A 115,343-nucleotide genomic window follows, 5' to 3' on the forward strand; every position below is an offset into this window, starting at 1 on the left:
CCGCTGGCCGATGCCTACAACCTGGCCAACACCACGCCCAACATGATCTACGACCTGGTGCTCGGCGGGGTGCTCTCCGCCACCCTGGTGCCGGCCTTCGTCGCCAAGCTGCAGGGCGGCCGGTTCCAGCAGGGCGACGACGACGGCTGGGCCGGGATCTCCGCCGTGCTGTCGGTCTGCCTGGTCGTGCTACTGGTGATCACCGCGCTGGTGGTGGCCGCCGCCGAACCGCTGATGCACGGGTACACGCTGGCCGCGCCGCGCGGTACGGCCGGGGCCGAGAACGCCGTCGCGGTGCGGCTGCTGCGGCTGTTCGCCCCCCAGGTGCTGCTCTACGGTCTCATCGCGCTGGTCACCGCGGTGCTCAACAGCATCCGCCGGTTCGCGCTGGCCACCTTCGCCCCGATCGCCAACAACCTGGCGCTGATCGCCCTGCTGCTCGGGCTCTCCGGCCCGCTGCGCCACGCCGCCCAGTCCGTGGCCTCGCCCACCGAGCCGCGACTGCTCCTGCTGCTGGGCCTGGGCACCACCGCCGGGGTCGCCGCCCAGGCGGTGGTGCTGCTCGCCGGGGTGAGCCGCTCCGAGGCCCGGCTGCGCTGGCGCTGGGCGCCGCGTGACGCTGCCGTGCGGCAGGTGGCGGGGCTGTCCGGGTGGACCTTCGCGATGGTCGCGGCCAACCAGGCGGCGCTCTTCGCGGTGCTGCTGCTCGCCAACAGCCGCCCCGGCGGGGTGAGCGCCTACACGTACGCGTACACCTTCTTCCAGGTGCCGTTCGGGGTGGTCGCGGTCTCCATCACCGGCGCCCGGCAGCCGGCCTGGGCCGCCGACTGGGCGGCCGGGCGGATCCGGGAACTGCGCTCCGAGGTGGCCGGCGGGCTGCGGCTGCTGATCCTGCTGATGGTGCCGATCGCCGCCGTGCTGGCCGCGCTGGCGGACCCGATCGTGCGGCTGCTGCTCGGCCACGGCGCGACCGGTGCGGCGGGCGCGGCGCTGACCGGGCAGGTGCTGGCCGTGCTGGCGCTGGGACTGCCGGGCTTCTCGGCGTACCTTTACTACGTCCGGGTCTTCCAGGCGCTGCGGGACCTGCGCTCGGCGTTCGGGCTCTACGTGCTGAACAACGGGCTCACGGTGCTGCTGGCGTTCGGCCTCTACCGCTCGTTCGGGGTGCAGGGCGTGGCTGCCGCGGTGTCGGTCGGCTACACCGCCGCCGCGCTCGCCTCGGCGGCGGTGCTGCGGCGGCGGATCGGCGAGGCGGCGGCGGAGCCGCCGGTGCTGGGGGCGCTGACCCGAGCGGTGGCGACCAGCCTGCCGGCCGGCGCACTGGCCTGGCTCAAGGTCCGCTCGATGGAACCGGGGCTCGGGGCGGGCGCGATGCTGCCGCTGCTCGCGGGCCTGACCGTGGCGCTCGCGGCGCTGCCGCTCTGCCTGAGTCTGGCGAGCGCGGGGCCGGCGCAGCTGCTGGGTCTGGGGCGACGGGCCGAGTTGCCGGCGGGTCCGCTCGAGCTGCCGGCGGCCCCCTCCGCGGTGACCGCGCCCGGGCCGGACGATGCGCCCGGCCCGGTGCGGTCGGCTCAACCGCGGCGCAGGCGCCGGGCCACCCGTCCGCCGAGGAAGGGCAGCAGGTAGCCGACCGCCGCGCCGGGCACGTGCCGGGCCAGGCCGGTGAGCCGGACCTCGCGCAGCACCCCGCGGCAGAGCGCGGGCTTGCCGGCCAGCAGGAAGGCCAGGGCGAAGCGCAGGTGATGCCAGGTCAGCACCCGGGCGAAGGCGGCGGCGGTCAGCGCGGTGCCGGCGCGCTCGCGGTCCAGCATCCGCAGCATCCGCCCGTACAGCCGGGGCAGGTCCTTGCTGTAGCCGGTCGGCTCGTCGCGGTAGACCACCAGCGGCTGGTCGAGCTTGACCGACATCCCCCGCTTGGCGCAGCGCAGCCACAGATCCCAGTCCTCGGCGCCGTCCAGCGCGGGGTCGAAGCCGCCGCAGTCGGTCAGTACCTCGGTGCGGACCAGCACGGTGGAGGTCTGGAACCGGTTGAGCACCAGCAGGTCGCGGTAGCTCAGCAGGCTCTCCGCCCCGGGGCCGGTCGGGACCTGGTACTCGGCTTCGTCCCGCACCCAGTCGCCGGCCAGCAGCACCGCCCCCGGGTGGCGGTGCGCGGCGGCCAGCTGGCGGGCCAGCTTGCCGGGCAGCCAGAGGTCGTCGGCGTCCAGGAACGCCACCCAGGGCTGGTCGGCGGCCTCGATGCCGGTGTTCCGGGCCGCCGAGGGCCCCTGGTTCCGCTGCCGGATCACCAGCACCTCGGGGAAGGAGGCGGCGACGGCCGCCGTACCGTCGGACGATCCGTCGTCGACGACGATCACCTGGGCCGGTGGTGGGTCCTGGCGCAGCGCCGAGGCGAGCGCCGGGCCCAGGGTGCGCTCGGCGTTGTACGCGGCGATCACCACGCTGACGGGGGCCGGCTGCTCCGGCATGGCACACCTCCTGAGGTCTCGCTGCCATGCTCGGACGCTCGGCGGTCGGCGCCGGGGAGGCGCGGGGCGTGGCGCGCGCCGTGCAAGCCATCCGGCGGACGCAGGTGCGTGCCCGGCGCGCGGCTGCGTTGCTCGCGCCCCTGGCGACGCTAGCGTCGGAGCCTTGCCGCCCCGCCCGGGGTGCGCCTTTCGACGGAGCGGAGCCGCTGTGGTCCCCATGACGCTGCAACAGATCGCCGACGCCGTGAGCGGCGTGCTGTACGACGCACCCGACCCGCAGGCGCGGGTCGACCGGCCGGCGGTGATCGACTCCAGGCTCGCCGAGCCCGGCTGCCTGTTCGTCGCGCTGCCCGGAGAGCACACCGACGGACACCATTTCGCCGGTGCGGCCGTCGCGGGCGGGGCGGTCGCGGTGCTGGCGGCCCGGCCGGTGGGTGTGCCGGCCGTCGTGGTGCCCGACGTGCTGACCGCGCTGGCCGCGCTGGCCCGCACCGTCGCCGCCCGGCTGACCGCGCCCGGGGCGGCCGGCACCCAGGTGGTGGCGCTCACCGGATCGGCCGGCAAGACCAGCACCAAGGACCTGCTCGCCCAACTGCTCGGTGCGCTGGACAGCACGGTGGCCACCGCCCGCTCCTTCAACAACGAGATCGGCCTGCCGCTCACCGTGCTCAGCGCCGAGGCGGGCACCCGTTACCTGGTGGTGGAGATGGGGGCCAGCCGGGCCGGGCACATCGCCCACCTGACCGGGATCGTGCCGCCCCGGGTCGGGCTGGTGACCAACGTCGGGACCGCGCACCTCGGGGAGTTCGGCGGCAGCAAGGAGGCCATCGCCAACGCCAAGAGCGAGTTGGTGGCGGCGCTGCCGGGCGACGGGCTGGCGGTGCTCAACGCCGACGATCCGTATGTGATGTCGATGGTGGCCCGCACGGCGGCCCCGGTGCTGACCTTCGGTCAGGCGGCCGGGGAGGTACGGGCGGAGCGGATCGAGCTGGACGGGCTGGGGCGTCCGTCCTTCACGCTGAGCCACCAGGGCGCGCGGGCCCGGGTGCGGCTGGGGATGTACGGGGAGCACCACGTGGCCAACGCCACGGCGGCCGCGGCGGTGGCGCTGGGGCTGGGCGCGGACCTCCACCGGGTGGCTGAGCTACTCTGTGCCGCACGGCAGTTGACGCCGGGGCGGATGGAGGTCGGCGAGCGGCCGGACGGTGTCACCGTGGTCAACGACGCCTTCAACGCCAACCCCGACTCGATGGCGGTGGCGCTGCGTGCGGTGGCCGCGATGGCCGGTGGACGGCGGCGGGTGGTCGCGGTGCTGGGGGAGATGGCCGAGCTGGGGGCCGCCGCCGAGGGCGAACACGCCGAGCTGGGGCGGCTGGTGGCGGCCTCGTGCGTGGCCAGACTGATCGCTGTGGGCGGGGTCGAGGCTGCCTTGACGCACGCTCAAGCGGAGGCGGGCGGCGTACCGAGTACGCTGGTGGCGGACCGGGAGACGGCCCTTGAGCTGCTGCTCGGCGAGCTGCGGCCGGGGGACCTGGTGCTGCTGAAAGGGTCGCACACCGCGGGCCTGGAGGAGATCGCGAGGCGGCTCAAGGATGCCGTCACGGTGGGTGGTTGAGAGGAGCCTTGGTCGGCTGACGGGCGACGGCGGGCGCCGGGCGGGCGCTTGGGGCGCCCGCGCGGCACCTCGCGCGGAGCGCGGCCGGAGTCGCGCTGCGGGTCGGGCCGTCGGCCAGGATGGCTGCGCGCACTCTGTGCAGTAGGTGGGGAGGACCTACCGTGCGGTCACATATGATCAGTCTCCGATCGAATTTGACGTTGTTTCGGTCGAGGTTTCGGACGAACAAGATCGTTGACTGGTCGGCAGGTTGGGGGAGGAACTCTTGGACGAGTGGCCTGCGGGGACTGCCACCGGTGATCTGCCCAGCTTGGGCGAGATCGAGACCCGGGTCTTCCAATGGGTCACCGAGCGCGGCTACCTGGTCTGCCACGAGGCCACCGCCGCGCTGGGGATCTCCCCCCAACGGCTGGACTACGCCGTCACGGTGCTGCGCCGGCTGCATCTGTTACGCCCGCTGCCCACCGCGGCCGCGGGAGAACTGCGGCTGATCGCGGTGGCGCCGGACCGCGCCGCGGCCAGTCTGCTCGCCCCCACCGAGGCCGAACTCCGTCGCCAACTGGCCGAAGCCGAGCGGGTCCGGGCCGAGATCTCGCTGCTCGCCCCGCTCTTCGAAGCGCGCTGCGGGGAGCGGGTCACGGCTCCGCTGGTCGAGATCCGCGACCTGGACGCCGTGATCGACGTGATCGACCGGCTCACCGAGAGCTGCCGTGCCGAGGTGCTCACCTGCCAGCCGGGCGGCCCACGGGCTCCGCACCTGCTGAACCAGGCGTTCGAGCGGGACCTGGCGATGATCCGCCGGGGCGTGCGGATGCACACGCTCTACCAGCACACCTCGCGCCGCCACCAGCCCACCCAGGAGTACGTCAGACGGATCACCGAGGCCGGTGCCGAAGTACGCACCCTGACCGCACTGTTCGGCCGCATGCTCGCCTTCGACCGGACGACCGTGATCATCCCGCACAGCGACGAGTACGACGGAGCCGTGGTGATCCGCGATCCGTCCACCGTGGCGTACCTCTGCTCGGTGTTCGACCACTCCTGGACGCTCGGCGACCCCTACACCCCGAGCCCGCGCGGGGACACCTCGATGGACGAGATCAAACAGGCCATCCTGCGGCTGCTCGCGGAGGGGATGAAGGACGAGATGATCGCCCGTCGGCTGGGCATGTCGCTGCGCACCTGCCGCAAGCACATCGCCGAGAGCATGGAGACGCTCGGTGCCTCCAGCCGCTTCCAGGCGGGCTATCTGGCGCGGGCCAGGATCACGGCCTGACGGTGCGTCCGGCGGGTTCGGCCTTGGTCGGCGTGGCCGGCGCCGCGGTTGGTGCGGCCGGTGCGGTTGGTCCGAGCAGCAGCGGCAGCGCCTCCAGCCGGCGGTGCAGGGAGCCGCCGGTCCAGCGCAGTTCGGCGGTGGAACAGCCCAGCCGCAGTTCCGGCCAGCGGGCGAGCAGGGCGGTCAGGGCCTCGATGAGCTCCAGCTTGGCCAGCGTGGCACCCAGGCAGTAGTGCGGTCCGAGGCCGAACGACAGGTGGCGGCCGGCGTTGGGTCGATCGAGGTCCAGCCGGTCCGGCTCCCGGTGGCAGCGCGGGTCGCGGTTGGCCGCCGCGACCGCGAGCAGCACCCGGCTCCCGGCCGGGATGACGTGGTCGCCGACCTGGATCTCCTCCAGGGCGGTCCGGGCGGTACCGAACGGCCCCGGTGTCTCCCAACGCAGCAACTCGTCCACCGCGCGCGGCATCAGCTCCGGCTCGGCCCGCAGCCGGGCGGTCAGGCCCGGCTCGCTCAGCAGGCCCATCACGCACATGCCGAGCATCTGCGCGGTGCTGTCCAGGCCGGCGAGCAGCAGCATCGCCAGCAGGTCGACCAGTTCGCTCTCGGACACCGTGCCGTTCGCCGACTCCCAGGCCCGCACGATGCTGGAGAACACGTCCTGGCCCGAGCCGCCGAGGCGGGCGCCGATCTCGTGGCGGATCAAGCTGTCCAGGTGGTTCAACGCCTCGTCCGGCGCGGTCGCGTCATGGCCGCGCCGGTCGATCAGCACCGCGACCGCCGCCCGCAGGGCGGGCTGGTCGGCGCGCGGGATCGCCAGCACCTCGCAGAGCACCTGGAACGCGAACTGCTGGGCGAAGCGGGCCATCAGATCGACGGTCGGACCGGCCGTCGGCTCGGCCATCGGCTCGGCTGGGCAGGCCGTTGGCGTGGGTGTGTCCAGGGCGTCGACCAGTTCGGCGGCCAGCGCGGCGATCCGGTCCCGGTAGGGCTCGATCCTGGCCGGTGCGAAGGCCGGGGCGGCCAGGCGGCGGATCCGGGTGTGGTCCGGCGGGTCGTAGCACACCAGCGACATGTCCAGGGCCCGATGCGGCCGGTCCTTGGGGCCCGGGGTGGTGCGCAGCGAGAGCCGGGGGTCCAGGAAGCCGGCCCGGACGTCCTGCTCACGGGTGATCAGCCAGCGCGGTTGTCCTGAGGGGGAGAGCACCCGGGCCACCGGGCAGGACTCCCGGAACTCGGCCAGCACCTCGGCGGGGTGCGCCACGAAGTCGCCGCCGAGCGGCGAGCCGGACTGGTCCGTCATTGAGCGTCCTTCGGTAGGGGATGCCTGGTTTGTCGGTCGTTGGGAGTCAGTTCAAGGCCGCCGGGCGTGGCGGGGTGGTCAGTGCTCGGCGGTGAGCAGCAGTTCGCGGGCGGCGTCCAGCGCCCGCAGGCCGGCGGCGCGCCCGACCGGGTCGAGGCTCCGCAGTGCGAGCACGGCGGCGGCCGGCTCCGCGCCCTGCCCCGCCCGGCGGTCCAGTACCACTCGCAGTGCGGTGGCCGCCTGCCGGGCGAAGAGGGCCAGCAACTCCAGCTCGCCGAGGTCGGAGCGCGCCTGCGGCGTGGGATCCAGCACCTCCAGCACGCCGAGCACCCCCGAGCTGTGCAGCAACGGCGCCGCCATCAGGGAGTCCGGCACATAGCCGGTGGACTCCGCCAGGTCCCGCGCGAAGTTGCCGTTGCTGCTGAGGTCGTCCACCACCATCGGCTCACCCGAGCTGGCCACCCAGCCGGCGACCCCGCGTCCGGCCGGGAAGCGCCTGCCGACCAGCGACTCCTGGCCCTGGCCGGAGACGGCCTGGAAGACCAACTCGTCGGCGCCGGTCTCCAGCAGGAAGATCGAACTCGCCTGGGCGCCGAAGATGGCCCGCGCGGTGTCCACCACCGACTGCAGCAGCTCCCGGGCCACCGGATCGACCTGGGTGACGGTGCGGTTCTCGGTCATCGGATGCCTCCGTGGATGCGGTGCTGGAGCGGACTCGTTCGCCACCTCATTCGCCACCTCCGTCGCCGTCCCGGTCGCCGACCTGGACGTTGGCGGCGGCCAGGTAGAGGACGTTCTTTAGCTGGAACGTGGTGAGCGAGGGATGCTTGGCGAGGATCCGGGCGCAGAGCCCGGCGAGGTACGGGGTGGCGAAGCTGTTGCCGGTGGTGCGGATGGTCGCGCCGCCCAGCCAGGGGACGGTGACGTTCTGGCCCTGGGCGAAGAACTCCACCGGTGGGCTCGGGTTGTAGAGGTAGAGCCCGGCGTCCTCCTCCTGGTGGCTGCCCACCGAGATGACCGAGGAGAACCGCCAGGGGAAGCTCTCCACCGGGGTGTTGTGCGCGGAGGCGACGATGACCGTGCGGGCGAAGGCGGCCTCGTCGGCGATCGCCCGCAGGGCGTCGGTGAACTGCGGGCGGGTGGTCGACAGGCTCAGGTTGATCACGTCGAAGCGCTGCTCGACCGCCCAGCGCAGGCCCGCGAGCAGCACGTCGCCGGTGCCCGAGAAGCGTTGGCCGAGCACCCGGACGCTGTAGAGCTCGCAGTCCGGAGCGGTGCGCCGGATGATCCCGGCGCAGGCCGTGCCGTGTCCGCAGGTGTCGCCCGTCTCGGTCGGCTCGACGGTGATCGTCCCGTCCGGATCCCGGAGCACCAGGTACGAGCCGTCGACCTGGCCGACCAGCGGGTGGTCGCGTTCGATCCCGCTGTCCACCACGCAGACCCGGATGCCACGGCCGGTGGAGCCGCCCCAGGCCCACTGCGGGGAGAGCCCGGGGCCGTCGGCGAGGATCGGGATCTCGGCCGGGCTGCGATCGCGCAGGCTCCAGGTGAGTCCGGATGCGGCGGTGCTGCTCATCGGGGCAGGCCCTTCTCGTCGATGGTCGGGGCAGGGGGTGTCGGGTCCACAGGTTCTGCCGCGGCGTCGGCGGCGTCGGCAGCGGTGTTCGCGGCGACGGTCAGGGCGGCTGCCCAGCGGACGCCGACCAGATGGCCCTTCGCGGCGAACAGGTGGTCGGCCAGTGCGGCGGCCCGAGCGGCCGGGACGGGGCGGGCCAGCAGCAGCTCGCTGTGCGCCAGGTCCAGCGCGGCCATCGCCCGGACCACCGGAGAGTCGGTCAACCCCGCCTCGTCCACCGCCCGTTCGGCGAGCACCGTGGCGCTCGCGGCGCACCCGCCGTGCGCCTGGACCCGGGCCAGGGTGCCGAAGAGATCGGCGGCGTCGGAGCAGGGCAGCCGGTCCTGCGCGGCGCCGAGCGAGCTCAGCGCGGTCGCGCACTCCTCGGTGCGGCCGGCGGCCAGCAGCGCGCGGGCGAGGTCTCGGCCGATGGCGCCGAGCAGTGCACCGGCGCCGAGTTCGCGGCCGGCCTGGTCCGCCCGGCGCAGCAGCGTGACGGCCTGCTCGGGGCGGCCGGCCAACTGCTCGACGGCGGCACCGAAGATCGGCAGGAAGACCGCCGCCTCCGCGTAGCCGAGTTCGTCGGCCGTGCGACGGGCGGCGACCAGGCAGGCGCTTGCCTCCGCCCAGCGCTCACCGAGCGCGAACAGCACGGCGAGCGGGCAGTTGAGCGTGACCTGCACCGCTCGGCGGTCGCGGCCGTGGTCGGCCAGCAGGGTGCGGCAGCGGGCCACGGCCTCGGGCACCGGGGTCGGGCCCAGCCAGAGCGAGACCCCGATCGCCCCCAGTGCCGCCGCCCGCTCCGGCTCCGCCTCGGCCCGCAGGGCGTGTTCCAGCGCCCGGTCGAGCAGCCGCTGGGCCGCGCCGTGCCGTCCGAGCAACTGCTGCTCCTGGGCGATCCGCAGGCAGCAGCGGGCGATGCCGAGGGAGTCCCCGGCCGCGTCGAAGAGCGGCAGTTCGGCGCGGGCCACCTCGGCCACCCGCCGCAGGTCGGGACCGGGGTCCAGCACGGCGAGCGCGAGCCGCACCTGGGCGGCGACCGTGTCAGGCTGTTGGGCGCCGGGCTGTTCGGCGACGGCCAGCACCTGCCGCAGCAGCTCGCGGCCCTGTTCGGTGCGGCCGGTGGCGAGTTGGACTTCGGCCAGCCGCCAGGCGGCGGTCAGCCAGGGCGGCTCGCCCGGGTCGCAGAGGCCGACGGCCTGGGCCAGCAGCTCCTCGGCCCAGGCCAGGTCGGCCCGGGAGAGCGCGTGTTCGCCACCGCGGGCCAGCCGCTCGCCGGCCCGCAGGCGCAGCTCACCGGTGTGCGGGTCGATCAGGCCGAGGTCGGCGCGGTAGCGGTGGGCCTTGGCCAGGTGGCCACCGATCACGCTGTCCGGCGCGTTGCGCCCGGCCAGCAGGTCGGCGACCCGCTCATGCCGCTCGGCCCGGATCCGCTTGGCCATGCTCTGGTAGGAGACCTCGTGGACCAGTCCGCTGCTGAAGCGGTACATCGCCTCGCCCGCCACCGCTCCCTCCGCCGTCTCGATCAGCCGACGCCGGTCGAGGCCGCGCAGGGCGGGGCGTACCGCGTCCACGCCGTGGCTGTCCGGGGCGAGTTCACCGCCCTGGCCGCCCTCGGGGCCGGACCGGGCCAGGTCGGCCAGCTCGTCGGTGCCGAACTCGCGGCCGACCACGGCGGCCAGTGACAGGGCCGTGCGCTCCGGCCCGACCAGCGCGTCGATCCGGGCGCCGAGCAACGCCTGCACGGTGGGCGGCAGTTCGCTGGGATCGCGCTGCTCGGCCAGCAGGGCGAGCAGTTGCTCCAGGTGCAGCGGATTTCCCTCGGCCCGGTCCAGCAACTGGGCGGGCACGGTGTCGAGATGGCCGGCCACCTCGACCAGGCCCGCGGCCAGCCGCAGCGACTCGCGGGGGGTGAGCGAGTCGAGCACCAGGGTCTGGGCGCGGTCCTGGCCGGTGCCCCACCGCGGGCAGTTCTCCAGGAGTTCGAGCCGTGCCACGCAGAGCACCAGCACCGGCGCCTGGGCGAGGTCGGCGACCAGCCGCCCCAGCACCTCGCGCAGCAGCGGGCCGGCCCAGTGGAAGTCGTCGAGCACCAGGATGACCGGGCACCGGCCGGCGAGCGCGGCGAGCACCTCGGCCAGCGCCGCGCCGGTCTCCTCGGCCGACGGGGTCGGCGTGCCGTCCAGCAGCAGTCCGCCGCGGAGCAGGGCCAGCGACTCGGCGGCCGGGAAGCCGGGGCCGGGATCCGACGCCTCGGGCCTGGTACGCGGTGGTGGGCCCGGGGTGGCGCCGGAGCCACCCTCCCGGACGTCCGCCAACAGCCGTTGCAGGGCGTCGGCCAGCGGTGCGAGGCTGCCCCGGTCACCGTACGGGCGGCAACGGCCGCTGCCGGTCAGCGTGCTGCCGGGGCGGTGCCCCGCCAGCCACTCCCGGACCAGCCTGGTCTTGCCCATTCCCGCCTCGGCGTAGACGGTGATCAGCCGGGCGCCGGGCGTGCCCACCAGCTGGGCGAAACCCTCGTCCAGTTCGCCGAGTTCGCGTTCCCGGCCGACGAACGGGGTGTCGAAGCGGCGCATCAGCTCGGGGTCGTCGCCGCGCAGGCCCAGCAGGCGGTAGGCGCGCACCCGTTCCGTCTTGCCCTTGAGTTCGAGCAGTCCGGCTTCCTCGACCACCGCGCAGGCGCCGGCCGCCCGCAGCGTGTCCGGGCCGATCAGGATCTGGCCGGCCGCGGCGTTCTGCTCCAACCGGGCTGCCACGTTGACCACTTCGCCCGAGACCAGCGCCTGCCGCGCGCTCACCTCGCTGTTGGCCACCGCCTCACCGGTGTTCACCCCGATTCGGACGTCGAGCCGGACACCGAGCGAGCCGGTCAGCCCGGCGTTCAGCTCCTCCAACGCCCCGAGCATGTCGAGGGCGGCCGCCAGCGCGCGGCGGGCGTCGTCCTCGTGCATGGCCGGGATGCCGAACACCGCCATCACCGCGTCACCGATGAACTTCTCCACCGTGCCGCCGTGCAGCTCGAGTTGACTGCTCATCAGCTCGAAGTAGCGCAGTGTCACCGAGCGCAGCGCCTCCGGGTCGAGCCGGCCGGAGAGCGCGGTGGAGCCGACCAGGTCGCAGAAGACCACGGTCACCACCTTGCGTTCCTCCGCGCGCGCGGCGGCGGGCGCGGCGGGCTCGGGCGGCGCGGCGCACGGGGTGCCGCAGGACGGGCAGAACCGCGCCGCGTCCGGCAGGATTCCCCCGCAGGTCAGGCAGTTCACGGCCGCCGGCCTCCTCTCGGATCTCGTTCGGGTCAGGGCGGGTTCGGGTCGGGGCGGGTTCGGGTCTGGTCCGGTCGGGTGGACCGGCGGAGGCTCAGAAGAGCGCGCCGCCGGCCACGTTGGCGTGCGCCTGGACCTCCGGCTCGAGCTCGTCCAGCCGGGCCTTGATGTCCACCAGCAGCGCGAGTTCTTCCTCGGTGAGGGCGCCGAACACCTCCGTCTGCTGCTCGGTGAAGGACTCGACGGGGAAACCGGCGGCGGCCAGCGCCGCGATGGTCCGCGGGTCGGGAGTGGGCATCAGGGGTCCTCCTGGCAGGTGGCAGGTGAAACGGTCGCGTGCGCGAGGCGTTCCGGGTCAGTGGGTCCGCAAGCGGCCCGGGCGGGCCAGCCGGGCGAACAGTTCGGTTGCGGCATCGACCGTGTGCAGCGCGCTCACGGCGACGGCGGCCTCCTGGGCGGGGCTCAGTGGGAGCCGGTCGAGGATCCGCTCCAGGTCGGCGCAGTGGCCGGTGTCCAGAGCCGCGTGGCGGCTGACGGTCCGGAAGGCGGCCTGCGGCAGGCCGCTGTCGGCGGCGAGCTGTTCGGCCAGCCAGCGGGCCGGGGCGTGGCTCTCCAGAACCGTGATGTAGCCGAGCAGGGAGACCGGATGGAAGTGCTCGATCCAGTAGTACTGCGGTCCCACCAGCCGGGCCGCCACGGCCGTCGGCTGCTCCCGCAGCAGCGGCGCCGGGTCGAGCCCGGCGGCCGCGAGGTCGGCCAGCAGCCAGTCGTCGTGCCCGCGTTCCTCGTCGATGTGCCCGGCCAGGTAGCTGCCCAGCGGACCGGCCACCGGGTCCGCCGGGCCCAGCTCCGCGCAGCGCCGGACCGCCAGTTCCATCAGCGGGACGGAGGCCCGCAGCACCTCGTGCATCGCGTGCAGGTAGCGGCCGTAGCGTTCGGCCAGGCCCTCGGGGTGCCAGAGGTCGGTCATGGCGGCGCGCAACGGGGTTGCGGCCAGGTCGAGTTTGAGGCGCAGGGTGGTGCTGCGCGACAGTGCGCGGTTGGTCATCGGTTTCCTGCCCGACCGGCCGGCGCTTCTGCCGACGGGAGTTGACGTGCTGTCAGCCTGGTCGGCGACAGCTCCACCAGGTCCGCGTAGGGCGCGCAGCCGAAGCGTCGCACCAGCGCTGCCGGCCCGGCCGACGACTGCGTGCGGGCGGCCTGGAGGTCGAGCAACTCGCCCACCGGCCCGGTGCCGGCCAGGGTGGCACCGGCCAGCACCTCGGGATGCTCGCCCAGGGCGCGGCAGCCGTCGCAGTACCCGGCGCAGCGCTCGGCGCCGTCCTGCGGTTCGCCGAACCTGGCGTACAGGTGGGTTGGACCGACGGCGCGCAGCATCCGCAGCGCCGGGCTGCGCAGGGCCCGTTGCCGCACCGTCGGCCAGTCGTCCACGGCGATGTGGCCGAGCCGCAGGTGGGCGGGGGCGGGCCGGCGGTCCACCGTCTCCTGGTTGCAGCAGGCCAGCACGGTGCCGTCCGCCGCGACCACCGGCCACGCGGCCATCGCGCACGGCAGCGGACCACCGGCCGACTCCATTGCCGCTCCAGGGGTCGCCGTCGCGGTGACCCGGGCGGGGTCGGCCCAGGCGGCGGCGCGGCCCACCGCGCGCACCTCGTTGACCAGCATCGGCACCGTGTCGCCGAAGGTCCGGCGGACCTCGCCGGTGAGGTCGGCCAGGTACGGATCGTCCGGTCCGGTGCCCGTGACGTGCAGGCTCACCGGGATGCCCGCGTCCAGCACGGTCGCCAGCGCGCGCAGTACGTCGGCGCGGGCGACCTCGCGTTCGTGGAAGGCGTCGATGCTGGCGGAGAAGTGGTCGACGGCGGTGATCGCCCGCAGCACCCGCTCGGGGATCCGGCCCTCGCGGGCGAAGAACATGCCGCTGAGCAGCGCGCTGCGGGTGCCCACCGCCCGTGCGGAGGTGGCCAGTTCGCGGACCAGCTCGGGTATCAGCAGCGGTTCGCCCCCGGTGAGCAGCACCAACTCCGGTCGGTCGGTCGGCCCGCAGGAGTTGATGAAGCGCAGCAGGTCGGCGGCGTCCTGGTCGGTTCCGCGAGGCGTCGAGGAGGTCGAGCAGTGCGCGCAGGCCAGCGGACAGCGTTGGGTGAGCATCACCAGCAGGCCCGCGCAGGGCACCGGACGCAGACCGACCAGCTCGGCCAACTCCATGGATGCGCTCCCCTCCGGTCCGCTGTGTGTCGCGTGCTCGCTGCTCTCCGCGTGCTGCCAGCACTCTGACCGGACCGGGTTGGCGAGGGGTTCAGAGGCACGCCGAAACCGGTACATCCGCAGGTCAGCCGTGACGGTGGAGGCCGTGGGCGGTCGGTGGGGTGCCGCCGCGCGGGGTCCGGCGCCCGGTCAGCGGCCGATGCCAGGGGCGCTGAGCTGGGCATACCCGGTCTCTGTACCGGAGCCGAACCGTTCCCGTTCCGGCGCTCCATAGGTTCCTTCCTGTCGGTACGGGAGACCCTCCCGCCGAGTCCCGTAGATGTGATCGGAGATCACCGTGGCTGAGAACAAGGAGCCGACTCCCGAGGTCGTCTCGCACAGTGGTGAGGACACCCCTGGGTGGTGTATCGCGCACAGCGCGCCGGACGCGGTGGCCGAGGTTGTCGCTCACCGCGGTGAGGACACCCCGTCGTGGTGCATCGTGCACAACGAGGGGGACGCGGTGGCGGAGGTTGTCGCGCACAGTGGTGAGGACACCCCGGGTTGGTGCATCGCGCACAACGTGGACGCGGTGGCGGACGTCGTCGCGCACAGCGGTGAGGACACGCCGTCGTGGTGCATCGTGCACAGCGCGCCGGACGCGGTGGCGGAGGTTGTCGCGCACAGCGGTGAGGACACGCCGTCGTGGTGCATCGTGCACAGCGCGCCGGACGCGGTGGCGGAGGTTGTCGCGCACAGCGGTGAGGACACCCCGGGTTGGTGCATCGCGCACAGTGCGCCGGACGCGGCGGCGGACGTCGTCGCCCACAGTGGTGAGGACACGCCGTCGTGGTGCATCATGCACAGCGCGCCGGACGCGGCTCCCGAGGTTGTCGCGCACAGCGGTGAGGACACCCCGGGTTGGTGCATCGCGCACAGTGCGCCGGACGCGGTGGCGGAGGTCGTCGCGCACAGCGGTGAGGACACCCCGGGTTGGTGCATCGCGCACAGTGCGCCCGACGCCGTGGCGGACGTCGTCGCGCACAGCGGTGAGGACACCCCGTCGTGGTGCATCGTGCACAACGAGGGGGACGCGGTGGCGGAGGTTGTCGCGCACAGCGGTGAGGACACCCCGTCGTGGTGCATCGTGCACAACGAGGGGGACGCGGTGGCGGAGGTCGTCGCCCACAGTGGTGAGGACACCCCGTGGTGCATCGGGCACAGCGCCACGGACGTGGCGCCCGAGGTCGTCGCCCACAGCGCCGACGAGACCCCGTGGTGCATCGGCCACTACACGGACTGAGGTCCGTGGGCGCGGCCTGCCGGATTCCGGTGGGCCGCGCCCCGCGTCCGGCACCCGGCGACCTCGCCCGTCCCGGGTGCCATCCGGCGGACACCCCGTCCCCGTCACCGAACTTGAGGAGATATCCGTGGAAACGACGCACGCATCGACCGGTACCTCGACGGATGCCACCGGCAGTCGCCTGCTCAAGGCGGCGAACGGCTGGTGGTTCCTCGGTGACGGTGGGGTCGCCCGGCTGCGCCCCGCGCAGGTGTCCCCGGACGGCGTGCTGCTGCCCGCCGCCGAGCAGTACCTGCAGGACGCCGGGCTCTACGAGAGCAAGCCGTTCAGCTCCTACTCACTGACCGTGCTGACCAGCACCGACTGCAACCTGGGCTGCGGGTACTGCTTCCAGAACACCGCGCAGGACCCCAAGGGCGGTGACCGGCCGCCGCGCATCGCCCATTCCCGTCTCACCTCCGAAATGATCACCTCGGTACTGGACTTCACCCGGGCGCGGATGACCGAAGGCGGCTTCCGCAAGCTCGCGGTGATGCTGTTCGGCGGCGAGCCGCTGCTCAATCCGCGCGGGGCGCGTGAACTGCTGCGCCGGGCAGCGGATTTGGGTGAGCTCACGGCGAGCATGGTGTCCAACGGCACCCTGCTCACCCCGCTGATCGCCAAGGACCTCAGTGCGGCCGGTCTGCGCTCGGTCCAGATCACCTTCGACGGTGACAAGGACGAACACGACGCGATCCGGGTGCGGCGCTCCGGTGGTGGCACCTTCGACGTGATCATCAGCAATGTGGCGAAGGCGATGGCCGCCGCCCCCTCGCTCCGCTGGCACCTGCGGGTCAACGTCTCGCACCTCAACCGGCACGGCATGGACGACCTGGTCGAGCGACTGGCCGGCAGCCTCGACACGGCCCGCTGCGGCCTGAACTTCTCGCTGGTCGGTGACATCGGGGTCGGCTACGGCAACGAGCTCGCCTACGGCGGCGAGTTGGCCCAGGAGTTCGCCCGCTGGCACGCCCGAGCCCTGGATCTGGGCTTCGCGGTCTCCCGGCCGCGCGCCAACCGCGGCTGCCAGGCCTGCAGTTACAAGGACGGCAAGTACGGCGCGGTGGTCAACGCCGATGGTGTGCTCTCGAGTTGCTGGGAGACCGCAGGCCGGCCGGGCTGGGAGGTCGGCAGCATCGCCGACGGCTACCTCTCCCACGAGGAGACCGAGGGGCGCTGGATCTCCTGCAGCGACCAGTACGAGTACGGCGAGAACGCGGTGGGGCTGAGCTCCTTCCAGGACGAGGTCGACGCCATCCTGCTCGACCAGTTGAACAGCTCCGGCCGGCTCTGAGGCCCGGCCCGTCTCGGAGGTGTGCCATGGCTGATCCCGGGGTGCTGCGGGTGAACCGGGACTTCCGGCGCTACTGGGTGGGCACGGCGTTGTCCATGCTGGGCTCCCAGATGTCGCTGATCGCCTTCCCGTTGCTGGTCCTGTCGATGCACGGCGGTGCGGCGCAGGCCGGCCTGGTGGCCTCCTGCTCGCTGGTCACCCGGATGCTCTTCCGGTTGCCCGCAGGGCAGTTGGCCGACCGGGTGGACCGCCGCCGGCTGATGCTCGGCGCCGACCTGGTCCGCCTGGCGACGGTGGGCAGTATCCCGCTGACCGCCGGCCTCGGCGCGTTGGGGTATCCGCAGCTGCTGGTGGTCGCGCTGGTCGAGGGTGTCGCCACCTCGGTGTTCAGCCCGGCGAGCACCATCGCGGTGCGTGACGTGGTGGCCGAGGAGCACCTGGCGGACGCGTTGGCGAAGAGTCAGGCAGCCTCGGCGACCGCCTCGCTGATCGGGCCGTTCCTCGGCGGCTGGCTCTTCACCGTCGACCGGATCCTGCCGTTCACCGCCGATGCCGCCTCCTACGCCGTCTCGGCGTTCCTGCTGTGGCGGATGGTCACCCGGCCGGCGGAGCGCGACGCTGCCGCCACCACCGACCGCAGTGTGACGGCCGGGCTGCGCTGGCTGGTCAGGCAGCCGGCCCTGCTGCGGGCGCTGGCCTTCGGCGCGCTGCTCAACCTGGTCGCCTCGGCCGCCGAGGTGGCGATGGTGGTGACGCTGCGCACCACCGGCACCGGCGGCACCGCCATCGGGTTGGTGATGGCCTGCGCGGGCGTCGGCGCGGTGCTCGGCTCGCTCGCCGCCGCGCGGGTGCTGAAGCTGCTGACGCCAGGTCAACTCTTCCTCGTCATCGGCGTGGTCTGGTCACTGGGCCTCGCCTCGTTCGCCGCCACCCAGCGTCCGTGGGTGCTCGGGCCGGTGCTGGTGGTGCTGATCCTGTTGACGCCGCCGTGCGGGATCGTGGTCGGCCAGGCCGTGCTGAGCCAGTCGCCCCGGGAACTGCTCGGCCGGGTGAGCACGGCGACCAACCTGGTGATCGCCGGGCTGGCCGCGCTCGGCCCCATGCTGACCGGCGTGGCGCTGCAGGGGATCGGGATCTCCCGGACCTGGCTGGCGCTGGCGGTGATCGTGGCGGTCTCGACGGCGTTCGCCGCCGTCCCGATGCTGCGCACCACCGCGCTCACCGAGCCCGGGTCGGCGCAGCGGCCGCTGGACGCCGACCCGGCCGGCGACACCCCGTCCGCCGCGGCGACCGCCTGATCCGCCGACGGCCTGGCCTGACCCGGCAACCGGCTGACCTGCCGACCCGCCGACCCGCCGACCGCCTGACCCGGCCCGACCACGGCCGGGGCGGCGGCCGTTGGCACACCCGTACCTCGACTCAGGACAGCGCAGCGCATGACCGCATCCCGACCCACGACAGGGCAGAGCATGACCGCATCGATCGAGTACCCGGCCGCGGCCCGCGCCGACCTGGTCGAGGAACTGCACGGACACCAGGTCGCCGACCCGTACCGCTGGCTGGAGGACGAGCACGACCCGCGGACCGCCGAGTGGTCCGCGGCGCAGCAGGAGCTGTTCCGCCACCGCCGGGCGGCCTGGCCGGCCGAGCCGGTGCTCCGCCGCCGGCTCGCCGAACTGCTCGACACCGGCGCCCGGTCCTCGCCGAGGGTCTGCGGGCCGTGGCAGCTGCGCACCCGCCGGGCGCCGGGCCGGGACCTGCCGGTCATCGAGGCCCGCACCGAGCGCGACGCCCCGGCCCGCACGGTCTTCGACCCGCTGGTCCTGGACCCGTCCGGCGCCACCGTGCTGGACGAGTGGACACCGTCCTGGGAGGGCGCCGCGATCGCCGTACAGACCTCCACCGGTGGCACCGAGGACTCCGTGCTGCGGGTGCTGGACACCGCCACCGGCGCGGTGCTCGACGGACCGATCGACCGGCTGCGCCGCTCCACCATCGCCTGGCTGCCGGGCGGCCGAGGCTTCTACTACATCCGGCGGGCGGCCCCCGGGGCGATCCCGGGCGAGGAGCGCTACCACCGGCGGGTCTACCTGCACCTGGTGGGCACCGATCCGGCCGAGGACCGGCTGATCTTCGGCGAGGGTCGGGAGAAGACGCAGTACTACGAGGTCGCCACCACCCCCGACGGCCGCTGGCTCACCCTCACCGCCAGCAGCGGGGCCTCGCCGCGCACCGACGTGTGGCTCGCCGACCTCACCGCGAGCTCTCCGGAACACCCGCTGCTGCGTCCGGTCCAGGAAGGCGTCGAGGCCAGGACCGAGATCCGGCTGCGGCCCGGCGCCGGGCCCGACGGCGAGCTGTTCCTGCGGACCACGCGGGACGCGCCGCGCGGCCGGATCGAGCGGGCCACCCCGGCCGATCCGGCCGCGCGCACGGTCCTGGTCGCCGAGGATCCGCAGGCCGTGGTGGTGGGGTTCGTGGTGCTGGACGGACCCGAACTGCCGCGTCCACTCGCCCTGGTGAGCAGGATCCGGCACGCGCTGAGCGAGATCACCGTGCACGATCTGGCCACCGGTGAGCAGCTGGGCGAGGTCGGCCTGCCCGGCCCCGGCGCGGTCGGACCACTGCTGGTCGGCTCCGACCCCGGGCACGACCTGTGGTTCCGCTACAGCGACTTCGTCACCCCCTCGAAGATCCTGCACTACGACGCCCGGACCGGCCGGACCGAGTCCTGGGACTCCGCCGAGCGGTTACCGGCAGGCCGCCGCGACACGGAGGTGACGGTCCGTCAAATGACGTACCCGGCAAGGGATGGAACCGAGATCCGGGTGTTCCTGGTATCGCCGACCGGCCGCCCCGACCACCCGCGTCCGACGATCATCACCGGCTACGGAGGGTTCGGCGCCTCGATCGTGCCCGAGTACGCGCCCCAGGCGGTGGCCTGGGCCCGGGCCGGCGGGGTCTACGCCTTCGCCTGCCTGCGCGGCGGCGGGGAGGAAGGCGAGCAGTGGCACCGGGCCGGCCGGCGCGAGCACAAACCGAACACCTTCGACGACCTCGACGCGGCCGCCGACTGGCTGCTCGCGGCCGGCTGGGCGGCACCCGGGCAGCTGGGCCTGTGCGGCAGCTCCAACGGCGGGCTGACGGTGGGTGCGGCGCTCACCCGCAGCCCGGAGAAGTACGCGGCGGTGGTCGCCCTCGGCCCGCTGCTCGACATGGTCCGCTACGAGCACTCCGGGATGGGCCCGAGCTGGCGCGAGGAGTACGGCAGCGCCGCCGACCCGGTCGAACTGGGCTGGCTGCTCGGCTACTCGCCGTACCACCGGGTGCGCGAGGGAGTCCGGTACCCCGCCGTGCTGCTCGGCGCGGCCGACGGGGACACCCGGGTCGACCCGCTGCACGCACGGAAGATGTGCGCCGCGCTGCAGCACGCGGCGCTGACGGGCGGCGGCGGCCCGGTGCTGCTGCGGGTGGAGCGCGGGGTCGGCCACGGCATCCGCGGTGTGGCCAGCACGGCCGAAATCCTCGCCGACGTCCACTCCTTTCTCGCCGAACAGCTCGGGCTCGCCTTCGACCCCGGGCGCGAACCCACCTTGGAGGCAGCCCGGTGAACGTCCTGCTCTGCCCGCTGGCCGACCCCGGCTACCGCTATTCGAGCATCGCGGTCGGCCTGGAGCTGCGCCGCCGCGGCCACGCCGTCCGGATCCTGGAGCCGGCTCCGGGCCTGCCGCCGATCACCCCGCCGGACCTCGATCCCTGCCTGGTGCACGACCTGGTCGACCCGCGCACCTTCCGGGTCGGCCGCTGGTTCCTGCACGGGCTGCCGCAGTTCCAGGCCGTGGTCCGGGCGGCCCGCGAGACCAGGGCCGAGGTGCTGGTGACCTCGCTGCTCTGCCACGGAGCCCTGCTGGCGGCCGAGTTCCTGGACCTTCCGGTGGTCGTCCTGGGGCTGGCCGCGCACCTGTGGCCCTACCAGGCGCAGTTGCCCGGCGAGCCGGCCGGTCCCGAGTTGCAGCGCGAGTGGCGGCTGGGTGAGACCGGCAAGGCGTACCAGCAGGCCCGCGAGGCGGCCGAACTCCCGCCGCGCGACGACCGCGCGCCGCAGGCCGTGCTCTCCGGCAGCGCGCTGCTGCTGCGCGGTGATCCGGCGTTCGAGGAGCCCGGGGCCGTACTGCCGGACGGCATCCGGCACGTCGGCCCGTGCTGGTGGGAGCCCGCGGCACCGCCGTCCGAACTCGGCGAGATCGACGAGCGGATCCGGCGGGTCGGCAAGCCCGTCGTCTACGTGCACCTGGGGCGCAGCTTCGGCGGGACCAGCCTCTGGCCCTGGCTGAACGAGACCTTCCGGGACGGCCCGTTCCAGGCCGTGGTGGAACTCGGCCGCTCCGGCGCGGCGCAACCGGACCAGGGGACGGACATCCTGGTGGTGCGCAAGCCGTGGATGTCGCCGCTGGTCGACCGGGCCGACGTCGTGCTGACCAATGCCACCACGTCGCCGGTGCTCGCCGCACTGCTCGGCGGGCGCCCGCTGCTGGTGGCGCCCGCCGGGGGAGAGCAGCTCGTGCTCGGCGAGGCCTGCGTGCGAGCCGGTCTGGCCCTGCGGCTGCCGACCGCCGGCGGCTCGGGGAGCGGCGCGGACGGCGCGGAGAGTCAGCACGCCGGCGCGGTGAGTGGTCGCGGCGGCGGTTCGGAGCTGATCGCCGCGGTGCTGGCGGACCGCTCGATCGCCGACCGGGTGCGGCAGGTCGGCGAGCGGCTGCGGCAGTCGAAGAGCGAGGCGGTGGCGGCCGACGCCGTCGAGGCCGCCTGCTGATCCGCGCTCCTGCTACCGACGACCGGGTGGGCCCTGTGGGGTGCCACCCGGTCGTTCCGCTGTTCCGGGCCGCGCTTCCGGTGGCCTGTTCCGGCGCCGTTCTTCCGGTCGCCGCCGCTCGGATGCCGGTCGCCGGATGAGCGGTGTTGGCGTCGCCCGCAGCGGCCGTGCATGATTGACGCGGCGTCAGACTGCTTCACCAGAACGACACATGGCCTTCCTGACGGTTTGGGCGATTTGTGCCAGCGGTGCCTTGCTGCATGCAGCATGCTGCATGCCAGATGGTCTTGGCCCGTACCGAGTGAGGCGGCAGTCTTCAGCCATCGACGGATTCCCGGGGCTCTCCCGGTTGACTTCCGCGTTCCTGACCCATGAACCAAGGAGAGAACATGCCGGCAGCCCGCAAGCTGGTCATGGTTGCCGCCGCCTTCCTGGTGGCCTTCGTCCTGCCGGCTGTGAGCGCCCAAGCGATCACGGCACGGCCGGGCCCTGCCGCGGTGACCGAGACCGCGTTCGGGTCGACCGGAACCGAGTCCGGGGTGACCGGCCAGATCCTGAACGTGGACACCGGCTGGGGGCACTGAGCGTGGCCCCGCGCGAGCTGCCCGGCCCGGACTCCGGAGCGGAGCAGCTGCGGTTGGCCTTGGCGCTCGCCCTGGCGGCGGCCGGTGGGGCACTGGTGGCGGCGGCGCTCCGGGGCCACCGGGCGCGGCTCCAGCTGCGCCGGGCCATCGAGGTGCTGGCCGAGCCCGTGCCGCCCGAACTCCGCCCCGCCCCGGCCCGGCCCGCGCCGCCCGATGCCTGGTGGGGGCCGGGGTGGCCGTGAGACCCGGACATCGCCCGGGCCGACCCCGGTGGAACCAGGGTCTGTACGGCGCACTTGAGCGTTGATCCGAAGGAGGGAGATCCGATGCTGGATCATATGGCTACCCCCCGACCTGTGTTGTCGAGCGGCCCCGCCACGGAGCGCGCCGGCGTGCGCTTCCGGGTGCTGGGAGAGCTGTCGGTGGAGGTCGGCGGACGACCACTGCCGCTCGGGCCGGTCAAGCAGCGACTCGTCCTCGGGGTGCTGCTCTGCCACCCCAACACGACCGTCTCGACCGAGCGGCTGACCGAGGCGCTCTGGGGCGGCGAGCCGCCCCGCTCGGCCCGCAAGAACCTGCAGGCCTACGTCTGCGGGCTGCGCAAACTCCTGGAGCTGCCGGGCGAACCGAGTCGGCTGGTCCACCAGGGCGCGGGCTACGTGCTGCGGGTCGGGCCGGTGGAGTCGGACCTGCTGCGGTTCGAGGAGCTCGCGCGGGCCGGGCGGCAGGCCGCGCGGCTGGGGGCGGGCGAGCACGCCGCCCGGCTGCTGCGGGAGGCGCTCGACCTCTGGACCGGCCCGCTGCTGGCCGATCTGAGCGGCTGCGAGGCGGTCGGCGCCGAGGCCGAGCGTCGCGAGGCGCGTCGGCTGGCGGTCTACGAGGACTGGGCCGAGGCCGAGTTGGAGCTGGGCCGGGCACCGGTGGTGGCCGAGGCGCTCGCCGAGGTGCTCGCCGAACACCCGCTGCGCGAGCGGCTCTGCGCCGCCCAGATGACGGCGCTGCACCGCTCCGGGCGGCAGAGCGAGGCACTGGGCCTGTACAACGACCTGCGCCAGTTGCTCGCCCGGCAGTTGGGCCTGCAGGTCAGCCCGGCCCTGGAGGCGCTCTACCGGTCGATGCTCGGTGGTCCGCCGCAGCCCGCGACCGCGCCCCGGCAGCGCACGGAGCGCACCGAGCGCGCGGTGACCCGCACCGACACGATCCTGCCGGCCGACCTGCCGGACTTCACCGGCCGGCAGTCCCAGGTCCGTGAACTGCTCACGGTGCTCGCCGGATCGGCCAGGACGGCCGTGGTCACCGGTCCGGTCGGCGTCGGCAAGACCACCCTCGCGGTGCACGTCGCGCACCGGCTGCAGCAGGAGTTCCCCGACGGGCGGATCACCGTGCGGATGAGCCGGGAGGACGGCTCGGCCCGGCCGCTCGGCCGGGTGCTCGCCGAACTCTGCCGCTTCGCCGGGCTGCTGGACACGGTCCCGGAGGACGAGGAGGAGGCCGCGGCGCTCTGGCGGTCCTGGCTGGCCCGGCACCGGGTCCTGCTGCTGCTGGACGACGCCCCGCACGAGGGCAGCATCCGCCAACTGCTGCCCGGCGCCGGGGCGAGCGCCGTGCTGGTCACCAGCCGCTGTCGGCTGGTGGGTCTGGGCCCGGTCCACCGGCTGGAGTTGGGGCCGTACCCGGTCGGCGAGGCGGTCGACCTGCTCGGGCGGATCGCCGGTACCGCGCGGATCGCGGCGGACCGCCCGGCGGCGGAGCGGATCGCCACCGCGGTGGGCCTGCTGCCGCTGGCCATCCGGGTCTGCGGCTCCAAGCTGGCGGTGCTCCGCCAGCTCTCGCCGGCCGAGTACGCCACCCGGCTGGACGGCAGCCCGGCGCTGCTGGACGAGTTGGCGGCCGGTGACCTGGCCGTCCGCACCCGGCTGGCCTGCTGGTGGGGCGCGCTGCCCGAGGCCCTCCGGGCGGCCCTGCGCTCGCTCGGGCAACTCCCCTCGCCGCTCTTCACGTTGAACGAGGCGATGGCCGTCTTCGGCCAGGATGGGGAGGCGACCATGCGGGTGCTCGAGGGCCTGATCGAGAGCTGCGTGCTGGACTGCTCGTTCAGCGAGGTCTCCGCGCACGCCGCGCTCTACGAGGTGCCGCTGCTGACCCAGCTGTACGCGCGCGAGCAGGCCGCTAGCTGAACGGGTTCGATCCGCCGGTGGGCCGCGGTGCGTCCAGGGCCAGGGCGCGTGCCGGTCTGCCGCCGACCGGCGGACGGCCGGCGGCGGGCCCGCGCAGGGTCGCCAGGTACTGCGGGCGGGGGATGGGCACGGCGCCGAGGGTGCGGATGTGCGGGCTGTCCCACTGGACGTCCAGCAGGTGGCCGCCGGCCTCGGCGAAGCGGGCGGCCAGGTCCGCGATGGCCACCCGGGAGGCGTCGGGGCGGCGGTGGAACATCGAGTCCAGGCTGAGCACCGGGCCCACCCGCACCCCGAAGGCGCCGCCGATCAGCTCGCCGTCCGCCCACACCTCGGCGCTGTGCGCCGCCCCGCGTTCGTGCAACCGGGCCAGGGCGGTGCGCAGTTCGCCGGTCAGCCAGTGCCGGTCCCGCCCGTCGGCGCAGCCCGCCAGCACCTCGGGGAAGGCCTGGTCCAGGCTGGTCGACCAGTCGTCCCGGTTGCGCAGCCGACGGGCCAGCCGGCGCGGCAGCCGGGCCCGGCCGACACCGATCACCAGGCGTGGGTCCGGCGACCACCAGGCCACCCGGTAGGCGGCCTCGGCTTCGCCCAGCAGTGTGATCCGGCCCGCCGCGACCTGGTCCTCGTAGAGTGCCTCGTTGAGGCAGCGGGCGTACTCGTCGGGCGCGGGTAGCGGAAAGAGGCCGTGGCGGTAGGCGTCCAGCAGGCCCTCGGCGCTCAGGTCGGCGCAGAACGCGGCGGGCGCGTCGGTCGGCGCCGCGGCGAGGTCCAGTCCCCGCCACCCGCCGGGCGGCCCGCTCATCGGGACCGCTCCACCGCTGCGGTCGGCGCGCCCAGCCAGCCCTCGGCCCGCAGCGCGCCGAGATAGAGATCGAGCAACGCCTCGTCCACCGGTGGTAGTTCGATGCCGCTGCCGGCCAGCGCCTGCTCCGCGAGCGAGCGGTCGAAGAGCGGGAAGGTGGGCCGGAAGTACATCTCACTGATCGACTGCCGCGAGCCGGGCGCGCGGTCGACGAAGAGCGGCAGGAACGCGGCCATCGGATGGGTCGGGTGACCGGCGGCGAACCGCACCAGGGCCCGGACCCAGTCCTGGTAGGGGAGTTCCTCCACCGGGTAGCCGTGCGCCCGCAGCCGTTCGGCGAGCACGGCCAGCGGCACCGGGCGCGGGCTGGTCAGGTGGTAGACGTCCCCGGCGGCCCGGGCGTGCGCGGCCAGGTGGGCGAAGGCCTGGCTGAACCGGTCGGCCGGCACGAAGTCGAGCAGCAGCTGCACGTCGGGGCAACTCCCGGTATCCGCGATGTACTTGACCAGGGCGCAGAGCTCGGTGCCAGTGTTGAGCACGCCGTTGGCCAGCGAACCGGTCACGTCGTTGGTGCGCACGATGGTGACCGGCAGCCCGGCCGCGGCGGCCTGCTGCAGCATGGACTCGGCCACCCACTTGCTCTCCACGTAGCCCACGCCCAGGCGGTCGGCGTGGTCCAGCGGGGTGCGCTCGTCGACCTCGGCCACGCCGGCCGCACCGAAGCCGGCCAGCACCGCGAGGCTGGAGAGGTAGTGCACCGGGATCCCGCGGTGCCGACCGGCCAGCCGGATCACCTCGCGGGTCGCCGCCACGTTGGCCGCGTGCAGGTGGCGGTACGGGTAGATGAAGTTGACCTGGCCGCCCAGGTGGTGGATCGCGTCCAGCGAGCCGGACAGCTCCTCGAACCGCTGCTCCGTCAGCCCGAGCAGCGGTTCGGCGAGATCGCCGACCAGCGGGCGGACCCGGTCCGAGGCCAGGTCCTGGCGCAGGAAGCGCTGCTGCGCGGCGCGGATCCGCTCCCGCGCGTGCTCCTCGTCGGGCGCCCGGACCAGGCAGTGGATCACCGCGTCGGTGGTGGTCAGCAGGGTGTCGAGCAGGTGGCTGCCGCAGAAGCCGGTGGCGCCGGTGAGCAGCAGCCGGGCCGGGCGGTCGCGGCGCGGCAGCGGACGCCCGGTGGTGCGGATCGGAACGTCACCGGGCCGGGCGTCGGCCACCAGGTCCAACTCGCCGGCGGCCTGGTCGCCCCCGGCGCGTGCGGTGAGGATCGCGGTGGCGAACGCCCGCAGGGTGGCGTCGTGCAGCAGCGCGCGGGTCAGGAAGCGGATCCAGCCGACCTCGATGCCGAACATGATCCGGGCCCGTGCCAGCATCTCCATCAGCAGCAGGGAGTTGCCGCCCAGCTCGAAGAAGTCGTCGCCGTCGCCGACCTGTTCGACACCGAGCACCTGGCACCAGAGCTGCGCCGCCCCGTCGCGGGTCGCCGCCAGGTGCGCCGCGCCATCGGCTGCCGCTCCCCTCGGGGCCGCGCCGTCGGCCGCCGCGCTGCCGTCCGCCGCTGGCACCACCTCGATTCGGCGTCGCAACTGCGGCTCGGTGCTTGGCAGTTGCCTGCGGTCGATCTTGCCGGCCGGGGTCAGCGGCATCCGGTCGAGCAGCACGTAGTCGGCCGGGACCATGAACGGCGGCAGCCGCTGCGCGAGGAAGCGGCGCAGCTCGGCCCGACGTGCGCCGGCGTCCGACTCGTGACGGTCGGTCAGCGTGTAGAAGGCGGTCAGGGTCCGGTCGCCGTCGTCGTTGCGGTCCGCGCAGACCCGCACCAGCCGCACCGCCGGGTGGGTGGCCAGCACGGACTCGACCTCGACCGGGTCGACCCGGAAGCCGCGTACCTTCACCTGGTCGTCGAAGCGGCCGGCCAGCTCCAGCATGCCGTCCGCCCGCCACCGCCCGGCGTCCCCGGTGCGGTACATCCGCCCCCAGCCCGCGGCCGGGGGCGCCCCCACGCCGGGGTCGTCCGCGTACGGGTCGGGCAGGAAGCGCTCGGCGGTGAGCGCGGGGTGCCGCCAGTACCCGAGGGCGAGCCCCGGCCCGGCGAGGTGGAGTTCGCCCCGTTCGCCGGGGCGCACCGGGCGCAGCTCCGGATCCAGCAGGTGCACCCGGCTGCCCGGCAGCGGGTCGCCGATCGGGACCGGCGCGGTGACCGCGGCACCGGCCAGCAGTTCGGGGGTGATGTCGCACAGGGTGGAGGTGACGGCGGCCTCGGTGACCCCGTAGGCCTGCACCAGCCGGGTGGCGGGCAGCCGGCGCAGGCAGGTGCGGCAGTCCTCGCTGTGCACCGTGTCCCCGCCGACGATCAGTAACCGCAGGTCGGACGGGGTGGGCTGGTGGTCCCGGAGCAGGCCCAGGAGCTGGTGCCAGTAGGCGGGAGTCAGGTCGGCGACGGTCAGCCGCAGGCGCGGCAGCCGGTCCAGCAGCTCGGTGGGCGCCCAGCCGCCGGGGCCGCCCATGACCAGGGTGGCGCCGCTGAGCAGCGTCGCGAAGACCTGCTCCAGGGCGGTGTCGAAGCCCAGCGCGGCCAGTTGCAGCACCCGGTCGGCGGGAGTGAGCCGGTAGGCCCGGTTGACCCCGCCGAGGGTGAAGACCAGCGCGCCGTGGGTCACCAGCACGCCCTTGGGCGCTCCGGTGGTCCCGGAGGTGTAGATCAGATAGGCGGGATCGCCCGCCAGCGCGCGCTCGGTGGGCCCGGGGAGCCGCTCCGGGTACGGCAGCCCGGCCTGCGCGCCGCGCCGCTCGCGGTACTCCTCCACCAGCACCAGCTCGGGCGGGTGGCCGGCGAAGCGCCGGCGCCCGCCGTGGGCGGTGATCAGCAGCTCGGCTCCGCTGTCCGCCACCAGTTGGGCGAGCCGGCGGTCGGGGTGGCCCGGGTCGAGCGGCAGCAGGGTGGCGCCGGACTTGAGCACCGCGAGCATCGCCACCACCAGGTCCAGGCCCCGCGGCAGACAGACCGGCAGCACCCTTCCCACCCGCGCGCCCCTGGCCCGCAGCGCACGGGCCAGCCGGTCGCTGCGTTCGTCCAGTTCGCGGTAGCTGAGCCGGCCCTCCTCGGCCAGCACGGCGAGCGCCGCCGGTGCCCGTGCGGCCCGGTTCCGGAACAGGCCCGGCACGGTGTCGCCGCCGGCCCGCCGGCCCGCCGCCGTGGTCAGCCCGCTCCAGCACCGCTCGATCTCCGCCAGGCACTCCTGCCGGGAATTCGCGGTGAATCGGCACCGCCAGCCGACCGGGACCGGGAATTCGGCCGGCCAGATCGCGTACTGTCCTACCGCATTGCACAGAACGGAGTGGCGGGCTCCCGGGCCCGCTGCGGTGTCGATCGATTCGTCCACGGCTCGAACCTCAAGGGGGCCGGAATCGCGCGGGGTCCCGGCACCAGGTCACGGTAGGACCGGACGCACCGCTGTCCCTCCCGACTATACTCACAGGGATGGCACTTGGTGACCGGTCCGGCCTGTGCGCCGATCAATCGCCCCGGCCCACCGGTGTCCCAGCCAGCCGCCGGTCCGCCGTTTCCCAACCGTGGCGGATCTGCCGACGACACCCTGTCAATTTCCCTTTCCCGGCCGGGTGCCCCGCTTTCGTAACAATTTTTCCGACAGGTCCAGCAGGTATTCCGAACGGTTTTCCAGCCGCCTCGGGACACGTATTCCGACCGGGACGCATCATCCGGATCCGCTGGGGAGGTAGTGCTCTTGACACGTCAGCGACAGCGGCTGATGGCCGGCTACCTGACCTGGATGGTGGTCTGTACCGGCATCTACTACGCGTATCCGGGCCAGCGGATCATCTGGTGGACGGGCATCGGGCTGGGCGGTGTGACCGCCATCGTGATCGGGGTCCGGCTCAACCGGCCCGCGCACCCGGTGCCGTGGCTGCTGCTGGCGGCGGCCAACCTGAGCTTCACCGCCGGCGAGGTCGTCCAGGTCATCCAGACCCAGTTCCTGCACCTGAACAACCCCTTCCCGTCGGTGGCCGACGGCTTCTACCTGGCCGAGTACCTGCTGTACGCGGCCGGTGTCTGGGGCTTCATCCGCTGGCGCACCGCCCACCAGGACCGCGCCAGCCTGATCGACGCGCTGACCCTGACGGTGGGCCTGGGCCTGCTGTCCTGGATCTACCTGATCCTGCCCTACGTGCACACCCCGGACCTGACCTGGGTGCAGAAGGCCGTCTCGATCGCCTATCCGCTGGGCGACATCCTGATCCTGGCGATGCTGGTACGCCTGCTGGTGCCGCGCGGCGGCAACAGCCCCGCGCTGCTGCTGCTCACCGCCGGCACCGTCGGCCTGCTGGTCTCCGACGTGCTCTACGGCCTGATCCAGCTGCACGGCACCTGGCGCATCGGCACCCCGGTGGACCTCGGCTGGGCCGCCTTCTACTGCGCCTGGGGCGCCGCGGCGCTGCACCCCTCGATGGTCGAACTGACCCGCCCGGTCCCCACCCAGCAGTCCGACATCACCGCCGGACGCCTGGCCCTGCTCACCCTGGCCTCGCTGATCGCGCCGGGGATCCTGCTGGTGGAGGCCTCGCACGGGGTGACCAGCCACGCCGCGGTGATCGGCGGCTGCTCCGCCGTGCTCTTCCTGCTGGTGCTCTCCCGGCTGGCCGGCATCGTGCTGGTGCACCGCCAGGCGCTGGCCCGCGAACGGGCGCTGCGCGAGGCCGGCGCCGCGCTCACCGCCGCGGTGAGCGTCGACGAGGTGGTCAACGCCGTGCAGGCCGCGATCGCGCGGCTGATGCCCCGCGAGGACGGCCACCAGGCGCTGCTGGCGGTCAGCGAGGACGGGTCCCTGAGGGTGCGCCGGGCCAGGCGCGGCAACGGCGGCTGCCCCGGGATCGACCAGCCCGACCAGGTGCTCGCACTGGCGGCGGTCACCGAGACCCGGCTGCTGGACACCGGCGAACTCGGGCCCGCGCTGGCCGCCGGACTCGGCGCCATGCCCCGGATCCTGGTCTGCCCGCTGGCCCTGGAGGAGCGCCCGATGGGCGACCCGCTGGTCGGCGCGCTGGTGGTCACCGGCACCGAGCAGGAACTGACCGCTTTATGGGACTCGCTGGAGATCGTGGCGGCCCAGTCCGCACTGGCCGTGGAGCGGGTGATGCTCAGCCAGGAGGTCGCCCAGCGCAACAGCGAGGCCTACTTCCGGACCCTGGTGCAGAACGCCTCCGACGTGATCCTGATCCTCACCGCCGACGACACCATCCGCTACGCCAGCTCCTCGGCCGAGCGGGTCCTCGGCAACCCGCGCCTGGACGGCACCTTGCTGACCGACCTGGTACCCACCGAGGACAGCCGGATGGTCGGCCAGGCGCTGACCCGGATGCGCTCGCGGGAGAGCGCCGAGCAGCGCGAGCACTGGCGGCTGCTGCGGCAGGACCACACCCCCATCGAGGTCGAGGTCCGCTGCAACGACCTGCGCGCCGACCCCACCGTCGGCGGCCTGGTGCTCACCCTGCGTGATGTCACCGAGCAGCGCCAGATGGAGCGCGAGCTCACCCACCGGGCCTTCCACGACTCGCTGACCGGCCTGGCCAACCGGGTGCTCTTCCAGGACCGGGTGGGCCACGCGCTCTCCCGCAGCGAGCGCGGCGGCACGGTCACCGGTGTGCTCTTCCTGGACCTGGACGACTTCAAGGTGGTCAACGACACCCAGGGGCACGCGATCGGCGACGAACTGCTGGTCGCGGTGTCGCTGCGGGTCTCCACCGTGCTGCGCACCTCGGACACCGCCGCCCGGCTGGGCGGCGACGAGTTCGCCGTCCTGGTCGAGGACGCGCTGCGGCCGGCCGACATCGAGGCACTCGCCGACAGCGTGCTGGGCGCGCTCGCCGAGCCGTTCCGGCTGAGCTCGGGCGCGGTGCGGATCGGCGCCAGCATCGGGGTCGCCAGCACCGAGGACAGCGTGGACGCCGCCGAGCTGCTCACCCACGCCGACCTCGCGCTCTACGCGGCCAAGGCGGCCGGCAAGCGGCAGTGGCGCCGCTACCAGCCGGCTCTGCAGGCGGGCCTGATCGAGCGGCACGAGATGGGCGAGCACCTCGACACGGCGATCGCCCACTGGGCGTTCGCGGTGCACTACCAGCCGATCGTCGACCTGCCCACCGGCGACCTGGTGGCCTTCGAGGCACTGGTCCGCTGGCCGCACGACCAGCGCGGCCTGGTGCTGCCGGACGAGTTCATCCCGGTGGCCGAGGAGAGCGGGCAGATCGTCCAGCTCGGCGCCTGGGTGCTGGAGCAGGCCGTCGCCGACACCGCGCGCTGGCAGGCGCAGAGCGACGCCCGCCGGCGGGCCTCGGGCAGACCCGGGCTGCGGGTCAACGTCAACGTCTCGGCCCGCCAGTTCCGCGACGCCGGGTTCGTGGACGTGGTCCGCGAGGCCATCCGCAGCTCCGGGCTCGCGCCGGGCTCGCTGATCCTGGAGCTGACCGAGAGCGTGCTGATGCGCCGCGACGAACGGGTGCGGGCCGACATGCAGGCGCTCGCCGAGCTCGGGGTCGGGATCGCCATCGACGACTTCGGCACCGGCTACTCCTCGTTGAGCTATCTGCGCGAGTTCCCGATCTCCATCCTGAAGATCGACAAGTCGTTCATCGACGGCCTGGCGCTCTCCGAGCAGCAGTACGCGCTGGTCGAGGGCATCACCCGGATCGCCGACACGCTCAGCGTCCAGGTCATCGCCGAGGGCATCGAGAACGCCGCCCAGCGCGACCTGCTCACCTCGATGGGCTGCCCGCTCGGCCAGGGCTACCTCTTCGCCCGCGCCCTGACGGCCGACCACGCCGGCGCGCTGGTGCACGGCGACGCCGGCCTGGCCGGCCTGCAGAGCCGGCGCGGCCGCCCGGAGCTGGCACCGGTGCCGATCACGCCGCCGTGATGCGGGGGAGCGGGCCGCCGGTCCGGGCCCCGCTCACAGGTCGGCCCGCTCACAGGTCGGTGAGCGGCACGTCCGGGTCGGCCAGCCTGGCCGGGTCCACCGCCCGCTTGGCGCGGACCAGCTCGCGGATCGGGTCGGTGACGTCCCAGACGTTGACGTTCATCCCGGCCAGCACCCGGTCGCCGGCCGTCCAGAAGGCGATGAACTCGCGCCCCGGCACGTCACCCCGGCAGATCACCCGGTCGTAGCCGCCGGGCTCGACGTAGCCGGTGTACTCCATGCCCAGGTCGTACTGGTCGGTGAAGAAGTACGGGACCCGGTCGTAGGCGACGTCCTGACCGAGCATCGCCCGGGCGGCGGTGCGCGGCTGGTGGACGGCGTTGGCCCAGTGCTCCACCCGGATCGGGCGGTCGAACAGCGGGTGGTGGGCGCTGGCCACGTCGCCGGCCGCGAAGATGTCGGGGTCCGAGCTGCGCAGGCGCTGGTCGGTGGTGATGCCGTCGGCCACCGTCAGGCCCGCCTGCTCGGCCAGCGCGGTGCTCGGGCGGATGCCGATGCCGACCAGCACCGCCTCGGCCGGCACCACGGAGCCGTCGGCCAGCCGGACCCCCGTCACCGCGCCGTCCGCGCCCAGGATCTCGGTCACCTGGGCGTTGAACCGGAACTCCACGCCGTGCTCCTGGTGCAGCCCGGCGAAGACCTCGGCCATCTCCCGGCCGAGCACCCGCAGCAGCGGCAGTTCGAGCGACTCCAGCACGGTGACCTCGACCCCGGCCGCCCGGGCGGCGGCGGTCACCTCCAGGCCGATCCAGCCCGCCCCGATCACCGCGATCCGCCGGGCGGAGCGGAAGAGCGTCCGCAGCCGGTCGCTGTCCGCGACCCGCCGCAGGTAGTGCACCCCCGCCAGGCCGGCCCCCGGTACCGGCAGCTTGCGCGGGGAGGCGCCGGTGGTGAGCAGCAGCCTGGCGTAGTCGAGCGTGCTGCCGTCGGCCAGGGTGAGCCGGTGGGCGGCCGGGTCCAGGCTGGTGACGGCGGTGCCCAGGCGCAGGTCGATCCGCTGCTCCTGGTACCACTCGGCGGGGTGCACGTAGATCTTCTCCCGCGGGTCCTTGCCGAGCAGGTAGCCCTTCGACAGCGGTGGCCGCTCGTAAGGGAGTTCGTCCTCCTCGCCGATCAGCACCAGCGGACCCTGGTACCCCTCCTCACGCAGGGTCCGGGCCGCCTGGGCTCCGGCCAGGCCGGCTCCGACGATGACGTGGGCGGTGGCGTCCATGCTCGCTCCTTGCTGCCGATCGGGAGGCGCCCGGCGGGCGCTCGGTGCACGCGGTCTCCGGTGCGTCCATCACAGCGGGTCCGAGCCGGGCCGACGTGTCCCGACACGCGAGCGCCGCCCGATCGGGAGCCGACAGGCGGCCGGGAGTCAGTCCTGCCAGAGGCGCTCGGTCAGCGCGCGCAGCTGCGGCTCGTCCAGCGCGGCGACGACCTGGCCGGCGTGCGGGTCGCGGGCGTGCAGGGTGTGGATCAGCGGCGAGGACGGTCCGCCCAGCTCGATCACGCTCGCGGCGGCGCCGCGCACCACCCGCAGGGTGTCCGCCGGGGCGGTCACGTCGATCCGGTCGGACACCCCGGGGGTGACCCAGACCGGCACGCCGGCCAGCAGGCCGAGCAGCTGCAGGTGGTAGTGGCCGCACAGGACGATCCGCACGTCCGTGCCGCGGATCACCTCGGCCAACTGCTCGGGGTTGCGCAGGCCCAGGGCCCGATGGAACTCGATGTCGAGCGCGACCGGCGGGTGGTGCAGCACCAGGACCGTGCCCTGCGGCGCCGGCGTCGCCAGCACCTCGCGCAGCCAGTCGAGTTGGTCCTGGCCGACCCGGCCGTGGGCCCGGCCGGGGACCAGCGAGTCGAGGGTGACGAACCGGTAGCCGCCGACCGTGCTCACCGCGGCCCGCTCACCCTCGGCCGAGTCGATGGCCCGCTCGGCGCGCTCCGCGCCACTGGGGTCCAGGTGCCCGGTGCCGAGTGCCTCGGCGAAGGCGGCGCGCTCGTCGTGGTTGCCGGTGCTGTAGACCACCGGGGCGTTGCGGGCCGAGGCGAACGCGCCGATCAGCTCGCGTACGGCGACGTAGGCCTCGGGCGCGCCGGCGTCGGCCAGGTCGCCGCTGACCACGATCGCGTCGGGGTCGGGTATCGAGGCCAGGTCGGCGAGCAGCCCGCGCAGGACCTCGGTGGTGTTGACACCGTTGGCGTTCGGGGCGTTCACGGCGTCGAGATGGGTGTCCGAGAGGTGGAGGATCCGCATGCGAAAGGACGCTACAAGATCAACCGGACCGCTGTCCCCCCGCTCGGGTGACGCCGGGGCGGGCTCAGGCGAAGGACTCGTGCACGGGCGGGCCGCCCAGGGCGTTGCGGTTGTGCGGCATCGTCAGCGTCAGCATCCGCCGGTGGCCGCCGCCGAACCGCTCGTACGCGTACACCCCGTGCACGCCGGCGGCGAGCAGCGCGGACTTCGCGCGCGGCCAGCGCAGGATCTCGCCCAGGTGCGCCAGCACCGCCAGGCTGACGTCCCGGTAGGTGCGGATCTCGGCGTGCGAGGTCTCCTGAAGGGTGGTCAGGATCAGCCGTCCGTGCCCGCCCGCCGCCAGCCGCAGCAGCTCCTCATGGCAGTAGGCGAGGTGGTTGTCCTCGTCGGCGGAGATCATCCGCACCGCGCGTCCGACCTCCGGGTGGCCGTCGAAGACCTTGCGCAGCAGCTGCATCTGCTCGGCCGCCCGCTGCTCGGTGACCCGGCTGTGGGCCAGGTAGACGATCACGTCCCGCTCGGTCAGCGGCTCGTCGCGGCGCAGCCGGGTGTGCGCCAGGCCGATGCCCTGGCGCTCCAGGATCATCGTGTAGTCGGTGTCGTCGGGCACCGGGACCGGCGCCAGACCGCGCTTGTGCAGCAGGGCGTTGAAGATCCGGCCGTGCTTCTCCTCGTCGGCCCCGTGCCGGGCGATCTTCGGGGCGAGCTCCTGGTCCTCGACCAGCTGGGCGATCCGCCCGTTCTCCCAGCCGCCCTGGTCCTCGCCCTTGGCGGCGATCGAGCAGAAGAGCTGGAAGGCCTGGTCGTTGTTGTGGATCTCCTGGAACAGACTGCGGGCTGAGAGCACCTGGACCACCTTCGCGCGGAGACCTGATCATCGCTCAGTGAACTCAGTCCGGGAGTCCGGCGGCAACAGCTGACCCGCCCGTTTGCCCCGTCCGGGGGACCGCCGTCGCGCGGACGGCCCGCACCGGTGGCGGGTGGGCCCGGTCGGTCTCAGTCGATCGGTACGGAGCGCAGGTCGCGCAGCGTGCGCGCCAGTGTCCAGGCCGGGAGCAGCAGTGCGGCGCCCGCCGCGACGGCGAGCGGACCGGGATGCGGGTGAGTCGCCGCACAGCCCAGTACCAGGGCGCCGGCCAGCGTGGTCGCGGCGGCGAGCGTGCCCAGGCCCAGGCGGAGCCGGCCGGAGCGGGGCGCGACCAGCACCGGCGCGGTGAGGGAGGCCAGGATCCGGCAGCCCTGCACACCGCCGGTCGCGATCGCGCCCCAGCGGGCGGCCAGTACGGCGTCGCGCCAGGGGCAAGGGGCGAGCGCGCTCGGGCCCAGGTGGGCGGCGGCCAGCGCGCCGGCGCCGAGCAGCGCCGGGCCGGTGAGGCGGCGCACCGCCACCTCGGCGAGCAGCAGGGCCGTGGTGCCGGTCAGCCGGGGCAGCGGAGCGACCAGCAGCAGGCCGAGCACGAGCAGGGCCAGCCAGGCGGTGGCCGGCCAGTGGCCGCCGATCCGTGCCGTCAGCGGTGCGCCCTGCTCGGCGGCCAGTTGCCCGAGCCCGGCACTGACCAGCGCGGCGGCCACGGCCAGCGTCGCCGCCCGCTGCCCCCGTTGCAGGCGGGAGTCGGCCGGCCAGAGCAGCGGGTGCAGCCACAGGTCCGCCATAGTGAGCACCAGCCCGGGCCAGGACCGCCAGCCGGCTGCCCGGGTCTCGGCCTCCAGCGCCTCGCCCCAGCGTTCGCGGAACGCGCCGGGGTAGAGCCTGACCAGGAGCTGGTGGAGCCTCACGTGGCCTTCAGCCCGAGGCTCTTCAGGCCGGCCCTGGCCACCTTGGCCATGGCGCGCAGCTCCTGCTCCAGCACCTGCCGGCCGAGCGGGGTCAGCCGCACCGGCCGTTGGCGGCCCTGGCCCTCGGCGGGCTGGATGAGCTCCTTGGCCTCCAGCCGGGTGAGCGCGCCGTAGAGGCTGCCGGGCCCGAGCCGTTCGCCGACCAGTTCCTCGATCGCCGTGTTGATGGCGTAGCCGTGCAGCGGCCCGTCGGCCAGCACGCACAGCACCAGCGTCTGGGCGTCGTACGCCTGCATCGCCTGGCGCTCCCTCCACTCGTGGCCGGCGCGCTCACGATACTACGCGGCGGGTAGTACGCACCGAGTAGTACTTGCCACGTAGTACGCGGTGTGTACTATGCGCCCATCGCTGATGGTCAGAACCTTTGCTCAGAACTCTGTTGAACGGACGTGAGTCATGCGGATCACCGACCTGCCCTACGCCCTCTACACCCGCCGGCTGCGGCGTCAGCTCCGGCCCCGCGGCGGGCGGCCGGGCGGCCGGCTGCCCGAGCACGTCGGGCTGATCATGGACGGCAACCGGCGCTGGGCCAAGCAGATGGGCATGGCCAGCCCCAGCCTCGGCCACCGGTACGGCGCCGAGCACGTCGAGGAGGTGCTCTCCTGGTGTGAGGCGCTGGAGATCAGGCACGTCACCGTCTTCGTCTGCTCCACCGAGAACCTGCAGCGCCGCGGCGACACCGAGGTCGCCTTCCTGATGCGGCTGATCGAGCAGGTGGTGGCCGACAAGCTGGCCCGGCCCGACGCCCGCTGGCGGGTGCACCTGGCCGGGACCCTGGACGCGCTGCCCGATTCCACCGCGCACGCCCTCAAGTGCGCGGTGGACGCGACCCGCGACTGCGCCACCGGCGCGCACGTCACCCTCGCCATCGGCTACGGCGGCCGCCAGGAGGTGATCGACGCCATGCGCGAACTGATGACGGAGCGCGCCGAGGCCGGGGAGTCGCTGACCGACCTGGCGGCGAGCCTGACCACCGAGGACCTCTCCCGCCACCTCTACACGGCCGGGCGCCCCGATCCCGATCTGGTGATCCGCACCAGCGGGGAGCAGCGGCTGTCCAACTTCCTGCTCTGGCAGAGTGCCTACGCCGAGTTGTACTTCTGCGAGGCATACTGGCCGGCCTTCCGCGAGGTCGACTTCCTGCGGGCGGTGCGCAGCTTCGCCGCCCGCCAGCGTCGATACGGTGGCTGACCGCCCGCAGGTGCGGTGCGGCGGATCCGGGGGACTCCTCCCGCGCGGCAGGGGGACGGTGGCATGATGTCCCGGCCATGACTGCCGCCCCGGAAACCGAGGCCGGGCCCGCGCCGGGCCGGGCCGCCGCGCTCGACCTTCGCGTACTGCGGGCACTGCCCTTCGCGACGGTCAGCGTGGTGCTGGCCGTGGCCGGGCACACGCTGGCCTCCGGGGCCGCGGTGCCGGCGGGTGCGGTGCTGCTCGGGTGGGGGCTGACGGGCGCGGCGGCGGTCTGCGGGGGGCGGCGGGAGCGCTCGCTGTCCACGATCACCGGCGCGCTGGGCGCGGCCCAACTGGGACTGCACCTGCTCTTCCACCTCGCGCAGGGGGCGGGGGCGCCGGGGATGGCCGGCATGCCGGGGATGTCGTCGATGCCCGCCATGCCTGGTATGCCGTCAGCCGCCGCCCCGGTGGCGCCGCACGCGCTCGGCTGGGCCCATGCGCTGCTGCTCGGCCTCAGCCCCGCCATGCTGGCCGCTCACCTGGTGGCGACCGTGCTGGCGGGCTGGTGGCTGCGCCAGGGGGAGGCGGCGATCTGGCGGTTGGTCCGCCTCACCGCGCGGGCCGCCGTCACCACCGCCGGGGCCTGGGCGGTGGCGCCGCGCCGGCTGCTCGCGCTCTGCGCCGCGCTGCGCGAGGGTCTCGGGGCGCGGTGGCGAGGGGCGACGCGGGCGGTCGTCCGCTGCGGCGAGCCGGCGTCGCGGCCGGCCTCGACACTACTGCGGCACTCGGTGATCAGACGGGGACCACCCGGCGGACCGGTCGGCTTCCGACCCCTCCGCCTGACCTGATCACACCTCCGCACGCACCGCCGCCCACCAGGGCAGGCGTCAGCGTGCCATGTCCCAGTACGGAGAACACATCATCATGCGCAGGTCTCCGCAGTCCCGTTCGGGCCACTCCCGTTCCGGCCAGTCCCGCTCCCGTCGCGCCGCCGCTGTTGCCGCGCTGGCCGGCGCCGCCGTGCTGCTGGTCGCCGGGCCCGCCTCCGCGCACGTCACCGTCCAGCCGCCGAGCGTCTCGAAGGACGCCACCGACCAGACGTTCGCGTTCCGGGTGCCCAACGAGGAGGACAACGCCAACACGGTGAAGGTCGAGGTCGACTTCCCGACCGACACCCCGATCCCCTCGGCGCTGGTCGCCCCCGTGCCCGGCTGGACCGACCAGATCCAGACGGTCAAGCTCGCCACCCCGATCCACACCGACGACGGCGACATCACCGACGTCGTCTCGCAGATCGTCTGGACCGGCGGGCAGATCACGCCGAACCACTACCAGGACTTCACCGTCGACTTCGGCGCGCTGCCCGACGGCACCGACCAGGTGGTGTTCAAGGCGCTGCAGACGTACAGCGACGGGAACATCGTGCGCTGGATCGACCTGCAGAAGCCGGGCCAGCCCGAGCCCGAGCACCCGGCGCCGGTGCTGAAGCTCACCAGCACCCCCGCCGCCACGACCAGCACCACCGTGGCTGCGCCGAAGAGCGACAGTGACTCCACCGCTCGTGCGCTCGGCATCGCGGGCATCGTGGTCGGCGTGCTCGGCGCGGTGGTCGGCGCCGTGCTCGGCCGCCGTGGCAACGGCGGCAGCGGTACGGCCGCGGCCTGACAGCAGGGGCGGGTGCGGGCGGCCGATCCGGTCCGCCCGCACCCGCCCTCGCGTTCACCCCGTACCAGGCGAACTCAGGACCCGAACTGTCGCCGCAGCAGGGCGTCGAAGACGCGGGCACCGAGCAGCCGCCGGGTCTGCACCAGCACCATGGCGGCCGGGGTGACCACGTAGCGTGACCGCGGCCGGGCCGCCAGCACGGCGTGCTCGATCGCCCGGGCCACCGCCGCCGGCTCGCCGGCGATCAGCCGGTTGCGGTAGGCGGTGGCGAACAGCCGCCCGTTCGCGGCGGTCAGTGCGCCGTACGGGCCGTCCGGGACGGCGGAGTCCGCCAGGGTGGCGGCGGCGGTGTCGCCGAAGGACGTGCGGATCACCCCGGGTTCGATCAGGCTCACCTTGATCCCGAACGGCGCCACCTCGAAGCGCAGCGCGTCGCTGAGCGCCTCCAGTGCGTACTTGCTGGCGTGGTAGTAACCGCCGACCGGGAAGACCAGCCGCCCGCCCATCGAGCCGACGTTGACGATCCGGCCCCGGCCCGCCGCGCGCATCCCCGGCAGCACCAGCTGGGTCAGCCGGGCCGGGCCGAACAGGTTGGTCTCGAACTGCCGGCGGACCGCGTCCAGACCGGCCTCCTCGATCGCGCCGTACGCTCCGTAGCCGGCGTTGTTGACCAGCACGCCCACCGAGCCGTGGGCCCGCTCGATCCTGCGGACGGCGGCGGCCATCGACTCCTCGTCGGTGACGTCCAGGGCCTGCGTGTGCGCCCCGGCCTGGGCCAGACCGGCGAGCGTCTCGGGGCGGCGGGCGGTGGCGTAGACGGTCAGCTCACGGCGGCGGGTCAGCCGCTGGGCGGTGGCGTGGCCGATGCCGGAGGAGGTGCCGGTGATCAGGACGGCGGTGGTCATGCTGCTCCTCCTGGTGCTGCTCGGGGTGGCGGGCGTCGCGCACGGCGGCGGGCGGTCGCCGTCAGGGGCGGGCCAGGCGGCGTTCACCGGCGGCGCCGGCCTCGTAGGGCAGCTCGTAGTGCGCGAAGACGGCCGGTTCATCCTCGGCCGGCAGGACGCCGTCGGTGTCGATCGACGGGGAGTCCCTGACCAGGTTCCGCGGGTAGCGCACCTTCAGGTAGCCCGGCCCGACCGTGGCACCGGTGAGCGGGACGAACGCCAGCCGGCGCCGGGTCGGCATGCCGACGGTGACGGTGGCGAAGGCCGGCAGATCGCTGCGCGTGTCGACGTAGATCGCCTCCAGCGGACCGATCTTGCGGCCCTCCGGGTCGACCACGTCGTGGCCTCGCCACTCCCTGATGTCCTCGGGCTCGAACACCTTGCCACCCTCCTCGTCGCGGACGGCCGGACCGGCCGGACCGACCGTTCCATCGTCACGCGCCCGCGCCCGGGTGGCGCGCGGAAGCGCGCGGCGGCTCCTGGGCGCGCAACAGTCGGCGCCGTGCAACACACCCGGCAGCGGGGAGCCGTTCCGGTGCGCGGGCGCGGCGGGCGCTAATGGCGGTACGGCCCGCGGAACCCTCCGCCGGCCGGCCGTGACTCCCCACTCCGCGCAGCGCGGTGTCCCGTCCCGTGAAGGAACGTCATGTCCAGCCAGGTGCACCCCGTCCTCGCGCGGGTCCTCGTCTCCGCCTTCCAGCTGCCCGCCGAAGCGCTGGTGCCGACCGCGACGCTGGAGGAACTCGGCCTCGACTCGCTGGCCGTCGTGGAGCTCAGCGACATCCTCGCCGAGGAGTTCGACCTCGCCATCGCCGACGGCGAGTTGGCCGGTGCCGCCTCGCTGGGGCGGATCGGCGACCTGCTCGGCGAGCTGTCCGGCGCCGTGCCCGAGCACGACGCCAAGGCGCAGCTGCCGTGACCGCGACCCCCGTCACGACTGCCGCGACCGCCGCGACCGCGGGGAACGCCGAGATCGCCGTCACCGGGCTCGGGGTGGTCAGCCCCGCCGGGATCGGTGCCGAGGCCTGCTGGCGCCGGGTCTGCCTGGGGGCGCCGACCGCCGCCGTCGATCCCGAGCTGCGCGGCCTGCGGCCGGACTTCTCCTGCCGGGTGCCGACGTTCGACGCGGTCGGGCGGCTCGGTGCCGCCCTGGCCAGGCGGACCGACCGGTTCACCCAGTTCGCGCTGCTCGCCGCCCAGGAGGCCGTCACCCAGGCCGGCCACGACCCGGCGGGCTGGGACGCCACCCGGGTCGCCGTGGTCACCGGCTCCGCCTTCGGCGGGGTGGGCACGCTGGTCCGGCAGGCCGGGCTGCTCGCCGAGCACGGTGCCGGACGGGTCTCGCCGCTCACCGTGCCGCTGGTGATGGCCAACATGAGTGCCGGGCAGCTCTCCGCCGCGCTCGGCGTGCGCGGGCCCAGCCTGGCCGTCGCCACCGCGTGCGCCTCGGGTGCCACCGCGATCGGGGTGGCTCGCGACCTGCTGCGCTCCGGCGCCTGCGATGTGGCGCTGGCCGGCGGCACGGAGGCGGCCGTCGACCGGCTGACCGCCGCCGCCTTCGCCCGGCTGGACGCGCTGGCGCCGCTGCCCGCCAGCCAGGGCCCGGCGGCCGCCTCCCGCCCGTTCGACGCCGAGCGGCAGGGCTTCGTGCTGGCCGAGGGCGCGGCGGTGCTGGTCCTGGAGCGGCTCGCCGACGCCAAGGCACGCGGGGCGCGGGTGCTCGGCCGCCTGGTCGGGTACGGCGCCGCCGCCGACGCCCACCATCCGACCACCCCGCACCCGGCCGGGGTCGGCCTGGAACTCGCGCTGCGCCGCGCGCTGGCGGACGCGGGCGCGCGGCCGGCCGAGGTCGACCACGTCAACGCGCACGCGACCGGGACACCGCTCGGTGACCTGGCCGAGGCACGGACCCTGCACCGGCTGTTCGGCGCCGTGCCGGTCACCGCCGCCAAGGGCACCCTCGGGCACACCCTCGGCGCGGCCGGTGCGATCGAGGCCGCCCTGACCGTGCTGACGGTGGCCGAGGGGCTGATCCCGCCCACCGCCAACCTGGCCAAGCAGGACCCCGAGATCGACCTGGACGTGGTGCACGGCGCGCCGCGCCCGGCCCGGATCGGCCTCGCACTGACCGACTCGGCGGGCTTCGGCGGGCAGAACGCGGTGCTCGCCTTCGCACCGGCGTGAACGGGCCGCCGAGCGTGCTGCTGGTGCCGGGGATCGGCTCGCTGGTGCCCGGCAGCCTCGCGCCCTACGCCGACCGGTGGCAGGTGCGCGAGGTGCTGGCCGGGCTGGCGGCGCTGCCGCCGGGCGGGGCGGCGGCCGAGCTGCTCACCCGAACCGGTGCGGGAGCCGGTGCCCGAGCCGGCGCTGGACCTGGTGCCCGAGCCGGCGCTGGTGCCGCGCCGCAGTCGGACGAGGCGGTGGCCCAGCTGGCCGGCTATGCGCAGGCCGTCGCGTTCTGCGCGCTGGCCGAGCCCCGGGTGACGGTGGCACGGACGCCGCTGCTCCTCGGGCACAGCCTCGGTGAGCTCGCCGCCTTCGCCGCCGCCGGTGTGTTGACGGTCGGTGACGGGGCCCGCCTGCTGCTGGCCGGCCTGCGGCTGCGGGACGAGCTGGGGCTGCCGGCGGGCGGGCTGCTGGCGCTGCGGCTGCCGGCCGCCGCGACCCGGCGGCTGCTGGTCCGGGTTGCCCTGCCCGGGCTGGCCCTGGCCTGCGACAACGGGCCGGAGCAGTGCGTGGTCAGCGGGCCGCGCCCGGCCGTCGTGGCGCTCGCGGCGCTGGTCCGGGCCGAGGCCGTCCGGTGCAGCCTGCTGCCCACCGGCACGCTCTTCCACAGCCCCGAGCTGGCGCCGGTGGCGCGAGGGGTCCGGGCGCTGGCCGGGACGGTGGAGTTCCGGACGCCCCGAGTGCGGGTGCACGACCCGCTGACCGGCCGGGAGTACCGGTCGGCGGCCGAGTTCCGGGACGGCGTCACCCACCACCTGGTGCGCCCGGTGCCGTTCCGCTGCTGCGTGGCCCGGCTGCGGGCGGCGGGCGTCGCCGACTTCGTGGAGGCGGGGCCACGGGCGCTGCTCGGCCGGCTGGTGGCCGGGCAGCGCGGCGCGGCGGGGTGCGTCAGGCCGGGCTGAGAAGCTGCGGCGCGCGGCCTGCGGCGCGTGGCCTGAGGCGCGTGGTCTCTGGTGCGTGGCCGCTGGCGCGTCGTCAGGCCGGGCCGAACGGGCTGGGCGGCTTGGGGATGCCGGACAGACCGCCGTCGGGGACCGAGACGCCGCCGTCCAGCAGCAGGGCCTGGCCGGTCAGGTAGCCGGCGGCGGGGGAGGCCAGGAAGAGCGCGGCGGCGGCCACCTCCTCGGGGTCGGCCCAGCGGCCGAGCGGGACGTGGGCCAGTAGCCAGTCGCTGAGCGGGCCGTTGGTGTGCGCGAAGGCCGTCATGTCGGTGCGGGTCCACCCCGGGCAGAGCGCGTTCACCCGGATGCCCTGGCGGGCCCAGCCGACCGCCAGGCTGCGGGCCAGTGAGATCTGGGCGGCCTTGGACGCCGCGTACGCCTCCATCATGGGCGTGCCGATCACCCCGGCCAGCGAGGACATCAGCACCAGGCTGGCGGTGTCCCTTGTCGTGCCCCTGGCCTCACCGCTCGCCGCGCTTGCCGCACTCGCCGCGCTCGTCGCCAGGTGCCGGTGGGCGTGGCGGCAGAGCGCCGCCGTGGCGTTCAGATTGACCGCCAGCACCTCGTCCCAGGCCTGCTGAGGCAGCAGCTGAAGCGGCGTCAGCAGCGGGGTGCCGTCCGGCAGTGAGGGCAGGATGCCGGCGTTGTGCACCACCACGTCCAGGCCGCCGAGCAGCCGGGCCGCCTCGTCGACCACCCAGCCGGGCTCGTCGGGCACGGCCAGGTCGCCGGGCACCAGCACCGCGCTGGCGCCGAGCGCCGCGACCTGCTCGGCGGTCGCCTTCAGCGCCTGCTCGCTGCGGGCGCTCAGCGCCAGCTGGGCGCCCGCCTGTGCGAAGGCGAGGGCCACCGCGCGGCCGATCCCGCGCGAGGCACCGGTGATCAGCGCGCGGGTGTGGTCGAGGCGGAAGCTGTCGAGCGTGTTCATCCGGGACTCCTCGCAGTCAGTCAGTCAGTCGGTCGGTCGGTCAGTCGGTCGGTCAGTCGGTGGCAGGGCGATGGCCGGGGCGCCGGTCCAGGTCAGCAGGGTCCTGCCCCAGGTCAGGCCGGCCCCGAAGACGCAGATCAGCACCTTGGCCCCGACGGGCAGCGCTCGCGCGGCGGCGGCCGAGGCGAGCGCGAACGGCGCCGAGGCGGCTCCGATGTTGCCGGTCCGGTCCCCGGTGACGATCAACCGATCGTCCGGGATGCCGAGTTCGGCGCCGAGCCGGCGCAGCAGCACCGGGTTGGGCTGGTGGGCGATGACGGCGTCGAGCGCGTCGAGTTTCAGCCCGTGCTCCGCCAGGCACTCGGCGACCAGGCGCGGGAAGACCGCCGTGATGAAGTCGCGCACCGCCCGGCCGTCCATCTGGATGTGATGGCCGCCGTCGGCCAGGGTGGCCGGTCCGGCGGGCCGCCGGCTGCCGCCCGCCGGGATCAGCACGTGGTGGGCGCCCCGGCCGTCCGAGCCGAGCCGGAAGCCGTGGAATCCGGCGCCCCGGGCCACCGGGCCGAGCACGGCCGCCGCCGCGCCGTCGGCGAAGAGCACGGCGGTGCCGCGATTCGCCGGGTCGATGAACTTGGAGTAGGCCTCGACACCCACCACGGCGGCGTACCCGGCCCCGGGGTCGGCGGCCAGCCAGTCGTGGGCGACCTTGGTGGCGAAGAGCCAGCCGGAGCAGGCGGCGCTCACGTCCAGCGCGGTCGCCTGCTCGGCCGCCAGCAGGGCCTGTACCCGGCAGGCGGTGGCCGGGCCCAGCTCGTCCGGCGTGGAGGTGGCGACGATCAGCAGCCCGAGATCCGCCGGGCCGATCCCGGCGGCCAGGCAGGCGGCCCGGACGGCTTGGGCGGCCAGGTCGGAGGCGGCCTGGTCGGGGGCGGCGACATGGCGCCGGCGCACCCCGGTCCGCTCGGCGATCCAGTCGGCGCTGACCCCGGCCGCGGCGGCCACCGCCTCGTTGCCGCGCACCTCGGCGGGCAGGTAGCTGCCCATGCCGAGGATGCCGATGGGCCCGCCGTCGGCCGGGCTGGGCGAGTTGGCCGGGTCCGGGGTCATCGGGCACCTCGCGACCAGTCGAGCGCGGCGACCAGCGCGGCGGGGTAGTCGGGTGCGCCGAGCGGGACGTCGGCCTGGGTGGCGCCCGGGTCGAGGGCTTCGGCGATCGCGGGCAGGACCGGGGCCAGCTGGTCGCAGAGGCGGTCCATGGCGGTGGGCAACTGCCGCACCGCCTCGGGGGTGAGCAGCCCGGTGGCGAGCAGCGGTCCGGCCAGGCGGCGGGCCTGGACCAGGCCGTGCAGTGCGGCGAGGGCGGAGAGCGGGTCGTGGGCGTCGCCCGGGACGAGCCGGTCGGTGACCGCGTCGGCTGCCAGGGCCTGGGCGGCCACCTCGCCGAGTCGCAGCGCCTGGTCCAGCAGCGGGTTCCACAGCGTCAGGCCGGTTGCCCCGTCGGCTTGGTGGCGCCGCAGGTCGGTGCGGAGCTCGACGGCCAGGCGGTGCCGCAGCGTGGCGACGGTGCCCGGCCACCAGGCCGGGTCGGTGGGGTCGGCCGGGGGTGGCGGCGGCACCGGCCCAGGCGGCTGCTCGGCCTGTGCGCGGCCGGCGTCGAGCAGGATCAGCGTGTTGTCCCCGCCTGCGTTCTCGAACGCCCGGGCCAGGCCCAGGTAGCCGGAGAGCCGGTTGACCGCGAAGAAGCCGGACACCCCGCAGCGGTGTTGGCACTCGCCGACCAGCCGCGCGGTGGCCCGGGTGGCCAGCGCCTTGTGCAGGGCCAGCGACGGGTCGACGGCCGCCCAGGGCGAGAAGGTCATGGCGTGCGGCGCCCCGGGTCCGGCCGCCGCCCGGGTACCGGCACCGGCACCGTCGGCGGCCGGGGGAGCCGCCGTCCAGCAGCCGAGCGCCGCCTGCGCCGCCCGGCGCAGCGCGAAGGCCTCGGCCAACGCCCCGATCACGGCGTGCTGCTGGGTCCGGTAGGCCAGCACCGGCGCGCCGGGCGCCAGCGAGCCGTGCGAGCGCCGGGTCGCGCTGAACCGCCAGCTGAGGACGGCGCTTCGGGCGGCCAGCGCGGCCATCGCGGACGGCAGCGTGGCCCAGAGTGCCTGGCCGACGCCCAGTGTCCGCCGCAGCCGGGCCTGGGGGCCGCCGACCGGATCGTGCAGGGTCCCGTCGGCGGCCAGCGTGGCACCGTCCCGCAGCCAGCTGCGGTACGGCAGTCGCAGGTGCTGGAACCGCACGGCGGCGTAGGGCAGCGGCAGCGCGTCGAGCGTGATCGGGGTGGAGATCGACACCCCGGGCACCCGGCGGCCCCGCTCGTCGGTGAGGTCGACCAGGAACGAGAAGACTCCCGAGTCCCGATCGCCGCAGATCAGCCGGGCGCAGACGGCGGCCTTCTGCGGCAGCCCCCGGGCGGCGACGGAGGAGAACTTGGCGGCCCGCAGGTCGGGCGTGTGCAGCGTGAACTCGCGTGCCACCGGGTCGAATCGGGCTGTGGTGCGGGTGCCCAGGTGGCTGCTCGCGTCGCCCAGCTCGGTCACCAGGAACGACCCCTTGGCGTGGGCGTGCGCGAGCTCCCCGCCGGGGTCGGCGTCGGGCGAACCCAGCAGCGCCACCGAGCCGGCGCACAGGATGTAGTGGGAGAGGAAGGTCTGGTAGAGCGGCGGGTCGGCCAGCGCCGTGGCCGCGCTGAGTGCGGCCAGCAGGGCGGGGTCGGCGAACACCTCGGCGGCCGGCGGGAGCGTGGCCGCGAGTTGACGGAGCGTCAGATGGGCGCTGAGGTCGTCGGCCAGCGGGTGCGGTTCGGCGGCGAGCCGGCGGCCTGTCAGCAGCTCGGCGAGGCGTTCACCGAGGTTCTCGGTGAGCTTCGCGGTGAGCTTCGCGGTGAGGCTCTCGGCGGGGTTCCCGGTGAGGCGCTCGGTGAGCTGCTCGGTGAGATTCGTGGTGGGCTTCGTGGCGAGGCTCTCGACCGGCTTCCCGGTGCGTTCGAACTGGTCCATCGGATCCGGTCTTCCGCTCAGGGCTGTCTGGGCTGTCTGGGGTGTCAGGGCTGTCATGGCAGTCACGGCCGTCTTCTGCGCACGGGGTCGGTCCGCGCGGCGATGCCGCCGTCGCCGATCGGGCCGGGGGAGCCGGCGAAGTTCGACTCGGCCACCGGTGCGCGGACTTCGGCGGTCGGCAGCACGCGTCGGACGCTGCCGCTGAGCGCCTGCCCGGTGCCGGTCTCCAGGACGAGCGTCCCCGGTCCGGCCGCCTGGCGCAGGACCGTTGGCACATCGGCCGGGCGGGTCAGGCAGTTCGCCAGCGCGCGCGGCAGGTCACTCGCCGGGGTGTAGGCGCGGCCGGCCACCGCCGAGTGCACGGGCAGCCGCAGCGGTGCGAACGGCAGCGAACGGGCGTAGGACTCGAACTCGGCGGCCTGCCGGTGCAGTTCCGGATGGTGCGCGCGGAACGGCAGTCGCAGTCGGGCGGTCTCGATCCCCGCCGCCCGGGCCGCCCGTTCGGCGCCGAGCAGGGCTGCCGACGGTCCGGACACCACGGTCTCGCCGGGGTCGTTGACACAGGCGACGACCACCTCGCGGGTGCCGCACCGGGCCAGCAGCGCGCGCACCCGGGGAGCCGAGGCGTGCAGCACGGTCAGTCCGCCGTCCGCGCTGTGCAGCAACTGCCCCAGTCGGCAGGAGAGTCGGGCGCCGTCCGGCACGCTCAGCGCGCCGGCGGCGGTCAGCGCGGGGAGCTCGCCGAAGCTGACCGCGAGCAGCCGGTCGGCGGGCAGGCCGCGCACGCCCAGGGTCCGGTGGACCGCCAGGCAGACGCCGAACAGGGCGAGTTGGGCCGTCCCCGGTGCCTCGGCGGCCAGCTGGGCACCGGTCGGCGGGGCGGGCCCGAGCAGCCGGGGCCCGAGTGGCCGGACCCCGAACTGCGCGCCGGCCGGATCAGCGGCGCCGAACACCTCGGCCACCGCCGCCCGCAGTTGCGGCACCGTCGCCAGCGCGCGGGCCAGCGGGGAGAGCGGGAAGTCGCCCTGGCCGGGGAAGGTGTGGACGATCGGCCGCCGGACCGCGTGGCCACCGGGTCTGGGCATGGCGACCGCTCCTTCGGGTGCGGGGTTGGCCGGGCTGATGTCGCCCAGCCAACAGCAGCCTCGCGGTGCCGGCGAGACGGGAGCCCGGGTGGGGGTGTTGAACGCGGGTGAGTGTTGCGCAAGCTGTGCTGACGGCCCGTCAGGCCGCCTCGCCCCGGCGCACCGCCGGATCGCCGACGTGGTGACTCTCAGCGGTGCACGCCGTCCGTTCCCCTCGCGCGCCGCTCGCGCCGTGCTCCCTGCAGGTACCACCCTGGGGTATCGGGCGGAGCATGCCGACCGTCCCCCGCCGACCGGCTTGAGGAGATCAGCGATGACCGGCACCCGGGCTCCCAACCAGTACCTGCGCGCGCTGCTGACCGAAGCCGGGTGGAGCGGTGCGGAGTTGGCCCGCGCCGTGAACCGGGCCGGGGCGGCCGACGGCCACCGGTTCCGCTACGACCGCACCGCCGTCGCACACTGGCTCAGTGGCTCCTGCCCCGCCGCGCCCGTCCCGGCGCTGGTGGCCGAGGTGCTCTCCCGCGCGCTCGGCCGGCCGGTCACGGTGGCGGACACCCGGCTGGCCCGCCAGCCCGTCCGCACCCCGGGCCGAACCGAGCCGCCTGCCAGGGGTGCTGGGCAGGGGGCCGCCGAACCGCTCGGTGCGCAGCTGGCCCGACTGGCGGAAGCCGTCGCGGAGTCACCCGGCAGCACGGGTCCGGTCTACTCGCTCGCCCGCCGCCTGGTGCCCGCCTACCCCGCCCCGCCCGGAACCCGGCCGCTGCTGCCGTCCGCCGTACCCGGGGCGGCGGCCTCGCCGGGCGCGGCCCGGGTCGGTCGCGCCCAGCTGCGAGTGGCCCGGGAGTTGACGGCGTTCCTGCTCGCCGCCGAGGAGTCGCTGGGTGCCGCCTCCTGCCGTCCGGTGCTGTCCGGCCTGCTGGCCAGGGTGCTGCCCGAGTGGCTACGGGCCCCGGCCGCTCCCGCAGTGCGGCGCGAACTGCTGCTCTGCACCAGCCGGTTGTCCTATCTGGCCGGGTTCAGCTGCTTCGACAGCCGACGGCAGGGGGCGGCCCAGGCCTACTATCGGCTGGCCGGGGAACTGGCCGCCGAGGCGGCCGACCCCTGGCTGCACGCCACCGCGCTGCGCGGCCTGAGCGTGCAGGCCCACTACCTCGGCCGCCGTCGCTACGCGCGCGAACTGGCGGACGCCGCCGGTGCTCACCTGTCCGTTCTGACGTATCGTCAGCGAGCCTTCGTGCTCGGCCAGCAGGCGCTGGGCGCCGCCGACTGCGGTGACCGGGCGGCCGCCTTCGCCCACCTCGGCCGGGCCCAGCAGTGCCTGGAACGGGCAGAGCCCCCGGCGCCGGACCTCGGCGCCTACCACTGGTCCGCCTATGCCCACCAGGAGGCCGAGATGCTCGCCGCGCTCGGCGACACCGAAGGCGCGATCCGCGCACTGACCCGCTCGGTGCGCGAACGCCCGCCCGCCGAGCGCCGCGCGCGTGCCGTCACCAACGCCCGCCTGGCCGGGCTCCTCCTCGACCGTGGGCAGCTCGACCACGCCTGTGTGCGCTGGCACGCCGTGCTGGACGACTACCCCCTGCTCAGCTCCGTCCGCCTGCGCACCGCCGTCAGCGCGATGCGCACCAGGCTGCGCCCGCACTCGGGGAGTTCGGCGGTGCGGGTGCTGCTGAGCCGGGCGGCGACGGTGGCTGGAGGGGGGTTTGACGACAGGTCCTAGAGTGGCCGCATGACGCGATTCGAGGGTTGTGGGGCGCTGGTGACCGGCGCGGGACAAGGGATCGGGGAAGCGACCGCGCGGCGGCTGGCAGCGGAGGGCGCGGGCGTGCTGGTCGTCGACCGGGAGGCGGAGCGGGCCGAGCGGGTGGCGCTGTCGATCCGTCAGGAGGGCGGCACGGCAGCGGCGTTCACCTGCGAGGTGGACGAGCGCGAGCAGGTCGGGGCGGCGGTGGCCGAGGCCGTGCGGGTGTTCGGCGGCCTGGCCGTGTTGGTCAACAACACCTATGCGTACCACCAGGAGCCGGCCCGCTTCGAGGAGCACGAGGACGAGGCCTGGTACGCGGACTTCGAGGGCTGCGTGCACGGCGCCTTCCGGTGCGTCCGGGCGGCGGTGCCGCACCTGGTGGCGGCCGGTGGGCGGGGCGCGATCGTCAACATCGGCTCGGTGAACGCCGAACGCCACTTCGGCGGGCACGGCTACAGCGCGGCCAAGGCCGCGCTGGCCTCGTTCACCCGCACCCTCGCCGTCGACCTGGCGCCCAGGGGAGTGCGGGTCAACCTGGTGGAACCGGGCACGATCGCCACCAGCACCTGGGACGACCGCCCCGAGGTGCTGCGGCGCGCGGCGACCCAGTACCCGCTGGGGCGGGTCGGCACCCCGCAGGACGTCGCCGGGGCCGTGGCCTTCCTCGCCTCGCCGGACGCGGCCTGGATCACCGGTGTCACGCTGCCGGTGGACGGCGGGCTGCTGGTGAGCAACCTGGGCCTGAACCGGGCGATGCGGGCGGAGTGAGGCGGGGGCGGCGGCTCAGTTGAGGCACCGGTTCAGAAGAGCGTCTGCTGCGCGCCGGTCGGTGCCGGGCGGCGCCGCTCGGCCAGTCGCAGCCCGGCGCACGGGGCGTCCTGGCCGGCGGTGAGGGTCCAGCCGACCAGGTGGCGGGTGTCCAGCAGGAGCGGTGGGAGGCCGGGGGTGTCGAGGAGGAGATGCCGGCCGATCGGCGCGCGCAGCTCGCCGCTGAGCGTCGCGCCCTCGGTGAGGGCGGTGATCTCGCGGTAGACCGGCGGGGCGCCCGCCGTCAGCCCGAAGAGCGGGCGCTGGTCGACCACCGGGTGGTCCAGGTAGCGGTCGAGGGCTTGGCCGGCCAGCAGCTCCAGGGCCCGGGTGCGGCCGGCGGCCAGCTCCTGGTGCGCGGTGCGCTGCTCGGGCAGGTGCCACCAGTGCTCGACCTTGGTTCGCACCGGCAAGCGCTCGCGGGCGATCCCGGCGCCGGAGACGGTGAGTTCGGCGCGTCGCACGGCCGGCAGCGAGCCGCCGCCGAGGAAGGTGAACGCGATCGCCGCCTGCTCGGCCAGCCGGTTGGTGCCCCGGTGGGCACCGGTGAGGCCGACCTTGAGCAGGCCGCTGCCGAACCAGGCCAGGTAGAGCCGGTAGCTGCGGCCGTCGTCCAGCACCTGGTCGCGGGCCAGCCGCAGGCCGTGGTCCGCGCTCTGGCAGGCCGGGCACTGGGCGCTGCGGCCGGCCGGCTCGACGGTGGCGCCGTGCGGGCACGGCCGCTGCCCGACCGCGCTGCCGAGCCAGGCGCCCACGCACCGCCGCGGACCGAGCAGGCGCCAGCTGACCCGGGCGCCGGCGGTCAGTTCGCGCAGGTGCTCGCGGGTGCCGCAGGTGGCGGGCAGCGTCGCGCGGGCGCCCTCCCAGCGCAGCCCGTGGGCGAGCCAGCCGCTCATCGGTCCTACCGCCTCTCTCCGTGGTGTCATGCGACCAGGTGCGGTGAGTGCTCTCCTGGACCGGGCGAGGCTACCGCGCCGCACTGACAACTCCGTTCGGGCCCGCACGCTGCTACGCTGTCGAACATGAGCTTCCTGAAGCACGCCGCACAGACGACGACGCCGGACCAAGTCCCGGCGCGCTGACAGCTGCTTCTGTCCGACCAGCCCCGGGGCGAGTGCCCCGGGGCTTCGTCGTACCGGCACTCGCTCCGCTACCACCGCGAGGAGTGCCCACCATGAACGACCACGCGCAGCACCAGGCCAGTGACCAGGCGCAGCACCAGGCCGGTGACCAGCCGACCGGCCACCGCCCCGACCACCGAAAGCTCGGCCGCGAGCTGGAGCTGTTCGACACCGACCCGCTGATCGGCGCCGGCCTGCCCTACTGGCCACCGGCGGGGGCGGCCGTCCGGCACGCGCTCGAGGAGTACGTGCGCGAGCTGGAGCGCCGGGCGGGCTACCGGCACGTCTACTCGCCGGTGCTCGGGAAGCGGGAGTTGTACGAGATCTCCGGTCACTGGTCGCACTATCGCGAGGACATGTTCCCGCCGATGGTGCTGGGCGGCGACGAGCTGGTGCTGCGGCCCAGCCTCTGTCCGCACCACGCGGTGATCTTCCGCTCCCGGGCCCGCAGTTACCGCGAACTGCCGTTGCGGATGGCCGAGCTGGGCGGGATGTACCGCTCGGAGCGGTCCGGGGTGCTGGGCGGGCTGACCCGGGTGCGGTCGATCCAGCTGAACGACGCGCACATCTTCTGCACCCTCGACCAGGTCGCCGAGGAGGCCGGGGCCGCGCTGGAGTTGATCCGCGAGGCCTACCGCGCGCTCGGCATCGAGGCGGCGCGCTACCGCCTCTCGCTCCCCGGCGCGGGCAGCAAGTACGTCGCCGACCCGGCGATGTGGCAGCGCGCCGCGGAGTTGCTGGTCGGCGTGCTGGAGCAGGCCGGGATCGACTACGAGAGCGAGGAGGGCGAAGCCGCCTTCTACGGCCCGAAGATCGACGTGCAGATCGCCGACCCGGCCGGACGGGAGGCGACCCTCTCCACCATCCAGGTCGACTTCCACCAGCCCGCGCGGTTCGACCTGCGCTACATCGGCTCCGACGGCGCCAGGCACCGACCGGTGATGGTGCACCGCGCGGTGATCGGCAGCGTCGAACGGGCGGTGGCGCACCTGATCGAGCAGCACGCGGGTGCCTTCCCCGCCTGGCTGGCGCCGGTGCACCTGGTCGCGCTGCCGGTCGGCGACGCCGAGGTCCCGGCCGCCGCGGCGCTGGTCGACCGATGCCTGGCGGCAGGGCTGCGCGCCGAGTTGGCGTACCCCGAGGAGGGCAGCCTCGGGGCCCGGATCCGGGCGGCCCGGCTGGTGCCTTACCAGGCGGTGATCGGTCGGCGCGAGGCCGCCGCGCAGCTGGTCGCGCCGCGCCTGCGGGACGGGCGCCGGCCGCAGGTGCTGCCGGTGGCCGAACTGGTGTCCCGGATCGGGGCGGTGGTGGCGGCACGGCGCGGTGAGCTGTGGGCCGACGCGGTCGGGTGAGCCGTGGGTCGATGCGGCTGGTCGGGCAGATGATCTGACGGATCATCAGCTGTCTTCCCAGGTCGGCGAGTCGGCGGTTTCCGGTCGGTGCCGGGTGCGAGGCTGGGCGGCGCCAGGAACCATGCGTACGCCAGTGTCTGTTGAGAGGAGAGGTGCTGTGCTCACCACCGACTTCGTGCCCGGCTCCCCGTGTTGGATCGATCTCGGCGCGCCCGACGTCGCCGCCGCCGGCGCGTTCTACAGCGCCGTGTTCGGCTGGGCGGTCGAGTCCTTCGGCCCGGAGGCGGACGGCTTCAGCTTCTTCCGGGTGGACGGCAAGGCCGTGGGTGCCGTCGGCCGGCTCACCGAGCCGGGCGCCCGCTCGGCCTGGACGGTCTACTTCAGTACCGCTGAACTGGACGCGCTCGCCGAGGCCGTCCGCCAGGCGGGCGGCATCGTGCGGGTCGCCCCGGCGGAGGTCGGCAAGGAGGGGCGGCTCGCGCAGTTCACCGACCCGCAGGGCGGCCGGTTCGCGGCCTGGCAGGCGAGCGAGATGGCGGGCCTGGAGCTCACCGACGCGCCCGGCAGCCTCTGTTGGACCGAGCTGTACACCACCGACGCGGCCGCCGCCAAGCAGTTCTACGGCGGCCTCTTCGGCTGGCAGAGCAGCGACGTCGCGATGCCCGGCGGCGAGGGCACCTACTCGCTGCTGACCCCGGCCGGCCTGCCGCCGGAGCGGCAGTTCGGCGGCCTGCTGGAGCTGGCGCCGGAGGACCTCGCGCTGACCGGTGGCCTGCCCTACTGGCACCCCGTCTTCACGGTGGCCGACTGCGACGCCACCCTCGCCAAGGCCACCGCGAACGGCGGCACCCTCCAGATGGGTCCGGTCGACGCCCCGGGGATCGGCCGGATGGCGATCTGCGTCGACCCGGCGGGCGCCGACTTCGTCCTGCTCACCCCGCCGAAGGAGTGAGACGCGCCCCGGGTCCCGGCCGCTGACGGAGCCTCACAGCTCCGGTGCCAGCCGCGCCCAGGGGCGTTCGGCCTCCAGCTGGGCGGCGAGCGCGAGCAGGGTGCCCTCGCTGCCCAGCGGGCCGACGAACTGCACACCCAGCGGCAGGCCGTCCGGCGTCCGGTAGGTCGGCACGCTCATCGCCGGCCGGCCGGTGAGGTTGGCCAGCTGGGTGTACGGCGTGGCCGAGAGGTTGGCGATCACGGCGCGTTCCCAGGCCTTGGTACCGACCAGGGTGCCCAGTAGCCCCAGCCGCAGCAGCACCTTGGCCACCGCGCGCACCGGCCGGGGCGTGTCGAGTTCGCCGATCCGCACGGGGGGCCGGGCCAGCGTCGGGGTGAGCAGCAGGTCGTAGCGGGTGTGGAAGGCGGCCAGCTCGCGGTTGTAGGTGTTCCAGCGCTGGTAGGTGGTGTAGTAGTCGGGGGCCCGCAGGGCGCGCCCGGCGGCGGCCAGCAGATGGGTGTCCAGCTCGAAGCCCTCGTGCCCAGCGCCGGTGGTGCGGCGGATCTCGGCCACCGTGTGGGCGGTCTGGACGCACCACATGGAGAGGAAGTCGAGCGCGAGGCGGTACTCGTCGATGCCGGTCTCGGCGGGCTCGACCTCGTGGCCGAGCGCGCCGAGCAGCCTGGCCGCGTCCTCGACGGCGGCCACGGCCTGCGGGTGAACCTCGGTGCCCAGCGGGGAGCGGGTGCTGAAGCCGATCCGCAGGCGTTCGGGCGTCCGGCGGGCGAGTTCGGCGTACGGCGCGGCGGGCCGGGCAGTGAGGTAGGGGCCACCCGGGTCCGGCGTGCCGGTGAGCACGTCGAGCATCGCCGCCGAGTCGCGCACGCTGCGCGAGAGCACGCCGTCGGTCGCGGCGCCCATCAGATGCTCGGCGGCCAGCGGGCCGGCCGGGACCAGGCCGCGCCCCGGCTTGAGGCCGAAGAGCCCGCAGCAGGCCGCCGGGATCCGGATCGAGCCGCCACCGTCGTTCGCGCCCGCCATCGGCACGACGCCGGCGGCCACGGCGGCCGCCGAGCCGCCGGAGGAGCCGCCGGGGGTGCGGGCCAGGTCCCACGGGTTGCGGGTCGGGCCGTTCGCCTCCGGCTCGGTGATGCCCTTGGCACCGAACTCCGGGGTGTTGGTCTTGCCGAAGACCACCAGTCCGGCCGCCAGCCAGCGGCTCACCACCTCGCTGTGCCGCTCGGCGGGGCGGTCCCGCAGCGCCCGGCAGCCGCTGCCGGTGGGCAGCCCGGCGTAGTCCTGCATCAGGTCCTTGAGCAGGAACGGCACCCCCGCGAACGGCCCGGTCAGCTCCTGGCCGGCGCGGCTCCTGGCCGGCTCGTGCATCGGCGTCACGATGGCGTTCAGCCTGCCGTTGACGGCCTCGGCCCGGGCGATCGCCAGCTCGAGCAGCTCGGTCGCGCTCACCTCACCGGCCGCGACCAGCCCGGCCAGGCCTGTGGCGTCGTGGCTGCGGTACTCGGTGTAGTCCACTGGGCGGTCCTCCGGGAGGGACGGTGCGGCACGGGCGGGAAGGCGGGCGCGAGACGGTGACGGGTGGTCGGGCTGTCGGGGCATCGGGTCATCGGGCTGTCGGGGATCGTACGCGTGGCCCGCCGCCCGCCGGAAAGGGGCCCTGGGCCGGGCAGGTTCGTCAGGACGCCGGCTCGGTGGTGCCCTGCGCCCGGGCCAGCCAGGGCACCAGCAGCTGTGCCCGCAGCCGACTGGCGGCGGCCGGCCCCGGCCGGCCGCCGCGCCCGGGTGCGGCTCAGTCGCTCAGCACGGCCAGTTCGAGGCCGCGCAGGCGCGCGGGGTCGGCGATCACCTGGTAGCCGGTGATCAAGTCGTCCTCGGTGGTGAAGGTTAGCGTGAGCAGCAACCGGCCGTGCGGGGCGACCACCAGGCCGACGGCGCCGTCGACCAGCGCCACCGCCGCGAACCGCGCGCGCCGGCCGAAGACCAGCGTCCCCCGCGCCACCTCCAGCGCCCCGCGCACCAGCTGTGCCCCGCCCGCCGGCAGTGCGGCGGGGTCGGCCCGGCGCACCACGTCGGGGGCCAGCAGCGCGAGCAGCGTGTCCAGGTCACCACCCCGGGAGGCGGCCAGGAACGCCTCGACCACCCGTCGCTGGCGGGCCAGTTCGGTCGGCGGCGCGGCCGGGGTGCCCTGGACGCGCTGCCGGGCCCGGCTGGCGAGCTTCTTGGCGGCCACCGGAGTCCGCTCCACGATCGGTGCGATCTGGTCGAACGGCACGGCGAACAGGTCGTGCAGCACGAAGGCCACCCGCTCCGCCGGGCCCAGCCGGTCCAGCACCACCAGCAGCGCGCGGCCGACCGAGTCGAGCAGCAGCGCCTCGTGCTCCGGGTCACCGCCGTCGGTGGCCTCGGCGACCCGGTCGGCGGTCGGCTGGTCGACCAGTTCCTCGCGGCGGGCGGCGCGCGAGCGCAGCAGGTCGAGGCAGACCCGTGAGACGACGGTCCGCAGCCAGGCCGCGAGGTTCTGGATCTGGTCGGCCTCGGCGCGGCTGAGCCGCAGCCAGGCCTCCTGCACCGCGTCCTCCGCCTCGGCGGCCGAGCCGAGCATCCGGAACGCCACGGCGCGCAGCGGTCCGCGCTCCGCCTCGAAGCGGTCGGCCAGGATCTCCTGCTGGTCCATCGGTCACCTTTTCTCGCAGTGGTTCGTCGCTGTACTGACGGACGCAAGTCAACCTAGGTGACAGGGAGATCCCATGACCGGCCTGCTTCTTCACGTGGATTCCAGCATCGGTACCGCCGAGGAGTCGGTCAGCCGGCGGCTGACCGCGCTCTTCGCGCAGACCTGGCGGGCGCGGCACGGCGCGGCCGACCACCGCTACCGGGACCTGGCCGCCGACCCGGTGCCGCTGCTCGGCCCGGCCTACGGGCGGCTCGGCAGGCGGGTGGACGAGCACGGTCGGGTCGCGCCGGCGAAGGTGGCCGCGCTGGTCGAGGGCCCGGCCGAGGAGCGCGAGTGGGCGCTGACCCGGCCGCTGATCGACGAGGTGCTCGCCGCCGGCACCGTGCTGCTCGGCGTGCCGATGTACAACTTCGCGATCCCGGCCGGGCTGAAGGCCTGGATCGACCGGATCACCTTCCCCGGCGCCTTCACCGACCCCGACTCCGGCGAGAGCCGGCTGCGCGGCACCCGGGTGGTGGTGGTCACCGCGCGTGGCGGCGGCTACGGGCCGGGGACGCCGCGCGAGGCCTTCGACTTCCAGACGCCCTACCTGCGGGCGTACTTCGGCAGCCTCGGAGTGGCCGAGTCGAACCTGCACTTCGTGCACGCCGAGCTGACCCGGGCGGCGGCACTGCCCGCGCTGGCGCCCTACCGCGAGCTGGGTGCGGCCTCGCTGACGGCGGCCCAGGAGGCGGTGCTGGAACTGGCCGCGCTCTGAGTCGGCACGCTGCCATGGACACCTGCGAACCGTCCGCAGGAAGCTCGGGGCCGCCGGCAATACGCACGCGATTGCGGTTGCCGCGCTGCTGGGCCTGATCGCCGTGCCGGTAGTCCCCGTCCGACTGCCAGGTCCACCTCGCCTCGGCCAGGTGCCGAACTCCGTCGGCAGCTCCCGTCACGGCCCGCCCCTCCTGAACCGCCAGATCACCCCCGCGAACTGCTGCCGCAGCCGCTCCGGGGACGGGCCGTACCCGCCGATCGGCAGGTACGGCCCCCCGCGAACTGCTGCCGCAGCCGCTCCGGGGACGGGCCGTACCCGCCGATCGGCAGGTACGGCCCGGTGAACTCCTGGTCCGCATATGTCAGTTGCTGTCGTGTCAGACAGCCTGATCTGCCGGACCAGGCATCGCCGCTGGGCGGATCCACAGATTGACCACAACCAGATGCACGCTCCTAGGCGTAACAGTAGGCGGTCCCCTCGGCATACCAGGTGCCGTTGGCCTGCTCGCCGGTCTGCTCGTTGGTGATGCCGGCCAGGCAGTCCTGCTGCTGCATTTCTGCCATCATGGCCTGAACCGCGGCAGCCTGCGTGGGGCCGTAAGCGATGAAGGAGCCCTGCTTGGGCGGGCCCCCAATCGGCTGCGCCGATGCCACACCAGCGAGCGAGACGCTCGCGAGCAGTGCCGCCGCGACGACGGTCGCGGCCTTCTTGAACATCATGGATGCCTCCACGGATCGTCGATGAGGGTGTCGTCGATACCTGCGCTCGGCAGCATGGCATCAACTGTGGTCGACCGCCAGAGGGTGGAAGTTCATACCAGCTAAGACTTGTGATGCTCCGTCACCTCTTGCCCGACGTTGGCCGTCCACCGTCCTGGCCCCTCTCGCCGAGGGCATCGTGCGACGCGCCGATGTTTTGCCGGCCGGATGCTCGCGACCCGGTCCACCGCTGACGCCGACCATGCGGGCTGTCGTCCAGGGCGTCGCGGTGTTCCCCGGTGCAGCGATCCCGTACGCGTACCGATCTGTTGGCAGTAAGGCAGGCGCCCGTCAGGCTTCGTCCTGGTCGACGCGCTCGATCTCGGCCAGGAGGGTCAGCCCGGTGGCGTCGCGGCGGACGGTGAGGGTCTTCACCTCGGCGTGGGCCGCGGCGTGGACCACGGCGGTGATGTCCTCCTCCTCGCGTTCGATCAGCGGCCAGTTGGCGCCGTACTTCATGGCGACCGCGAGCGGGTTGCCGGTGGCGATGTTCGAGAAGTAGAAGGTCCCACCGGGCCGGACCAGGCGCTTCAGGGCGGCGCGGATGAGGACCTGGGCGGGGCGCTCGTCGAGGTAGTCGAACAGGCCGCCGGCCAGCACCAGGTCGAACGGGCCCGCGTCGGCGGCGAGTTCGGCCGACCTGCGCAGGGCGTTGCCCGGGACGGTGCTGGTGTGGGCTGCGGTGTCCGCCGGGAGATCGGCCAGCGCACGGGTCAGCGCGTCGGGGTCGATGTCGTTGAGCACGATCCGGTCGCCCGGGCGCAGCAGCGCGGGATCGACGCGGCGCAGATCGGCGGCCGCGCCGGAGGCGATCAGCAGGATCCTGCGGGGCGGCCGGGATTGGCCGCCGGCCAGGCATGCCGCTATCAGCGCGGCCTGGTGGGCGATCTTGTTGTGGTGCTGCTGCGCGGCGTCGGAGTGCAGCAGGAAGTCGTCGAACGCCCGCCCCCAGCTGCCTGGTTCGCCGTCCGGGTGCCGCGCGAGCAGGTACTCGATGATCTCGAAGTCACCGGCGTAGCCGCGTGGTTGCTGCTGAGCCCGGTGGACCAGGGCGGAGGCGGACACCACGCCGGCCAGCGGCGCCAGCGCGGTGGCGAGCTCCTGCTCGCTCACCGCGGCCACCTGGGCCTGCCGCACGACGGTGGGGAAGTCGCGCAGCAGGAAGTCGGCGAAGACGGCGTGCGCCTGCTCCTCGCTCAGCTACTGGGCGGCGGGCAGGGCTTGGCAGTAGTGCTGGGCGAAGTCGGACACGCGATCCAGCGCACCATCGGCGCAGGCGAGTTCGGACGTCATGACGGGACCTTCGGTTCGGTGATCACGGACGTGGGGGCCGTGGCATCATCGCGCGCCGGGGGAGGCCCGGTGCACACCGGCCCCCGGTCACGGGGGGCGCAGTACGCCGCTGACCCGGATCAGCCCGAGACGGCCGGTGAACCCGAGCGGAGTTCCTTGAGCAACTCGCGCTCGTCGGCGCAACACCGGTAGCCGAGCCGGCTGTTGACCGCCAGCATCGGGGCGTTCGTGCTGTCGTTGGCGGTGTAGGCGTCGGTGAGACCGGCGGAGCGGGCCCGGTGCAGGGACGCGGCCTTGACGAGCTTGGCCAGGCCGCGGCGCCGGTGGGCGGGGCGGGTGTCGGTGCCGGCCGACCAGTAGCGGGTGGCGCCGTCGGTCTGGGCGAAGGTGAGGGCGGCGGGCTCGCCGTCCACCACGGCCACCGTGCTCAGCCCGTGGTCCAGGTCGGGCCGGGTCCAGCTGGTGTCGTACCACTCCTGGTAGCCCAGCGCGTCCCACGTCAGGTGGCCCGGCTCGTCCTGCGAGGCCTCGTGGAAGAGCCGGTAGACCGGGCGCGGGTCCGCCAGGTAGTCGCCGGCGGTGCGCAGTTCGACGCCGGGCGGCAGCGGTGGCACGGCCGGTAGGGGGCCGGTCAGGTCGAGGTGGTTGAAGTGGCCGGTCCGCCCCGTCCGGTAGCCGTGCCGCTCGCCGAAGGAGAGCGAGGGTGGTTCGTCGTCGGCCCAGCAGCGCACGTGGGTGACGCCCAGGGCGCGCAGGTACGCCTCGCCGGCTCCGGTGACGATGACCACCCTGACCTGCGATTCGTTCTCCATGCCGGCGATCCTCGGACCCTGCCGCCGGCGACAAGGTCAAGGCATCCAGGACACCTCACACGGAGGGTCGGTCCATCGGCTCCAGGTCGTCGAGCGCGAGTGCGTCCGGCCGGGGCACGTGTCCGAAGTCGGGATCGTCGGCCCTGACCGGGAGTTGGTTGATCACCGCCTCCAGGGCCGCCGGGAGCCGGGGCGCCAGGCCGCGGTGGCAGCGGGCCAGGATGTCGCGGCGTACGGCGTCGGGGAGCAGTGGTTGGCTGGCGCGCAGCGGGCGCGGTGGCGTCGGGCGGGCCCGGGCGGCGAGGTCGCGGGACCAGGCCAGCCAGTAGTCCGCGTCGCTCGACTCGCCCAGTCGCAGGTGGTGCAGGTGCAGGCAGTAGGCGGAGGTCCGACTCCCGGAGCCGGCCGCGAAGCGCCACCAGAACTCGGCGCCGTCGACCCGCTCGCTGGCGTAGAGCAGCGCGGCGAACACCTCGGCGCCTTCGGGGTGGATCTGCCGGCTGTTGACCAGCAGGTCCAACCCGCGTGCCGCCTCCGGGGCGTCCAGGACCAGCGCGACGACCAGACCGAGTTCGAAGGCCGCCTGCTCGTGCTCGGAGGGCAGGTTGGCCGGCGCGGCGGTGAGCCGGGCCTGGCGGGCGGTCGCGATCAGCTCCTCGTAGGGGCGGCTGGGAGCAGGGACCGAGAGCGCGGGCTCGCTCTGCGCGCCCCCCTGCGCCGTCGGGTCGGTCGCATCGGGCTCGCAGCCCAGCCACTCGGGCAGCGCCGCCGATCTGGGCCGCCGGGTCACCGCTCGGCCCGCCGATCCGGCAGTTCGCTGATCCCCAGGCGCCGGGCCAGCCGCTCGCGGGCGTGCCGCAGGTTGGAGCGGACGGTCTCCACCGGCCGGTCGAGATAGGCGGCGATCTCCTGGTCGTCCAGGTCGAGTACGTAGCGCAGGATCACCACGTCGCGTTGGCGGTCCGGCAGGGCCAGGATCGCGCTGTACAAGCCGACTTGGTCGGCCTCGCTGCGCAGGCTGTCACCGGCGAGCTCCTTGAACCGGTTGATCACCACGGCGAAGGTGGTGGCCTCGACCGTCAGCTCGTCCTGGTTCCAATCCCATTCGTTCAGCTGGGACTTGAGCAACCGCCAGGCGTAGGCGGCCGGCACCGGATGGCGCAGCGCGTGCTGCCACTGCAGGGCCAGCTCGGCGGTCATCGCCGCCACCACCATCTCGGCGTCGGCACGGTTGCCGATCCTGGTGCGCGCGAAGGCGAGCCAGGCCCGGCTGTGGAGCTCGCAGAACACCTGGTAGGAGAGCCGCAGCCGGGCATTGGCCGGGTTCTCACCGGTGTCGTCCACCGCAGGCCCTCCCGGACGCCCGGGTGTACGGCCGTCCTTGTCCATGGTCATCGGTCCTGCCTTCGTAAGGTTCTCGGCGTTCGGTCAGCGGCGCGGCCGGGCCGCCTCGGGAAGAGTGCGCTGCTCACCTTCGACGACCATCGAACCAGAGTGGGATCGTTCTGGCGCAAGACAAGAACAGTTTGTGATGTTCCGATGATCCCACTACCTGACATGGTGTCATATGCGGCTGGCAAAACTACTCTCGGGTTGTCGGGGTGGCATGGCCGCGAGTGGGTAATCATGGTGCTCGTCCAGTTGTACGGGTGGCGGCGCGCTCACCAAGGATCCGCAAGGATCCGCAAGGATCCGCAAGGATCCGCACGGACCACTGCGGGGCGGCCGTTGGGCGTCCGCGCGGCCATCCGGATCATGAAGGGGGAATCGATGACCGACTACGACGGCGTCAACCTGGAGCTGCACCGGGCGCACTCGGCCCGGATGTACGACTACTTCCTCGGCGGCGTGACCAACTTCGCCGCCGACCGCGAGGCGGCCGGCCAGGTCAAGGCCGTGATGCCCTTCGTGGAGACCACGGCCCGGGTCAACCGCGCCTTCATGCACCGCTCCACCCGGGCGTTGGCCGAGGCCGGCATCGACCAGTTCCTCGACATCGGCACCGGCATCCCCACCTCACCGAACCTTCACGAAATCGCCCAGAGCGTCAACCGCGCGGCCCGGGTGGTGTACGCGGACAACGACCCGATCGTCCTCGCGCACGCCAAGGCGCTGCTGCTCGGCACCCCCGAGGGCCGCACCACGTACGTCCAGGCCGATGTCACCGACCCGGCCGGGCTGCTCGCCTCGCCGGAGCTGCGCGACACCCTCGACTTCACTCGCCCGATAGCGCTCAGCCTCAACGCCCTGCTGCACTTCGTGCCCGACGACCGCGGCACCCACGGGATCGTGGAGCACTTCAGGGGCGCGCTGGTCTCCGGGAGCGCCCTGGTGATGACTCACGTGACGGAGGACTTCGCGCCCACCGAGGTCGCCCGGCTGGTGCAGATATACCGGTCCGCCGGCACCCCGCTGCAGGCCCGCAGCCAGGCGGAGTTCGCCCGGTTCTTCGGTGACTGGGAGCTGGCGGTGCCCGGCATCGTGCCGACCCAGCGCTGGCGGCCGGACGGCGGCGAGGGTGCGTGGGTGAGCGACGAGGAGTCCTCGGTCTACGCGGCGGTGGCGCTCAAGTCCTGAGCGGCGGACCGGTCGTGCGGACCGGCTGTCAGTTGACGGGCCATCAACTGACTTGTCATCAACTGTCCGGCGCCGGACGGCGGGCAGCCGGCGGGCAGCCGGCGCCGGACAGTTGCCTCAGGCGAGGTCGTCCAGCGAGACGAACGGGTCGTGGTGGATCCGGTGCAGCGGCACCCCGCCCCGGGCCAGCACCCGGCCGGCAGTGACGATCATCGGGGCGGGCCCGCTGAGGTAGGCGTCGTGCTGCTGCCAGGGACCGGAGTCGGCCAGCAGCTTGGGCAGGAAGGCGGCGCCGTCGCGCGCCTCCTGGTCGGCCACGGCGGCGCGCACGGTGAGCCAGCGGTGGCGCTGGGACATCCGCAGCAGGTCGTCCAGTCCGTACAGCCCCTCGGCGGTGCGGGCGCCGAGGAACACGTCCACCCGCCGCCGCAGGCCGTTCAGCGCGGCCTGCTCGATCAGCGCGCGGATCGGGGCCAGCCCGGTGCCGCCCGCGACGCAGACGATGTCCCTGGCCGAGGTCGGGTCGAGCACCATGTCGCCCTGCGGCGCGCCCAGTTGCAGCACGTCGCCGACCCTGGCGCGGTGCACCAGGGCGCCGCTGACCCGGCCGCCGGGCACCTCCTGGACGTGGAAGGTGATGGTGCCGTCGGGTCGCGGGGCGTTGGCGGGGGAGAAGTAGCGCCACAGCTTCGGCCACCACGGGGTGGTCAGGCTGGCGTACTGCCCGCCGTCGAACGGGTAGGGCTGGTCGGTCCGCACGGTCAACTCGGCGATGCCGCCGCCGTATCGGTGGTGCCCGACGATCTGGGCCGCCCAGGTGGCCGGGCGGATCAGCGCGTCGGCCTTGGCGGCCTGGTCCATCACCTCGGCGACCGTGGTGTACGCGCGGGTCCAGGCGGCGGCGGTCTCGGCGTTCCAGGCCGGGCCCGCGTAGTGCGCCAGGGTGGCCAGCAAGCACTCACCGACAGCTGCGTAATGTGCGCTCTCGGTGCCGAACTTGCGGTGGTCGCGGCCCAGGTGTTCGCAGAACCTGACCAGGTTGGCGGGGTCGTCCACCAGGTCGACGATCATCAGCAGCGCCCGCAGCAGGCGGTCGTGCTGGACGTCCATGTCGACCGGGAAGAGTTCGCGGACCTGCGGATAGCGGCCGAACAGGGTCGCGTAGAAGAAGCCCGGCAGGTTCGCGGCATGCGGTTCGACCACGGAGAGGCTGGCCCGGATCAGCGCGCTGTCGTTCGCGGCCCGGGCCGCCGACAGGTCGGTCCCGGCAGCCACCGGCGGATGCGCCGATGCGGTCGCGTGTGCCGCCGGTGCGCCCCCGGCGACCGGAGCGGGCCGCTGCGGCGGCACCACGGTGGGCGGAGGCGGCGGTGCCGGCCGTTCGCTCCCCTGAACCGCAGGTTTGTGGGCCTCGCCGGATGCGCGCTTGGCGCGGAACTTCACGGTGGAGCTCTCCTGTCCAGCTCTCCTGCCCCCGGAGCTGTCGCTGTACGGCCAGAAACGATTCGATTCTGCCCACAGCTGTGATGGGCCTGGCAAGCGGCGATGAGTGAAGCATTTGTGAAGCCCCGAGCGCCTGGTCCGGGGCGGCCCAAGTGGCCGTTCGCGGTGAACCTTTACCGCTCCCGCCGAAAATCTTCGCCTTTCCAGGAGGAGTCAATACCGGTTCGTCATGGAACTTCTCGAGGCCGGAGCCCATTCGTCCGCTCGTCCCCGCCGGGCGGTCCAACTGACGCCGCCGGGCTGATTCCCACGGTCGTCGTGCTCTTGTTCGTAGCCAATCGTAGCCGAACGCTGGCCGTGCGAAGGTCAGCTGAGTGAACCTCAGCAGAGCTGCCCCGCAGTCCCATTGGCAGCGATATGCTGCGTGGTCGTCAACTCGCCGCCGTAGTCGCCGCAGCAGTCACGGTCCGTCCGGCTGCTCCGCCCCGCCGCGCTCCGGCGGTCGGATCGGGCGCAGCCGGGCCCAGCCGCCGAACAGCGCCGCCCCGACCAGCATCGCGATGCCGACCCAGAGGTTGACGTTCACCCCGCCGGCCCGGTCCAGGTCCTCGGTGGTGGTGAAGGCGGCGCCCAGGACGGTGAGGACCGTGCCGTAGAAGGCGAAGAGCATGGCGAGGATCCAGCGCAGGTCGAGCATGGGGGAGTCCCTCTCACCAGAAGAGCACGTTGAGCACCGCCGCCAGCACCAGTGAGCCGGCGCCGAGCAGCGCGGGGTTGCGGTACCAGCCGGCGTCCTCGGCGGCGAGCGGTTCCTGCTGCGTCGTACGCGGGGTCAGCGCCCAGACCAGGCCGACGAGTTCGCGGTCCGGTTTGGGCTCGGTGACCAGTGAGACGGCGACGCTGACTGCGATGTCGAGCACGAAGGCGGCGCTGGCCGCGACGAAGCTGGGGCCCTGCCCGGACATGTGCAGCACGTGGTGCCGGTTGAGCTGATCCACCGTCACGGCCGCTGCGGTGCCGACCAGCAGGCCGATGCCGCCGGCCGCCGGGGTGGTCCGCTTCCAGAACATGCCCAGGATGAAGGTGGCGAAGAGCGGGGCGTTGAAGAAGGCGAACAGGGTCTGGAGGTAGTCCATGATGTTGTTGTAGTCACTGGCGATGAACGCCGTGCCGATCGCGATCGCGCAGCCCAGCCCGGTCACCGTGCGCCCGACCCGCAGGTAGTAGGCGTCCGGGCGGTCCTTGACCACGTACGCCTGCCACAGGTCGTAGGTGAAGACCGTGTTGAACGAGCTGACGTTGGCGGCCATCCCGGCCATGAAGGCGGCCAGCAGACCGGTGATCGCCACCCCCAGCATGCCGCTCGGCAGCAGGTCGCGGATCAGCAGCTCGATCGCGTTGTTGTAGGTCACGCCGTTGTCCAGGGTGCCGTCGCTGGCCTTGTAGGCGGCCAGCTCCGGGGAGAGCACGGCGGCCAGCATCCCGGGGATCACGATCACCAGGGCGATCAGCGCCTTCGGATAGGCGCCGATCAGCGGGGTGCGCCGGGCGGCGGACATGTTGCGGGCGGCCAGCGCGCGCTGCACCTCGGCGAAGTTGGTGGTCCAGTAGCCGAAGGAGAGCACGAAGCCGAGGCCGAAGACGATCCCGATCACCGAGAGCGCGGCGTTCTCGATCCCGGTGAGGTTGCTGCCGGGCCAGGCGTGCAGCTGCGCGGCGGCGTCGTTGTGGGTGGCCTCGATCCGCCGGGTCAGCCCGTGCCAGCCGCCGACCGTGTGCAGCCCGACCAGGGTGAGCGGCACCAGCATCGACACGATCACGAAGAACTGCATCACCTCGTTGTAGACCGCCGCCGAGAGCCCGCCCAGCGTGGTGTAGGCGAGCACGATGACGGCGGCGGCGATGATCGACACCCAGAGCGGCCAGCCCAGCAGCAGGTTGACCACGGTGGCCAGCGCGTAGAGGTTGACCCCGGCGATCAGCACCTGGGCGACCGCGAAGCTGAGCCCGTTGACCAGGTGCGCGAACCTGCCGAAGCGGCGCAGCAGGAACTCGGGGACGCTGCGCACCTTCGAGCCGTAGTAGAACGGCATCATCACCAGGCCGAGGAAGACCATGGCCGGGATCGCGCCGATCCAGTAGTAGTGGAAGGTCGGGACGCCGAACTGCGCGCCGTTGGCGGTCATGCCGAAGATCTCGACCGCCCCGAGGTTGGCGGAGATGAACGCCAGCCCGGTCACCCAGGCGGGCAGCGAACGGCCGGACAGGAAGAAGTCGAGGCTGGAGGAGACCGACCGCCGGGCGAGCGCGCCGATGCCGAGCACCACGGCGAAGTAGACGGCGAGCAGGACGTAGTCGATCGGCCGGGCGTCCAGCCGCAGCTGCGTGCTGGCCAGTTGGCCGATCGCCGACTGGCCGGTGATCGACTGGCAGATGGCCGGGTGGCCGATGGTCGAGTGGTACGCGGCCGGGTTGGCCATCAGTGCCTCACCCCCTCAGGCGTCCCGTTGTAGCAGTGGGCGAAGGCGTCCCGAGCGTCCCGTCACCCGTGGGTGGGCGTGTCCGTTGGGCCGGACGCGAGAGCCGGATGCCGCCCGGGGTGCCGAGGGGATTGCCGCCGGATCCGGAGTTGGCCATTCTTGTCTATACAACTCACCTCAGATCCCGGCCATTTCGGCCAGGACCCGTTGGCCCGCCGTTCGCCCCGCGGACAGCCGGGACCGGTTGGTTATGACCTGGCACGGACAACGATGGTGTTCGACGAAAGGTTGAGCGGCGACATGAGACGACTCTGGCGAGCCCTGGGCGTGGTTCTCGCCCTGCTGGGCGCGCTGATCACGGTGCAGCCCGCGAGTGCGGCGACCACCAGCGGCAACCTGATCGTGAACGGGGATGCCGAGGCGGGCTACTGCACCAAGGACTGGACCGCGGCCACCACCATGCCGGGGTGGACGGTGCTCTCCGGCAGCCCGGACGTGATCTGCTACTCGGCGGGCAGCTTCGGCCACCCGTCCAGCCCGACGCCCGGCAACGCCTTCTTCGCACCCGGCAACCAGGGCGACGGCGCGATGGAGCAGACCGTCGACGTCTCCTCCGCGGCGAGCGCCATCGACGGTGGCGGCGTCAGCTACAACCTCGCCGGCTGGCTCGGCGGTTGGACCACCTACGCGGGCTACGCGCAGGTCTCGCTGCAGTTCCAGAACGCCTCCGGCGCGCAGCTCGGCTCGACGGCCGAGCTGCCCACCGTCTCCGCCACGGACCGCTCGCTGAGCACCGAGTTCCTGGCCCGCAGCAGCACCGGCACCGTCCCGGCGGGAACCCGCTCGATCCAGGTGGAGGTGCAGTTCCTGCAGAGCTCGGGCGAGTCCGGCTACCTGGACAACCTCTCGCTGACCCTGAACACCCCGGTCACCGCGCCCACCCTGGCGCCGCCGGTGTCCAAGGTGCCGGGCTACGACCACGTCTTCATGGTCATGATGGAGAACACCGACTACAACCAGGTGATGGGTGACCCGGCGGACACCCCGTTCATGCACAGCCTGATGGCGCAGGGCGCGTCGATGAGCAACTACCACGCCGTCTACCACCCGAGTGACGAGAACTACCTGGCCGTCGCGGGCGGCGACACCTACACCACCGGCGCCACCTACTACCCGAACATCAACGACCCGAACACCAACCTGGGTGACCGGCTGGAGGCCGCCGGCAAGAGCTGGAAGGCCTACGAGCAGGGCATGGGCACCCCCTGCAACACCAGCACCCAGTACGACGCGAAGTACGAGCCGGACGACGCCCCGTTCTTCAACTACACCGACATCAGCGGCAACCCGACCCGCTGCGCCGCCCACCTGGTCGACACCAGCCAGCTGACCACCGACCTGAAGAGCGCGGCCACCACCCCGGCCTTCTCCTGGCTCGCCGCCGACGACTACTACGACGGCGAGGCGTCCGGCAACGGCAGCGCCACCAGCCTCAAGACCCAGGACGGCTGGCTGCAGCAGACCCTGGCGCCGATCATGCAGTCCCCGGCCTGGACCACCCAGAAGTCGCTGCTGATCGTCACCTGGGACGAGGACGAGAGCCAGCCCGACAACCAGGTGGCCGCGATCGTCGACGGCTCGCAGGGCACCGTCCCGGCCGGCACCAGCAGCAGCAGCCGCTACGACCACTACAGCACCGCCCGCACCATCGAGGCGGCGCTCGGCCTGCCCGGCATCACCGCCAACGACACCTACGCCACCCCGCTGAACGACGCCTTCGTGCCCAGCAGCACCCCGGCGCCGACCAGCACGCTGACCACCGGCACGCCGAGCGTGGCCAACGGGTCGAGCGTCACCGTCCAGTACTCGACGCCGGCCGCGACCACCAGCTCGACCAACTGGATCGGCATCTACCCGGCCGGGGTGACGCCCGGTTCGCAGTCCTCGACCACCTGGCAGTACGCGCCGAACGGCAGCGGCAGCCTGACCTTCGCCACCAGCAGCCTGAGCGGCCCCGGCAGCTACAGCGTCTGGTACCTCTACAACGACGGCTACACGGCGCTCGCCGGTCCGCTCAACCTCACCGTGAGCTGACCGCCGAACCACCGCGGCACCGACGGCGGCCGGCAGCGCTCCCACCTGGGGCGCTGCCGGCCGCCGTCGTGCCCTGCTTGTGCGCGGAGCGGCGGGCCGCGCCACGCACCCGTGGCGAGCTGACGACCGGTCACCGACCCGGTTCAGCCGCGGCCCGGCTCCTGGGCCGGCCGGGCCCGGGCCGCCAGCAGGGCGGTGTCGTCCTGCGCCGGGCCGGCGGCGAGGCGGTGCAGAACGGTGTCCAGCAGGTCCTCCAGGTCGGCGCCGGCCCGCAGCGGGAGTTCGGCGAGCCGGGCCAGTGAGACGTCGATGTCCTCGTGGCGGCGCTCCACCAGGCCGTCGGTGTAGAGCAGCAGGACCTGTGCGGGCAGCAGCGGACGGGTGATCTGCTCGTAGTCGGCCAGCCCGCTGCCCAGCGGCGGGCCGGTGGGCAGTTGGACCAGCTCGGTGGGCTGCCCGGGGGTGATCAGGGCGGGCGGCAGGTGCCCGGCGCTGGCGAAGGTCCAGCGGCGCCGGTTGGGGTCGGCCAGGGCGAGCAGGCAGGTGGCGGGGCGGGCGGTGTCGTTCTCCGAGATCAGCGCGTCCAGTTGACGCAGGATCCGGTGCGGCGGCAGGTCCGTGCTCGCGGTGTAGCGCAGCATCGAGCGGTAGGTGCTCATGTCGACGGCCGCCTCGACACCGTGGCCCATCACGTCGCCGATCACCAGCAGGGTGCGCCCGAACGGCAGCCGCACGGCCTCGTACCAGTCACCGCCGACCACCGAGCTGCTGCCGGAGGGCAGGTAGCGGGTGGCCAGCTGCAGGTTGGGGTGCGGGGTGGCGGGCTCGGCGAGCAGCGCCCGTTGCAGGTCCAGCGCCACGCCCTGGGAGCTGGTGTAGCGCAGCGCGTTGTCGATGCTGAGCGCGGCGTGCCCGCACAGGTCCTCGATCAGCACCAGACCCGCACCGGCGAAGCCCGGGGCGCTGGCACCCGGGCGGGCCAGCGAGAGGACGCCGACGGTGCGCCCGCGCGCGCTGAGCGGGACGGCCAGTAACTGCTCGGTGTCGTCGCCGGTGGCCAGTTCGGCGGGCACCCGGCCGGTCACCGGTCGGCCGGCGGCCAGGCAGCGGGCGGCCGGTGAGTCCTCCTCGTGCCGGATGCTCTCGCCGGGCTGGGCCAGGGCGGCCAGTCGTGGCAGCAGCGCGGGGGTCGCCGCCAGCGCGGCCCGGTGCAGCCGGATCCGGCCGGTGACGGCACCGGAGTGGCTGCCCGGCAGCAGGTCGACGGCCGCGAACCCGGCGATCTTGCTGTCCACCGCGAACCGGGCCAGTTCGGCGCAGGTGGTGTCCGCGTCCAGCGTGCTGCCGATCCGGTCGGCGGCGGTCTTCAGCAGCGTCAGCCGGGTCCGGACCTGCTCGTCGGCGTCGACCGTGACCAGCACGCCCGCCGTCGCGCGGTCCGACTCCAGACGGCGGCAGCGCAGCGTCAGTCCGGGGCGCAGGACCAGCTCGGCGGCGTCCGCCCCGGCGATCGCCCCGCGCAGCGGCGGGGTGAGGTCCCGCAGCGAGGTGTCGGCCACCGGCCGGCCGAGCAACTCGGCGGCCGAGCAGCCGGTCAGGGCGAGAAAGGCCACGTTGGCCTGAACCCAGCGCAGCTCCGGATCCAGGATCGCCAGGCCCACCGGCGCGCTGTCGAGCGCGGCGCGCAGCAGGGACACCTCGCTCGCGACGGCCGGGCCGCCGTGCGCCGAGCCGGCGTCCTGGTCCGAGGTCTCGGCGTGCACCGTTCCTCTCCCTGCCCTCCTGCCGTGCGGGCAAAACCGTGACCCCTCCATGATCGCGCGGCCGCCGGCGGGCCGTCCCCAGGAGCGAGATGCCGCCCAGTGTGCCTGGCCTGCCATGGTGGCGCACCGGCGGGGCCGATGCGTGCTGACCCGCCGACCGCGGGCCGAGCCGCCGAGGGTGCGGGCAGGGGCGAGGGATTGTAGGGGGCTCGGGCTGTTCCTTGATCGCTCCAGGTCCTGATCAAGCCACTGTCCGGCACTGGCTCCACCCAGGCACTTAGCGGAATGATCTCCTCCAGCTATCGCTGGTCAGATCCCGGCGAACCGTCTGACCAGGCAAGATGTCGCGCGCCCGGCAGCTCGGCCGGCCATCCGAGGTTGGCGGGTTAGCTCCGTAGCAGAGTTTTCAGTGGGCTTATCGTTCTGCTGCCCGGCACGGTCGACCGAGAGCACTTGTCCCTTGTCATCCGTCGCCGCTCTTGGCATGCGCATGCCCTCATTCTCTCCTTGGAGCCCCGCGAATGACGATAGAACCGGACACCGCTCCCGCCCAGACCCAGTTCAGCCTGAGCACCGCCGCCGCGCGCACGCTCACCACCACCACCAAGTCCGCGCCGCAGATGCGCGGCATCACCTCGCGCTGGCTGCTGCGGCGGCTGCCGTGGGTGCAGGTGTCCGGTGGCACCTACCGGGTCAACCGCCGACTCTCGCTGGCGGTCGGCCGGGGCCGGGTCGGTTTCGTCCAGGCCGGGGCCGACGACGTGCGGATCATCCCCGAGACGCTGCGTGAGCTGCCGGTGCTGCGCGACTTCGGCGACGAGGCGCTGCTGGCCGAGCTGGCCGGCCGGTTCACCGTCCGCGAGTTCCGCGCGGGCGAGGTGATCGCCGAGCGCGGCCGGCCGATCGAGAAGGTCTTCGTCATCGCGCACGGCCGGATCGAGCGGATCGCGCCCGGCAAGTACGGCGACGAGGAGAAGACCATCGGCGTGCTGGCCGACGGCGACCACCTGGGCGACGAGGCCCTGCTGGAGCTGGGGGTCGGCGCGGCGGGCGGCGGCGAGCCGCGCTGGAGTGCCACGGTGAAGGCGGCCACCGCCGGGACGATGCTGGTGCTGCGCTGGGACGCCTTCCTCGAACTGTTCGGCCGCTCCGCCGAACTGCGCGAGCAGGTCGGCAAGTTCGTCGCCAACAGCGAGCGGAAGGTGAACTCCAAGGGCGAGGTGGAGGTCGCCATCGCCGCCGGGCACGAGGGCGAGGCGGAGATCCCCGGCTCCTTCGTGGACTACGACCTCGCGCCACGCGAGTACGAACTCTCGCTCACCCAGACCATTTTGCGGATGCACACCCGGGTCGCCGACCTCTACAACGACCCGATGAACCAGCTGGAGGAGCAACTGCGCCTGACCGTCGAGGAGATCCGCGAGCGCCAGGAGTGGGAGCTGCTGAACAACCGTCAGTTCGGCCTGCTCCACAACGCCGCCTACGACCAGCGGATCAACACCTGGTCCGGGCCGCCCACTCCGGACGACATGGACGACCTGCTCTCGATGCGGCGCGGCACCGACCTCTTCCTCGCCCACCCCAAGGCCATCGCCGCCTTCTTCCGCGAGTGCACCAAGCGCGGCATCTACCCGGACAGCACCACGGTCGACGGTCACCAGGTCCCGGCCTGGCGCGGTGTGCCGATCTTCCCCAGCGGCAAGATCCCGATCACCGACGGGCACACCTCCTCGATCCTCGCGATGCGCACCGGTGAGCGGGACCAGGGCGTGATCGGACTGCACCAGACCGGCATCCCCGACGAGTTCGACCCCAGCCTGAACGTCCGCTTCATGGGGATCGACGACAAGGCGATCATGCGGTACCTGGTCACCGCGTACTACTCGGTGGCGATCCTGGTCCAGGACGCGGTCGGCATCCTGGAGAACGTCGACATCGCCGCCCCGAGGTCCTGACCGGTGGCCGTCTTCGAAGCCCTGCCGCCGACCCGGCCCGCGGTCCCGCTCGCCGGCCGCCGGCTGCCGAGCGGTCCGAGCGGCCTGGGCACCTCGGCCGTCCGCGTGAGCGAGCTGCTGCGGCCGCGCGTCCCGCTGACCGGCGCCGCGGGCAGCACCCGGACCGGCACCGCGAGCGGGGCCGCAGCTCCCGCCGGGTCCGGTTCAGGTGCCGCGCTCCCCGAGCTGTACTGCCCGCCGCACCTGCGCGACGACCCGGCGCTCGGCCAGGAGGTCAACGACCGGCTGGTCCGCTGGGCCGAGCAGGTCGGCATCTACGCCGGCCAGTTGGAGAAGTTCCGGCAGGCCGACTACGGACGCCTGGTCATGCTCACCCACCCCGACACCGACGACCCGGCCCGGCTGCTGGCCGCCGCGCGCTGCATGGCGGCCGAGTTCGCCGTCGATGACTACTTCTGCGAGGAGGCCGCCACCAGCGACCACCCCGAACTCCTTGGACCGCAGCTGATGCTGGCCCAGTCGGCGACCGACCCGGCCCAGCTGCCGGGCCGCCACGCCGAGGCCTACCGGCGCGCGATGACCACCCAGCCCGTCTGGTACGCGCTGCGCGACTCCGTCGAGCGCCTGGCCGAGTACGCCGGCGGGGCCCAGATCACCCGGCTGCGCCAGGAGATCGCCGGACTCTTCCTCGGCATGGACGCCGAGGCCGGGTGGCGAATAGGCGGGCGGCTGCCGGCCGTCTGGGAGTACCTGGCCAACCGTCAGATGAACAGCTTTCTGCCCTGCATGACGCTGGTGGACACGATGGGCGGCTACGAGCTGCCCGCCACGGTCTACGGCAGTCCCGCGGTGCGGCGCGCGACCCTGCAGGCCGCGCTCGCCTCGGTGCTGCTCAACGACGTCTACTCGATGCGCAAGGAGGGCGGTGCGGCGGGCCTCGAGTACAACCTGCCCACCGTGATCGCGGCGGAGGACGGCTGCTCGGCGGCCGAGGCCACCCAGCGCGCCGCCGAACTGCACAACGAGCTCGTGCACTCCTTCGAAGCCTCCGCCGCCGCGCTGAGCGCCACCGGCGACCCGGTACTGACCCGCTACCTGGGCGCGCTGTGGGCCTGGCTCGGCGGCAACAAGGAGTGGCACGCCAGCAGCCCCCGCTACAACCAGCCATAGCAATCCGTAAGGACGGACATCATGACCCAGCTCGACAGCAGCATCCCGAACGCGCGCTCCGCCGAGGTGCTGGCCACCCGGTACCAGCGGTCCGTGGCCGACTACTGGAACAACGAGAAGGCCCCGGTCAACCTGCGGCTCGGCGAGGTCAGCGGCACCTTCCACCACCACTACGGCATCGGCGAGGTCGACTGGTCCGTCCTGGAGGGCGACGAGGCCGCCCGGGAGCAGCGGATCGTCGCCGAGCTGCACCGGCTGGAGGCGGCCCAGGCCGAGTACCTGCTCGACCAGCTCGGCCCGCTCGGCTCCGGGGACCGGATCCTGGACGCCGGCTCCGGGCGGGGCGGCACCAGCTTCCTGGCCAACCAGCGGTTCGGCTGCCAGGTGGACGGCATCTCGATCTCGGAGGAGCAGGTGCGGTTCGCCAACAACCAGGCGACCGAGCGCGGGGTCGCCGACAAGGTGGCCTTCCACTTCCGCAACATGCTGCACAACGAGTTCCCCGATGCCACCTTCCAGGCCATCTGGAACAACGAGAGCACCATGTACGTCGACCTGCGCAAGCTCTTCGCCGAGCACACCCGGGTGCTGCGGCCCGGCGGCCGGTACGTCACCATCACCGGCTGCTACAACGACGTGCACGGCCGGCAGCCGTCCCGCGCGGTCAGCCAGATCGACGCGCACTACATCTGCGACATCCACCCGCGCAGCGAGTACTTCGCGGCGATGTCGGCCAACGACCTGGTCCCGATCAGCGTGGTCGACCTGACCGCCGCCACCATTCCCTACTGGGAGCTGCGGGCGCAGGCCGAGGTGGCCAGCGGCATCGAGGACGCCTTCCTGACGGCCTACCGGGAGGGCAGCTTCCACTACCTGATGATCGCGGCGGACAAGATCTGACCGCACGATCGGGAGCCGACCGGTCGGGACGGGCTACGGCTCGTCCGGCCGGTTCAGGCGTGCGTGGTGCCCTTGCGCGCGATGCCCTCGGTGGCGCCGTCCACGCCCGGCACGAGACGTACGCCCTGCTGGCCCGGCGGGCACCCCGCTGACCTGGGGCTCGACCGCCGCCCTGGAGGACGGCGGCCGGGAGGGAGAGACTGAAGGGGAGAGCGACAGGGAGAGACCCGTCGGTCCATGAGACCCGTCGGTCGGCGCGGCGGACACTGCGTGAGTGCGCGCAGCGGGCAGCAGCTTTCGTGCCCCGGCACCGAGGAGGCGCGCCATGTCCAGCGCATCCGTCTCGCCGCATCGGCACCCTGGCACCGGCGCGCCCGTGGTGCGCCAGGTGCGGCGCGCGCTCGGCCGGGAGGACAACCCCCTGTGCCGTCCGGTGGACCGCTCGCGCAGCCGGCTGCTGATCGCGCTGACGGCGGGGCTGGCGCTGGCGGTGCTGGTCGGGACGCTGGTGGCGCTGATCCTGCTGGGCGGCATGCGGGCGCAGGCCCGGCAGCTCGCGCTGCACCGGCACGAGGTGACCGCCACGACGCTCAGCGCGGCCACCGACAGCGCGGCTCGGTCCCTCTGGTCGGCGCAGGCCGATGCCGCCTGGGCCTATCCGCGGGCCGCCGCGCACACCGGGGTGATCGGGGTGCCGGCCGGTGTCCCGCAGGGCAGCCAGGTGCCGCTCTGGGTCGACGACAGCGGCGGCCCGGCCGCACCGCCGGAGCCGGACAGCGAGCTGGCGACCGCCGCCGCGCTGTACGGGATCGGCGCGCTGAGCGGAGTGGGCGTGGTGTCGCTGGTCGGCTACCGGGTGCGGCGGCGCACGCTGGACCGCCGGGCCGAGCGCGCCTGGGAGCTCGCCTGGGAACGGGTCGAGCCGGGCTGGTCGGGGCGCGGGCACTGGCACGGGAGCGGCGGGCTCTGAGCCCACTGCCGCTGCCTACTCCGTCAATACCGCCATCGCCGCGTTGTGCCCCGGGATGCCGCTGACGCCGCCGCCGCGCACCGCGCCCGCGCCGCAGAGCAGTACGGCCGGGTGTGCGGTGGCCACGCCCCAGCGGCCGGCGGCGCTGTCGGTGTCGGTGTGAGCGTTGTCGACGTCAGCCCCGGCCGTCGCCTCGGCGTACGGGAAGGCCAGCTCGCGGTGGAAGATGTTGCCGCCCGGCAGGCCCAGTTCGCGCTCCAGGTCCAGCGGGGTCTTCACCTCGAGGCAGGGCCGCCCGTGCTCGTCCAGCGCGAGGCAGTCGGCGAGCGGTTCGTCGAGGACCGCGTCCAGCGGCGCCAGCACGGCCCGCAGCGCCGCCTGCGCGGTGGTTCCCGCCGCGAAGAGCCGGGCCGGCTGGTGCAGGCCGAAGAGGGTGAGGGTCTGGCAGCCCTGGGCGACGAGTTCGGGGCCGAGGATCGAGGGGTCGGTGAGCGAGTGGCAGTACAGCTCGCTGGGCGCCGGGTCGGGCAGTCGCCCCGCCTCGGCCTGCCGGTGGGCGGCGGCCAGCTCGCGGTAGGACTCGGCCAGGTGCAGCGTCCCGGCGAAGGCGTCGCGCGGGTCCACCGAGCGGTCCCGCAGCCGGGGCAGCCGCCGCAGCAGCATGTTGACCTTGAGCTGCGTGCCCTCGGGAGCCGGCTCGGTCGGGGCCTCGCCGAGCAGCCGGGCCAGGGTGTGCGGTGCGGCGTTGCAGAGCACCCGCCGGGCGCCCACCCGGTGGTCGCGCTCGCCCTCGCGGTAGGCCACCTCGGCGGTCCGGCCGTCGGTGGCCACCGCCGTCACCTCGCAGCCGGTGCGCAGCTCGGCGCCGGCCGCCCGGGCCGCGTCGGCCAGCGCGTCGGTGAGCGCGCCCATGCCGCCGACCGGCACCGCCCAGTCGCCGGTGCCGCCGCCGATCACGTGGTAGAGGAAGCAGCGGTTCTGCCGCAGCGAGGGGTCGTGTGCCCAGGTCCGGGTGCCGATCAGCGCGTCGGTGAGGACCACGCCCCGGACCAGGTCGTCGGCGAAGTACCGTTCCACGCTCTCGCCCAGCGGTCGCTCGAAGAGCGCCGTCCAGGCCGCCGGGTCGGCCACCCGGCGGCGCAGCTCCGCGCGGCTCGGCAGCGGTTCGGTGAGCGAGGGGAAGACCCGCTCGGCCACTTGCCGGGTCATCCCGTAGAACTCCTGCCAGGCCTTGAACTCGCGCTCCGATCCGGTGATTTCGCGAAACGAGGCGGCGGTTCGGGCCGGGTCCGCCTGGTCCACCAGGAGTCCGGTGGGCCGACCCTCGCGCACGGTCGGGGTGTAGGAGGAGATCCGCCGCTGCCGCACGGTGAAGCGCAGGCCCAGCTCGTCGACGATCTTCCACGGCAGCAGGCTGACCAGGTAGGAGTAGCGGGAGAGCCGGGCGGGCAGGCCGGCGAAGGCCTGCTCGGAGACGGCGGCGCCGCCGGTGTGCGCGAGCCGCTCCAGCAGCAGCACGCTGCGCCCGGCCCGGGCCAGGTAGGCGGCGGCGACCAGTCCGTTGTGGCCGCCGCCGACGATCACCACGTCGTAGTGGGGGAGTTCAGCCGGCACTGCTCACTCTCCGATGTCCTCGTACCAGAGTTCGGGACGGGCCGCGATGAACTCCCGCATCAGCGCGGCGCATTCGGCATCGTCCAGGACGGTCACCAGGACGCCGTGCTCGGCCAGCCAGTCGTGCTCGCCGTGGAAGGTCTCGGCCTCGCCCACCACCAGCCGCCCGATGCCGAACTGCCGCACCAGGCCGCTGCAGTACCAGCAGGGCGAGAGCGTGGTGACCATCGTGGTGCGCCCGTAGCCGCGCAGCCGGCCGGCCGCGCGGAAGGCCGCCGTCTCCGCGTGCGTGGACGGATCGCCGTCCTGGACCCGGCGGTTGCGGCCGCGCCCGAGCAACTCGCCGTCCGGGCCGAAGAGCGCCGCGCCGATCGGGATGCCGCCCTCGGCCAGGCCGAGCCGGGCTTCCGCCAGCGCCACCGAGAGCATCGCCTGCGCGTCCGTCGCCATGGTCACCACTCTCCCCGACCGCACGGCCGAACCGCAATGGCGCGGCTGCCGGCGCCGTACCGCGCCTTGGCCCGTACCACGCCTCAGCCGCAACGCTCCTCAGCCGTACTCTGCCTCCGCCGCGCCGCTCGCGATCGCGCAGCAGATCTTGAAGGTCTGCGCCGCCCGGGTCGCGTTCGGCGCGCTGAAGGCGACGGTGCACGGGCCGGCCTGCTCGACGGTCGGGATCAGCGCGACGGCGGCGGCCTGGTGGGTGGCGTGGAAGTCGATCTCGAAACGGTGCGGGCCGCTCACCGGATCGGGCCGCCCGTGTCGCCGGTGGTCGCCCATCGCCTGCTCGGCGTGCTCGCGGATCAGCGTCGTGCTGCGGTCGGGCGGCAGGCAGATCGCCGCGTACCGGCTGACGCACTCCTTGACCGCCGCCGTGCGCGCGCCCGGTGCCCAGCGGCTCGCGGCGGCGCAGGTCAGGTCGTCGCCGGTGACCAGGATGACCGGTACTCCGTACTCGGCGGCGGTCAGCGCGTTCAGCCGGCCCTCGTCGGCCGGCTCGCCGTCGATCCGCAGGCCGGTCAGGCCGGCGCCCAGGTAGGTGTGGGCGAGTACCCCGTGCACGCCCGCGCCGGTGTGGTAGCCGAGGAAGACCACGGCGTCCGCCTCCTGGACGCCCTGCATCATGCCGAGCGGTTTGTGCCGGCCGGTGAGCAGCCGGGCCCGGGAGTCCAACTCCTCCAGCAGCACGTTGCGCTGGGTGTCGTGCGCCTCGTTCACCAGGACCTCCGAGACGCCGCCGTTGAACAGCCCGGCCACGCAGGCGTTGACGTCGCCGGTGAGCAGGCGGCGCATCCGCTCCCAGCCGGGGGTACCGGGCAGGACGTCACCGGGCCAGGTGGTCCCGGTGGCGCCTTCCATGTCGGCGGAGATCAGTACGCGCATCGGAGTCCTCGAAGTCCTCGGAGTTCAACGGAGTTCAGTGGAGTTCAACGGAGTTCAGTGGAGTTCAGCGGAGTGTCGGATCGTAGGCGTCCCGGACGGCGTCGCCGAGCAGCAGGAAGCTCAGCACGGTCGCCGACAGGAACAGTGCCGGGAACAGCAGCAGGTGCGGGAAGTCGAGCAAGTAGGCTTGTGCGGCGTTGAGTTGGAGGCCCCAGGAGAGCGCCGGATACTGCAGCCCGACACCCAGGAAGTCCAGCGTGGCCTCGCCCGAGATGACGTTCCCGACGTTCAGCATCGCGACCACCACCACCGGTGTCACGGCGTTCGGCAGGATGTGACGCAGCATCAGCCGCAGCGAGCCCGCGCCGGTGGCGCGCGCGGCCCGGACGTACTCGGCGTCCTTCGCACCGAGCACCTGGGCGCGCATCACCCGGGTCATGGTGGTCCAGCCGAGCGCGACCAGCACCAGGGTCATGGCGCCGAGTCCGTGGTCGGGGAAGGCGACCAGGATCACCGTGGCGCCGAGCACGAACGGCAGGCCGAAGAAGACGTCGGTGGCCCGCGAGAGCAGCCCGTCCACCCAGCCGCCGTAGAACCCGGCCAGCAGCCCGAGCAGCACCGACAGGGCCAGTGCCCCGGCGGTCACCGCCAGGCCGATCAGCAGCGGCGGTCGGCTGCCCCGGACGAGCTGGGCCAGGTAGTCGCAGCCCTGGGTGTCGAAGCCGAACGGGTGGGCCCAGCTCGGGCCGACCCGGGCGTCGATCAGCTCGCAGCGCCCGTTGTCGTGGGTGAGCAGCGCGATGAACGGGTCGGGGAACAGGGCCATCAGCGCGACCAGCGCCAGGAAGGCGCCGCAGGCCAGCAGGCCCGGCCGGGCGGTCAGCCGGCGCGCGGCGCGCCGGGCCGGCCGGGTCGGTGGCAGCAGCAGGTCCGTGGTCGGCGGCGCGGCCACCGGGGGAGCACCGGGTGCGCTCGACAGGTCGGGTGCCCCGGGTGCGCTCGGCGCGTCGGGCAGGTCGGCCGGGCTAGTCATGCCGGATCCGCGGGTCGAGCAGCCCGTACAGCACGTCGACCGCCAGGTTGGTCAGGCAGAAGACCAGCACCAGCACCGTGGTGACGCCCACCACCGTTGGCCCCTCGCGCAGTTGGATCGACTGGAAGACCTGCTGGCCGATCCCCGGCAGATTGAAGATGTACTCGGTGACCACCGCCCCCGCCAGCAGCGAGCCCAGCTCGACGCCGAGGAAGGTGACCACCGGGAGCAGCGAGTTGCGCAGCGCGTGCCGCACCACGACCCGGTGCCGGGGCAGCCCCTTGGCACTGGCCGTGCGCACGTAGTCGGCGCGCAGGTGCTCCAGCAGCGAGGTGCGGGTGAGCCGGGCGACATAGCCGGCGCCGAAGGAGGCCAGCACCAGGCCGGGCAGCAGGTAGGCGGTCGGCCAGCCGGCCTCGGTGCCGGAGACCGGGAACCAGCCGAGCCTCACCCCGAAGACCAGTTGGGCCAGGTAGCCGAGGATGTAGACGGGTACCGCGATCACCAGGGTGGTGCCGCCGAGCACCAGCCGGTCCGCCCAGCGGCCCCGGCGCAGCCCGGCCCAGACGCCGAGCGCGGTGCCGAGCGAGGCCTCCAGGACCCAGGCGGTCAGGCCGAGGCGGGCCGTCACCTGCCAGCGCCCCGCCAGCGCCTCGGCGACCGGCTCGCCGGTGAAGGTGCGGCCCAGGTCGCCGTGGAGCAGCCCGCGCAGGTACTCGGCGTACTGCACGAAGAGCGGCTGGTCCAGGTGGTAGCGGTGGCGCAGCTCGGCGAGCACCGAGGCGGGCACGGGGCGGTCGCCGGCCAGCCCCTGGATCGGGTCGCCCGGCAGTACGAAGACCAGGGTGTGGATCAGGAAGGTGGTGGCCAGCAGGACGGGGACGGTGTACAGCAGTCGGCGCAGCAGATAACGACCCATCAGTTCTCTTTCTGCCGAAGGTCAGTGACGGACCGTGATCTCTTCCAGGTGCAGTCCGGCGGCGTACGGATCGAGCTGGACGTTGCCCACCCGGCCGCTCCAGGCGGTCTGGTCCTGCCAGTTCCACAGCGGGATCAGCGGCAGCTCCCGCAGCGCGAGGTCCTCGGCCTGGTGGTAGCTCGCGGTGCTCTGCTCCGGTGTCGGGGCGGCGTCGCCCTGGGCGAGCAGGGCGTTGAAGGCGGGGTCGGACCAGCCCGAGCGGGTGCCGGGGCCGAGCAGTCCGGCCAGGTAGTCCTGCTCGCTGGGGTAGTCGGCGACCCAGTTCTGCCGGTAGGGACCGGTGGCCTGGTGGTGGTTCAGGATCGGGCCGAGGTCGGCGGCGGCCATGGTGCGCAGCACGATGTCCCGGATGCCGAGGTTCTGCCGCAGCTCGTTGGCCACGGCGGTCATCCACTGCAGGTAGCTGGGATCGGAGTTGGCGAAGTAGAGCGCCAACGTGCCGGTGAAGCCGCCGGCTTGCTGGAACAGCCGCTTGGCCTCGGCCGGCCGGTATTCGCAGGTCTCGCCGCAGGCGCCCGCGCGGTGGCCGGGGATGGTGGCGCCGACCAGCGAGTCGGCCGGGGTGAAGACCTCGTTGTAGATGGCCCGGGTGATGCCGGGGCGGTCGATCGCCATCGAGATCGCCCGGCGCAGCTCCGGCTTTGCGTAGCGCGGGTCCCAGATCGGCAGCCCGAGGTAGTCCATGGTGCCGCTGGGGCGCACCGCGTAGTGCCGGCCGAAGGTGCGCTTGGCCTCGTAGGCCCGGGCAGCGGGCACGCTGGTGACGAAGTCGACGTGGCCGGCCTGCAGTTCGGTGAAGGCGGTGTCCTTGCTGGTGAAGATCCTGAAGTGCACGGCATCGGCCATCGGCGGGCGCGGGCCGGTGTAGGAGGCGGCCCGTTTGAGGTCGATCCGCTGGTTGTGCCGCCAGGCGCCGTCCAGTTGGAAGGGGCCGTTGCCCACCGGGTGCAGGTCGTAGCCGTCCGGGTCGGTGAAGGCGGCCTGCGGCAGCGGTGCGAAGGCGGGGAAGCTGAGCAGCATCGGGAACTGGCTGAACGGGGCCTTGAGGGTGACCCGCAGCGTGGTGTCGTCCAGCACGTCGAGCCCGCTGAGGTGCCGGGTAGTGGGCAACTGTCCCTCCGGCGGGTTGAGTTGGTCGTAGCCGGCGATCTGGGTGAAGTAGGAGTTGGCGTCCCAGCCGCTCGGGCCGTAGGCGGCGGCGTCCCAGGCGGCGGCGAAGGCGGCGGCGGTGACCGGCTCGCCGTTGTGGAAGAGGGCGCCCGCGCGGAACTTCAGCGTCCACACCCGCTGGTCGGTGGTGGTCAGCGAGGTGGCGGCGAGCGGGACGGGGTGGCCGTCGCGCGGGTCCAGCGCGAGGGGGGTGTCGAAGACGCCCTGGAGGACCTGCAGCGCGTAGCTGCTGGTGGTGCGCCCCGGGGTGAGGTGGTCGGGCTCGGTGAGCGCGACCGAGTAGGCGCCGCCGGGGACGGCCGGGACGGGGCGGTCGTCCTCGCTGTCCGCCCGCACGCAGCCGGTGGCCGCGAACGCCACCAGCCCGAAGGCCAGCAGCGCGCGGACCAGCAGCGTGCGGACCAGCGGTGCGCGGGCCGGCAGCCGTGCGGCGTGGGGCTGCCGCCCTCCGGTCAGCACCGGCCGGCCGCCGCGCAGGCGGCCTCCCAGTCGTGCGGGGCGGCGGGGACGGCCCGCTGCGGGGCCGAGGCCGCCTGGGAGGCGAGCCGGACCATCAGCGCGTCGATCACCGGGTTCGGGCTGTCGCCGGTGAAGTTGTTGATCAGCACGCTGAACGCGAGGGTCCGCCCGTCCGCCCGGTCCAGGTAGCCGGCCAGCGCGTCCACGCCGGTCATCGACCCCGTCTTGGCGTGCACCCGCCCCTCGGCGGCCGTGCCGCGCAGCCGGTTGGTGAGCGTGCCGCCGACCAGCCGGCGCGGGTCCCCGGCCACCGGCAGCGCGTCGTACCAGGTGCTGAACCAGGGCTGGGTGCGGGCGAAGCGGAGCAGCGCCACCAGCCGCTGACCGGTCATCAGGTTCTGCCGTGACAGCCCCGAGCCGTCCACCTGGCGGGCCGCCGTGGTCTCCAGGGCGTTGCGCCGCAGGAAGCCGCGCACCTGGTCGAGGCCGGCCGCCCAGCTGCCGGAGCCGGCCTTCACCACGCCGATCTCCTTCACCAGGTGCTCGGCGATGCCGTTGTTGCTGAGCTTGAGGAAGGGCACCAGCAGCGCGCCGAGCGGCGCCGAGTCGTGTGCCGCGAGCACGGCGGCGTCCGCCGGGGCCCGGCCCGCGCGCACCCCGCCGCGCACCGTGACGCCGTGCCGGGCCAGCGCCGCCGAGAAGACGGTCGCGGCCTCGCGGGCCGGGTCGTCCACCGCCACCCACTCCTCGGTGGGGCCGGCGTCGGTGGGCAGGTTGCCGGAGAGCACCAGGTCGTTGCCGCCGGGACGCCGGTCCACCGCGACGGTGTCCGCGCTGCCCGCCGCGCCGGTGGTGGCCTGGCCGGCGATCCGCACCGGCGCCTCCGGCGGGGTGATCCGCACCGCCGCCGGGCGCCCCGGCGAGGCGTCGGGGGTGAGGGTGAGGCGCACGCTGCCCACGTCGTCGTCGCTGTCGGTGGTCAGCGTGAGGGCGGAGATCTGCGGGCTGTAGTAGGCGGCCTGGTCGTCCCACGCCCAGGCCGCGCCGAGCGGGACGTCGTCGTAGCGCGAGGCGTCGGCCAGCACGGACCCGGAGACCTCGGTGACCCCGGCGGCGGCGACCCGGTCGGCCAGCGCGTCCAGGTCGGTGGGCAGCAGGCTGGGGTCACCGCCGCCGCGCAGCACCAGGTCGCCGTCCAGCCGCCCCGCGCCGCGCGGGCCGGTCGCCAGCACCTGGGTGGTGAAGCGGTGGTCCGGGCCGAGCAGGTCGAGCGCGGCCGCCGACGTGACGGTCTTCAGGGTCGAGGCGGGCATCATCAGGGCGCCGGGGTCGTGCTGGTAGAGCACCTCGCCGGTGGCGGCGTCGGTGACCAGGACGGAGGTTTCGGCACCGGCGAGCCCGGGGTCGGTGAGCAACTGGTCCAGGTCGGCGCCCAGCGGTGCGGGCGCGGCGGCCGGCGCGGAGCCCGTGAGCACCAGCGCGACGAGGACGGCGGCGAGCGGCGCGGCCAGGCGCCGGACCGGGATGCTGGGCACTGCGCCTCCAGAGGCGGCTGCGAAAACGGCTGCGGGACGTGGCTGCGGGATCACCACCTTCACGCCGACCGCCCGTCGCGGGGGGTCGATGACACGCCAGGGGCCGGAATTCTCGCCCCTGGCGGACCTGTTGGCATCTGGTATGACTACCGAATGATCATGCAGAGCCCGTTCCCCTTCGACGCCGTCCTGTGCGACCTGGACAACGTCATCCGGTTCTTCGACCACACCGAGCTGGCCCGCCTGGAGCAGGCCGCCGGGCTGCCCGCGGGCAGCACCATGGCAGCCGCCTTCGCGCCCGAGCACGAACGCCCGCTGCTGCTCGGCGGGTACGACAAGGAGCAGTGGATCGAGGCGATCGCCCGTGACCTCGGCGCCCGGCTGCCGGCCGCCGAGGCCCGGCTGCTGGCCGAGACCTTCGCCGGCAAGTCGTTCCACGCCGAGCCGGCCGTGGTCGAGCTGCTCCGCGAGGTCCGCGAGCACTGCCCGCTGGTGCTGGTCACCAACGCGACCCGCTGGCTGGACCAGGACCTCGCCCTGATGGGCCTGGCCGACCTCGCCACCCACGTGGTGAACAGCTCCGAGGTCGGCGTCGCCAAGCCCGACCCCCGGATCTACCGGATCGCCGCCGAACGGGCCGGTGCCGCTGCGGAGCGCTGCCTCTTCGTGGACGACCGGGCCGAGAACGTGGCCGCCGCCCTCGAGCTGGGCATGACGGGCGTCGTCTACCGCGAGCCCGCCGACCTGCGCGCCGCGCTCACCCCGCCGGTCGGCAAGCCCGCCTGATTCGTCACCGCCGTACCGGGACATCTGCTACCCGAACGGGCCAAGATGGGAGGAGCCGCGCGGGCGCACCCCGGCGGCGCGAGTGAGGTGGTTGCGGTGAGCGTGTCAGGGCCCGCGCCCTCGCGGCTCGGAGCAGGGGCCGACGAGTTGCCGACCGACGCCCGCCTCGATGCGCTGGCCGAGCCGCTGTGCTCGGCGCCCGAGCTGGTCGGCGCTTACACGGGTGGGATCTACCTGCTGCCGGCGGACCGGGAGGTGCTGGAAATGGCACTGACCTTCGGGGCGATCCGCCAGTTCACCCGGGGCTGGCAGCACGTGGCGCTGGCGGCGGCGATCCCGGTGGCGGACGCGCTGCGCACCGGGAAGCCGGTCTGGGTGAGCGGCGGGGAGGAGATGGCGCGGCGGTATCCGCGGGTGGCGGTCGGCATGCCGTACGCGTTCTGCCTGGCCGCCGCGCCGCTCGCGGTGGCGGGGCGCCGCTACGGGGTGGTGTTCTTCCTGTGGCCCGCCTCGCACCCCGCCGAGCTGTCACCGCCCGAGCGGCGCGGGATCGCCACGATCGCCGGGCGGCTGACCGACCTGCTGGCCCAGGCGGCGCCACCGATCCGGCCCGGCCCGCGCCCGGTCCCGGTCACGCTGCCCGGCGGCGCCGCCGACCCGCTGGCCGCGACGGTGGCGCGACTGCCGGACGGCGTCTGCTCGCTGGACCTGGACGGGCGGCTGGTCCTGGTCACCCCGCAGGCGGCGCGACTGCTCGGGCGGCCCGCCGAGCAACTGCTGGGGGCCAGACCCTGGGCGCTGCTGCGGTGGCTGCGCGATCCGATCTACGAGTACCACTACCGGGCCGCCATGATCAGCGGCGAGCCCTCCTCCTTCGTCGCGCTGCGGCCACCGGACCGGTGGCTCTCCTTCCGGATCTACCCCGACCCGTTCGGCGTCACCGTGCGGGTCGAGGCCGCCGCGGTCACCGAGCGTGAGCTGCCGAGCACTCCGGTGCTGGTCGACCCGATTCCGAACACCCGGCCGGGCGCGCTGTACCACATCCTGCACCTGGCCACCGCGCTGACCGAGTCGGCCAGCGTGCAGGACGTGGTGAGCATGATCTCCGACCAGATCGTGCCGGGCTTCGGCGGCCAGGCCGTCGCGGTGCTGCTGGCCGAGAGCGGCAAGCTGCGGATCGTCGGCCACCGCGGCTACCCGGCCGGTATGGTCGACCAGTTCGACGGCACCCCGCTGACCGAGTCCACCCCCGGGGTGCGGGCCGCCACCGTCCCGGCGCCGGCCTTCTTCGAGAACCGCGCCGAGCTGGAGCGGCTCTATGCGGGCCGTCCCGAGACCCAGGACGGCATGGCGGCCTGGGCCTACCTGCCGCTGGTCACCTCGGGGCGGCTGATCGGCACCTGCGTGCTGGCCTTCGCCGAGCCGCACCGCTTCGCCCCGGAGGAGCGCGCCGTGCTCACCGCGCTCGGCGGTCTGATCGCCCAGGCGCTGGACCGGGCCCGGCTCTACGACACCAAGTCGGGGCTGGCCCGCGGCCTGCAGGACAGCCTGCTGCCGAGCGTGCTGCCCAAGGTCCCCGGGCTGCGGACCGCCGCCCGCTACCTGCCGGCCACCGAGGGGATGGACGTCGGCGGCGACTTCTACGACCTGATCCGGGTCGACCGCGACGCGGTGGCGGTGGTGATCGGCGACGTCCAGGGCCACAACGTCAACGCCGCCGCGCTGATGGGCCAGATCCGCACCGCCGTGCGCGCCTTCGCCACCGCCGACGCCGACCCCAGCACCGTCATGGCCCGCACCAACCGGCTGATCAGCGGTCTGGGCACCCCGCTGCTCGCCAGCTGCGCCTACCTGCGGGTGGACCTGCCGCGGCGGCAGGCCTGGCTGGCGGATGCCGGGCACCCCGTGCCCGTGCTGCGCAGCCCCGACGGCCGGGCCCGGCTGCTGTCGCCGCGCAGCGGCCTGGTGCTGAACGTCGACCCGGCCGCCGAGTACCCGCAGACCCTGATCCGGCTGCCGGTCGGCACCACCCTGCTGCTCTACACCGACGGCCTGGTGGAGACGCCCGGCGGTGACCTGGACCAGGCCCTGGCCCGGCTCACCGACACGCTGGCCCGGCACGGCGGCGAACCGCTGGACCGGTTGGCCGACACGCTGATCGACCAGTCGGGGCAGGCCGACCACCGCACCGACGACGTGGCGCTGCTGCTGGTCCGCTCGGTGGCGCGCTGAGCGGGCGGCTGGGTGCGTGGGAACGGTCAGGACAGTTCGAGCGCGGTCACCAGCGCGGACAGCTCCTTGCGGTCCGCACGGTCCAACTTGACCATCAGGCTGGCCACATGCTTCTCCACCGTGCGCGGCGAGATGAAGAGCAGCTTGGCGATCTCCGGGTTGGCCCGCCGCTCGCCGAGCAGCATCAGCACCTCGTACTCGCGGGCGGTGACGCCCTTGCCCGCCAGCTGCGACGGCACGGCGTCGTTGCCGCTGCGGCGCTGCATCACCCGCACCCCCGCCTTGCGCAGCAGCGCGCGGCAGGCGCCGGCCAGGGCGGCCACGTCGCTGCCGTGGAAGTACTCCTCGGCCGCCCGCAGCCAGTCCACCGGGGTGCCCCAGCGGTCGGCCAGTGCCGCCTCGGCGACCAGCCGCAGCACCAGGTGACGGGCCATCGGGAAGGGGGCGGCGGCGGCCTGCGCCTCGGCCAGCTTCGCCCCGGCCGCGACCGCCTGCCCGGTGCGCCCCAGCAGCACCGCTTCAGCTGCCAGCACGAACTGGAGGTTCCATCTCAGCTGTGCGGCATGGGCGGCCCGGGTCTCGGCCAGCAGCTCCTCGCCGGCCCGGTCGGCCAGCACCTCCAGCAGCACGCCCAGACCGTAGCGGCCCGACTGGTAGTAGATCGTCGGGTGCGTGCGCTCCCACTCGCGCACCCGGGCCATCTCCGCCTCCGCGCCCGGCCGGTCCTCGCCCAGCAGCGCGCAGATCGCCCGGTGCCCGAAGACCACCGGCGCGTGGAAGGACTGCTCCCCGCCGCGCCTGCGGAACTCGGCCAGGATCGCCCGCATCCCCTCGCGCCGGCCCTGGTGCGCCTGCGCCGCGATCTTGATCACCAGGCAGAACTGCGACTCGCCCTCCTGGTGCATCCGGGCGGTCGACTCCAGCAGCCGATCGGCCAGCGCCTCGGCCTGCTCGAACTCGCAGTAGAGCACCTGCTGCATCGCGATCGTGGCGTCCGCCTGCGCGGCGGCGGTGACCGCGCCGAGGGTGAGCGCCGCCTGGCGGGCCAGCTGGATCTGCTCGGCCTCCCCGGTGCGCATCAACTCGTTGGTGGCCAGCCGGATCTGGGCGCGCAGCCGCCAGATCGGCAGCCCGTGGGCGTCCGCCGTGGCGAACATGTGCCGCAGGTGCACGTCCGCCTCGTCGAAGCTGTGCCGGCGGGCCAGCAGCGCCAGCACCTGGCGGCCCTGGCAGGCGCTGGTCGGCAGCGGCACCTCCTCGGCGGTGCGCACCGCGCGCAGCGCCAACTCCTCGGCCCGCGCCGCCCGGTCGTCGCCCTGGCTGCCGGCCAGGGTGAGCAGGTGCGCCTCGACCACGTCCAGCGGCGCGAGTTGGCCCGCCGCGGCCGAGTCGGTCAGCAGCCGGCGGGCCAGCGCCACCTGCTCCGCGGCCTTCTCCCAGTGCCCGCCCACCACGCAGACCCAGGCCAGCCGGGTCAGCAACTCGGCCCGCTGCTCCGGCGAGAGCAGCACCGAGCCGTACAGGTCCGCGCCCCGGCGCAGCGCCCGTTCGACGTCACCCGCCTCGGTCAGCGCGTACAGCAGGGACTCCAGTACCTCGGCCCGCCGGTCCGGATGCGAGTCGGCCGGCAGCAGCTCCAGGGCCCGGTCGAGCAGCTTCTCCGCCGAGGCCGCCGCGCCCTCACCGAGCGCCCGCCGCCCGGCCCGCGCGTAGAGCACCCCGGCGGCGGCCCGGTCGCCGGTGGCCAGCCGCAGCCGGGCGGCCAGCTGGCACAACTCGCCCGGCAGGTCGGGGTCGAGCGACTCCACCGCGTTCGCGGCGGCGGCGGCCAGCATCCGGCGCTGGGCCGGCAGCACCCCGCTGGCCAGGGCGTCGGCGGTCCACGCGTGCCGGAAGGTGCACCAGTCGGGCGCGCTGAGCGAGGGGGCGAGCAACTGGGCCTCGCTCCCGGCCCGGACCAGCGCGTGCAGTTCGTCCTCGCCCAGACCGCAGACCTGGCGCAGCGCGTCCAGCGGGAACCGGCGTCCGATGATCGCGGCGGCCTGCAGCGCGTTGTGCCACTCGGGGCCCAGCCGCCGGGCGCGGTCGTTCACGCTGGAGGCGACTGTGGACGGCATGTCGCGCGGCACGCCCTCGACCATCCGCCAGCCATCGCCGGTGCGGGCGAGCGCGCCCGAGTCGATGCCGCCGCGCAGCAGCTCCTCCACGATGAACGGGTTGCCGTCGGCGCTCTGGGTGAGCCAGGGCAGCACACCCGGTGGGAGCCCCGGCACCTCGACGCCCAGGCAGGCGGCGGTCAGCTCGGCCACCTGGTCATCCGTCAGCGGCGTCAGTTCCAGCAGTCGCGCCACCCGGTGGCGGGCGCTCGACTGCGCCAGGGTCAGCGCGGGCGAGGGGGTGGAGCGGACCGTGGCCAGCAGTACCACCGGCAGGTCGGCCAGGTTGTCCACCAGGTACTCGACGATGCTCATCGTCTCGGCGTCGCAGTCCTGCAGATCGCTCAGGCAGATCAGCGCGCCGCGACCACGGCCGACCACGCTGAGCAGGCGCAGAACCGATTCTGCGAGCACCACCGGCGAGTCGTCGCTCTGGTAGGGGAGCGCGTCCCGCCACTCGGGGATCAGGCGGCCCAACGCGGGCCGGTAGGGGGAGAGCTCGGGATCGTCCGGAACCGCGCCCGAGCGCACGATGGAGAACAGCGCCTCGGTGAGAGGGCGGTAGGGAACCGTCGCACCGGCCTGGGTGGCCCGGCCGCGCAGCACCGCCATCCCGCTGCCGGTGGCCAGCGTGATGCACTCCTGGACCAGCCGCGACTTGCCGAGGCCGGCATCGGCGATCATGAAGACCGCCCCGCCGCATCCAGCTCGGGCTCCGCTGAGCGCGCTGTCGAGGAGCCTGAGCTCCTCCGCCCGCCCGATCACTATCGGTGACGACACCTGCACCCGCGAAACCTACCCCAAACCTGTTGCGGTATGCACGTCCTGAGGATATTTCAGCGAAATCCTGTTTGAATACCGAACTGCTGAGTCCGGTAGGACCGCTGGTCCGGGCTGTCCTGGCTGTCCGGGCCGCGCCCTTGATCCGTACTGATCTGTACTGATCTGTACTGATCTGTACTGATCTGGCCATCCGGGCCGGGCTGTTGATCCGGGCCGCGCTGCCGATCCGGCCGGGCCCGCTGCTTCGGGTCGCACTGCCGATCGGGGCCGAGCCGCCGACCGGGTCCATCGGGTCCTTCGGGTCCTTCGGGTCCAGCTGGTGGCCGGGTCGAACCCGTCGATCGGGTCGGGCCGTTGCCGTCGAGCCGGTGTCCCGGGAGGGTCAGCCGTTGGCGGTGCCGCCGTCGGCGGGGCAGCTGTTGGTGGTGGTCACGACGCAGGTGGTGGTGCCGTCCGCGTAGGCGGTCCCGGTGTTGGCGGCGGTCGCACCCAGTGCGCCGAGGAGGACCAGGGCGCTCAGGACGGCGGCGGAAATCGCGGACTTCAGCTGGGTCTTGTTCATGGTCATCGCCTGCTCTCTGTCGTTTCCGGCTTCGAGAAGAAGCCTGTCAGCGCAGGTGAACGGCCACATGGGTGTGACTCACCCATTCTTAGGGGTTGTCACCCATGGGCGATGGGTGAGTGGGTGAGCGGCGGGCAGCCGGGTGCGGTGCGGTCGGGGGCGGCCGGGGCGGGTGGGGTGCACGGTGGCCAGTGGCCAGTGGCCAGTGGCCAGTGGCCAGTGGTCAGTGGTCAGTCGTCGGCCACGGCCGGCCAGGCCTCGATCGACAGCACTCCGGTGCGGGGCTCCACCGGCAGGTCCACGGTCAGCAGTGTGTCCAGGTACTCGGCCCGGCTGATCGAGCGGGTGTCCAGGGTTTCCGCGTACCGGTGCGGCACCTGGATGTCGATGAACGCCGCCCGGCCGCGCAGCCGCCGGCTCAGGTCGGCGAAGGCCACCGCGGTCGCCTGCGGATACCGGCCGAACGCCGCGTCCACGCTGAAGACCTGGCCGATCCCGATGCCGAAGAGGCCCGCGATCAGCTCCTCGCCCTGCCAGACCTCGATGCTGTGCGCCCAGCCGGCCTGGTGCAGGCTGAGCAGCGAGCTCTGGAACGGGTCGGTGACCCATCCCGCGTCCGCCAGGGTCCGGCATCCGTCGACCACGTCGGCGAAGGCGTGGTCGCAACTGGTGATCCAGCGCGCCCCGCCGGTCGGCCAGCGCCGCAGGCCGCTGGTCAGCCGCCCGGACCCGACGTCCAGCACCGGGCGCCGGGCCGGGCTCCACCAGGTCAGGGCGAAGGCGTCGGGCCCCTCCGCCGCGGGGAAGGCGGCGATCCGGCCGTCGGCGACATGACGGGCGTACAGCTCCCGCTGCTCGTCGTCGGCGTTCAGCGGGGGGTACAGGGAGTGCAGCCGATGGCGGGGAAAGGGGAAGGCGCCATGGCGGTACGCCTCCAGCAGGCGGTGCGGCGCGGTGGAGCCGCCGACCGCGATGGGCAGGTCCAACTCGGCCGCCGAGAGGTCGATCCGCTCCCAGGGCATGTCGGCGAAAGACGTGGTGTACATACAGCCAACTTGCCGTGCCCGGCTCGTACGGGCATGGGTGGAACCGCCCCATCTTTGCGGGCTCCAGCAGCTCCCGAGCCGCACTTGGGCAGGTCGCGAGGGCGGGGTGCCGGGCGGGGCGCCAGGCGGGCCGCGCGGGCCGGCGCGCCCGGCCGGTGATCCGGTGGAACCCGTCGGCGGCCACCCGCCTTCGGTCGTGGACGAGCCGACGAACATGGGTGGCCGCCACGCATCCGCACCGATCCACTGCCCGGCTTAACTCAAGTGCATGGAGGCCGGTCGCCCATCAGCTGGCGACGGCGCACAGGTCACGATCGAGGAGCGTACGAATTGCGGACCTCACTGGGGATCGATTCATTGGCGCAGCAGGTCTACCTGGCCATGGTGGCCGAGCCGCGCGCCGATGTGCACAAGCTGGCCGAGCAGTTGAAGGAGAGCCCGGATGTCGTCGAGCAGGCGCTCGGCCAGCTCGCCGGGCTCTGCCTGATCACGCCCGGCGACGGTGCCACCGGCTGGCTACCGGTTGAACCAGAGGTCGGCCTGCCTGCCATGCTGGCCCGCCAGCAGGCCGAACTGGCCCACCGCCAGCAGCAGTTCGAGGACAGCCGACTGGCGGTCGCGCAACTCCTGGCCACCCATGGGCGTCGTTCCCAGGGCCAGGTGCCCGGAGTGGAATGGGTGTCCGGCGAGGCGGCGCTGTGGCGGCGGGTGGCCGAACTGGCCGGGGAGTGCCAGGAGGAGGTGCTCACGCTGGGCCCGACCGAGCGGTTGACCGACTCCGTACTGGAAGCCGTCCGGGCCCTGGACGAGGCCGTGCTGCATCGCGGTGTGCGCTCCCGCGCCGTCCTGCTGGAGAGCGCCCGCAACGACAACTCGGCTATGCCCTACCTCCGTTGGAAGATGGACACGCTCGGCGGGGTGCGCACGCTGCCCTCGCTGCCGGTCTGGATGATCATGGTCGACCGGCAGCACGTGGTGGTGCCGGTGAGCACCTTCCGCTCGGTGATGGGCGGCCTGGTCTGCACCGCCGAATCGATGGTCAACGCCTTCGCCGCGCTCTTCGCCACCCACTGGCGGGAGGCCATCCCGCTCACCGAGGCCCGCCCGCGCACCGGCGGACACCTCTCGCTCCAGGAACAGCACATCCTGCGCCTGTGGGCCCAGGGCCTCACCGACGCCTCCGCCGCCCGGCAGATGGACGTCTCGCTGCGCACCGTGCGCCGTCTCTCCGACCGCCTCACCGACCGCTTCGGGGCCCACAGCCGCTTCCAGCTGGGCGCGATGGCGATCGCGGAGGGGAGCATCCGGGCGGAGGACATGATCTAGCCCCGATGCCGTGTAGCTAGGGCGTGGGGCCTGCGGGTCAAGGGCCTGGCGCGGTCAGGATGTCGATGCTGATGGTGGCTCTGTAGCTGCTCCGGTCGACCGTGCCTTTGGCGTTGTACTTGGAGATCGCGGGTCTGACGACGCGGGGCTGGGTGCGGATGCGTCGGTCGGGCATGAGGTCGGCCAGGACACGCCGGCCGATGGTGCCGACGAGGTCGATGACGGTGTCGGCGATGACGCCCGCGGCCTGGACGGCCAGGTCGTGGGCGGTGTGCAGGGCGATGGTGAAGCTGGCCCTGTCGGGGTCGGTGCCCGGTCGGGTGCCGGTGGCGTCGGCCATGGCCGGCCTCGGAACCTGGTAGGTGACCAGCAGGGCGTAGCTCTCCTGGTCGATGACGCGGACCGCGACGGCGCCGATCCCCGGAAGGTAGGAGCCGTCCGAGCAGCGGCCCAGGACGGGCAGCCGGCGGCTGTTCTTCACCCGGACCAGCAGGTGCGCGCCGGTTCCGGCGATCGCGCAGACCAGCAGCCCGTGTCACCACGCACCGGGGGCCCGATGCCCGCGGCCGGACCGCGCAGCAGGTCGAACAGCCATCGCAGCGGCTCGGCTCCCACCCGCCCGCGGGCCTGCGCCAACGCACCGCCCGCAGGAGCTCCGTCTCCGTTTCAGGCGACTTGACCCACAGGCCCCACGCCCTGTCTACGCGGCATTGGGTCTAGACGAGGGTCACGTCGTCGAGCGTTCCAGGACCGTGCAGGACCACCTGAAGCTCTGCCGGCAGGGACGCCCGGGCCAGGTCGGCGACGGCTCGCGCCTCCTGCGGCCAGACCCGGGGGTCGAAACGGAGTTCCACGTGGACGGCGGGCCCCGCGGCGTCGTCCACGAGCTTGAAACGAGGGCTGCCGGCCTCGTAGTGCCGTTGGTCGGCATCGGGGTACAGATGGCGGGGACTGACCGCGACCTGCGGCAGGTCGGCGAGGACGGCCACACAGTCGGCGGTGGTGACGAACACCCCGCGCTCGCCGACCGCCAGGCAGTGCTCCTCCCGCCCCAACGGGCGGAACCCCGGCTCCCCCCACTTCGGGCAGGGCTGCGCGGCGAGTTCGACGAGGTCGCCGGGCCGGTACCGGATGCGGGGCTCGAACTCGACGTAGGGGTGGAGCGCCGTCACCAGCAGGCTGCCGCGTCCGCCCAGCGGAACGTAGCGGTCGGGATCGGCCGGATCGACGACCTCCGCGACGCAGGAAGGCGGGAAGTGGTGGTGCGCGCAGACCCGGCACTTGAGCGCGTTGCACATCCGCAGTTCGGAGAAGCCGTAGACCGTGTCGATCTCCGCGCCCCACCACTCCCGCAGCCGGGACTCCCAACCCGGGGAAAGGAATTCACGTCCGACCTCCAGCGTTTCGAGGCCGAACCCGGCGAGGTCGCCGAAACGCTGCTGCATGTGCAGCGTCAGGTCCTTGATCTGCCGCGCTGTGCCCGCCAGGACACGAACGCGGCTCCCGTCGGCCGAACCGTTCGCGATGAGGTCGGCTGCCAGGTCGAAGTAGCGCATCGACAGCAGCGGGACGAAGTCCCCTTCCCCGGCGAGGTCCAGTCCCACCACGGCCCCGTGGTTGAAGCCGACCAGCTGCAGCCGTCGCCGACCGTCGGCGACCCGGCCGGCCCTCAGGGCCGCGCGCTCGGCCTCGGTCGAGTAGAAAGCCTTGGGGACACCGGAGGTGCCGTTCGTGAACCCGGTGGCGATCCCGTCGAACGTCGAGGTGCGCAGCTGCTCGCGGACCGCGGCCCAACCGGCCGGGTCGAGCCAGGGCAGCTGTCGCAGCAGGGCGGGGGCGTTGGCGGGCCCGATGTCCCCGGCGGGTATCAGCTGCCGGTAGAACGGGCTGTCCGCCCGCAGGCGGGTCAGTGTCCGGGCCAGGCCGATCAGGCGCTGCTCGGTCAGGGTGGTGTGCATGAGCTGTCTCCTTGGGACCGGGACCGCCGGGCCGGGGCCGTCAGGTGGATCCGTTCGTCACACCACCCCTCGCCGGAAGGTCAGAAGCACCCGGCCGGCCGGAAGAGCTCCACGCCATGGAGGTGCTCGGGCGTCGCCGCGGCGGCGATCGGGCAGCCTCGGGCTTCGGTCGTCGTCGGACCGGCCGAAGCGGTCGCCACCGCCGGCACGACTATCAGTCCGGCGCTGATCGCTGCCAGAACGGCGACGCGCACGACCGGGATTTCAGGAAGACCGTTGAGCATGTGCGTGTTCCTTTGCTTGGGCAGAACTCTTGATGCGGTGAGAACGTAGCAGCACATCAGTGTCAAACGATCATCGGGATGCCCGGCTGGACGACCCTGGGGGGCCTGGCTCCTGCGAGATCGTCAGATCATGACGGCAGGTCATGGCGCCGCCACCGTAGGTGGGTACGGGGCAACGAGGAGCCGTCGATGCGCCGTTCAGACTCCCAGCACACCGCGCGGCTCGCCGCCTACGGGACGGTGTCCACCCGCCTGTCCCTGATGAGCGACCGCAGGCTTGGCGAGGTCGTGGCGGCGGCCGCCCCGCACGGCTCCGGGATCGGCGGCCGGACGGCGGAACTGGAGCTCGACGGGGTGCCGGTCTTCGTCAAGCGGGTGCCCTTGACGGACCTGGAGCTGCGGCCGGAGAACCTCCGGTCGACGGCGAACCTCTTCGGGCTGCCGATGTTCTACCACTACGGGATCGGTTCGGCCGGTTTCGGGGCCTGGCGCGAGCTGGCGGTGCACACCATGACGACCAACTGGGTCCTCCAGGGAGCGCATGAGGGCTTCCCGCTGACGTACCACTGGCGGGTGCTGCCCGACTCCGCCGCTGCGGGAGTCGCCGACGGGTTCGGCGGCATCGACCAGGCCGTCGCGCACTGGCAGGGCTCGTCGGCCGTGCGCGAGCGGTTGGAGGCCATCGGGCGGTCTTCGTCCAGCCTGGTGCTCTTCCTCGAACACGTGCCGCAGACGCTCGCCGCGTGGTTGGCGAGCCACCAGGATGCCGCGACCGGGAGCGCGCAGGGCTCGCCCTATCCCTGGCTGGCGGCCGAACTGGAGCGCGCGAGCGCTTTCATGAGCTCGCGCGGGCTGGTCCACTTCGACGCCCACTTCGCCAACCTGCTGACCGACGGCCGCCTGCTGTACTTCGCCGACTTCGGTCTCGCCCTGAGTACCGGCTTCGAACTCCGCCCAACCGAGGCGGAGTTCCTCACGGACCACCTCGGCTACGACGGCTACTACACCACGAGCCATCTGCTCCACCACCACCTGCCCGAGGGCGTGCGCGGCGGCACCGAGCAGCGGCTGTTCCTGCGCGAGTGGATCGCCGGCCGGCGGCCCGACGGCGTCCCGCGCGAGCTCGCGGCGATCCTCGACCGGAGCGCCCGCGCGGCCGTCTTCCTGGACGAGTTCCACCGTCGGTTGCTGAACGAGAGCAAGCGGACGCCGTTTCCGGCCGCCGAGCTCGGCCGGCTCGCCGCTACGGTTCCCGCAGGACGCCCGCGATGACCGTCGCCACGACCCCGAGCGCCGATGCGATGAGCCGGGCCGCACCGGTGGTTCCCGGTGCGGCCCGGCTCGCTGCGGCTGACCGGTCGTCAGCGCGCGGCGCCGAACCGATCGGAGATCGATGCCATCATGATCTCCCGTATCGCGGTGGCCAGTTGGGCCGGGGTCGGGGCGGTGAACAGGGTCCGCACGGGCAGTTCGACGCCCAGGGTCTGGCGGATCCGGCTGGTGACCCGGGTGGCGAGCAGTGAGTGGCCGCCGAGGTGGAAGAAGTCGTCGTGGATGCCGACCGCGTCGATGCCCAGGATCTCGCTCCAGGCGGCGGTGATGGCCTTCTCGACGGGGTTTCGGGGAGCGGCGAACGGAGCGACCTCGGGGCGCTGGCTGTCGGGGGCCGGCAGCGCCTTGCGGTCGGTCTTGCCGTTGGGGGTGAGCGGGAGTTCCTCGAGGACGACGAAGGCGGCGGGGATCATGTAGCCGGGCAACTGCGGTTCCAGGTGGGCGCGCAGGTCGGCGGCGGTCGGTGCCTGCTCGGGGGTGGCGACGGTCAGGTAGGCGACCAAGCGCTTGTCCCCTGGGGTGTCCTCGCGGACCATCACGGTGACGGCGGTGACGGCCGGGTGGCTGAGCAGGGTCGCCTCGATCTCGCCGAGTTCGATCCGGAAGCCGCGCAGCTTGACCTGGTTGTCGATCCGGCCGAGGAACTCCAGCTGCCCGTCCGCCCGCCACTTCACCAGGTCACCGCTGCGGTAGACCCTGCGGGTGCCGCCGTCCACCTCGAAGTCGATGAACTTCTCGGCGGTCAGCGCCGGTTGGCCGTAGTAGCCGAGGGCCACCGCGACGCCGCCGATCAGCAGTTCGCCGGGCACCCCCACCGGCACCGGGCGGTTGTACCGGTCCACCACGTAGACCACGACGTTGGAGAGCGGGCGTCCGATCGGCGGCAGCGGGTCGCCGGGGGTCACCTCGACGGCGGTCACGATGACGGTGGTCTCGGTCGGGCCGTAGCCGTTGACCACCCGGAACGGCAGCCGCTTGCCCGGTGGCAGACGCAGCGCGTCGCCGCCGGTGAGGATGTAGTCCAGGCTGGTCTCGACACCGTCCCAGGGCAGCGCGGCCAGCGACTCCAGCATCGGGGTGGAGAGGAAGGCGCCCCGGATCCCCTGCTCGCAGATCCACTGCTGGAGCAGGGCGGGCGACAGCCGGACCGCCTCGGTGGTGATGCAGAGGCTGACGCCGGAGGTGAGGGCCAGCCAGAACTCCCAGGACCCGGCGTCGAAGGCGACCCCGCCGAGGTAGGCCATCCGCTCGCCGGCCCGCGGCTCGTAGTCCCGCTTCGTCCAGTGCACCAGGTTGACCAGGCTGCGGTGCTGGACCTGGACGCCCTTGGGCCTGCCGGTCGACCCGCTGGTGTAGATGGTGTACACCAGATCGTCCGGTCCGGAGCAGGCCGGCGGGTTGCCGGTCGGCTCGTCGGCCAGCTTCTCCCAGTCGCGGTCGGTCAGGAAGTGCGGGACGGTGTCCGGGAACTGCCGCTCATGGCGGCTGTCCGTGATGACCAGCGGCGCGTGCGAGTCCTCGACCATGTAGCTGAGCCGGTCGGCCGGGAAGTCCGCGTCGAGCGGCAGGTAGCCGGCGCCGGACTTCAGCACCCCGAGGATCGCGCAGACCAGGTCGGTGCTGCGTTCGAGGCAGATGGCCACCACGGTGTTCGGCCGCACGGTGCCGAGCGAGCGCAGGTGGTGGGCCAGTTGGTTGGCCCGCTCGTTGACCTGACGGTAGGTCAGCTCCTCGTCCTCGCTGCGGGCCGCGACGACCTCCGGGGTGCGCTCGGCCCACTCCTCGAAGAACCGGTGGATGGTGGTGGTGTCCGGGAAGTCGGCGGCGGTGTCGTTCCACTCCACCAGCACCTGCTGCCGTTCGGCGCCGGCCAGCAGCTCCAGGGTGGAGAGCGGAGCCTGCGGGGTGGCGGTGACGGCGGCCAGCAGGTTCTGGAAGTGGCCGGTCAGCCGGGCGATGGTGGCCGGCTCGAAGAGGTCGGTGCGGTACTCCACCGAGCCGCGCAGGGCGCCGTCGGCCTCCTCGACGAGGGAGAGGGTCAGGTCGAACTTGGCCTGCCGGCCGGTGACCGGGATCGGCGTCACGGTGGTCCCGGGCAGCTGCCAGGAGCCGGCCTCGGAGGCGTTCCGCAGGATGAACATGGTCTGGAAGAGCGGGTTGCGGGACGGGTCCCGGTCGGGGGCGAGCTCCTCGACCAGCCGCTCGAAGGGGAGGTCCTGGTGGTCGTAGGCGCCCAGCGCCGTCTCCTTGACCCGGTCGAGGAGTTCGGTGAACGTCGGGTCGCCGGCCAGGTCGGTGCGCATGACCAGGGTGTTGACGAAGAACCCGATCATGTCCTCCAACTCGGCCCGGTTGCGCCCGGCGATCGGGGTGCCCACCGCGATGTCCTGCTGGCGGCTGTACTTGGACAGCAGCAGCTGGAAGGTGGCCAGCAACGTCATGAACAGGCTCGCCTCGTGCTGCGCGGCGATGGTCCGGACCCGGTCCGCGAGGTCGGCGGGGATGCTGAAGGCGACCGTGTCGTCGTCGCCGGCGCCGCGCTGGGTGGGCCGGCGGTGGTCCGTGGGCAGCTCCAGCGGCTCGATCGCGGCGAGCTGGCCGCGCCAGTAGTCCAGTTGCCGGTCGAGCGCCTCGCCGGTCAGCCAGTCGCGCTGCCAGCGGGCGAAGTCCGCGTACTGCACCGGGAGTTCGGCCAAGGCGGCGTCGCCTTGGCGGAGCGCGGCAGCGTAGAGCTCGCGCAGCTCGCGGGCCAGGATGCTCTCCGACCAGCCGTCGGCCACGATGTGATGGAAGGTCAGCTGGAGGAACTGGTCGTCGTCCGCCAGCAGAGCGAGGTCGACCCGCAGCAGCGGGCCGGTGGCGAGGTCGAAGGGGCGGCGGCCCGCGATGAGCAGGAGCTGCCGGGCTTCGGCCTCGCGGGTGGCGGGGTCGGTGTGGTGGCGCAGGTCGTGGGTGGTGATGGCGGTCGGGGTGGGTGGGTCGATCTGCTGGGTGGGTTCGCCGTTGACGTCGGTGTGGAAGCGGGTGCGCAGGATCTCGTGGCGGGCGGTGAGGGTGGTGAGGGCGCTCCGCAGGGCGGTGTGGTCGAGCGGGCCGGTGACGCGCAGCGCGAAGGGGATCAGGTAGTCGCTGCTGCCGGGCTCCAGTTGGTCGAGGAACCAGAGGCGCTGCTGGGCGAAGGAGAGCGGCAGCGGGTTGCCGTCGCGCGGGGCGAGGGTGATGCCGGTGGCCTCGGTGGTGTCCAGCGTGGCCACGGCGGCGGCGAGTTGGGCGGGGGTGGGCGCGGTGAAGACGGTGCGGACGGGGAGGTCGACGCCGAGCGTGGTGCGGATCCGGCTGGTGACCTGGGTGGCGAGCAGCGAGTGGCCGCCGAGTTGGAAGAAGTTGTCGTGCACGCCGATGGTCTCGATCCCGAGGATCTCGCTCCAGATGGCGGTGACGGCCTGCTCGGTGGGGGTGCTGGGCGCCGTGTAGGCCGTGTCGGAGTGCTGGAGCTCCGGGGTGGGCAGGGCGCGGCGGTCGATCTTGCCGTTGGGGGTGAGGGGGAGTTCGTCGAGGGTGACGAAGGTGGCGGGGATCATGTAGTCGGGGAGGTGGCGGGCGGCGTGGGTGCGCAGGTCGTCGGGGTCGATGCCGGTGGGGGTGAGGTAGGCGATCAGCTTCTTGTCGCCGGGGGTGTCTTGGTGGACGAGGACGGTGGCGGTGGTGACGTCGGGGTGGTTCAGCAGGGTGGCTTCGATCTCGCCGAGTTCGATGCGGTAGCCGCGGATCTTGACCTGGTTGTCGATCCGGCCGAGGAACTCCAGCTGGCCGTCGGTGCGCCATTTGACGAGGTCGCCGGTGCGGTAGGCGCGGCCGTAGGGGGTGTGGGCGAACTTCTCGGCGGTCAGGTCGGGCTGGTTGAGGTAGCCGCGGGCCAGGGTGGTGCCGGTGATGAGGAGTTCGCCGGGGACGCCGATGGGGACCAGGCGATCGTGCCGGTCGACCACGTGCAGGGCGGTGTTGGCGACCGGTCGGCCGATGGGGGGCAGCGGGTCGCCAGGGGTGATCTCGGTGGAGGTGACCAGGACGGTGGCCTCGGTGGGGCCGTAGTTGTTGTGGACCCGGAACGGGAGCCGGGCGTCGGCAGGCAGGCGGAGCTGGTCACCGCCGGTGAGGACGTACTCCAGGCTGGTGGGGATGGAGTCCCAGGGGAGGGCGGCCACGGCTTCGAGCACGGGGGTGGTGAGGAGGGTGCCGCGGATGCGCTCGTCGGCGAGCCACCGCTGGAGGAGTGCGGGGGTGAGGCGGATCTCCTCGGTGGGGGTACGGCAGTTGGCGCCGGCGGCGAGGGCGGGCCACAGCTCCCAGGCGGCCGCGTCGAAGGCGACGCCGGCGAGCAGGGCGACCCGGTCGCCGGGGCGGGCGCCGAACGTGCTGTTCGTCCACTGGATCAGGTTGACCACGCTGCGGTGTTCGACCTGGACGCCCTTGGGCTTGCCGGTCGAGCCGGAGGTGTAGATCACGTAGGCGAGGTCGGCCGGGGTCGCCGCCGGCGTCGGGTTGTCGGTGGGGCCGGCCGGCCAGTCCTGGTCGACCAGTAGCCGCGGTACCCCGGTGGGCAGGCGGTCGGCGTGCCTGGTGTGGGTGATGACCAGCGGGCTGCCGCTGTCCTCGGTGAGGTGGGCGAGCCGGTCCGCCGGGTACTCCGGGTCCATCGGTACGTACGCGGCACCGGACTTGAGGATACCGAGCTGTGCGGCGGCCAGGTCGGGGCCGCGCTCCAGGCAGACCGCCACCCTGGAGTCGGGGCGCACGCCGAGCGCGCGCAGGTGGTGGGCCAGCCGGTTCGCCCTCTCGTTCAGCTGACGGTAGGTCAGCTCGCCGATCGCGAGGGCCTCCGGCTGCGAAGCCACCCGTGCCTCGACCAGCTGGTGGACCGTCACCGTCTCGGGGAACTTCGCGGCGGTGTCGTTCCACTCCTGGAGCTGCCGGCGTTCGGCCTCGGTGAGCAGCTCCAGTTCGGACAGACGCGCCTGCGGGGTGGCGGTGACGGCGGCCAGCAGGGTCTGGAAGTGGCCGATCAGGCGGGCGATGGTGGCCGGCTCGAAGAGGTCGGTGCGGTACTCGACGCAGGCCCGCAGGCCGTGCGACCCGTCGGTGGCCGACCCGTCGTAGACCGTGAGGGTCAGGTCGAACATGGCCTCCTGCGCCTCGAGCGTGATCGGTTCGACGGCGACCTCGGACAGGCTCCAGGCATCGAGGTCGGGCACGTTCTGCAGGACGAACATGGTCTGGAAGAACGGGTTTCGGGACGCGTCGCGGTCGGGGGCGAGCTCCTCGACCAGCCGCTCGAAGGGGAGGTCCTGGTGGTCGTAGGCGCCCAGCGCCGTCTCCTTGACCCGGTCGAGGAGTTCGGTGAACGTCGGGTCGCCGGCCAGGTCGGTGCGCATGACCAGGGTGTTGACGAAGAACCCGATCATGTCCTCCAACTCGGCCCGGTTGCGGCCCGCGATCGGTGATCCGACGGCGATGTCCTGCTGGCGGCTGTACTTGGAGAGCAGCAGTTGGAAGGTGGCGAGCAGCGTCATGAAGAGGCTCGCCCCGCTGTCGGCGGCGGTCGCCCGGAGCTGGTCGATCACCTCGGCGGGGATGGTGAAGTTCGCGGTGGCACCGGCGGCCCGGCGCTCGGCGGGGCGGCGGTGGTCGGTGGGCAGTTCCAGCGGCTCGATGCCGGTCAACTGCTCGCGCCAGTAGCCGAGCTGGCGATCCAGCCGGTCGCCGGTCAGCCACTGTCGCTGCCAGCCGGCGAAGTCCGCGTACTGCACCGGGAGTTCGGCAAGCACAGCGGCCGCCTTGCCGGTCGCCGCGCGGTACAGCTCGGTGAGCTCGCGGGAGAGGACGGAGACCGACCAGCCGTCGAAGGCGATGTGGTGGACCGTGAGGGCGAGAACGCACTCCTGGTCGGCGAGTTGGACGAGGGTGACGCGCAGCAGGGGGCCGGTGGCGAGGTCGATCGGGCGCCGGCCTTCGGCCAGCACGATGCGCTCCGCCTCGGCCTCGCGGGTAGCGGGGTCGGTGTGGTGGCGCAGGTCGTGGGTGGTGATGGTGGTCATGGTGGGTGGGTCGATGTGCTGGGTGGGTTCGCCGTTGCCGTCGGTGTGGATGCGGGTGCGCAGGATCTCGTGGCGGGTGGTGAGGGCGGTGAGGGCGCTCCGCAGGGCGGTGTGGTCGAGCGGGCCGGTGACGCGCAGCGCGAGGGGGATCAGGTAGTCGGTGCTGCCGGGCCGCAGTTGGTCGAGGAACCAGAGGCGCTGCTGGGCGAAGGAGAGCGGCAGCGCGCTGCCGTCGCGCGGGACCGGTGTGATCGCGGGAGCGGAGTCGGTTGTCAGTTCCGCGATGGCCAGGGCGAGTTGGGCGGGCGTCGGGGCGGCGAAGAGGGTGCGGAACGGGATGTCGACACCGAGCTCCGCACGCAGCCGGCTGGTGACCTGGGTGGCGAGCAGCGAGTGGCCGCCGAGCTGGAAGAAGTTGTCGTGCACGCCCACCGGGTCGATGCCCAGCACCTCGGCCCAGATGGCGGTGATGGCCCGCTCGGTGGCGGTGCTGGGTGCGGTGTACTCGGCGGTGACGTCGGGGGTGGGCAGGGCGCGGCGGTCGATCTTGCCGTTGGGGGTGAGGGGGAGTTCGTCGAGGGTGAGGAAGGTGGCGGGGATCATGTAGTCGGGGAGGTGGCGGGCGGCGTGGGTGCGCAGGTCGTCGGGGTCGATGCCGGTGGGGGTGAGGTAGGCGATCAGCTTCTTGTCGCCGGGGGTGTCTTGGTGGACGAGGACGGTGGCGGTGGTGACGTCGGGGTGGTTCAGCAGGGTGGCTTCGATCTCGCCGAGTTCGATGCGGTAGCCGCGGATCTTGACCTGGTTGTCGATCCGGCCGAGGAACTCCAGCTGGCCGTCGGTGCGCCATTTGACGAGGTCGCCGGTGCGGTAGGCGCGGCCGTAGGGGGTGTGGGCGAACTTCTCGGCGGTCAGGTCGGGCTGGTTGAGGTAGCCGCGGGCCAGGGTGGTGCCGGTGATGAGGAGTTCGCCGGGGACGCCGATGGGGACCAGGCGATCGTGCCGGTCGACCACGTGCAGGGCGGTGTTGGCGACCGGTCGGCCGATGGGGGGCAGCGGGTCGCCGGGGGTGATCTCGGTGGAGGTGACCAGGACGGTGGCCTCGGTGGGGCCGTAGTTGTTGTGGATCCGGAACGGGAGCCGGGCGTCGGCGGGCAGCCGGAGCTGGTCACCGCCGGTGAGGACGTACTCCAGGCTCGTCGCGCTGTGGTCCCAGGGGAGGGTGGCGAGGGCCTCGAGCATGGGGGTGGAGAGGAAGGTGCCGCGGATCCGCTGGTCGGTGAGCCACTGCTGGAGGAGTGCGGGGGTGAGGCGGACGTCCTCGGTGGGGGTGCGGCAGCTGGCGCCGGCGGCGAGGGCGGGCCACAGCTCCCAGGCGGCCGCGTCGAAGGCGACGCCGGCGAGCAGGGCGACCGGGGCCCCGGGCTCGGTGCTGAACGTGCTGTTCGTCCAGTGGATGAGGTTGACCAGGCTGCGGTGTTCGACCTGGACGCCCTTGGGCTTGCCCGTGGACCCGGAGGTGTAGATCACGTACGCGAGGTCCCGCGCCGTGGCGGCCGGCGCCGGGTCGGTGCTGTCACCGGTCGGCCAGTCCTGGTCGACCAGCAGCCGCGGCACCCCGGCGGGGAGGCGGTCGGCGTGGCGGGAGTGGGTGACGACCAGCGGGCTGCCCGAGTCCTCGACCAGGTAGGCGAGCCGGTCCGCCGGGTACTCCGGGTCCATCGGCACGTACGCGGCACCGGACTTGAGGACGCCGAGCAGTGCGCTGACCAGGTCGGGGCCGCGCTCCAGGCAGACCGCCACCCTGGAGTCGGGGCGCACGCCGAGCGCGCGCAGGTGGTGGGCCAGCCGGTTCGCCCGCTCGTTCAGCTGACGGTAGGTCAGCTGGTCCACCGCCGGGACCTCCGGGTGGGAGGCCGCCCGCCGCTCGATCAACTGATGGACCGTCAGCTCGTCCGGGAAGGGGGTGGCGGTGCCGTTCCACTCCAGGAGCTGCCGGCGCTCGCCCTCGGTGAGCAGCTCCAGTTCGGAGAGGTAGGTCTGCGGGGCGGCGGCGACGGAGGTCAGCAGGGTCCGGAAGTGGCCGACCAGCCGGGCGATGGTGGCCGGCTCGAAGAGGTCGGTGCGGTACTCCAGCAGCCCCTGTGCGCCGGTGAAGCTCAGGCCCAAGTCGCCTCCCTCCCCGGGCAGTCCGAAGGCCGGCAGCCGGTCAAGGTCGAAGTCCGCGCTCAACGCAACTGGCAGCAAAGGGTGTTGAAGAGCATCAGCGGCACGGTCCGCAACCCGCTCGAGCAGTTCCGTGAAAGTCGGGTCACCGGACAGATCGGTGCGGACGATCACCACCTCGCCGGGCTCGTCCCCACCCCCCTCGGCGTCCCTGTCCCTGACCGCGTGCCCCGCGACCCGGACGGCGATGTCCTCCTGCCGGCCGTACTTGGCCAGCAGCACCTGGAACGCCGTCAACAGCGCGAGCGGGGAAGAGAGTTCGGTGGGGAGTCCGGCCGGAAGCTCGAAGGTGATGCCGTCGAGGCCCGCACCGGACGCCGCCGCGGACCGGCGACGGTCGGTGGGCAGCTCCAGCGGCTCCAGGCCCGCCAAGGTCCGCTGCCAGTAATCCATCTGGTGGTCAGTCACCGTTCCACTCCCAACACGTCGTCCGTAGCACGCTCGTCGCGGAGATGTCCGCAGTGACGACGCTAGGCCCGGCCCCGACGACCACCCAGTGGTCGGAAGTGCCGCCGCACCGGCCGGTCACAAGTACCCAGTGCCACCGGGGGTCCCGCGCTGGCCACGATGGGTCCGTCAGACTTCCACACGGTGAAGAGAGGCAGGCCGACTGTGGCACTGCGGCAGCAGTCCTCCGGCGACGCGTTCGCACCCGGTGGCGAGGCGCACGACGCCGGCGCACCCGGTCTCGGCGCGCACCACCTTGACGCGTACAACGTCGTCCTCAGTACCATCCCCTCCGATTCGCACACCTGGAACCTGCTCTTCCTGCAGCTTCTGCTCGAGGAGCACGGCTGCGAGGTCACCAACCTCGGTGCCTGCGTCCCGGTGGCGACCCTGGTCGGCGAGTCGGCGCAGAGCCGGCCCGACCTGATCGTGATCAGCTCGGTGAACGGGCACGGCCTGGAGGAAGGGCGGGACCTGGCCCGCGCGGTGCGGGCCCACCCCGAGTTGCGGCACGTGCCGCTGGTGATCGGCGGCAAGCTCGACACCGCCGGCTCGCAGTCCGAAGACGACTTCCTGCCGCTGCTGGAGGCGGGCTTCGACGCGGTGCTGGTCGGCGAGACGGCGGTGCCGCGGCTGCTGGCGCTGCTGGAGCAGCTGCCCGCGCCGGCCGCCCGCCCGATCGCGCCGTCCCTCAGCGGCCTCGAGCAGAAGGCGTACGCCGATGCGACCCGCTGAGCCCTACCGTGGCCTGGAGGCCGTCGGCACCGGCCGTGCCGAGCGCGACGGCGGTTCCGGCGCCACCTTCCACGCGGTGCTGGACGCGGCTCGGCGCCGCGGCGCCCTGGTCGTCCAGCCCCGGATGGGCTTCAGCGACCCGGCCCGGATGCGGGCGGGCCTGGGCGCCACCAAGGCGGCCAACGCCACCACGGTCGGCACCCTGACCCTGGACAGCTTCACCCGGGTCGGCGACTTCGCCACCGCCGACCGCGCCCTGCGCGAGCGCCGCCCGCTGAACGGCTACCCGATCGTCAACTTCCCGACCGCGACCACCGAGGCGATGCTGGCCGGCATCCGGGACCGGCACTTCCCGGTGCAGGTCCGCCACGGCTCCTCGCTGCCGGGCCGGATCATCGACGCGCTGATCGAGGCCGGGCTGGACGCCACCGAGGGCGGCCCGATCTCCTACTGCCTGCCCTACAGCCGCACGCCCATCGGCCAGTCGGTGCAGGCCTGGCAGGAGGCCTGCGAGAAGCTCGCCACGCTGCGCGAACGCGGCGTCGAGCCGCACCTGGAGAGCTTCGGCGGCTGCATGCTGGGCCAGCTCTGCCCGCCCTCGCTGCTGATCGCCATCACCGTGCTGGAGGGCCTCTTCTTCCGCCGGCACGGCCTGCGCAGCATCTCGCTGAGCTACGCCCAGGGGACCAACGCGGCCCAGGACGACGAGGCCGTGCTCGCGCTGCACGAGATCGCCGAGGAACTGCTGGGCGACATCAGCTGGCACGTCGTCATCTACGCCTACATGGGCCTGTACCCCAGCACCGAGTCCGGCGCGCTGGGCCTGGTGGCGGACGCGGCGCGGCTGGCGGTGCGCACCGGTTCCACCCGGCTGATCGTCAAGACCGCCGCCGAGGCGCAGCGGATCCCGACGATCGCGGAGAACGTGACCGCGCTGGAGATGGCCGCCCAGGCCGGCGCGAGCACCCGGCGGCTGCTGGTCCCGCCCGCCTCGACCGGGATCAAGGAGGAGGCACGGGCGCTGATCGACGCCGTGCTCGACCTGAACGAGGACATCGGCAAGGCGCTGGTGCGGGCCTTCGCCCAGGGGTACCTGGACGTCCCGTACTGCCTGCACCCGGACAACGCGGGCCGCGCGCGCAGCGTGATCACCGAGGAGGGTCGCCTGGAGTGGAGCCGCACCGGTTCGCTGCCGATCGGCCACCTGACGCCCACCCACCGCTCGGCCCAGCTCACCTCGAGCCGCCTGCTGCACGCCCTGAGCTATGTGCGCTCCCGCTACGACAACGCCGAGCCCCTCGCCGCCACCTTCCGCCGGATCGCCTGAAACCCACTGCCCGGCCCTGCCCCCCGCTACCCAAGAACCAGAGGAATCCCACGATGACCACGCAGATCGACCGACCGCTCGACGCCGCCCTCCCCGTCCCTGACGCCGACATCCTCCCGTTGCCGCGCCTGCACCTGGCCGACCCGCGCACCCGCGCGACGCTGCGGATCCAGCAGGCCCTGCTGGCCGGCGCCCGCGAGTACCTGCGGGCCGGCGGCTCGGTGGAGATGGCGCACCCCATCATCGGGCCGGTGACCGACCCCGGTTCGCGTGGTGCCAAGCAGGCCGACATCGATTTCTACGGCCACCGCTACAAGTTGATGACCAGTGCGATCCTCTACAAGCAGGCCTCGCTGCTCACTTTCGACCGGATCTTCCTGGTGGCGCCCAACGTCCGCCTGGAGCCGATCGAGACCAGCTCCACCCGCCGCCACCTGGCCGAGTTCCGGCAGATCGACGTCGAGGTGGCCAGGGCGACCCGGGACGAGGCGATGGACCTGGTCGAGGGCGTGATCCAGTACGCCGTGACCACGGTGCTGGCCGAGTGCGCCGAGGAGCTCGCGGTGCTGGAGCGCGACACCACCGCGCTGCGGTCCTTCGTGGCCCAGCCGTTCGCCCGGATCCCGCACGGCGAGGTGGTCGAGCGGCTGCGCGCCAAGGGCTACCCGCAGGCCGCCGGCACCGAGATCGAGTGGCAGGCCGAGGAGTTGATCTCCCGGGACGCCACCGCGCCGTTCTTCGTCGTCGGCTACCCCAAGGGCTCGCGCGGCTTCTACGACAAGGAGAGCACCACGGAGCCGGGCACCCTGCTCAACTTCGACCTGATCGCCCCCGAGGGCTGCGGCGAGCTGTGCAGCGGCAGCGAGCGGGAGTTCGAGTACGCGAAGATCGTCACCCGGATGCGGGAGACCGGTGAGAACCCGGCCAAGTACGCCTGGTACCTGGACGTGGTCCGCAACGGCATCCCGAACAGCGCCGGCTTCGGCATCGGCGTCGAGCGGCTGACCCGCTGGGTGGCCGGGCTGGACTCGGTCTGGCAGGCCACCGCCTTCCCGAAGCTCGCAGGGGTGGTCTCGCCGTGACCTCCCACCTCGACGCACCCGGCTTTCCCGAGGGCGAGATCCGGCGCCGGGCCCGGGACGGCGCGGCCGCCGTCTTCCCGCCGCTGGACGAGTACGGCAACGCGGTCTACGGCGCCAACCCGCACCGCCAGGCCACCGGTTCCGGCGACGCGATCGACGCGCTGCGCCTGGTCCCGCCGCTCTTCATGCCGGGCCGGCTCGCCAAGCTGATCGACCTGGGTCGTGAGCCGCTCTACTCCGACGTCCAGCTGGACACCTCCTTCGGCGGGCTCAACTCCAGCCTGCCGGTGTACATTTCCGCGCTCGGCTCGACCCGGGTGGCCAACGCCAGCCTGGGCATCAGCCGGCAGGCGGGCCGGTTCGGCATCCCGATGATCATCGGCGAGAACGTCGCCCCGATGAACGGCTTCCGGACCAGCGGCGACGAGCACCGCAAGGGCCTGCTGGAGCGGATCCACGCCTACCTGGAGGAACTGCCGCCGGGCCTGGGCGGCGTCTGCGTCCAGCAGAGCACCGAGGACGCCAACTCCGAGGTGTGGAACCAGGTCTACAGCGACCCGGCGGTCGGCGAGCTGCTCGCCACCGGGCGGCTGGTCTTCGAGCTGAAGGTCGGCCAGGGCGCCAAGCCCGGACTCGGCGGCCTCACCATGATCAGCGAGGAGGCGGTGGCCGGCCTGGACGACCAGTACGCCATCGAGCGCCTGGTCGCCGACGGACCGGTGCTGCGCTGCTCCTCGCCCGGCACCTTCACCGAGGAGATCTTCCGGCAGCAGATCCACCTGATGCGCAACAACTACCCGCGGGCCCGCTGCTGGGTCAAGCTCTTCCCCGGCCGCGACGTCGCGCAGGCCGCCGCCGTCGCCTGGCAGGCCGGCGCGGACGCGGTCACCGTGGACGGCGCCGAGGGCGGCACCGGCTGGGCGCCCACCGCCTTCATGGACCACGTCGGCCTGCCGCTCGCCGAGTGCCTGCGCCGGATCGACGCCACCCGGGGCACCCTGCTGGCCAGCGGCCGGGTCTGGCACGGGCCGCGCGCGGTCAAGCTGCTCGCGCTCGGCGCCTCGGCCGTGGGCCTGGGCCGGGCGGCCCTGGTCGCGGTCGACGAGGACCCCGAGCACGGCCTCGAACGCCTGCTGCGGGCCATGGAGTTGGAGATGAAGCTGCTGATCAGCTCGCTGGGCAAGTACGCCACCGCGGAGCTCGGCCACGAGGACCTGTGGGAGGCCTCATCATGATCTACCAGTACAGCTACGACATGGTCACCGACGACATCTTCCTCCAACTGCCCGAGCTGGCAGCCGGATCGGACGTCTTCCTCAAGCTGGAGGGGCTGAACCCGGCCGGCTCGGTGAAGCTCAAGACCGCGCTGAGCCTGATCGAGGACGCCGAGCACCGCGGCCTGCTGGCCCCCGGCACCCCGATCATCGAGTCCTCCTCCGGCAACCTCGGGATCGCGCTCAGCTCGATCTGCGCCACCAAGGGCTACCCCTTCACCTGCGTGGTCGACCCGAACACCTCCGGCACCAGCGCCGACCACATGCGGGCGCTGGGCACCGAGGTCGTGGTGGTGGACCACATCGACGCCAACGGCGGCTTCCTGGCCTCCCGGATCGCCTACATCCAGCAGCGCACCGCGGCCGATCCGCGGATGGTCTGGCTCAACCAGTACGCCAACCAGGCCAATCCCCGGGCGCACTACGAGCAGACCGGGCGCAGCATGCTCAAGGAGCTGCAGCAGATCGACTACCTCTTCGTCGGCGCCGGCTCGACCGGTACCTTCGTCGGCTGCGCCCAGTACCTGCGCGAGTACTCGCCCGAGACCAGGATCATCGCGGTCGACGCGGTCGGTTCGGTGATCTTCGGTACCCGGCCGGGCCAGCGGTTCCTGCCGGGCCTGGGCGCCAGCCGCCCGCCGGAGCTGTGCCGGCCCGAACTCGCCGACGAGGTGGTGCTGGTGGCCGAGCCGGACGCGATCCGCGAGTGCCGGCGGCTGGCCCGCGACCACGGCCTGCTGACCGGCGGCTCCACCGGCTCGGTGCTCGCGGCCATCCGCCACTACGCGGCCGGCTTCCCGGCCGGCAGCCGGATCGCGGCGATCTCGCCCGACCTGGGCGAACGCTACCTGCGCACGGTCTACAGCGACGCCTGGGTGGCCGAACGGTACGGTGTCCTCGCTTTCTGACGCACCGTCAATCAGCGCAATCCCGACTATCCGAAGCTCTCTGATGTCTCCGATGCTCTGAAGGGAACGTACGATGACGTCCTTCCACGTGGTCGACGGCACCATCACCCAGGAAGTGATCGCCGCCGACCCGGCGCGGATCCTGGAGCTGGTCCGTGACACCTACCTGGAGCACAGCCTGGGCCGGACGGTGAACCCCAACAGCTACTTCCTGCGGTTCCCGGACAAGCCCAGCTGCCGGATCATCGCGCTGCCCGCCCACCTCGGCGGCGAGCAGCCGGTCTCCGGACTCAAGTGGATCGCCAGCTACCCGCCCAACGTCGAGCGCAACCTGCAGCGCGCCTCGGCCGTGCTGATCCTCAACGACGCCGAGACCGGCTACCCCTTCGCCTGCCTGGAGGCCTCGCAGATCAGCGCCGCCCGCACCGCCGCCTCCGCCGCGCTCGCGGTGGAGACCCTGCAGCCCGGCGACCGCCCGCGCACCGTGCTCTTCGTCGGCGCCGGGGTGATCGGGCGCACCGTCTCCAACTTCCTGGCCGCGCGCGGCCTCGCGGTCGGCGAGGCACTGGTCCACGACCACGTCGACAGCTACGCCGAGACCTTCGCCTCCTACCTGCGCCAGACCCACGGCTGGACCTCGGCGCAGCGGGTCGACGACATCGACTCCGCCCTCGCCATGGCCGACCTGGTGATCCTGGCCACCACCGCCCCCGCCCCGTGGCTCAGCGACGAGCAGACGCTCCGCCCCGACCAGCTGATCCTCAACCTGTCGCTGCGCGACATCCACCCGACCGTGATGATCAAGTGCCACAACATCCTGGACGACGTGGACCACTGCCTGACCGCGCAGACCTCCCCGCACCTCACCGAGATCGAGTACGGCACCCGCGACTTCATCACCGGCACCCTGGCAGACGTGCTGCGCGGCGACGTGACGCTCCATCAGGACCGCACCACCATCTTCTCCCCGTTCGGACTGGGCGTGCTGGACCTGGCCGTGGGCGCGCACATCTACCGCACGGCGCTGGAGCAGGGTCGGGCCACCGAGATCCCCGGGTTCTTCCCCGAGCTGGCGCGGTGGTGAGCGGTCCTGCATCGCACGACCCGGGTCGCACGGCCCGCGCCGTGCGACCCGGAGCCGTGCTGCCCGAGCCACCGCAGGAGCGCCCTCGACGATCATCCGGCGGTCCGGCGATCGGTGGTAATGGGCGCCTCTCGGGCGTGGTGTGCCTCGGCGGGGCCGAGTTACTCCCGGGCACCCGCCGAGTTGGCCAGGCGTTAACCGTTGGCCTCGTACCGGCGGTGATCCGGGCGGTCCCCGGAGCCGCAGAGCACGGCGCGGCTATGGACAGTCCGGTGGCGGTTCGCCCTGGCCGTCCCGGTCGGCGCGGCACCAAGTCCTCGGCACGACCTCTCGGCCGTGGCCTGCTGCTCGGCATCGCGCTGGTGTCCGGCAACACCGAGAAAACATGCGAGACGATCCTCGGCGGCGGCGCGAAAGGCCCGGCAGGCGAGGTATCCCATGCCCAGCCGGTGGGCTGCTTGGGCGAGCTCGCCATTCTCTAGCCGGGTAAGGCCGATCAACTCCGCCTCCTTCCTACTGAGGACACCGGCCCGGACCGCCCGCTCCAATACTTGGTCTGGGTGGCCATGAGACCGGCTGCGCCTGCGTCGGCATGAGGGATCCAGCATGTCTGCTGGCGCGGTGCCTCCGGTATGGGCTTCGCGGGCGGCGAGGCCCCCGCGGTAGGCAGCCCACCAGAGCCGACGGTAGATCCTGCCGGAGTCGAGGTCGGCCGAACGCAGTTCGCACAGAAACCCCTCGACAGCTGCTGATTCGATGTCGGGGTAGGGCGCCGGGCGGGCGTTGACGATGCGCCATGTCAGCCCACGCAGGCCAGGGGCCATCATCCAGAGCGCTCCGACCTGCCACGCGTCGCCGCGGCTGCGAGCCAGGAACGCGAGTTCGGCCCAGACCGCTTCGCGAACCATGTCAGATGTGCGTGGCTGGAGGAGCAGCGGGCGGAGTGAGGTCAGTGGCAGTTCAGCCGTCGGAGTGAAGGAGGGAATGGACGTGACGTCGATGACGAGCGGCCCGATCGAGGGATTCGGTCCGCTCACGGCGGCATCGACGAAGTCCAGGACGGAGCGTTCACGGTTGGATCGCATAGTGCCTCTCTGGTGCTTACGTGGTCAACTTGCTGATTGCGTCGAGTAGGACGCTCATGGCCAGCTGGCGCCGGTTGTCGTCGTTGATGCCGGCCACCACCGCTTCCCAAGCGGAGAGCATCGGATACCACCACTCTTGGCCGGCCTTCAGGCTTCGTGCCAGCCGTTCCAGGTGCTGAAGCTCGGTGTCGTCCAGACGCTCCGCGTGGCGCTCAATGCGCTCGACGACGACCAGCGCCGGGTTGCTGTAGATCTGGGAGTGCAGGAAGCGCAGATGTTCGAACCGGTCCACGTCGGCCCGATGCTGGGCGACGAACCGTTGCGCCTGTTCGGAGAGCCCGAGCACGACGTACACCGAGACGTCGGTGTAGTAGTGGGTGGCCAACTGTCGAGGGACTCCGAGCTGTGCGTTCACCTGGTCCTGGGCGCTGTGCAACTGTTCGGCGGGCCACTGACCGGTCAACTGTCCTGCTCGGTACATGATCTGGTCCCGCAGGTGGGCTTCCCTGTCACCGTGCCGGGCGCGGGTGGGGCGCCAGCGTGCGGTGATCGAGGCTTCGAAGTGCACGCCGGCCGTGGCGCTGGGCAGCTGGCGCGGCTGCGGGAAGATCGTCTCCCGCAGCCGCCGTCTGTTCATCAGTCGCATGGGGTCCGGGTCCAGCCATCCGGCGGGAACAGGTCATGCAGCCGAGGGTCGACGAGCTCGCGGTAGATCTCGTCCGCGACGCGGCTGCCGTTGGAGCGGCGTACGTTCCCGAGACCCTGCATGAACGCCGCACCGGCCTCGAACGACTGTTGTCGGCGAAGCAGGGCGACCACCTGCGGCTGAACCTGGAGATACGTGTCATCGTCGTGGGCGCAGGAGACCAACCAGCCGGCGGCCAGAGCCCCGCAGTCGGCTTGGTACTCGGGATCGGCGAACAGTTCCCCGAGCGCGTCGTCCAGGTCGAAGTCGAGCAGTTCCGGGTTGCCGGAGACAGGCCACGGCACAGTTGCGGAACCGGCCCGCATGAGTACGAGGAGCGCCAACTTCCCGGCGTTCGACGGAGCTCCGGCCCGCCGCCAGACCTGCACGACGGTGCCCAGCCGTGTTCGGCCGTCAGGGGTGTCGGCCAACTGCTCGAATGCCTGGAGCACGGCCACGCGGACCTCCGGTCCGGCGGGCTTCCCGCCCACCCGGCGTAGCCGGGTCATCGCCCGGCGCCGCAGTGGCTCGGGCGCGGAGTCGTCCATCAGCAGGGACCGGCAGACCTCGACCACGACCAGCTGGATGTCCACCGACTGCCGGGCCCAGTCGTACAGCAGGCCCCAGACCCGGCTGCCCACGTGCTCATTGCGGACGGCGGAGCCTGCCACGGAGATGAGGACGTCAGAGCGGTCTACCCTCACGCACAGGTGCCGCAGCTTCTCCAGCTCGCCTGTGTCCTCGTGCCGCAGAGCCAGGTCGGACAACACCCGCGCACCGGTGACGGGCAGCACGGCAGATCGGTTGGGCAACTGCACCAGCCACTGGCGCAGCACGTCGCGGATCTCGTAGTTGTCCCACACGAACGTGATCAGCGCCTCGCCGAAGCCGGGGCGGGCCAGGTCCACCCGGTCGCGGGAGTCGACCTCAGCGCCGAGATCGGTCAGCCGGCTGCGGATGCCGCGACCGGCGAGCACCGAGCTGAGCCCGCCGGGTGCCGCACCCTTGCCACCCGTCTCAGCGACGACAGACCTCTCCAACTCCCTGGCAGCTGATGCGATCTCGGAGGGCGAGCCCTGCTGGTGGACGGCGAGTGAGATCAGCAGGCAGCGGTCGGCGAGCGTCAGGGCGCGCTTCTTCGGGTCGCCGGTCGGGCCGTGCGGTGCGAGGTCGGCGAAGCATACGTTGAGTTCCTCGCGCCAGTCGCCGAGCGCCTGCTCGATCCGCTGACGCAGCACCGAGTCGAGCTGAGCAGGTGACTCGGTGCCGCGGGCCGCTTCTGCGGCTTTCGGCTCGGCCAAGCGGTACTGCCGCCATTGGGTCAGCACGGTTCCAGCGGCCCGCATGGCGTCGACGGCATCGCGGCCCCTCAGATGGTTGCGGGCCACCTCTGTCCGCACATAGGGAAGGAGCCAGCCCAGGTCAGCCGACTGCACCTGCTGCTCGACCAACTGCTGTGCGTCCGGTGGCTGGGAGAGTTCGACCACCCGCACGTTCTCGGGTGCTGACCAGGCACGGTGCTGTGCCCACAGTTCCTTGGCGACTGTGAGGATCAGTCGGGACCCCACTGCGTTCAGCCGTCCGGCGTGTTCGCCGAGACCGGCCATGAACTCTGCGGAGAGTAGATCCGACTGAGGGTCCTTCAGGTCGAGTTGACACGCGGTTCGGCCGAGGATCGGGAGCTTGCCCACCGAGGGTACCCGCCAGTCCGCAGCCAGTTGGAGCAAAGTGACGTCGGTGGGCGTGTGCTGGGCGAGCAGTTGTTGGGCGAAGATCGTGGAGCCGATATGGCGGGGCGCCACGACCACGATGACACCGGTCTTCTCGTCCAGCAGGGCAGCGGTCATCGGCCCCGACGCAACCTGTCGGGGGCTGACCGGCACGTAGTACCGAGAGTCGCGCAACGCGTCGCGGTCGAGCGGTCGGCCGCTGAGCACGTCAGGCTTGAGCTGGTTGACGGTGAGGCTGTCAGCGTGGTTGACCACCGCGCCGGCGTTCTCCACTGTCAGTAGGCGAGTTTGGGGTGGCAGCAGGACATCGACCGGACGGCGGTGCTGGAGGAGCGGGATCCAGCGCAACTCATTTGCCCAGGGCGTAGATTCGGCGAGTTCGTAGGCTTTGGTGGAGCGGTGCAGCTCGACTGGCTGCGAGTCGGAGTCCGGCGGGGGCGCCGAAGAGCGCTGGGTCGGGAACTCGTTGAGGGTCACTGGTGCTCCTGTCCGGTGTGCGGCTGCCACGTCGACGGGTTGAGGGGACCGAAGTTGTACTGCGCGCTCTGCACCTGCTTGGCCTTGTTCGTTGCCGTTCCGACCTGGCCGGTCACGCACATGAA

At 73.2% G+C, this 115,343-nt stretch carries 90 protein-coding genes (2 of these 90 running past the window's edge); 39 read left to right on the forward strand and 51 right to left on the reverse strand.

Annotation, left to right across the window (positions count from 1 at the left end; genetic code table 11):
• On the forward strand, positions 1–1,626 hold the 3' portion of the coding sequence (murJ, locus tag OG403_RS34830; RefSeq protein WP_329571560.1) for a murein biosynthesis integral membrane protein MurJ. It extends 129 nt beyond the left edge of the window; 1,626 of the gene's 1,755 nt are visible here — the last part of the coding sequence; its start codon lies beyond the left edge, outside the window; it ends in the stop codon at positions 1,624–1,626.
• Here murJ and OG403_RS34835 read toward each other — a convergent pair.
• Positions 1,572–2,468 (reverse strand): glycosyltransferase family 2 protein, encoded by an 897-nt coding sequence (locus OG403_RS34835; RefSeq protein WP_329571562.1) that lies wholly within the window; start codon positions 2,466–2,468, stop codon positions 1,572–1,574. The two genes, murJ and OG403_RS34835, sit on opposite strands and share 55 nt — an antisense overlap.
• A 208-nt stretch (positions 2,469–2,676) precedes the next feature.
• On the opposite strand from OG403_RS34835, the gene OG403_RS34840 reads away from it, so the two are divergent.
• Positions 2,677–4,083 (forward strand): UDP-N-acetylmuramoyl-tripeptide--D-alanyl-D-alanine ligase, encoded by a 1,407-nt coding sequence (locus tag OG403_RS34840; protein WP_329571564.1) that lies wholly within the window; start codon positions 2,677–2,679, stop codon positions 4,081–4,083.
• A gap of 265 nt (positions 4,084–4,348) precedes the next feature.
• On the forward strand, positions 4,349–5,359 hold the full coding sequence (locus tag OG403_RS34845) for a helix-turn-helix transcriptional regulator (protein WP_329571565.1): 1,011 nt from the start codon (positions 4,349–4,351) through the stop codon (positions 5,357–5,359).
• On the opposite strand, the gene OG403_RS34850 is transcribed toward OG403_RS34845, so the two are convergent.
• The 7 genes from OG403_RS34850 to OG403_RS34880 all read right to left on the reverse strand — a co-directional run bounded on the left by OG403_RS34850 (position 5,349) and on the right by OG403_RS34880 (position 13,745).
• Positions 5,349–6,659: a cytochrome P450 gene (locus OG403_RS34850; protein ID WP_329571568.1), complete on the reverse strand. Its 1,311-nt coding sequence runs from the start codon at positions 6,657–6,659 to the stop codon at positions 5,349–5,351. The two genes, OG403_RS34845 and OG403_RS34850, sit on opposite strands and share 11 nt — an antisense overlap.
• A gap of 78 nt (positions 6,660–6,737) precedes the next feature.
• A complete protein-coding gene (locus tag OG403_RS34855) occupies positions 6,738–7,340 on the reverse strand; it encodes a GAF domain-containing protein (RefSeq protein WP_329571570.1) in 603 nt (200 codons plus the stop codon).
• Between the two features lie 46 nt (positions 7,341–7,386).
• Positions 7,387–8,235 (reverse strand): S8 family peptidase, encoded by an 849-nt coding sequence (locus OG403_RS34860; RefSeq protein ID WP_329571571.1) that lies wholly within the window; start codon positions 8,233–8,235, stop codon positions 7,387–7,389.
• A complete protein-coding gene (locus OG403_RS34865; RefSeq protein ID WP_329571572.1) occupies positions 8,232–11,537 on the reverse strand; it encodes an adenylate/guanylate cyclase domain-containing protein in 3,306 nt (1,101 codons plus the stop codon). Before OG403_RS34865 ends, OG403_RS34860 begins: the two co-directional genes overlap by 4 nt.
• Positions 11,538–11,631: 94 nt before the next feature.
• On the reverse strand, positions 11,632–11,835 hold the full coding sequence (locus tag OG403_RS34870) for an aroma-sacti cluster domain-containing protein (RefSeq protein WP_329571574.1): 204 nt from the start codon (positions 11,833–11,835) through the stop codon (positions 11,632–11,634).
• Between the two features lie 57 nt (positions 11,836–11,892).
• Positions 11,893–12,585 (reverse strand): iron-containing redox enzyme family protein, encoded by a 693-nt coding sequence (locus tag OG403_RS34875; protein ID WP_329571576.1) that lies wholly within the window; start codon positions 12,583–12,585, stop codon positions 11,893–11,895.
• Positions 12,582–13,745, reverse strand: a complete 1,164-nt coding sequence (locus OG403_RS34880) for a radical SAM protein (RefSeq protein WP_329571578.1) — start codon at positions 13,743–13,745, stop codon at positions 12,582–12,584. The genes OG403_RS34875 and OG403_RS34880 overlap by 4 nt, the downstream gene beginning before the upstream one ends.
• Before the next feature lie 337 nt (positions 13,746–14,082).
• On the opposite strand from OG403_RS34880, the gene OG403_RS34885 reads away from it, so the two are divergent.
• The 8 genes from OG403_RS34885 (at position 14,083) to OG403_RS34920 (ending at position 23,934) form a co-directional block, all read left to right on the forward strand.
• Entirely contained in the window at positions 14,083–15,027 is a 945-nt protein-coding gene (locus tag OG403_RS34885; protein WP_329571580.1) for a hypothetical protein, read from the forward strand.
• 127 nt (positions 15,028–15,154) lie between these two features.
• Complete coding sequence (locus OG403_RS34890) at positions 15,155–16,360, forward strand: radical SAM protein (RefSeq protein WP_329571581.1); 1,206 nt, start codon at positions 15,155–15,157, stop codon at positions 16,358–16,360.
• 26 nt (positions 16,361–16,386) lie between these two features.
• On the forward strand, positions 16,387–17,658 hold the full coding sequence (locus OG403_RS34895) for an MFS transporter (protein WP_329571583.1): 1,272 nt from the start codon (positions 16,387–16,389) through the stop codon (positions 17,656–17,658).
• Positions 17,659–17,829: 171 nt separating this feature from the next.
• Positions 17,830–19,971 (forward strand): prolyl oligopeptidase family serine peptidase, encoded by a 2,142-nt coding sequence (locus OG403_RS34900; RefSeq protein ID WP_329571585.1) that lies wholly within the window; start codon positions 17,830–17,832, stop codon positions 19,969–19,971.
• The gene (locus tag OG403_RS34905; protein ID WP_329571586.1) at positions 19,968–21,173 is read left to right on the forward strand and encodes a glycosyltransferase; all 1,206 of its coding nucleotides are present in this window, start codon (positions 19,968–19,970) and stop codon (positions 21,171–21,173) included. The genes OG403_RS34900 and OG403_RS34905 overlap by 4 nt, the downstream gene beginning before the upstream one ends.
• A gap of 389 nt (positions 21,174–21,562) precedes the next feature.
• Positions 21,563–21,757, forward strand: coding sequence for a hypothetical protein (locus tag OG403_RS34910; protein WP_329571587.1), 195 nt, complete (start codon positions 21,563–21,565; stop codon positions 21,755–21,757).
• 2 nt (positions 21,758–21,759) lie between these two features.
• The gene (locus OG403_RS34915; RefSeq protein ID WP_329571589.1) at positions 21,760–21,999 is read left to right on the forward strand and encodes a hypothetical protein; all 240 of its coding nucleotides are present in this window, start codon (positions 21,760–21,762) and stop codon (positions 21,997–21,999) included.
• A 96-nt stretch (positions 22,000–22,095) separates the two neighbouring features.
• Entirely contained in the window at positions 22,096–23,934 is a 1,839-nt protein-coding gene (locus tag OG403_RS34920) for an AfsR/SARP family transcriptional regulator (protein ID WP_329571590.1), read from the forward strand.
• Here OG403_RS34920 and OG403_RS34925 read toward each other — a convergent pair.
• Positions 23,927–24,733, reverse strand: coding sequence for a leucyl/phenylalanyl-tRNA--protein transferase (locus OG403_RS34925; protein ID WP_329571592.1), 807 nt, complete (start codon positions 24,731–24,733; stop codon positions 23,927–23,929). The genes OG403_RS34920 and OG403_RS34925 overlap by 8 nt on opposite strands.
• Complete coding sequence (locus OG403_RS34930) at positions 24,730–28,113, reverse strand: amino acid adenylation domain-containing protein (RefSeq protein ID WP_329571594.1); 3,384 nt, start codon at positions 28,111–28,113, stop codon at positions 24,730–24,732. The genes OG403_RS34925 and OG403_RS34930 overlap by 4 nt, the downstream gene beginning before the upstream one ends.
• Before the next feature lie 363 nt (positions 28,114–28,476).
• Here OG403_RS34930 and OG403_RS34935 point away from each other — a divergent pair, with 363 nt between their 5' ends.
• A complete protein-coding gene (locus OG403_RS34935) occupies positions 28,477–31,659 on the forward strand; it encodes a putative bifunctional diguanylate cyclase/phosphodiesterase (RefSeq protein WP_329571596.1) in 3,183 nt (1,060 codons plus the stop codon).
• A gap of 49 nt (positions 31,660–31,708) precedes the next feature.
• On the opposite strand, the gene OG403_RS34940 is transcribed toward OG403_RS34935, so the two are convergent.
• From OG403_RS34940 to OG403_RS34960, 5 genes are all read right to left on the reverse strand, one after another.
• Positions 31,709–32,932: an NAD(P)/FAD-dependent oxidoreductase gene (locus tag OG403_RS34940; protein ID WP_329571598.1), complete on the reverse strand. Its 1,224-nt coding sequence runs from the start codon at positions 32,930–32,932 to the stop codon at positions 31,709–31,711.
• Between the two features lie 147 nt (positions 32,933–33,079).
• Complete coding sequence (locus OG403_RS34945; RefSeq protein ID WP_329571600.1) at positions 33,080–33,961, reverse strand: metallophosphoesterase family protein; 882 nt, start codon at positions 33,959–33,961, stop codon at positions 33,080–33,082.
• A gap of 64 nt (positions 33,962–34,025) precedes the next feature.
• Positions 34,026–34,808: a ferritin-like domain-containing protein gene (locus tag OG403_RS34950; protein ID WP_329571602.1), complete on the reverse strand. Its 783-nt coding sequence runs from the start codon at positions 34,806–34,808 to the stop codon at positions 34,026–34,028.
• Positions 34,809–34,957: 149 nt separating this feature from the next.
• Positions 34,958–35,737: a hypothetical protein gene (locus OG403_RS34955; RefSeq protein ID WP_329571604.1), complete on the reverse strand. Its 780-nt coding sequence runs from the start codon at positions 35,735–35,737 to the stop codon at positions 34,958–34,960.
• Complete coding sequence (locus OG403_RS34960; protein WP_329571606.1) at positions 35,734–36,033, reverse strand: PadR family transcriptional regulator; 300 nt, start codon at positions 36,031–36,033, stop codon at positions 35,734–35,736. The genes OG403_RS34955 and OG403_RS34960 overlap by 4 nt, the downstream gene beginning before the upstream one ends.
• A 160-nt stretch (positions 36,034–36,193) precedes the next feature.
• Here OG403_RS34960 and uppS point away from each other — a divergent pair, with 160 nt between their 5' ends.
• The 3 genes from uppS (at position 36,194) to OG403_RS34975 (ending at position 38,638) form a co-directional block, all read left to right on the forward strand.
• Complete coding sequence (uppS, locus tag OG403_RS34965) at positions 36,194–36,988, forward strand: polyprenyl diphosphate synthase (protein ID WP_329571607.1); 795 nt, start codon at positions 36,194–36,196, stop codon at positions 36,986–36,988.
• 77 nt (positions 36,989–37,065) lie between these two features.
• Positions 37,066–37,821 carry a hypothetical protein gene (locus OG403_RS34970; protein ID WP_329571609.1) on the forward strand — a complete coding sequence of 252 codons (756 nt, stop codon included), beginning with the start codon at positions 37,066–37,068 and terminating at the stop codon, positions 37,819–37,821.
• 49 nt (positions 37,822–37,870) lie between these two features.
• Entirely contained in the window at positions 37,871–38,638 is a 768-nt protein-coding gene (locus tag OG403_RS34975; protein WP_329571611.1) for a YcnI family copper-binding membrane protein, read from the forward strand.
• Between the two features lie 74 nt (positions 38,639–38,712).
• Here the strand turns inward: OG403_RS34975 and OG403_RS34980 are convergent, their stop codons facing one another.
• Together OG403_RS34980 and OG403_RS34985 are read right to left on the reverse strand one after the other, a co-directional pair.
• The gene (locus OG403_RS34980) at positions 38,713–39,543 is read right to left on the reverse strand and encodes an oxidoreductase (RefSeq protein WP_329571613.1); all 831 of its coding nucleotides are present in this window, start codon (positions 39,541–39,543) and stop codon (positions 38,713–38,715) included.
• A 61-nt stretch (positions 39,544–39,604) separates the two neighbouring features.
• Positions 39,605–39,961 (reverse strand): PRC-barrel domain-containing protein, encoded by a 357-nt coding sequence (locus OG403_RS34985; protein ID WP_329571615.1) that lies wholly within the window; start codon positions 39,959–39,961, stop codon positions 39,605–39,607.
• A 267-nt stretch (positions 39,962–40,228) separates the two neighbouring features.
• Here OG403_RS34985 and OG403_RS34990 point away from each other — a divergent pair, with 267 nt between their 5' ends.
• From OG403_RS34990 to OG403_RS35000, 3 genes are read left to right on the forward strand one after another with little or no spacing between them, the layout of a single operon-like run.
• Positions 40,229–40,501 (forward strand): acyl carrier protein, encoded by a 273-nt coding sequence (locus tag OG403_RS34990; protein ID WP_329571617.1) that lies wholly within the window; start codon positions 40,229–40,231, stop codon positions 40,499–40,501.
• The gene (locus OG403_RS34995; protein ID WP_329571619.1) at positions 40,498–41,766 is read left to right on the forward strand and encodes a beta-ketoacyl-[acyl-carrier-protein] synthase family protein; all 1,269 of its coding nucleotides are present in this window, start codon (positions 40,498–40,500) and stop codon (positions 41,764–41,766) included. The genes OG403_RS34990 and OG403_RS34995 overlap by 4 nt, the downstream gene beginning before the upstream one ends.
• On the forward strand, positions 41,763–42,710 hold the full coding sequence (locus OG403_RS35000; protein WP_329571621.1) for an ACP S-malonyltransferase: 948 nt from the start codon (positions 41,763–41,765) through the stop codon (positions 42,708–42,710). The genes OG403_RS34995 and OG403_RS35000 overlap by 4 nt, the downstream gene beginning before the upstream one ends.
• 73 nt (positions 42,711–42,783) lie before the next feature.
• On the opposite strand, the gene OG403_RS35005 is transcribed toward OG403_RS35000, so the two are convergent.
• The 4 genes from OG403_RS35005 to OG403_RS35020 all read right to left on the reverse strand — a co-directional run bounded on the left by OG403_RS35005 (position 42,784) and on the right by OG403_RS35020 (position 47,803).
• Complete coding sequence (locus tag OG403_RS35005; RefSeq protein ID WP_329571622.1) at positions 42,784–43,677, reverse strand: SDR family NAD(P)-dependent oxidoreductase; 894 nt, start codon at positions 43,675–43,677, stop codon at positions 42,784–42,786.
• A gap of 24 nt (positions 43,678–43,701) precedes the next feature.
• On the reverse strand, positions 43,702–44,784 hold the full coding sequence (locus tag OG403_RS35010; RefSeq protein WP_329571624.1) for a 3-oxoacyl-ACP synthase III family protein: 1,083 nt from the start codon (positions 44,782–44,784) through the stop codon (positions 43,702–43,704).
• The gene (locus tag OG403_RS35015; RefSeq protein ID WP_329571626.1) at positions 44,781–46,718 is read right to left on the reverse strand and encodes an acyl-CoA dehydrogenase family protein; all 1,938 of its coding nucleotides are present in this window, start codon (positions 46,716–46,718) and stop codon (positions 44,781–44,783) included. The genes OG403_RS35010 and OG403_RS35015 overlap by 4 nt, the downstream gene beginning before the upstream one ends.
• A 62-nt stretch (positions 46,719–46,780) precedes the next feature.
• Positions 46,781–47,803: an ACP S-malonyltransferase gene (locus OG403_RS35020; RefSeq protein ID WP_329571628.1), complete on the reverse strand. Its 1,023-nt coding sequence runs from the start codon at positions 47,801–47,803 to the stop codon at positions 46,781–46,783.
• 313 nt (positions 47,804–48,116) lie between these two features.
• On the opposite strand from OG403_RS35020, the gene OG403_RS35025 reads away from it, so the two are divergent.
• Both OG403_RS35025 and OG403_RS35030 read left to right on the forward strand, forming a co-directional pair.
• Complete coding sequence (locus OG403_RS35025; RefSeq protein ID WP_329571630.1) at positions 48,117–49,523, forward strand: hypothetical protein; 1,407 nt, start codon at positions 48,117–48,119, stop codon at positions 49,521–49,523.
• A gap of 9 nt (positions 49,524–49,532) precedes the next feature.
• Complete coding sequence (locus tag OG403_RS35030; RefSeq protein ID WP_329571632.1) at positions 49,533–50,315, forward strand: SDR family NAD(P)-dependent oxidoreductase; 783 nt, start codon at positions 49,533–49,535, stop codon at positions 50,313–50,315.
• A gap of 32 nt (positions 50,316–50,347) precedes the next feature.
• Here OG403_RS35030 and OG403_RS35035 read toward each other — a convergent pair whose 3' ends face one another.
• Entirely contained in the window at positions 50,348–51,250 is a 903-nt protein-coding gene (locus OG403_RS35035) for a DUF2797 domain-containing protein (RefSeq protein WP_329571634.1), read from the reverse strand.
• A 278-nt stretch (positions 51,251–51,528) separates the two neighbouring features.
• Here OG403_RS35035 and thrS point away from each other — a divergent pair, with 278 nt between their 5' ends.
• The gene (thrS, locus tag OG403_RS35040) at positions 51,529–52,827 is read left to right on the forward strand and encodes a threonine--tRNA ligase (protein ID WP_329571636.1); all 1,299 of its coding nucleotides are present in this window, start codon (positions 51,529–51,531) and stop codon (positions 52,825–52,827) included.
• 157 nt (positions 52,828–52,984) lie between these two features.
• Complete coding sequence (locus OG403_RS35045) at positions 52,985–53,779, forward strand: VOC family protein (RefSeq protein ID WP_329571638.1); 795 nt, start codon at positions 52,985–52,987, stop codon at positions 53,777–53,779.
• A 33-nt stretch (positions 53,780–53,812) separates the two neighbouring features.
• On the opposite strand, the gene OG403_RS35050 is transcribed toward OG403_RS35045, so the two are convergent.
• Positions 53,813–55,294 (reverse strand): amidase, encoded by a 1,482-nt coding sequence (locus tag OG403_RS35050; RefSeq protein WP_329571640.1) that lies wholly within the window; start codon positions 55,292–55,294, stop codon positions 53,813–53,815.
• 274 nt (positions 55,295–55,568) lie between these two features.
• Positions 55,569–56,453, reverse strand: a complete 885-nt coding sequence (locus OG403_RS35055) for a sigma-70 family RNA polymerase sigma factor (protein ID WP_329571643.1) — start codon at positions 56,451–56,453, stop codon at positions 55,569–55,571.
• Positions 56,454–56,526: 73 nt separating this feature from the next.
• On the opposite strand from OG403_RS35055, the gene OG403_RS35060 reads away from it, so the two are divergent.
• Positions 56,527–57,210, forward strand: a complete 684-nt coding sequence (locus OG403_RS35060; RefSeq protein ID WP_329571645.1) for an FMN-dependent NADH-azoreductase — start codon at positions 56,527–56,529, stop codon at positions 57,208–57,210.
• 455 nt (positions 57,211–57,665) lie between these two features.
• Here OG403_RS35060 and OG403_RS35065 read toward each other — a convergent pair whose 3' ends face one another.
• The 5 genes from OG403_RS35065 to OG403_RS35085 all read right to left on the reverse strand — a co-directional run bounded on the left by OG403_RS35065 (position 57,666) and on the right by OG403_RS35085 (position 61,420).
• Positions 57,666–57,932: a hypothetical protein gene (locus OG403_RS35065; protein ID WP_329571647.1), complete on the reverse strand. Its 267-nt coding sequence runs from the start codon at positions 57,930–57,932 to the stop codon at positions 57,666–57,668.
• 330 nt (positions 57,933–58,262) lie between these two features.
• On the reverse strand, positions 58,263–59,084 hold the full coding sequence (locus tag OG403_RS35070) for a class I SAM-dependent methyltransferase (protein WP_329571648.1): 822 nt from the start codon (positions 59,082–59,084) through the stop codon (positions 58,263–58,265).
• 299 nt (positions 59,085–59,383) lie between these two features.
• Positions 59,384–60,076, reverse strand: a complete 693-nt coding sequence (locus tag OG403_RS35075) for a GNAT family N-acetyltransferase (RefSeq protein WP_329571649.1) — start codon at positions 60,074–60,076, stop codon at positions 59,384–59,386.
• Between the two features lie 55 nt (positions 60,077–60,131).
• Entirely contained in the window at positions 60,132–60,866 is a 735-nt protein-coding gene (locus OG403_RS35080; RefSeq protein ID WP_329571651.1) for a hypothetical protein, read from the reverse strand.
• Positions 60,863–61,420 (reverse strand): RNA polymerase sigma factor, encoded by a 558-nt coding sequence (locus OG403_RS35085; protein ID WP_329571652.1) that lies wholly within the window; start codon positions 61,418–61,420, stop codon positions 60,863–60,865. The genes OG403_RS35080 and OG403_RS35085 overlap by 4 nt, the downstream gene beginning before the upstream one ends.
• Before the next feature lie 426 nt (positions 61,421–61,846).
• Here OG403_RS35085 and OG403_RS35090 point away from each other — a divergent pair, with 426 nt between their 5' ends.
• The gene (locus OG403_RS35090) at positions 61,847–62,653 is read left to right on the forward strand and encodes an SAM-dependent methyltransferase (RefSeq protein ID WP_329571655.1); all 807 of its coding nucleotides are present in this window, start codon (positions 61,847–61,849) and stop codon (positions 62,651–62,653) included.
• A gap of 117 nt (positions 62,654–62,770) precedes the next feature.
• On the opposite strand, the gene OG403_RS35095 is transcribed toward OG403_RS35090, so the two are convergent.
• The 3 genes from OG403_RS35095 to OG403_RS35105 all read right to left on the reverse strand — a co-directional run bounded on the left by OG403_RS35095 (position 62,771) and on the right by OG403_RS35105 (position 66,576).
• Entirely contained in the window at positions 62,771–63,928 is a 1,158-nt protein-coding gene (locus tag OG403_RS35095; RefSeq protein ID WP_329571657.1) for a globin domain-containing protein, read from the reverse strand.
• Between the two features lie 628 nt (positions 63,929–64,556).
• Entirely contained in the window at positions 64,557–64,793 is a 237-nt protein-coding gene (locus OG403_RS35100; RefSeq protein ID WP_329571659.1) for a hypothetical protein, read from the reverse strand.
• A 13-nt stretch (positions 64,794–64,806) separates the two neighbouring features.
• Positions 64,807–66,576, reverse strand: a complete 1,770-nt coding sequence (locus OG403_RS35105) for a sodium:solute symporter family protein (protein ID WP_329571661.1) — start codon at positions 66,574–66,576, stop codon at positions 64,807–64,809.
• Between the two features lie 300 nt (positions 66,577–66,876).
• Here OG403_RS35105 and OG403_RS35110 point away from each other — a divergent pair, with 300 nt between their 5' ends.
• Complete coding sequence (locus OG403_RS35110; protein ID WP_329571663.1) at positions 66,877–68,670, forward strand: alkaline phosphatase family protein; 1,794 nt, start codon at positions 66,877–66,879, stop codon at positions 68,668–68,670.
• Positions 68,671–68,813: 143 nt separating this feature from the next.
• Here the strand turns inward: OG403_RS35110 and OG403_RS35115 are convergent, their stop codons facing one another.
• Positions 68,814–70,433 carry a SpoIIE family protein phosphatase gene (locus OG403_RS35115; protein ID WP_329571665.1) on the reverse strand — a complete coding sequence of 540 codons (1,620 nt, stop codon included), beginning with the start codon at positions 70,431–70,433 and terminating at the stop codon, positions 68,814–68,816.
• Positions 70,434–70,954: 521 nt separating this feature from the next.
• On the opposite strand from OG403_RS35115, the gene OG403_RS35120 reads away from it, so the two are divergent.
• The 4 genes from OG403_RS35120 (at position 70,955) to OG403_RS35135 (ending at position 75,428) form a co-directional block, all read left to right on the forward strand.
• Positions 70,955–72,388 (forward strand): family 2B encapsulin nanocompartment shell protein, encoded by a 1,434-nt coding sequence (locus tag OG403_RS35120; protein WP_329571667.1) that lies wholly within the window; start codon positions 70,955–70,957, stop codon positions 72,386–72,388.
• 3 nt (positions 72,389–72,391) lie between these two features.
• Complete coding sequence (locus OG403_RS35125) at positions 72,392–73,558, forward strand: family 2 encapsulin nanocompartment cargo protein terpene cyclase (RefSeq protein WP_329571669.1); 1,167 nt, start codon at positions 72,392–72,394, stop codon at positions 73,556–73,558.
• A 21-nt stretch (positions 73,559–73,579) separates the two neighbouring features.
• Entirely contained in the window at positions 73,580–74,458 is an 879-nt protein-coding gene (locus OG403_RS35130; RefSeq protein WP_329571671.1) for a geranyl diphosphate 2-C-methyltransferase, read from the forward strand.
• Positions 74,459–74,783: 325 nt separating this feature from the next.
• On the forward strand, positions 74,784–75,428 hold the full coding sequence (locus OG403_RS35135; protein WP_329571673.1) for an Rv1733c family protein: 645 nt from the start codon (positions 74,784–74,786) through the stop codon (positions 75,426–75,428).
• A gap of 15 nt (positions 75,429–75,443) precedes the next feature.
• Here OG403_RS35135 and OG403_RS35140 read toward each other — a convergent pair whose 3' ends face one another.
• From OG403_RS35140 to dacB, 7 genes are all read right to left on the reverse strand, one after another.
• The gene (locus OG403_RS35140) at positions 75,444–77,042 is read right to left on the reverse strand and encodes a phytoene desaturase family protein (protein WP_329571675.1); all 1,599 of its coding nucleotides are present in this window, start codon (positions 77,040–77,042) and stop codon (positions 75,444–75,446) included.
• A gap of 3 nt (positions 77,043–77,045) precedes the next feature.
• Positions 77,046–77,492, reverse strand: a complete 447-nt coding sequence (locus OG403_RS35145; RefSeq protein ID WP_329571677.1) for a nucleoside deaminase — start codon at positions 77,490–77,492, stop codon at positions 77,046–77,048.
• A gap of 99 nt (positions 77,493–77,591) precedes the next feature.
• Positions 77,592–78,425, reverse strand: a complete 834-nt coding sequence (locus OG403_RS35150) for a M55 family metallopeptidase (RefSeq protein ID WP_329571679.1) — start codon at positions 78,423–78,425, stop codon at positions 77,592–77,594.
• Positions 78,426–78,489: 64 nt separating this feature from the next.
• On the reverse strand, positions 78,490–79,458 hold the full coding sequence (locus OG403_RS35155) for an ABC transporter permease (RefSeq protein WP_329571681.1): 969 nt from the start codon (positions 79,456–79,458) through the stop codon (positions 78,490–78,492).
• Complete coding sequence (locus OG403_RS35160; RefSeq protein ID WP_329571683.1) at positions 79,451–80,377, reverse strand: ABC transporter permease; 927 nt, start codon at positions 80,375–80,377, stop codon at positions 79,451–79,453. The genes OG403_RS35155 and OG403_RS35160 overlap by 8 nt, the downstream gene beginning before the upstream one ends.
• Before the next feature lie 21 nt (positions 80,378–80,398).
• Positions 80,399–82,066 (reverse strand): peptide ABC transporter substrate-binding protein, encoded by a 1,668-nt coding sequence (locus tag OG403_RS35165; protein ID WP_329571685.1) that lies wholly within the window; start codon positions 82,064–82,066, stop codon positions 80,399–80,401.
• Complete coding sequence (gene dacB / locus OG403_RS35170) at positions 82,060–83,601, reverse strand: D-alanyl-D-alanine carboxypeptidase/D-alanyl-D-alanine endopeptidase (protein ID WP_329571687.1); 1,542 nt, start codon at positions 83,599–83,601, stop codon at positions 82,060–82,062. The genes OG403_RS35165 and dacB overlap by 7 nt, the downstream gene beginning before the upstream one ends.
• Before the next feature lie 159 nt (positions 83,602–83,760).
• On the opposite strand from dacB, the gene OG403_RS35175 reads away from it, so the two are divergent.
• The gene (locus OG403_RS35175; RefSeq protein WP_442911033.1) at positions 83,761–84,387 is read left to right on the forward strand and encodes an HAD family hydrolase; all 627 of its coding nucleotides are present in this window, start codon (positions 83,761–83,763) and stop codon (positions 84,385–84,387) included.
• Between the two features lie 96 nt (positions 84,388–84,483).
• Positions 84,484–86,619, forward strand: a complete 2,136-nt coding sequence (locus OG403_RS35180; RefSeq protein ID WP_329571691.1) for a SpoIIE family protein phosphatase — start codon at positions 84,484–84,486, stop codon at positions 86,617–86,619.
• A 26-nt stretch (positions 86,620–86,645) separates the two neighbouring features.
• On the opposite strand, the gene OG403_RS35185 is transcribed toward OG403_RS35180, so the two are convergent.
• The 3 genes from OG403_RS35185 to OG403_RS35195 form a co-directional block, all read right to left on the reverse strand.
• Positions 86,646–89,561, reverse strand: coding sequence for an ATP-binding protein (locus tag OG403_RS35185; protein ID WP_329571693.1), 2,916 nt, complete (start codon positions 89,559–89,561; stop codon positions 86,646–86,648).
• Positions 89,562–89,940: 379 nt separating this feature from the next.
• Complete coding sequence (locus OG403_RS35190) at positions 89,941–90,126, reverse strand: hypothetical protein (protein WP_329571694.1); 186 nt, start codon at positions 90,124–90,126, stop codon at positions 89,941–89,943.
• A gap of 224 nt (positions 90,127–90,350) precedes the next feature.
• A complete protein-coding gene (locus tag OG403_RS35195; protein ID WP_329571696.1) occupies positions 90,351–91,166 on the reverse strand; it encodes a leucyl/phenylalanyl-tRNA--protein transferase in 816 nt (271 codons plus the stop codon).
• Between the two features lie 330 nt (positions 91,167–91,496).
• Here OG403_RS35195 and OG403_RS35200 point away from each other — a divergent pair, with 330 nt between their 5' ends.
• Positions 91,497–92,492, forward strand: a complete 996-nt coding sequence (locus OG403_RS35200; RefSeq protein WP_329571698.1) for a helix-turn-helix domain-containing protein — start codon at positions 91,497–91,499, stop codon at positions 92,490–92,492.
• A 37-nt stretch (positions 92,493–92,529) separates the two neighbouring features.
• Here OG403_RS35200 and OG403_RS35205 read toward each other — a convergent pair whose 3' ends face one another.
• The 3 genes from OG403_RS35205 to OG403_RS35215 all read right to left on the reverse strand — a co-directional run bounded on the left by OG403_RS35205 (position 92,530) and on the right by OG403_RS35215 (position 94,734).
• Complete coding sequence (locus OG403_RS35205) at positions 92,530–92,973, reverse strand: hypothetical protein (RefSeq protein WP_329571699.1); 444 nt, start codon at positions 92,971–92,973, stop codon at positions 92,530–92,532.
• A gap of 235 nt (positions 92,974–93,208) precedes the next feature.
• Positions 93,209–94,450 carry a hypothetical protein gene (locus tag OG403_RS35210; protein WP_329571701.1) on the reverse strand — a complete coding sequence of 414 codons (1,242 nt, stop codon included), beginning with the start codon at positions 94,448–94,450 and terminating at the stop codon, positions 93,209–93,211.
• Between the two features lie 80 nt (positions 94,451–94,530).
• A complete protein-coding gene (locus tag OG403_RS35215) occupies positions 94,531–94,734 on the reverse strand; it encodes a hypothetical protein (RefSeq protein ID WP_329571703.1) in 204 nt (67 codons plus the stop codon).
• Positions 94,735–94,923: 189 nt separating this feature from the next.
• Between OG403_RS35215 and OG403_RS35220 the strand changes: the two genes are divergently transcribed.
• A complete protein-coding gene (locus OG403_RS35220; protein WP_329571705.1) occupies positions 94,924–96,006 on the forward strand; it encodes a protein kinase family protein in 1,083 nt (360 codons plus the stop codon).
• Between the two features lie 89 nt (positions 96,007–96,095).
• On the opposite strand, the gene OG403_RS35225 is transcribed toward OG403_RS35220, so the two are convergent.
• Positions 96,096–104,792 (reverse strand): non-ribosomal peptide synthetase, encoded by an 8,697-nt coding sequence (locus tag OG403_RS35225; protein ID WP_329571707.1) that lies wholly within the window; start codon positions 104,790–104,792, stop codon positions 96,096–96,098.
• A gap of 204 nt (positions 104,793–104,996) precedes the next feature.
• Here OG403_RS35225 and OG403_RS35230 point away from each other — a divergent pair, with 204 nt between their 5' ends.
• The 6 genes from OG403_RS35230 (at position 104,997) to sbnB (ending at position 111,241) form a co-directional block, all read left to right on the forward strand.
• Positions 104,997–105,566 carry a cobalamin B12-binding domain-containing protein gene (locus OG403_RS35230; RefSeq protein WP_329571709.1) on the forward strand — a complete coding sequence of 190 codons (570 nt, stop codon included), beginning with the start codon at positions 104,997–104,999 and terminating at the stop codon, positions 105,564–105,566.
• Positions 105,553–106,893, forward strand: coding sequence for a methylaspartate mutase (locus OG403_RS35235; protein ID WP_329571710.1), 1,341 nt, complete (start codon positions 105,553–105,555; stop codon positions 106,891–106,893). Before OG403_RS35230 ends, OG403_RS35235 begins: the two co-directional genes overlap by 14 nt.
• A gap of 53 nt (positions 106,894–106,946) precedes the next feature.
• Positions 106,947–107,975: an asparagine synthetase A gene (locus tag OG403_RS35240; protein ID WP_329571712.1), complete on the forward strand. Its 1,029-nt coding sequence runs from the start codon at positions 106,947–106,949 to the stop codon at positions 107,973–107,975.
• The gene (locus tag OG403_RS35245; RefSeq protein WP_329571714.1) at positions 107,972–109,210 is read left to right on the forward strand and encodes a glutamate synthase-related protein; all 1,239 of its coding nucleotides are present in this window, start codon (positions 107,972–107,974) and stop codon (positions 109,208–109,210) included. The genes OG403_RS35240 and OG403_RS35245 overlap by 4 nt, the downstream gene beginning before the upstream one ends.
• Positions 109,207–110,157, forward strand: a complete 951-nt coding sequence (sbnA, locus tag OG403_RS35250) for a 2,3-diaminopropionate biosynthesis protein SbnA (protein ID WP_329571716.1) — start codon at positions 109,207–109,209, stop codon at positions 110,155–110,157. Before OG403_RS35245 ends, sbnA begins: the two co-directional genes overlap by 4 nt.
• 73 nt (positions 110,158–110,230) lie before the next feature.
• Positions 110,231–111,241, forward strand: a complete 1,011-nt coding sequence (gene sbnB / locus OG403_RS35255; protein WP_329571718.1) for a 2,3-diaminopropionate biosynthesis protein SbnB — start codon at positions 110,231–110,233, stop codon at positions 111,239–111,241.
• 194 nt (positions 111,242–111,435) lie between these two features.
• Here the strand turns inward: sbnB and OG403_RS35260 are convergent, their stop codons facing one another.
• The 4 genes in view from OG403_RS35260 to OG403_RS35275 are tightly spaced (at most 16 nt apart) and all read right to left on the reverse strand, a layout consistent with a single transcriptional unit that may run on beyond the window.
• A complete protein-coding gene (locus OG403_RS35260; protein ID WP_329571720.1) occupies positions 111,436–112,326 on the reverse strand; it encodes a hypothetical protein in 891 nt (296 codons plus the stop codon).
• Between the two features lie 16 nt (positions 112,327–112,342).
• Positions 112,343–112,972 (reverse strand): hypothetical protein, encoded by a 630-nt coding sequence (locus tag OG403_RS35265; protein WP_329571722.1) that lies wholly within the window; start codon positions 112,970–112,972, stop codon positions 112,343–112,345.
• A complete protein-coding gene (locus OG403_RS35270) occupies positions 112,963–115,218 on the reverse strand; it encodes a hypothetical protein (RefSeq protein WP_329571724.1) in 2,256 nt (751 codons plus the stop codon). Before OG403_RS35270 ends, OG403_RS35265 begins: the two co-directional genes overlap by 10 nt.
• On the reverse strand, positions 115,215–115,343 hold the final stretch of the coding sequence (locus OG403_RS35275) for a hypothetical protein (RefSeq protein ID WP_329571726.1). The gene runs 702 nt beyond the window's last position; the window shows 129 of its 831 coding nt (coding positions 703–831); the start codon falls outside the window, past its right edge; its stop codon occupies positions 115,215–115,217. The genes OG403_RS35270 and OG403_RS35275 overlap by 4 nt, the downstream gene beginning before the upstream one ends.

Source organism: Kitasatospora sp. NBC_01266, assembly GCF_036242395.1.
Lineage (GTDB): Bacteria > Actinomycetota > Actinomycetes > Streptomycetales > Streptomycetaceae > Kitasatospora.

Coding starts and splice junctions, on each gene's coding strand:
- OG403_RS34835 (WP_329571562.1), bottom strand. CDS start 2,468: ATGCCGGAGCAGCCGGCCCCCGTCAGCGTGGTGATCGCCGCGTACAAC.
- OG403_RS34850 (WP_329571568.1), bottom strand. CDS start 6,659: ATGACGGACCAGTCCGGCTCGCCGCTCGGCGGCGACTTCGTGGCGCAC.
- OG403_RS34855 (WP_329571570.1), bottom strand. CDS start 7,340: ATGACCGAGAACCGCACCGTCACCCAGGTCGATCCGGTGGCCCGGGAG.
- OG403_RS34860 (WP_329571571.1), bottom strand. CDS start 8,235: ATGAGCAGCACCGCCGCATCCGGACTCACCTGGAGCCTGCGCGATCGC.
- OG403_RS34870 (WP_329571574.1), bottom strand. CDS start 11,835: ATGCCCACTCCCGACCCGCGGACCATCGCGGCGCTGGCCGCCGCCGGT.
- OG403_RS34875 (WP_329571576.1), bottom strand. CDS start 12,585: ATGACCAACCGCGCACTGTCGCGCAGCACCACCCTGCGCCTCAAACTC.
- OG403_RS34880 (WP_329571578.1), bottom strand. CDS start 13,745: ATGGAGTTGGCCGAGCTGGTCGGTCTGCGTCCGGTGCCCTGCGCGGGC.
- OG403_RS34895 (WP_329571583.1), top strand. CDS start 16,387: ATGGCTGATCCCGGGGTGCTGCGGGTGAACCGGGACTTCCGGCGCTAC.
- OG403_RS34900 (WP_329571585.1), top strand. CDS start 17,830: ATGACCGCATCGATCGAGTACCCGGCCGCGGCCCGCGCCGACCTGGTC.
- OG403_RS34910 (WP_329571587.1), top strand. CDS start 21,563: ATGCCGGCAGCCCGCAAGCTGGTCATGGTTGCCGCCGCCTTCCTGGTG.
- OG403_RS34920 (WP_329571590.1), top strand. CDS start 22,096: ATGGCTACCCCCCGACCTGTGTTGTCGAGCGGCCCCGCCACGGAGCGC.
- OG403_RS34925 (WP_329571592.1), bottom strand. CDS start 24,733: ATGAGCGGGCCGCCCGGCGGGTGGCGGGGACTGGACCTCGCCGCGGCG.
- OG403_RS34940 (WP_329571598.1), bottom strand. CDS start 32,932: ATGGACGCCACCGCCCACGTCATCGTCGGAGCCGGCCTGGCCGGAGCC.
- OG403_RS34945 (WP_329571600.1), bottom strand. CDS start 33,961: ATGCGGATCCTCCACCTCTCGGACACCCATCTCGACGCCGTGAACGCC.
- OG403_RS34960 (WP_329571606.1), bottom strand. CDS start 36,033: ATGCAGGCGTACGACGCCCAGACGCTGGTGCTGTGCGTGCTGGCCGAC.
- uppS (WP_329571607.1), top strand. CDS start 36,194: ATGCGGATCACCGACCTGCCCTACGCCCTCTACACCCGCCGGCTGCGG.
- OG403_RS34970 (WP_329571609.1), top strand. CDS start 37,066: ATGACTGCCGCCCCGGAAACCGAGGCCGGGCCCGCGCCGGGCCGGGCC.
- OG403_RS34975 (WP_329571611.1), top strand. CDS start 37,871: ATGTCCCAGTACGGAGAACACATCATCATGCGCAGGTCTCCGCAGTCC.
- OG403_RS34980 (WP_329571613.1), bottom strand. CDS start 39,543: ATGACCACCGCCGTCCTGATCACCGGCACCTCCTCCGGCATCGGCCAC.
- OG403_RS34990 (WP_329571617.1), top strand. CDS start 40,229: ATGTCCAGCCAGGTGCACCCCGTCCTCGCGCGGGTCCTCGTCTCCGCC.
- OG403_RS35005 (WP_329571622.1), bottom strand. CDS start 43,677: ATGAACACGCTCGACAGCTTCCGCCTCGACCACACCCGCGCGCTGATC.
- OG403_RS35010 (WP_329571624.1), bottom strand. CDS start 44,784: ATGACCCCGGACCCGGCCAACTCGCCCAGCCCGGCCGACGGCGGGCCC.
- OG403_RS35015 (WP_329571626.1), bottom strand. CDS start 46,718: ATGGACCAGTTCGAACGCACCGGGAAGCCGGTCGAGAGCCTCGCCACG.
- OG403_RS35020 (WP_329571628.1), bottom strand. CDS start 47,803: ATGCCCAGACCCGGTGGCCACGCGGTCCGGCGGCCGATCGTCCACACC.
- OG403_RS35025 (WP_329571630.1), top strand. CDS start 48,117: ATGACCGGCACCCGGGCTCCCAACCAGTACCTGCGCGCGCTGCTGACC.
- OG403_RS35030 (WP_329571632.1), top strand. CDS start 49,533: ATGACGCGATTCGAGGGTTGTGGGGCGCTGGTGACCGGCGCGGGACAA.
- OG403_RS35035 (WP_329571634.1), bottom strand. CDS start 51,250: ATGAGCGGCTGGCTCGCCCACGGGCTGCGCTGGGAGGGCGCCCGCGCG.
- thrS (WP_329571636.1), top strand. CDS start 51,529: ATGAACGACCACGCGCAGCACCAGGCCAGTGACCAGGCGCAGCACCAG.
- OG403_RS35055 (WP_329571643.1), bottom strand. CDS start 56,453: ATGGACCAGCAGGAGATCCTGGCCGACCGCTTCGAGGCGGAGCGCGGA.
- OG403_RS35060 (WP_329571645.1), top strand. CDS start 56,527: ATGACCGGCCTGCTTCTTCACGTGGATTCCAGCATCGGTACCGCCGAG.
- OG403_RS35065 (WP_329571647.1), bottom strand. CDS start 57,932: ATGATGTTCAAGAAGGCCGCGACCGTCGTCGCGGCGGCACTGCTCGCG.
- OG403_RS35075 (WP_329571649.1), bottom strand. CDS start 60,076: ATGGAGAACGAATCGCAGGTCAGGGTGGTCATCGTCACCGGAGCCGGC.
- OG403_RS35090 (WP_329571655.1), top strand. CDS start 61,847: ATGACCGACTACGACGGCGTCAACCTGGAGCTGCACCGGGCGCACTCG.
- OG403_RS35100 (WP_329571659.1), bottom strand. CDS start 64,793: ATGCTCGACCTGCGCTGGATCCTCGCCATGCTCTTCGCCTTCTACGGC.
- OG403_RS35105 (WP_329571661.1), bottom strand. CDS start 66,576: ATGGCCAACCCGGCCGCGTACCACTCGACCATCGGCCACCCGGCCATC.
- OG403_RS35110 (WP_329571663.1), top strand. CDS start 66,877: ATGAGACGACTCTGGCGAGCCCTGGGCGTGGTTCTCGCCCTGCTGGGC.
- OG403_RS35120 (WP_329571667.1), top strand. CDS start 70,955: ATGACGATAGAACCGGACACCGCTCCCGCCCAGACCCAGTTCAGCCTG.
- OG403_RS35130 (WP_329571671.1), top strand. CDS start 73,580: ATGACCCAGCTCGACAGCAGCATCCCGAACGCGCGCTCCGCCGAGGTG.
- OG403_RS35135 (WP_329571673.1), top strand. CDS start 74,784: ATGTCCAGCGCATCCGTCTCGCCGCATCGGCACCCTGGCACCGGCGCG.
- OG403_RS35145 (WP_329571677.1), bottom strand. CDS start 77,492: ATGGCGACGGACGCGCAGGCGATGCTCTCGGTGGCGCTGGCGGAAGCC.
- OG403_RS35150 (WP_329571679.1), bottom strand. CDS start 78,425: ATGCGCGTACTGATCTCCGCCGACATGGAAGGCGCCACCGGGACCACC.
- OG403_RS35155 (WP_329571681.1), bottom strand. CDS start 79,458: ATGACTAGCCCGGCCGACCTGCCCGACGCGCCGAGCGCACCCGGGGCA.
- OG403_RS35160 (WP_329571683.1), bottom strand. CDS start 80,377: ATGGGTCGTTATCTGCTGCGCCGACTGCTGTACACCGTCCCCGTCCTG.
- OG403_RS35175 (WP_442911033.1), top strand. CDS start 83,761: ATGCAGAGCCCGTTCCCCTTCGACGCCGTCCTGTGCGACCTGGACAAC.
- OG403_RS35190 (WP_329571694.1), bottom strand. CDS start 90,126: ATGACCATGAACAAGACCCAGCTGAAGTCCGCGATTTCCGCCGCCGTC.
- OG403_RS35195 (WP_329571696.1), bottom strand. CDS start 91,166: ATGTACACCACGTCTTTCGCCGACATGCCCTGGGAGCGGATCGACCTC.
- OG403_RS35210 (WP_329571701.1), bottom strand. CDS start 94,450: ATGCACACCACCCTGACCGAGCAGCGCCTGATCGGCCTGGCCCGGACA.
- OG403_RS35215 (WP_329571703.1), bottom strand. CDS start 94,734: ATGCTCAACGGTCTTCCTGAAATCCCGGTCGTGCGCGTCGCCGTTCTG.
- OG403_RS35220 (WP_329571705.1), top strand. CDS start 94,924: ATGCGCCGTTCAGACTCCCAGCACACCGCGCGGCTCGCCGCCTACGGG.
- OG403_RS35235 (WP_329571710.1), top strand. CDS start 105,553: ATGCGACCCGCTGAGCCCTACCGTGGCCTGGAGGCCGTCGGCACCGGC.
- OG403_RS35240 (WP_329571712.1), top strand. CDS start 106,947: ATGACCACGCAGATCGACCGACCGCTCGACGCCGCCCTCCCCGTCCCT.
- sbnA (WP_329571716.1), top strand. CDS start 109,207: ATGATCTACCAGTACAGCTACGACATGGTCACCGACGACATCTTCCTC.
- sbnB (WP_329571718.1), top strand. CDS start 110,231: ATGACGTCCTTCCACGTGGTCGACGGCACCATCACCCAGGAAGTGATC.
- OG403_RS35260 (WP_329571720.1), bottom strand. CDS start 112,326: ATGCGATCCAACCGTGAACGCTCCGTCCTGGACTTCGTCGATGCCGCC.
- OG403_RS35265 (WP_329571722.1), bottom strand. CDS start 112,972: ATGCGACTGATGAACAGACGGCGGCTGCGGGAGACGATCTTCCCGCAG.